We start from the raw sequence: 114,373 nt of genomic DNA, 5'->3' as shown, positions 1-114,373 counted from the left end.
GAGATGCCGAGGGTCTGCAGGACCACCAGGAAGCCGATGGCCAGGACCAGTACCCGGGTGATGTTGACGAAGATGGTCGCCGAACCCGCCACGCCCGAGCGGGACTGGGTGACGCTCTGCACCAGGCCCGCGATCACCCGTGCCGCGGACAGGGTCACCACGAAGATCAGCCACACCTGGAGGGTCTGGTTGACGTGCTTCTGGACGGTGCCCGTCAGCGGCAGCACGGCCGCGCCCGCCGCGATACCGCCCGCTATCGCGGCCCACGGCACGACGGAACGCAGCGCGTCCACGATGACGTCGTCACCGCTCCACCGGGTGCGCTTGGCGTGCTTGGCCAGCCAGCGCAGCATCGTGCGGGACAGGAAGGCCAGCACGAGGCCGGCGGCCAGCGCTATGCCGGCGAGGACCAGGTCGTCCAGGGTCACATGACGGTTCATCGGTCACCTCCACCTGGACATGCTGCCCAAGGACGCCGCCGTAGGCCGGATGTGAAGTTGCGTCACGTTCTCACCTGTTCGCTCTCCGGGATGTGCGACCGTGCCCTCCGTACGAAGGTTCGATGAAGGGCGCGTGTGCTCATCCTGCCGCATGCGACACGGCGGTCCGAACCGCCCGAGGTCCATGCGGCAGGGCGATGAACAACGGAAAGTGACGGGTCGTCCGACGTTCCGCCGATTCCCGCGGCGCTCGCCGAGCCGGTGCTCAGCACCCCTGAAGAGCGCGAAGACACTCGACGCGGCGTTCCGCTTCCCCCGACTTTTCGTCCTTTACACTTTCGCCCGTCACTCAGCGTGAGGATGCATATGAGAAACGTGAGTCAAGCGCTGCGAAGCCCGCGGCGTCCCTTCATGCTCGGCGCCGTGCTGACCATCGCGCTCGTCGTGCAGTCGGCCGTCATCGTCGAACAGCACCTGCAGATCCAGGGTCTGCAGACGCAGTCCGTCGACTTCCAGGAGAGTCTCGAGCCCGGACCCGCCGGTCCCTCCGGTCCGGCCGGCCCCACCGGACCCGCCGGTCCCATCGGCCCGGCCGGAAAGGACGGGACGGACGGTGCGGACGGGGCTGCCGGTCCGCCCGGAAAGGACGGCAAGGACGGGAAGGACGGCAAGGACGCCGTCGCCCCGCCGGCGAGCTAGAGCCGCCCTCGCGGTCACCTCCGCGAACCGTCGTCCGTCGTACTGCCCCGTCATCCAGTGTGAGGATCAATGTGAGAAGCGTGAAAGAGGTGTTGAGTGGGTCACGGCGCCGCATGGCGGTCGGCGCGGCGCTGACCGTCGTGCTGGTCGGGCAGGCGGTCCTGCTCGTCGCCCACCAACAGCAGCTCGACGAGATGCAGATGCAGCGCGTCAGTCTCGAGGACGGCGGCAGCGGCACGCACCAGGGCCCGCCCGGCCCGCCCGGACCCTCCGGTCCGTCCGGCGATCCCGGCCCCACCGGACCCACGGGCCGGCCGGGCGACGACGGGGACGACGGCGACGACGGCAGGCGGGGCCCCTGGGGCAGGCGGGGGCACGACGGCAGGGACGGAAGGGTCATCACCTACAGGTGACGGCCGTACGAGGGGGTACGCGACCCTCGCCCGACCGACGGTGACAGGCGTGTTCTCGCCGTGAGTTCACGCCTCACCGAACGCCCCGTGCCGCCCCGCACCCCCGGCGAACCGGGCCGCCCCCTCCATCGCCTGAGCCAGCACGCCCGTACCGTGCCGGAGTTCACCCCGCATCGCCTCCTCCTCGGACAGCCCCTCCTGGTCGAGCAGCGAGGCCCGGTCGCCGCGCAGGCACGCCTGGGGGAAACCGGCGATGGAGGCCGCCAGCAGTTCCGCCTCGACACGGGACCGGCCGGCCGGGACCACCCGGTTGACCAGACCGATCTCGTACGCCTCGGCGGCGGCCACCGGACGGCCGGTGAGGATCATGTCCATCGCCCGGCCGGTCCCGATCAGCCGGGGCAGCCGTACCGTGCCGCCGTCGATCAGCGGTACGCCCCAGCGGCGGCAGAACACCCCGAACACCGCGTCCTCCTCCGCCACCCGGAGGTCGCACCACAGCGCCAGCTCCAGACCGCCCGCCACGGCGTGCCCCGCCACGGCGGCGATCACCGGCTTGGACAGCCGCATCCGGGTCGGCCCCATCGGGCCGTCGCCGTCCGCCGCGACCCGGTTCCCGCGCCCGGTGCCGATCGCCTTGAGGTCGGCACCCGCGCAGAACGTGCCGCCCTCGCCCCACAGCACCGCCACGCGGGCGTCGTCGTCCGCCTCGAACGCCCGGAACGCACCCGCGAGTTCGGCCGCCGTGGGCCCGTCGACCGCGTTGCGCGCCTCCGGGCGCGCCAGCACGACCGTCGTCACATGACCGTTCGCCTCCACCCGGACCGGCATCCTGACCCCTCCTCGCCGAGTTGCTGGAGGGCCCACTGTGCCGCACGCGGCCCCGGAACGGTTGACCTCAAGCAAACTTGAGGTCTTACGTTGGTCCCATGAGCATGGAAACCACCGCCTGGACGCAACTGCACAGCGTGATGACCGCGCAGCAGCAGCGCCGGCCCCTCGCCCGCGCCACGCTGCGCCGCATCGCCGCCTTCGCCCGACCGCACCGCGCGGGCATCACCCGGTTCGTCCTGCTCGGCATCGTGACCGCCCTGCTCGCCGTGGCCACCCCGGTGCTTGCCGGTCGCGTGGTCGACGCCATCGTGGCGGGCCACGACTCCGGCCGGGTGATCAGGCTCTCGCTGCTCATCGCCCTGGTCGCGCTGGCCGAGGCGGGACTGGGCATCTTCGTGCGGCGGCTGTCGGCGACCCTGGGGGAGGGGCTCATCCTCGACCTGCGCACCGCCGTCTTCGACCACGTCCAGCGGATGCCCGTCGCCTTCTTCACCCGCACCCGCACCGGCGCCCTGGTCAGCCGCCTCAACAACGACGTGATCGGCGCCCAGCGGGCCTTCGCCTCCACCCTGTCCGGGGTGGTGACCAACGTGGTCACCCTGCTGCTCACCCTCGCCGTGATGCTCACCCTGTCCTGGCAGATCACCCTGCTCGCCCTGGTCCTGCTGCCGGTGTTCGTGCTGCCCGCCCGCCGGATGGGCCGCCGGATGGCCCGGATGCAGCGGGAGGCGGCCGAGCTGAACGCGGCCATGGGCACCCGGATGACGGAACGCTTCTCCGCGCCCGGCGCCACCCTCGTCAAGCTGTTCGGCCGCCCCGAGGAGGAGTCGGCCCAGTTCGCCGCCCGCGCCCGCGAGGTCCGCGACATCGGCGTGCGCACCGCCACCGCCCAGTCGGTGTTCATCACCGCCCTCACCCTGGTCTCCGCCCTGGCGCTCGCCCTCGTCTACGGACTCGGCGGCTGGTTCGCCCTGCGCGGCACCCTGGAGGCGGGCGCCGTCGTCTCCCTCGCCCTGCTGCTCACCCGCCTCTACGCCCCGCTGACCGCGCTCGCCGGTGCGCGGGTGGAGGTGATGAGCGCGCTGGTCAGTTTCGAGCGGGTCTTCGAGGTGCTGGACCTGGAGCCGCTCATCGCCGAGAAGAAGGACGCCGCCCCGGTGACGGAGGGGCCGGTCGCCATCGAGTTCGACGACGTGCGCTTCGGCTACCCGGCCGCCGACAAGGTCTCCCTCGCCTCGCTGGAGGAGGTCGCCACGCTCGACGTACGCGGCGGCGCCGAGGTCCTGCACGGCGTCTCCTTCCGCGCCGCCCCCGGCGAGACCGTCGCCCTGGTCGGCTCCTCCGGCGCCGGCAAGTCAACCATCGCCCAGTTGCTGCCCCGGCTGTACGACACCGACAGCGGCGCGGTGCGGGTGGGCGGTGTCGACGTACGCGACCTGAGCACCGCCTCGCTGCGGGCCACGGTCGGCATGGTCACCCAGGACGGCCACCTCTTCCACGACACCGTCCGCGCCAACCTGCTCCTCGCCCGCCCCGAAGCCGCCGACGACGAACTGTGGGCCGCGCTCGGCCGGGCCCGGCTGGACGGGGTCGTACGGTCCCTGCCGGACGGTCTGGACACCGTCGTCGGCGAGCGCGGCTACCGGCTCTCCGGCGGCGAACGCCAGCGCATGACCATCGCCCGGCTGCTGCTGGCCCGCCAGCGCGTCGTCATCCTCGACGAGGCCACCGCGCATCTGGACAACACCTCCGAGGCGGCCGTCCAGGAAGCCCTGGCCGAGGCCCTCCAGGACCGCACCGCCGTCGTGATCGCCCACCGGCTCTCCACCGTCCGCGCCGCCGACCTGATCCTCGTGGTGGAGGCCGGCCGGATCGTGGAGCGGGGCACCCACGACCAGCTCCTCGCGGCCAAGGGCCGTTACGCCGAGCTGTACCGGACCCAGTTCGCCGGACGCGACGACGAGACGGTGACCGTGGCCTGACGGGCCTTGGTGACGCGGCTTCCCCGGCGTGCTGGACGCCACCGGTCCGAGGGCCCACCATTCCTGACACGGAACAGGGGAGAGAGGGGCCGTCGGGGATGAGCGGGACCGGCCGGACACGGCCGCCGGAGACAGCGGCACGGATCGACGGCGGCGAGGGCCTGTTGCGGGTCCTCGCCGTGGACGACGAGGAACCCGCGCTCGAAGAACTGCTGTATCTGCTGGACCGGGACCCCAGGGTCGGCAGCGTGCTGCCCGCCCTGGAGGCCACCGAGGCGCTGCGCACCCTCAGCCGGGCGGTCCAGGGCGGCGCGGACGCGGTCGACGTCGTCTTCCTCGACGTCAGCATGCCGGGTCTCAACGGCCTCGAACTGGCCCGTCTGCTCGGCGGGTTCGCCGCTCCGCCGCTCATCGTCTTCGTCACCGCTCACGAGGACTTCGCCGTCCGCGCCTTCGACCTCAAGGCCGTCGACTACCTCCTCAAGCCCCTGCGCGCGGAGCGGTTCGCCGAGGCCGTGCGCCGGGTGGCCGAACTGACCCACGCCGGGCAGGGCCCCCGCGCCCACCCGGCCGGACCGCACGGCGGCGGCCAGGTCCCGGTGGAACTGGGCGGGGTGACCCGGTTCGTGCCCCTCGCCGACATCGCCTACGCCGAGGCGCACGGCGACTACGCCCGGCTGCACACCCGGCGCGGCAGCCACCTGGTGCGCGTACCGCTGTCCACCCTGGAGGAGCAGTGGCGGTCCGGGGGGTTCGTCCGCATCCACCGCAGCCATCTCGTCGCGCTCGACCGGATCGAGGAACTCCGCCTGGACGGCGGTAACTTGACCGTCCGCGTCGGCGACCGTGTCCTCCCCGTCAGCCGCCGCAACGCCCGCGAACTGCGCGACCTGCTGGCCCGCCGCGCCACCGGCACCGCCGCCCGCGTCCGGTGAGCCGCCGGGGCCCGGCCGCGCGCTGTGGCGACCCTGTGCCGAACCCCGCAAGGACCCTGTCCCGCCACTGAGGCGCTGCGTACACTCGCCGCAAACAAGGTGATCACCGGCGGCACGGGGGGTGCGTCATGGGTGCGGAGCCCGCGCCGCGCCGGGAAGTGGTCACCGGAGCCCCCGGCACCGCCCGCCCCGCCCGCACCGTGCGCCCCGACCACGCCGGGCACGACGACGTCACGGTGCGAAATCTGATGCGTCGTCAGATGAGGGCCGGCCTCGTCGCGTGCACCCTGCTCGCCCTGCCCCTCGGACTGTTCCCCGTGCTGTTCCGGATCCTGCCGTCCGGCGGCACCGCCCAGGGCGCCGCGTGGCTGCTGCTGGGCGTCGTGCCGTACCCCGTCCTGCTCGCCACCGGCGCCTGGTACGTCCGCCGCGCCGAGCGCAACGAGGGCGACGTGACAGGGCGTTGAACCAGACCTACGGAATGGCCGGGGTGTCCGCCGTCGTGCTCGCCACGGCGCTCGTCGGCGCGCTCGGCCTGCGCGTCTCCCGGACCACCTCCGACTTCTACGTGGCCTCCCGCACGGTGGCCCCCCGCCTCAACGCCTTCGCGGTGAGCGGCGAGTACCTGTCCGCCGCCTCCTTCCTCGGCATCGCCGGGCTCCTGCTCGCCCAGGGCGTCGACATGCTCTGGTTCCCCATCGGCTACACCGCCGGCTTCCTCGTCCTGCTGGCCTTCGTCGCCGCTCCCCTGCGCCGCTCCGGCGCCTACACCCTGCCCGACTTCGCCGAGGCCCGGCTGGAGTCGCGGGCCGTGCGCCGGATCGCCGGAGTGCTCGTGGTCGGCGTCGGCTGGCTCTATCTGCTGCCCCAGTTGCGCGGGGCCGGGCTCACCCTCAGGCTGCTCACCGGCGCGCCCGGCTGGCTCGGCGGACTGGTCGTCGCCGCCGTGGTGACCGCCGCCGTCGCCGCCGGGGGCATGCGCAGCATCACCTTCGTCCAGGCGTTCCAGTACTGGCTGAAACTCACCGCCCTGCTGGTGCCCGTGGTGTTCCTGCTCGCCGCCTGGCACTCCGACCGCGCACCGCTGCCCGCCTGGGACGAACGGCCCGTCTTCCACCGGGCCACCGAGGTCCGCGTCGACCGGCCGGTCACCGTCACCGTGCGCGAATCCGTGACCGTCACCGCCACCGGCAGCATCGACGGACACCCGCTGCGCGAGGCCGTCCTCACCCTCACCGAGGGCCGCCACCGCATCGGCGCGCACACCGGGATCCGCTTCCCCTCCGGCGCCCCGGTGCCGCTGCCCGACCGGGCGACGGGTTCCGCGTCGAACCGCTCGGAGCCGCTCGCCCCGAGCCGCGGGGAACACGGGCTGTACGCCACCTACGGGCTGATCCTCGCCACCTTCCTCGGCACCATGGGCCTGCCCCACGTCGTCGTGCGCTTCTACACCAACCCCGACGGCCGCGCCGCCCGCCGCACCACCGTGATCGTGCTCGGCCTGCTCGGCGCCTTCTACCTGCTGATGCCCCTGTACGGCTCCCTGGCCCGGCTGTACGCCCCCGACCTGCTGCTCACCGGCGACACCGACGCCGCCGTACTCGTCCTGCCGCAACGCCTGATCGGCGGGGTCGGCGGCGATCTGCTCGGCGCGCTGGTCGCGGGCGGCGCCTGCGCGGCCTTCCTCTCCACCGCGTCCGGACTCACCATGTCCGTCGCCGGGGTGCTCGCGCAGGACGTGCTCCCGGCGCTGGGCCTGCGGCACTTCCGCCTCGCCGTCATACCGGCCATCGCCGTGCCGACCGCCGCCGGGACGGTGGTCGGCGGGCTGCCGGTGGCGGACGCGGTCGGGCTGGCGTTCGCCGTGTCCGCGTCCTCCTTCTGCCCGCTGCTCGTGCTCGGCATCTGGTGGCGCGGGCTGACCCCGCCCGGCGCGATCGCGGGGCTGCTCCTCGGCGGCGGCTCGGCGTTCACCGCCGTCACCGCGACCATCGCGGGCGGCGCCCGGTCCGGCTGGACGCACACCCTGCTGGCCTGGCCCGCCGTCTGGTCGGTGCCGGTCGGCTTCGCCGCGATGGTGCTGGTCTCGCTCGCCACCCGTCGCCGCGTCCCACCGGGAACCGCGGCCACCATGGCCCGGCTGCACCTTCCGGAGCGGCGGCCGTGAACGGACCTGAGCGGCCCGTGAGAAGACCTGGTCGGAGAAGGAGCGAGAGTTGAGCGTGCTCGGGGTGCTGCTGCTGGCCGTCGCCGGGCTCGCGCTGTTCGTGCTCGGTGCCGGGCTCGGCCATGTCGCCGTCCGCCGGCAGCAGGAGAACCCGGCGGGACCCGGCACCCCCGTCGAACAGGCCACGTTCCACACCCTGCACACCGCCTCGCTCGCCGCGCCGCCGCTGCGCGCGGGCCTCAACCCGGACACCGCCCGCAAGGCGGCGCGGCGGCTGCGGCCGCTGCTCGGCACCGGCGCGCTCGCCCTCACCGACGAGAGTTCCGTCCTCGCCTGGGACGGCGCGGGCGACCATCACCGCGCCCAGATCGCCGAACGGCTGCCCGCCGTGGTGCGCGGCGGCCGCACCCAGAGCGTCGAACTGGCCTGCGGGCACGCCGACTGCCCCGTACGGCAAGGGGTGCTCGCCCCGCTCACCGTGGACGGGAGGGTCACCGGGGTGCTCGCCGTCTTCGGCGACGGAGGGTCCGGCGTGCTGCTCCGGGCCGCCGAGGAGGTCGCCCGCTGGGTCTCCGTCCAGCTCGAACTGGTCGACCTGGACCGGGCCCGCTCCAGCGTGATCGAGGCCGAGATCCGCGCCCTGCGCGCCCAGATCTCCCCCCACTTCATCTACAACTCGCTAGCGAGCATCGCCTCGTTCGTGCGCACCGACCCGGAGCGGGCGCGTGAACTCCTGCTGGAATTCGCGGACTTCACCCGCTACTCGTTCCGTCGGGGCGGCGACTTCACCACGCTGGCCGAGGAGTTGCGCTCCATCGAGCAGTACCTCGAACTCGCCCGGGCCCGCTTCGGGCGCCGCCTCGCGGTCACCCTGCGCATCGCGCCCGAGGTGCTGCCCGTGACCCTGCCGTTCCTGTGCCTGCAACCGCTCGTGGAGAACGCGCTCAAACACGGTCTGGAGGAGTCCGCGGAGCGCGGCCGCATCACGATCATCGCGGAGGACGAGGGCACCGAGGCCCGCGTCGTCATCGAGGACAACGGCGTCGGCATGGAACCGGACCGGCTGCGCGCCCTGCTGCGCGGCTCCGCCGGACCGGACACCGGCATCGGGCTGAGCAACGTCGACCGCAGGCTGCGCCAGGTGTACGGGGACCCGTACGGTCTGGTCATCGAGACCGGCGTGGGCGCCGGCACGAAGATCACCGTACGGGTCCCCAAGTTCCGCCCCGGCTCGCGCCAGGGGTGAGCGTCAGGTCCAGCGGCCGTTGGGCTGCTTGCGCTCCTGCTGCTGACGCTGATTGTGCGGCTGGTCCTTCGCCTGGCGGGCGGCTGCCTCGGGGATCTGCGTGTGGTAGTAGAGCTGCTTGCCCTGCCCCCGCGCGCCCAGGCCGTGATGTCCCTTCACCGGAGAGTTCTTACGCATGACTCGACTCCTTGCTCGCATCAGGTCTGCGTGTCCAGGGAGATGTGTCCTGGGAGATCCGGTCACCGGCGTACGACGGCGCCCGTTTCGTCACGGTTCATGGTATGTCCGCTCCGCCATCCGGGCGACCGGGCCGGGCCCCGTTTCGAGGTGCGGGGGCGGGGGTGCGATGCGACGCTGACTTGGTGCATACCTCTGAGCTGACTCCTGAGATCCGTGCCGCTCTGAGCGAGCAGAGGCCGTACCCCGCCATCACTCTGGTGATGCCGACCGATCCGGACTTCCCCTTCAGCGAGAAGGACCGCATCCTGCTGCGTGACCTCGTCACCGAGGCCAGGCGCCGGCTGGCGGAGGACCCGGACGTCACGCGGGAGACCCGGCTGGAACTGCGGGACCACATGCTGGACACCTCGGTGATCGAGCAGGTGGCCGACCCCTTCCACCCCGACGACGCCATGGTGGTCTACGTGGCCGCCGACGAGCCGGTCCAGGTCTGGCAGATGACCTCCCTCGCGCCCGTGCGTCCGCGCGTGGAGTTCGCCGACCAGTTCCTGACGCGGTATCTGGAGGCCGCCGAGCAGCGGTCCCGGCCGTTCCTCGTGCTCGTCCTCGACCAGGAGATGTGCCGCCTCTACCACGGCTCGGTGAAGCGCCTGGACGAGGTGGAGCACCACGGCTTCCCGTGCGCGCCGGAGATCCCGTCGCCGGAGGACGCGCTGCCCGGCGCGATCCCGCACTCCGCGCCGTACGAGGGTCACAAGGCGCGGGTCGAGCAGTATCTGCGCATGGTCGACAAGCGCCTGGGTGACGCGGTCGACGAGCACGAGGGTGATCTGCCGCTGTTCGTCATCGGCGGTGACAAGATCCTCTCGGCGTTCAAGGCCGTCACCACGCACGGCAACATGATCGCGGGCACCCTGCCGCTGACCGGGATGGACAAGGACCGGGCCAAGGACCTGATGAAGCGGCTGGAGCCGCTGCTCGCCGAGTTCCGGGAGAAGCAGGTCGCGGAGGCCGTAGACGAACTCGGCGAGGCGCGCGGGCTGGGCAAGTACGCGGGCGGCCCGCTGGAGGTCTGGACGGCCGTCGCGGACAAGCGGGTGGCGCGGCTCATCGTGGAGGAGGGGCTCGACCTCGCCGGCCGGATCACCGAGGACGGCCGGGTGCTGGAGCTGGTCGAGGTGCCCGAGCCGGTGACGCTGCCCGACCCCAAGCCGGACGTCGAACCGCCGCCCCACACCATGGGGGTGGCCACCGACATCATCGAGCAGTTGGTCGACCGGGCCATCGACGCCGACTCCCAGATCCTGTTCGTACCCGACGGCACGCTCGCCGAGGCCGGGGGCGTGGCGGCGCTGCTGCGGTACTGAGCCGGGTCAGTCCGTCCTGTCGGCGGCCGGGTCGCGGGTGCCGAGCACGGTGGCGCGGAACGATGCCACCACGGGCCGCAGATCGATCTCGTGCCAGGCCGCCCACAGCCGGACGGACATGTCCAGCCAGGGCAGTTCGCGCACCGTCACCCCGGCCACCGGACCGCGCAGCATGCTCCGCTGGATCAGCGCCACCCCGAGCCCGGAGGCGACGAGCCCGAGCGCGGTCAGCGGCTCGGACGCCTCCAGCCGGATGTCCGGGGTGAACCCGGCGGCCGCGCACGCCGCGATGAACTCGTCCCGCCAGGCCGGGCGTCGGCTGTTCTCCACCGCGATCCACGGCTGCCCCTCCAGGGCGGCCGGGTCGACCTCGGCCGAACCGGCGAGCGGATGCCCGGTCGGCACCGCGAGCAGCAGGGGGTCGTCCATCAGCAGCGCGGCCCGCAGATCCGGGTCGTCCTCGGCGGGCGGTTCCGGGACCAGGGCGATGTCGAGGCTCCGCTGGCGCAGACCCTCCAGTTGCTCGGCGGCGGTGAAGTTGTAGAGGGCCACGTGGATGCCCGGCCGTTCGTCGTGCAGTTCCCGCAGCGCGCGCGGCAGCACCCCGGTGTGCATGGCGTCGACCGTGTACCCGATGCACAGCCCGCCCTCCTCGCCCCGCCCGAGCCTGCGGCCCAGGTTCTCCAGCCGGTCGGCGTGCCGCAGCAGCGCCTTGGCCTCGGAGAGGAACACGCGCCCGTCCGCGGTGAGCCGGATACGCTGCTGGCTGCGCTCGAACAGGGTCAGCCCGAGGTTCTTCTCCAACTGGGCGATCTGGCGGCTGAGCGGCGACTGCGAGATGAGCAGGCGTTCGGCGGCGCGGCCCACGTGTTCCTCCTCCGCGACGACCACGAAATAGCGGAGCTGGCGCAGATCCAGCATCTAAGACCTCCAGGGACTCAAGTATGTCCAAGCAAGTCTTGGACAGTCTCAACGTTCGATCCTAACCTCGAGAGAGCAAGAACGGCGGACCCCGCCAAAAGCTGGGAAAGCCAGCAAAAGCCTCGAAAGACAAGGATCACGCTCACATGGGTATCAAGTCGCTCCTCCCCGGTCCCCTGGGCTTCGGCACCGCCCCGCTCGGCAACATGTTCCGCGCCATCCCCGAGGAAGAGGCCGCCGCGACCGTCGCCGCCGCCTGGGACCAGGGCATCCGCTACTTCGACACCGCCCCCTTCTACGGCGCCGGCCTGTCGGAGATCCGTCTCGGCGAGGCGCTCGCCGGCCGCCCGCGCGACGACTACGTGCTGAGCACCAAGGTCGGCCGCGTCATCCACGACGACATCGAGGACCCGGCCGCCCGCGAGCTGGGCGAGAAGGGCGGCCTCTTCGAGCACGGCCGTCCCAACCGGATGACCGACGACTACACCGCCGACGCCACCCTGCGCTCCATCGAGGACAGCCTGAAGCGACTGGGCACCGACCGGCTGGACATCGTCTGGGTCCACGACATCGCCCAGGACTTCCACGGCGACCAGTGGCTCGCCCGCTACGAGACCGCCCGCACCGGCGCCTTCCGCGTCCTGCAGAAGCTGCGTGACGAGGGTGTCATCAAGGCCTGGGGCCTCGGCGTCAACAAGGTCGAGCCCATCGAGCTGACCCTCGACCTGGACGAGCCCCGCCCCGACGCGTTCCTCCTCGCCGGCCGCTACACCCTGCTCGACCACGACCGCGCCCTCCAGCGGCTGCTCCCGGCCGCCGCCGAGCAGGGCGTCGACATGGTCGTCGGCGGCCCCTACAGCTCCGGCGTACTGGCCGGCGGACAGCACTTCGAGTACCAGGAGGCCCCGCAGGCGATCCTCGACAAGGTCGACCGGATCAAGGCCCTGGCCGAGCGCCACGGCGTCTCCGTCAAGGCGGCGGCACTCCAGTTCGCCCTGGCCCACCCCGCCACCGCCGCCGTCGTCCCCGGCGCGACGCGCCCCAGCCGCATCGCCGAGGACGTGGCCGCCCTGCACGAGAACGTCCCGGCCGCCTTCTGGGCGGACCTGCGCGCGGAGGACCTGATCTCCGCCGCCGCTCCCGTCCCCACCGCCTGACCCGACCCCCGAGGAAGACACCATGGCAAGCACGAGCACGTACATCGACGTCCCCCACACCGCGGAGCACGTCTGGCAGCTCATCGGCGGCTTCGGCTCGCTGCCCGACTGGCTCCCCTACATCCCCGGCAGCACCCTCGGCGAGGGCGGCCGAGTCCGCACCCTCACCAACGCCGAGGGCGAGGTCATCGTCGAGCGCCTGATCGCCTTCGACGAGGAGGCCCGCAGCTACACCTACGCCATCCTGAAGGCGCCCTTCCCGGTCACCGGTTACCTCTCCACCCTGACCGTGCGCGACCTCCCCGACGCCGGTACCGCCCGCGTCGAGTGGTCCGGCACCTTCACCCCGGCCGGCGCCACCGAGGAGGAGGCCGTCGCCCTGTTCCACGGCATCTACGCCGAGGGACTGGCGGCGCTGGAGACGACGCTGCGCGAAGGGGCGTAGCCCCGGCGCCCGGCCCGCGCCCGCGCGTGACCCCACGGGCACGCGCCGGCGCGGGCGCCGGACGCCCGCGCTCCGTTCGCTCATCCGTCCGACCCGCCTGGGGCGGAAGGGCCGTTGGCGACTCGCGGGCACCCGGCTGCCTCTACGATTGGCCCCGTTGCCCGTCGCGCGCGACGCGACCGGGCACAGCCACGCCCGCAGTGGCCGAACGCGGAGGGAGCACAGTGTCGAATCCCCGGCTGGACGACCACTTCGTGGCCGGCGGCCCCGGCCGCGCCTTCCGGCTCGGCCCCGCGCCGGGCGGCGCCCCGCACCGTCCGCCACGCGACCCCGGCCATCCGGTGCTGACCGAAGTGCTGCGCGAACTGCTGGAGCGGGAGAAGCACACCGTGGGACGGCCGATCGCCTACTACGAGGACAGTCCCTGAGGTGAACCAGGGTCCGGACGGGGGAGCGGCGGACACGGCGGACGCGCACGCGACGGCCCCATGGCCGCACCGGCTGCTGGACGTGCCCGCCCTGCGCGCGGCCGGAACCGGACCGGTCCCGTTCCACCAGTTCGTCCTGAAACTGAACAGCCGCTGCAACCTCCTCTGCCACTACTGCTACGTCTACAACGCCGCCGACGACACCTGGCGCGGCAGACCCGCCCGGGTCGCCCAGCCCGTGCTGGAGCGCAGCGCCGCCCGGATCGGCGAGCACGTACGCGCCCACGGCCTGCGTGAGATCCGGGTCGAGCTGCACGGCGGTGAGCCCCTTCTCGGCGGCCCCCGTACGGCGCTCGCCCAGGTCGACGCGGTGCGCACCGCCGTACGAGCGGCCGCGGGAGCGGACTGCGCGGTGCGGGTCAGCGTCCAGACCAACGGCACCCTGCTCACCGCCGATGCCGTGCGGCAGTTGGCGGCGGCCGGCGTCCGGGTCGGCGTCAGCCTCGACGGCGGGCGCCCCGAGCACAACAAGCGCCGCGTCGACCACGCCGGTCGCCCCGCCTGGGACGCGGCCACCCGTGGCCTCGCCCACCTCGCCCGCAGCCCCGAGGCGTACGCGGGCATCCTGTGCACCATCGACCTCGACCTCGACCCCGAGGACGTCTACGACTCCCTGATGGAGTTCCGTCCCCCCGCCCTCGACCTGCTCCTGCCGCACGCCAACTGGGCCGCGCCGCCGCCCGGCAAGGGCCCGGCCACCGTCGACGGCGCGCCCTACGGGGAATGGCTGGCCCGTGTCTTCGACCGCTGGTTCGACGAGGGCCACCGGCGCACCCGCATTCGGATCTTCACCGAAATCATCGGCCTGCTCCTCGGATTCCCCAGCCGTGCCGAAGCCGTGGGCCTCTCACCCGTCGCGGCCGTCCTGGTGGAGACGGACGGTGCCATCGAACAGGTCGATTCCCTGAAAGCGGCATATGCCAAAGCGCCGTCGACCGGTATGGACGTCTTCCGCAACAGCTTCGACGACGTCCTGGAACACCCCGGCATCGTGGCACGGCAGTTGGGCGCCCTCGCCCTCTCCCGCGACTGTCTGACCTGCCCGGTCGTCCGGGTGTGCGGAGGCGGTCACTACGCCCACCGCTATGAGAAGGGCACCGGATTCCGCAACAGGTCGATTTATTGCACAGATCTCGCTCTGCTCATCAGGCATATCGCACGAAGAATCGAACCGGTTCTGCGATCCGGACCACTCCTGACCGATTGAACGCATTCTCATTGCACGGCAGTTGAAGCCGCGTCAGAATCCTTGCGTGAGCATGTACGGGGGAGTGGGCACGGCCGAGGACGTCTGGCGGGCCCAGAGCATATGGTCGCAGGCGGCCAATCGGCACAAGGCGGCGATCGGCCGGGCACGCGCGGTGACCCTGGGCGCCGTCGTCACCGCGGCCGCCCTCGGTGCCGCCGCCTCGCAGGTGATGCCGCACAGCCCGGTGACCGGCCGGGTGTGCGCCTTCCTGGCCCTGCTGGCCGCTGGCGCGGCCCCGCTCGCCGCCCTGGGGGCCGCGCCCGACCGGGTCAGGGACTGGACCCGGATGCGCTCGGTGTCCGAGGAACTCAAGAGTCAGGTGTACGTCCGTCTCGCCCGTCTCGCCCAGTACCGGCCGGCGGACGACCGCGACCGCGTGCTGCGCGAGCGCGCCGACGCCGTGCTCGCCGAGGCCGCCGACCTGGAACCGGCCACCACCGGCCTCCGGCCGGTCGAACGCCCGCTGCCGCCCGTCCGGGACGTCACCGGCTATGTCGAGGCGCGGCTGCTGCCCCAACTGGAGCGCTACTACCGGCCCAAGGCCGTCGAGATGGGCCGGCGGGCCCGGCTGGTCGAGCGCTGGGGGCAGGCGCTCGCGGCGGTCTCGGTGGTCCTCGGCGCGGTCGCCGGGGCCTTCGCGGTGGAGGAGGCGGCCGCCTGGATCCCCGTCGTCGCCGCCGTCTCGGCCACCGTGGTCTCCCACGGGGCGTCGGCGCGCTACGTCGCCCAGCAGGTGGAGTTCAGCCGGACCGCCGGTGAGCTGGAGCGGCTGCTGCACTGGTGGCGGGGGTGCGACCCGGCCACCGAGGCGGACGCCGACCGGCTGGCCGAGCGGGCCGAGCACGTCGTCTCTGTGCAGAACGAGGGCTGGATGGCCAAGTGGATCGCGGACTGAAGGCGGGGCGAGGGTGGTCAGGGTGTTCATCAGTCACAGCACCAGCGCGGATGAACGGACCGGCCGACTGCTGGACGCCCTCGCCGCGGGCCTGGACGACCGGGAGCACGACGTCCTGCTCGACAAACGCATCAAGGAGCCGGGCCGCCCCTGGGAGCTGAAGCTCGCCCGGTTCCTCGGCGAGTGCGACGCGGCCCTGGTGCTCGTCAACAAGGCGGCCCTGGCGTCCTCCTGGGTGCGGCGCGAGACCAACATCCTGCACTGGCGCAAGACCCTCTTCCCCGGCATGGTGCTGGTCACCGTGCTGGTGGACGGCGTCGGCGCGGGGGAGCTGCGGAAGTCCGACCTGCGCTATCTGGCCACCGACGACGTGGAGCGGATGGGCCCGGACACCGTCGAGGAGGTCGCCCGGCTCGTCGGGCGCTTTCCCCGGCTGCGGCAGGCGGGGGACGACCTGGTCGGCGTCTGGCTGGAGAACATCGGCATCCTGCTCCGCGAGATCAAGGACCAGTCCGTCTTCGCCCGCATCGCCCGCGAACTGGAGATCCCCGCCGAGGAACACGCGGCCCTGATCCCCGGCTTCGCCCCGCTGCTGCTGGCCTCGCAGATGCTCGACACCCACGAGGTGGTCCGTCTGCTCCACGCGATCCTCGTCGCCCGCATGGGCGGCCTGGAACGCGAACGGGTGGACGACCTGGCCAAGATGATCCTGCCCGTGTGGGTCGACCGCGACGACGCCCGGCGCATCGTCCGCGACACCGACGGCGAGGTCCGCCGCGTCGTCATCCTCAACGTGGACACCCCGCTGATCGGCGAGCACTACCTTGCCAGGGCGTTCTGCGTCGACACCCGCAGCTATTACATCGCCGAGGCCGCCGGACGCCCGCCCGGGGACGACGACCCCGAGGACTACCTCCTCGACCAGTGCGAGAAGGCCGTGAAGTACGCCATCGGCCTGGACCCCGAGGACGAACTCGGCCGGGCCGAGGAGCCGCGCGGCTTCGGCCGTCTCTTCCTGCTGCTGGACGCCAAGCGCTGCGACCTGGCGGTGGTCCACCGGGTGCTCGCCCGGCTGCACGACCAGATCCCCTGGCTCAACGTCCTGGTCATCCCCGGCAGGGGCGTCGACGTGCGGGAGGGCTGGCCGGGAAACCCCGACGAAGTGCTGGTTCTCGACCCGCCGTTCGAGGTCGGACATGAGACTCTGGTCAAGGCCGTCGAGCGGCGGGTGCAGGAGTGCGTACGTCCCAGCGACAGGAGGGCGTAGTGACCCAGGAACAGACCGGCACACGCGAACGGCCCGACGACGCGGGCGGCTCCGAATGGCTCGACACCCCCGACCGGGGCGACGGACGCGTCTACGTGATGGCCCCGGAACTGGACTTCGCGGTCCGGGTCGCCCTCGCCACCGGCCGCCCCCTGCTGCTGCGCGGTATGCCCGGCTCCGGCAAGTCCTCCCTCGCGCCCTTCATCGCCCGCGAGTTGGGCTGGCGGTACTACGAACACGTGGTCACCTACCGCACCCAGCCGCGCGAACTGCTGTGGAGCTTCGACAGCGTCCGCAGGCTCGGTGACGCCCAGGTCGCCGCCCGCCGCGGCGAGACCCCCGACGACGCCGCCTACGTCCAGCCGGGCGTGCTGTGGTGGGCGCTCGCCCCCGAGTCCGCCCGCAGGCGCGGCAGGTCCGACGACGCGGAGATCACCGACCCGTGCCCGGACCCCTTCGAGAAGGTCAACTCCGACCGCAGCCTGGACCACGCGGTCGTGCTCATCGACGAGATCGACAAGGCCGACCCGGATGTGCCCAACAGCCTTCTGGTACCGCTCGGTTCGCACCGCTTCCAGGTCGCCGAGATCGGCCGTGAGATCGAGACCGAGCAGCCCGTGCTCCCGTCCGCCGCCCAGGGCCCCGCCCGCGCCCGGCACCTGGTGGTGCTCACCACCAACGAGGAACGCGAGCTGCCCCAGGCCCTGTTGCGCCGTTGCGTGGTCCATGTGCTGCCCGAGCACGACCAGGCCATGCTGGTGAGGATCGCCACGGAGCACATGGCCGAAGGACCCGGCGAGGTGACCGAGACCGACGTGGAACTCGCCGAGGCCGTCGCCGAGAAGCTGATGGAGGTCCGCGACCAGGCCGGCAAGCAGGACGTACGCCGTCCCAGCACCGCCGAGTACCTGGACGCCCTGCGCGCCTGCCGCTCGCTGGACATCCGCCCCGGCGACGAGGAGTGGCGGCTGCTGACCCGCAACGTACTGATCAAACCGCAGCAGATGACGGGCGACCCGGCATGACCGGCGAGGTCTGGCTCGGTGACGTGGCGCGGGCCGCACGGGCCCTCGGCACCCGCTCCCCGGAGGACTACGCGCGCATCGCGGCCCTCCTCGGCATGGGCGGCACACCGGCCGGACCACCGGATCCCGGCGAGGAGGATCTCGCATCCGAGGAGCCCGGATGGCAGGCACCGGCCCGCCACGAGGACCCCGGCCGCCCCCCGGCGGAGGACCCCGACCCCTCCGTCTTCGGCCGCCGCGACGAGCCCGCCGAGCACGGCACCGTCACCGTCCTCGTCCCCGGCGACGAGATCCACCGCCCGCACCACCGCTGGGGCACCCCCTCGCTGCCCCGCCCGCGCGGCCGGGGTGAAGCCGCCCCCAGACCCCCGCACCTGCCGCTGCTCGCCCCCCACTCCACTGCCGCCCTGCTCACCATGGTGCTGTCCCGGATCACCCCCGAGGGCGAACTCGACGTCGACCGGGCCACCGAGGAACTCGCCCACGCCCGACCGCTCACCGCCATCCCCCGGCTGCCGCTGGCCACCCTCCGCTACGGGGTGCAGATCCTCGCCGACACCTCCCGCGCCATGGAGCCGTTCGCCCGTGACGTGGAGGACGTGATCGGGCATGTCCGCGCGCTCGCCGGAGTCGCCGGGACGCAGGTGCTCCGCTTCGCCGACGTACCCACGCGGGGCGCGGGCGAGCGCGCGCGGGCCACCTGGCGGCGCCCCTACCGGCCGCCCCGGCCCGGCGCCCGCGTGCTGATCCTCTCCGACCTCGGCGCGGGCGGCCCCGCTCTGAACCCCTGGCGGGCCACCGAGCAGGAGTGGCGGTCCACCATCGGCGCCATCCGCCGGCGCGGCTGCGATCCCGTCGCCCTGGTGCCCCTGCCCGAGCGGTACTGGCCCCGCTGGGCCCGCACCCTGCTGCCCCTGGTCGCCTGGGACCGGGGCACCACCGTCGGCAAGGCGCTGGGGGCCCGGCATTGAGCGCGGAGCAGCGGCCGGGCCGGACCCTCGCGGTGCTGCTCAGCATCGCCGCCCGCATCGAGCCGGAGCTGATGCGGGCCGTGCGGCTGCGCGTGGCGCCCGGACTGGACGTCGCCGCCGAGGTCGACCTGTGGTTCGGGGACCTCGTCACCCACCGGGGCTTCGGATACGTCGAGCTGAACCCGGCCCTGCTCAAGGAGCTGCGCGCCGAACTCACCGACCGCCTCGCCCGCGCGGGGGAGGCCGACCCCATCCACCGGCTCTGGCCCACCTTCCAGGGGTTGCGCGCCGGTGCCTCCCCGGCGATGGTCGCCCAGGAGACCGCCACCTGGCAGGCCGTCAGCGGCCGGCCCGACGCCGACGTACGCATCGAGGAGGCGCTGCGGCCCGCGCTGCGTGCGCTGGTCGAGGAGGAGCGCGAGGCCATCGCGCGCTGGTTCACCGAGGTGTGGGAGACCCTGCCCGAGCGTGTCCAGCGCTCCACCACGGCATGGCAGTTGCTCACCCTGTCCGCCGTACGGCTCGCCCTCGACCCGCCGGAACCACCGCAGCCGCTGCGGCTGGCCCTCGCCGATGTGGCGGTCATCGCCGAGGGGCTGCCGAAGACCCGGCTGCACCTCGGCTGGGACGGCCCCCGGCTGATGCTGAGCGACTCCCCCCTCGACCCCGGCCAGTTCGCCGTCACCGTCCCCGACACCGACCCGCGCGTCGTGGAACTCGTCACCGCCAGCTCCACCCGGACCATCCTCATCGGCCGGGACACGGCCGTCGAGGAGTGGGTGGGCCCCGCCGGGGGACTGCTGCACACCGCCGACGGAGCGACGTACACGCTGCCCACCCCGCTCGTCCGCTCGCCCGACCCGGTACCCGAGACCGCCCCCGAGGAGCAGGCCCCCCAGCGCACCGGCGCCGGGCACATCAGCATCTGCTACGCGGGCGAGAGCCGGCCCTGGGCGCTGTGGACCGCCCACCAGTTGGACCGCGCGGGCTGCACCACCACCCTGCTGCACTGGGACACCGCCACCCGCACGCCCACCGAGTCCCTGAGCGCCCTGCTCGCCGCACCCGGCCGCGTCCTGCTGCTCATCAACGAACGCGCCCTCCGGCCCGACCTGCGCGACGAGTCCGCCTGGACCGAGGCGTTCCGGCTGATCGTCCGGCCGCACCGCGAGCGCTTCGCCGCCATCGCCCTGACGTACGAGCCGCTGCCCGAGGCCATGGACATCCTGCGCCCGGTCGACGTGGCCGGGCTCGACGAGGCCGAGGCGCGGGGCAGGATCCTGCGGCGGCTGGGCGTCGAGTCCGGCGCGGAACCCCCGCACCCCGACGGCCCGCGCTTCCCCAACGACCCGCAGCAGGCCCGCGAGGCCCCCCGGCGCAACGGCTACTTCACCGGCCGCAAGGACGATTTGGAGGAGCTGTCCGAGCTGCTCGGCCAGACCGGCGCCCGGGTCGTCCTGCACGGCATCTCGGGCGTCGGCAAGAGCCACCTGGCCACCGAGTACGCCCACCGTTACGGCGACGGCTACGACGTGGTCTGGTGGATCACCGCGGGCCAGCGCGGCACCGCCCGCGAGGAACTCGCCGCGCTCGCCGTCCATCTGGACCTGGCCGTCGCCCGTGACGTGGGCGAGCGCATCCGCGCCGTGCACGCCGAGTTACGCACCCGCGGCGGGCCCCGCCGCCGCTGGCTGCTGATCTTCGACGGTGCCGACGACATGGGCGAGATACGCGACCTGCTCCCCGAGGGCCCCGGCGATGTGCTGATCACCAGCACCAGCCGGGACTGGGCGGCCTTGCTGGGGTTCCAGGAGTACACGGTGCGCCCCTTCACCCGGAACGAGAGCACCGCCTTCATCCGCCGCCGGGTCCCGAGGTCCACCGACGAGCAGGCCGCGCGCCTGGCCGAGACCGCCCAGGACCTTCCGCTGGTGCTGGCCCAGACCACCGCCTGGCTGATCGCCGACCCCACCGTGCCGGTGGACGCCTACCTGGAGGACCTGGAGGGCCAGTCCCCGGAGGAACTGGCGGTGCGCACCGAGGACGACTACCCCGTGGGCTTCGTACGCTCCTGGGGCCTGACGCTGAACTCCCTGCGCGAGCGCGACCCCGAGGCGGCCGAACTCATCGAGCTGATGGTGCTGTTCTCCCCGGACGCCATCCCGGTGCGCCTCATCGAGACCGCCCCCGCCTCCGTGTTCTCCGGCCGCCTCGCCCGCGTCCTCGCCGACTCCACCCGCTGGCGGAACGCCCTGGCCAGCCTCGCCGACCTCACCGCCATCCACCTGACCTACAGCCAGGACCCGTCCCTGGAGTACGACGTGGAGTCGGCGCAGATGCACCGGATGTACCACCGTTACGTACGCGGCGGCCTCACCCGCGGCCGCTGGGCGGAACTCTCGCGCGCCGCCAACGCCGTCCTGGCCGCCGCCAACCCCGGCCGCCCGGCCGACCGGCGCGGCTGGCACGCCTACACCACGCTCATCCCGCACCTCGACTTCGCCGGCACCTTCGACAGCGACGAGCCGGGCGTGCGCAAACTGGTCCTGGACTGCGTCGACACCCTCAGGCTGCGCGGCGAGTACGACAGCGGGCTGCGCCTGTGCCAGCAGGCGGTGGCCCGCTGGCGGCCCCGGTACCAGGACGCCGACGCCGACATGCTGGTCCTGGTCCACCAGCACGCCAACCTGCTGCGCCGGGTGGGCCGTTACCGCGACGCCGAGGCGGTGGGCCGGGCCGCGGTGGCCGAGCTGTCCGGCAGCCGCGCCCCCGACGATCCCGAACTGCTGCGCACCAAGGACGGGTTGGGCGGCACCCTGATGGCCCTCGGCCAGTTCCAGCGCTCCCGCGAGCTGTTCGAGGAGGTCTGGCGCGGCCACTCCGGCCGCTCGGGCCCCGAGGAACCGCGTGCGCTGCGGGCCCGCAGCAACATGGCCCTCACCCTCGGCCTGCTCGGCAGATACGACGAATCCCTGCACATCCACGGCGAGTTGTTCGAGCTGCGGGCCCGCGACCTGGGAGCCGACCACTACGAGACCCTCTACTCCGGACTGTGCCTGGCCTGGATGACCCGGCTGCTCGGCCGCTACCGCCGGGCCCTGACCGCACAGGAGAACAACGCCCGGCTGCACAGCCGCGTCCTCGGCCCGCTCCACCCGCAGACCCTGCGCGCCGAGCACAACCTCGCCCAGTGCCTGCGCCGCGACGGCCGGCTCGACGAGGCCACCGCCCTGTTCACCAGCGTCCTCACCCGCTCGCACCAGGTGCAGGGCGAACTCCACCCCGACACCCTGATGATGGCCTCCGACCAGGCCACCCTGCTCCGCATGAGCAGCCCGCGCGCCGCCCACGACCTGGCCGACACCCTGTACGACCGCTATCTGCGCCTGCTCGGCCCCGACCACCCGTACACCGCCGGCTCCCTCGCCAACCTCTCCCTCGCCCAGTGGGCCGACGGCGACGAACGCGGCGAGTCCGAGGTCTCCGCGCACAACGCCTGGCAACTGATGACCCGCGCCGTCGGCGACGACCACCCGTGGACCCTGGGCTGCCGGCTCAACCTCGCCGCCCGGCTCGCCCAGAACGAACAGGCGCCGATCAGCCTCGCCCACGACACCGAACTGCACGCGGCCGCCGCCCGGAAACTCGGCACCGCCCACCCCCTCACCCTTGCCGCGGCCACCGCCCGCGCCTGCGACCTGCGCACCCTCGGCCGGTCCGAGGAGGCCGAGGAACTGCGGCACGACACGGTGACCCGGCTCCGCGAGACCCTCGGCCCCCAGCACCCCCACACCCGCTCGGCGGAGGTACTCAGACGACCCCACTGGGACTTCGAACCCCAGCCCATCTGACCCGTAAGGAAGGCGCCGCACCCCGTGCAGCGCGGCCGCGGAGGTGACGACGCCCATGGACAGCCGGAGAGACGCCGACGACCGGCACATCACGATCAGCTACGCCGGGTTCAACCGGCCCTGGGCCGCCTGGATCGCCCACCAGCTCGGGGCGCGCGGCCACCAGGTCGCCCTGGAACGCTGGGACCCGCGCGTCGACGTGCCCTTCGAGGACGAACTCGGCGCCCTCGCCCGCGCCCCCGGCCGGGTACTCCTCGTCCTGGACAACTGGTACTTCGGACTCGGCCCCATCCCCGAGGACGACTGGAACCGCGTCCTGCGCGACACCCTCGACCGGCAGGGCGACCGGTTCGCCGCCGTCACCGTGGCCACCCAGCCCGTCCCCGAGGCCGTACGCCTGCTGGACCCCGCCGACCTGCACGACCTGGACGAGCAGGAGGCGGCCCGCAGGCTGCTGCGCCGGCTCTCCATCGACCCCGCCCGCCCGGCCCGGCCCGCACCCCTGGCCGCGCCACGCTTCCCCAACGAACCGCCCGAGGTCTTCGACACCCCCCGCCGCAACCGCCGCTTCACCGGCCGCGACGCCGAACTGGAGCGCATCCGCGCCGCGCTCACCGGGCACACCCCCGAGGACGGCGCCGCCCGGATCGTGCTGCACGGCGTCAGCGGCACCGGCAAGACCCAGATCGCCGTCGAGTACACCCACCGCTTCGGCAGCGACTACGACGTGGTCTGGTGGATCGACGCCAGCCACCGCGCCAAGGCCCGCGAGCGGCTGGCCGCCCTCGCGCCCCGCCTCGGCCTGTCCGTGGGAGAGCGGATCGGCGAGCGGATCAGGGCCGTGCACGAGGCCGCCCACGCCGCCCGGCCCGGCCGCTGGCTGCTGGTCTTCGACGGCGCCGAGGACCCCGCCCAGCTCACCGACCTCCTCCCGGACGGCCCCGCCCACGTCCTGCTCACCGCAACCACCCGCGACTGGTCCGACGTCCCCGGCACCCGGGTGAGCGGCGTCCACGCCTTCACCCGTGCCGAGAGCGTCGCCTACGTACGCCGCCGCGCCCCCCGGCTCGGCCCCGGCGAGGCCGACGAGCTGGCCGCGACCGTGCTCGACCTGCCGCTGCTCCTCGCCCAGAGCGCCGCCTGGCTCGCCGCCAACGACGTGCCCGCCGCCGAGTACCTGCGGCTGCTGAGGGAGGAGCCCGGCGAAGCGGACGACGCCGGAGAGGCCCCCGCCCACGACTACCCCGACGCCTTCCGCACCGCCTGGTCCACCACCCTCGCGACCTTGCGCGAGCGCAACCCGGAAGCCGCCGAACTCCTCAACCTGCTGGCCTTCTTCGCCCCCGACGAGATCCCGGTCCGCCTGCTCACCGAGGTACGCCACGGCGACCTGCCGCCCGCCCTGGACGAACTGGTCCGCGACCCCCGCTCCTGGCACCTGGCCCTGCGCGGGCTCTCCGAGTTCACGGCCGTACGACTGGACTACGAGCAGGACCTGGCCGAGAACCCGGCCGTGGAACAGGTCCGGATGCACCGCCTCTACCAGCGCTTCCTGCGCGAGAACCTCACCCCCGCACAACGCCGGAGGTACGCCGACACCGCCTGCCAGGTCCTCGTCGGCGCCGACCCCCGGCGCCCCGCCGACACCCGCGACTGGGAGCGGTACGCCCTGCTCGTCCCGCACCTCGGCTTCGCGGGCGCCTTCGACTCCACCCGCGCCGCCGTCCAGGACCTGGTGCTGAACTGCGTCGAGTACCTCCGGGTGCGCGGCGAGTACCGCACCGCACTCAAGCTCTGCGAGGAGGTGCACGCGCATTGGCGGCGCGACCTCGATCCCGCCCACGGCGCGCTGCTCTCCCTCCAGCACAAGCTGGCCGGCATCCTGCGGATGGCGGGCCACTATCCGCGCGCCGAACGGCTGGGCCTCGCGGTGGTCGCCCGGCTGGAGGCCGACCGGCCCGAGGACCACCCCGAACTGCTGCGCGCCAAGGACGCGTTGGGCAGCACCCTGCTGGCACTCGGCCGGTACGCCCAGGCCCGCGAACTGTTCGGTGAGGCGGCGGCACGCTTCGCGGACCAGTTCGGCACCGAGGCCCCGCAGACCCTGGCCGCCCGCCACAACCAGGGCCTCGCCTTGCTGCTCCTCGGCCGCTATCCCGAGGCGCGCGCCATCCTCCGGGACGTGCTCCAGATCCGGCAGCGGCGGCTGCGCTCGCGCCATCACCTCACCCTGCACTCCGGCGCCGTCTACGCCCGCCTGATCCGGATGCTGGGCGACTACCCCGAGTCCGTGTCGCGGCTGGAGCAGATCGTGCGCATGCTGCGGCAGCTCTCCGACGAACGGCACCCGCAGTCCATCCTGGCCGACCACCAACTGGGCGTCTCCCGCCGCCGGGCCGGGGACTACGCCGAGGCGGCGGAACGGCTGTCCGGAGCCGCCCACCGCGCCGCCCAGGTCCTCGGCCCGCGCCACCCCGACACCCTGGTGATCCAGTCCGACCACGCCGCCTTCCTGCGCGAACACGGCGACCTCCAGACGGCGTTGCGCGTGACCGAGTCCGTCGCCGGGCTCTACGGCGAACTCCTCGGCCCCCAGCACCCGTACACCATCGGCGCGCTCGGCAACCTCGGCCTGGCCGTCGGGCACACCGGCGCCCACCAGCGGGCGCTGGCCCTGGCCGAGGCGGCGCACCAGGGCATGGCGGGCGCGGTCGGGCGCGACCACCCCTGGACGCTGGGCTGCGCCCTGAACCTGAGCGGCGCCCGCAGCCTCGCCTACGACGTGCGGGGCGCCCACGAGCTGAGCCGGGAGACCGCCCGCGGCGCGGCCCGCCTGCTCGGGGCCACCCACCCGCTGTCCCTCTCCGCGCGCACCGCCCTCGCCGACGACCTGCGCGGACTCGGCGAATCGGCCGAGGCAGCCGGACACGAGCGGTACGCGGTACGGACGCTGACCGACACCCTGGGCACGGAGCATCCGCACACCCGTGACGCCCAGCGCCGGCTGCGCCCGTACTGGGACTTCGAGCCGCAGCCGCTGTGACGGTGGCCCGAGCCGGACGCCGGGAACCATCCGGTGGTCCCCGGGCGTTGCCGGAAGTGTCCGGACCGGCAAGTATGCGACGCGGCGGGGGATTCGTGGCCCGATCGGCACGAACCGCCTTCTCACACCCTCACTCCCGTGCAGGAGCCAGCCCATGACCGTAGGGCGCTTGACCTACCCGCTCCCCGTGTCGCTCGTCTACGCCGGGGTGAGCAACGGCTGGGCGCAGTGGATCTCCTGGGTGCTCGCCCAGGAGGGCTGCGCGGTCCACAGCATCCGGTGGTCCCCGCTGAGCCGACTGCCCGACATGGGGTCGCTGGAGGCGTTCTTCGGCCGCCCCGGACGCGTCCTGCTCGTGCTGGACGACTGGTACCTGCGCTTCGACACCGGACGCAACCAGGAGTGGGCACGGGTGCTGCGCGAGGTGATGCCCCGCCTGCACGACCGGGTGGGAGCGGTCACCGTGACGACCCGCGCCCTGCCCGACGAGGCGGTGAGCCTGGGCGCCGTCACCCTGCGCGGGGTCGGCCCGGAGGAGGCCAGACGCCGGGTGCTGGCCGAGGTGGGGCTGCTGCCCGGCGCCCCCTACTCCCGCCGGGACGAGGGCCCGCGCTACCCCGAGGACCCGCCGGACGTGTCCAACGCCCCGCGCAAGAGCCCCCGGTTCACCGGCCGCGAGGACCTGCTGAACGAGGTGCACGACGTGCTCGACTCCGGCGGCGAGCACGGCAGCCGGGTGCTGCTGCACGGGCCGCCCGGCGTCGGCAAGAGCCAGGCCGCCGTCGAGTACGTGAGCCGGTTCGGCAGCGAGTACGACCTCATCTGGTGGGTGCCCGCCGCCACCAAGGCGGCCGCCCGCGAAGGGTTCGCGGCGCTCGCCAGGGAGGTCGGGCTGAGCGAGGGCGACCAGCTCACCGGGCAGATCGAGGCGGTGCAGGGGGCGCTCGGACGCGACGAGAAGGGGCGCTGGCTGATCATCTTCGACGGTGCCGAGGACCTCGACGGCATCGCGCCCCTGCTGCCCGAGGGGCGCGGGCAGGTCCTGCTCACCTCACAGAGCACCGAGTGGTCCAGGTACGGAGCCAAGCCGTACGCCCTGCCGCCCTTCGAGCGCACCGAGAGCATCGCCTTCGCCTGCCGCCGCGCGCCCCGCATGACCGAGGCCCAGGCCGGTGAACTCGCCGAAGCCCTGGGCGACCTGCCGCTCGTCATCGACCAGAGCGCGGCCTGGATCGACGCCCACCCCGGCGCCGACATCACCCGCTATCTGCGCGCCCTGCGGCCCGACACCGGTGCGGCGCCCGAAGTCCCCGCCGCGCACCGGCAGGTGTGGGCCCGGACGCTCGACTCCCTGGCCGCGCGCTCCCCCTCGGTGTACGAACTGCTGCTCCTGCTCACGTTCTTCTCGCCCGACATGCTCCCCGTCCGGCTGCTGCGCTCGGCCCGCCCCAGCGACCTGCCCACCCATCTCGCCGGGCCCGTCACCGAACCCGGGAGCTGGGACTCCGCGCTGCTGACCATCTCCGAGATCGCCTCCATGCGCGTGGAGTTCGCCACCGAGGCCGGGCAGGAGACCACCGCCAGCGTCGTGTCGCTGCGCATGCACCGCAGCTTCCACCGCTTCATCCGTGACTCCCTGACCCCCGAGTCCGAGCGCGGCTACTCCGCCACCGCCGCCCGCGTCCTGGTCGCCTCCGACCCGGGCGAACCGGGGTCACCGCGCAACTGGCACCGCTACGCCGAGATCCTCCCGCACCTCGAACCCTCCGGCGCCCTCGACTCCGACGACGGCGACGTCCGCCGACTGCTGCTGAACTGCCTCGACTACCTGCGGGTGCGCGGCGAGTACCAGGACGGGTACACGCTGACCCGGCGGGTGCTGGACCGCTGGCGGCGCACCTCCGAGCCCACCGACCGGGGTGTGCTGGCCGCCGCCCACCAGCAGGCCCGGATGCTGCGCGGCCTCGGCCGGTACGAGGAGGCGGAGCGGGTCGACCGCAGCATCCTCGGCATCCTCGCCGAGGCGGGCGTCGACAGCGGCCTGGAACTGCTGCGCGCCAAGGACGGCCTCGGCGCCACCCTGATGGCGCGCGGCCGCTACGACGCGGCGCGGGACCTGTACGAGGAGGCGGCGCAGAACGCCACCGACTGGCTCGGCGACCGCTATGTCCCGCAGACCCTCCAGTTCCGCACCAACCTCGCCCTCGCGCTCGGCCTCCAGGGCCACTACGAGCAGTCCGGCAAGCTCCACCGCGAGGTGTACGAACGCCGGGTCGGCCTCCTGGGCGCGCGGGCCCGCCGCACCCTCCAGTCCGGCTACTACACCGCCCGTATGCTCCGCCTGCTCGGGCGCCTGCGGGAGGCGCGCAGCCTCCAGTCGTACAACGTGCACCTGATGCGCCGGACCCTCGACGAGGCCCACCGGCAGACCCTTCTCGCCGAGCACAACCTCGCCCTCTGCCTGCGGCGGGACGCCGAGTTCGAGGAGGCCCGCGAGATGATGCGAGACGCCCGCAGGCGCCTCAAGGAGGTCAGCGGCGCCGACCACCCCGACGTGCTCATGGTCTCCCTCGACTACGCGATGCTGCTGCGCGTCCTGGGTGACCGCCCCAAGTCCCGCGGGCTGGCCGAGAGCGCCGCCGAGTCGTACACCCAGCGGCTGGGCGAGCTCCACCCGTACGCGATCGGGGCCCGCAACAACTGCGCGCTGACGCTGCTGGACGACGGCGAGGTGGACGAGGGGCTGAGGCTCGCGGAGGAGTCGACCCGGCAGATGGAGGCCGCGATCGGCCGGGACCACGTCTGGTCCCTGGGCTGCGCGATGAACTGCACGGCCGCCCTCGCCGCCGTGGGCGACCTGGAAGAGGCCGAACGCGTGGGCCGCGACGCCCTGCGCCGGGCGATCCCCGCCATGGGCGCCGGCCACGTCCTCTCCGCCAACCTCCGCGCCGCCCTCGCCCTCGACCTGCGCGCCCTGGGACGCATGGAGGAAGCGGCGACCCTGGAACGCCTGGCCCTCAACACCCTCTCCGCCAGCCACGGCGCCAACCACGACCAGACCCGCTACATGCGCTCCCACTCCCGCCCGTACTGGGACTTCGAACCCCAGCCGATCTGACCCCTCTACCCTGCCCCCATGCCCCGACCCGCCCCGGACCCGTACTGGAACGATGAGCTACGGGGAGGTGCGGGCCGCTGCCCGGCGGCTGTTGCCCGGTGTGCGTTATCGGCGGCATGTGCTGCGCCGGTACTCACTCGTCTGGCGCAAGCCCCTCACGCGCTCGTAGGCGGTCCCGGTGTCCTCTGGTTGTACCGGCGGGCCGCTCGGTCGTTCAGGGCTCGGCCGGCCTTGTTGAGGGCTCGGCGCCAGGTGGGGGTGCGGGGGATGTGGAGGGAGTGGCCCTGACGCAGGGGGTGGGGGTTGGCGTCCGTGGGGGACCGGGGCAGGGTACGGGCGGCGAGGCCGGTGGCGCGGGTCGTCGCCGTGGGGGCCACGCCGTGGGCCACCGAGGCCAGACGGGCCGCCGGAGTGAGGACCACGCGGGTGCGGCGGCGCTCCACCGCCTGGACCACCTTCTGCGCCGCGCGCTCCGCGTCCATGGACAGCACCGGCGTGCCCGCCAGCGTGGAGAACCAGGCGTACTCCTCCTCCGCCCGCCCGCCGAACTCCGCCTGGAGGTGCGAGCCGGTGCGCATCAGGCCCGGATGGACGGTCGTCACGCTCACCGCGCTTCCGGCCGTCTCCGCCTGGAGCCCCTCGCCCAGCGCGCGCACGGCGGCCTTCGCGCAGGAGTAGGGGACAAGGTGCGGCGGTGAGACGAGTGCGCCGACGGAGCCGATGAGGCCGAGGCGGCCGCCCGCCGGGCTGCGGCGCAGATGGGGCAGTGCGGCCAGACAGGTGTACAGGGTGCCCTCGAAGATCGTCGCCATGGCGTCACGGAAGGCCCCGCTGCCCGCCGCCTCGGCCGGGGCGACCTGGATGACACCCGCGTTGGCGATCACCACGTCCAGCCCGCCGCCTGCCGCCGCGGCCTCGTCGACCGCCGCCGACACCGCGCCCTGGTCACGTACGTCGCACACCACCGCGCGGACGGTACGGCCCGTCCGGCGCTGTATCCATCCCATCGCCCGGGCCAATTCCGCGGAATCCCTCGCGAGGATCGTCACCTCGCATCCGCGACCCGCCAGCTCCGCGGCCGTCAGCAGGCCGAGACCCCGGGAACCACCCGTGACCAGCGCGGACATCCCCTCGGACAGGGTGTCGTCGGTATGCGTCATATCCTTACCTTCCGCCGAAAAGCTCGCATATGCGGCTGTAACTGCCCATATCTCGCTGTGGCGACGGGTGCGGGGTCCGGCAAGACTGGATTCATCCGTGCCTGGAAGCAGGTGGACCATGAGCAGTATCGAAGAGTCGGTCGAGGTCCGAGTACCCGTCCGCACCGCGTACGACCAGTGGACCCAGTTCAAGAGCTTTCCCCGGATCATGACCGCCGTGCAGCGCGTGGATCAGGTAGGCCCCGCGATGACCCGGTGGAAGGTGAAGACGGGACTCTTCAGCAAGGAGTTCATGGCCGAGATCGTGGAACAGGAGCCGGACAAGCTGATCGCCTGGCGAAGCGTGGGCCGTGACCCCTGGCTGTGGGGCGACGTGTCCTTCCGCGAGGCCGCACCGGACCGCACCGTGATCACGATCAGCATGCACATCGAGCCCCACGGGCTCAGCGGCCGGCTGCCGGACTCGGCGAAGCGGGCGCGCAAGCTCGTCCACGAGTCGCTCGAGAACTTCAAGGAGTTCATCGAGGGTCTCGGCGACGCCAGCGGCGCCTGGCGGGGCTCCATCCACAACGGCCGGGTCTCGCCCTCCGAGCCGGACCCGCCCAGGAGCCGCGTCCCCAAGTGGCCCGTCGGCTGACCCCGAGCCGACACGCGACGCCGGACGACCGAGCGGCCCCCTGCGTCCCGCAGGACAGAGCGAGAGGCATCACCCATGAAGAAGGCGCCGAAGCACGAGCCCGACGAGCCGCTGACCGTCAGCCCGCCCAAGAAGTGGGCGGCGGGCATCCCGGCGGTGACGCACGCCCTGGAGTACTCCCTCGACGAGGCATCGCTGAAGACCACGGCGACGACGCTGCTGACCATGAACCAGGTCGGCGGCATCGACTGCCCGGGTTGCGCCTGGGCCGACCCGGCACCGGGTCACCGGCACATGAACGAGTACTGCGAGAACGGTGCCAAGCACATCAACGACGAGGCCACGGGGCGCCGGATCACCCGTGAGTTCTTCCGTGCCCACCCCGTCTCCTGGCTCAACGAGCAGTCCGACCTCTGGCTCAACCAGCAGGGCCGCCTCACCGAGCCCATGATCAAGCGGGCCGACTCGGACTACTACGAGCCGATCAGCTGGGCCGACGCCCTGGACCTGCTCGCCGACGAGCTGAAGGCCCTGGACTCGCCGGACGAGGCGTGCTTCTACACCTCGGGCCGGGCCAGCAACGAGTCGGCGTTCGTGCTCCAGCTCTTCGCCCGCGCCTTCGGCACCAACAACCTGCCGGACTGCAGCAACCTGTGCCACGAGACCAGCGGCTTCGGCCTGCACGAGACGCTGGGCACCGGCAAGGGAACCGTCTCGCTGGACGACATCTACCAGTCCGACCTGGTCTTCCTGGTCGGCCAGAACCCGGCGACGAACCACCCGCGCCAGTTGTCCGCGCTGGAGGAGTGCAAGGACAACGGCGGCAAGATCATCGCGGTGAACACGCTGCCCGAGGCCGGCCTGATGCGGTTCAAGAACCCGCAGCAGATCCGGGGCGTGATCGGCGACGGCGTCAAGATCTCCGACCTCTTCCTGCACATCCGCAGCGGCGGTGACCTGGCCCTGTTCCAGGGGCTCAACAAGCTGCTGCTGGAGGCCGAGGAGGCCGCGCCCGGCACGGTGCTCGACCACGACTTCATCGCCGACCACACCTCCGGCTTCGAGGAGTTCGCCCAGCACGCCCGCAGCATCTCCTGGGACGACATCCTCAAGGCCACCCAGCTCACCAGGGAGCAGATCGAGGAGGCCCACGACTACGTCATGCACGCCAAGAGCGTCATCGTCTGCTGGGCCATGGGTGTCACCCAGCAGCGGCACGGCGTGCCGACCGTCCGCGAGATCGTCAACTTCCTGATGCTGCGCGGCAACCTGGGCCGGATCGGCTGCGGCGCCAGCCCCGTGCGCGGGCACAGCAACGTCCAGGGCGACCGCACCATGGGCGTGTGGGAGCAGATGCCCGACGAGTTCCTGGACGCGCTGAAGTCCGAGTTCCGCTTCGAGCCGCCCCGCCACCACGGCTACGACGCGGTGAAGGCCGTCAAGGCCATGGCCGAGGGCAAGGTCAAGGTGTTCCTGTCGCTGGCGGGCAACTTCGTACGGGCCGCCCCCGACACCGACGTCACTGACGCCGCCATGCGCCGCTGCAAGGTCACCGCGCAGATCTCCACCAAGCTCAGCAAGGCGCACACCGTCACCGGCGAGACCGCGCTGATCCTGCCCTGCCTGGGCCGCACCGAGATCGACATCCAGGCCGGCGGCGTCCAGTTCGTCACCGTGGAGAACACCTCCAGCGAGGTGCACACCTCCTACGGCAAGCTCCGCCCCGCCTCCCGGCTGCTGCTCAGCGAGGTGGCCATCCTGTGCCGCCTGGCCGAGCGCACCCTCGGTGACCGGGTGGACATCCCCTGGCTGGAGTTCGAGGCCGACTACGGCAACATCCGCGACCGGGTGGCCGAGATCATCCCCGGCTTCTTCGACTTCAACCGGCGCGTCTCCCGGCCCGGCGGCATCAAGCTCCCGAACCCGGTCAACGAGGGCGTCTACGCCACGGCCACCGGCAAGGCCATGTTCACCGTCAACCAGTGGGACATGTCCGCCGCGCCCCCCGGCCACCTGGTCCTGCAGAGCACGCGCTCGCACGACCAGTGGAACACCATCCCGTACACCAACAACGACCGGTACCGCGGTATCCACGGGCGCCGCAACATCATCATGATCAACCCCGAGGACATGGTCGATCTCGGGCTGGTCAGAGGTCAGTTCGTCGACATCATCGGCGTCTGGCACGACGACGTCGACCGCCGGGTGAACGGCTTCGAGGTCATCCCCTACCCCACCAGCCGAGGGTGCGCGGCCGCGTACTACCCGGAGGTGCAGCCGCTGATCCCGCTCGACAGCGTCGCAGAGATCAGCAACCAGCCCACCTCCAAGGGGTTCGTGGTCCGGCTCGAACCGGGCAACCCGCCTCCCGGCACCAAGCCCACCCACTGGCACGAGTGACCCCCGCCGCCGCTGCCGCCCTCACTCCGGGGGCGGCAGCAGCGTGCCCAGCGGGCCGAGATCGAGGTTGAGGTCCTCCATCGCCAGTCCGTACCGCGCGCACAGCCCGGTCATGCGGTCGTGCAGGAGCATCAGCGTCGCGCCCAGGCGCTCTTCCTCCTCCTCGGTCAGATCGCCCTCGTCTACGCGGTTCAGCGCCTGGCGTTCCATGAGCTGACGCAGCAGCTCGACCAGGGTGAGGACCAGCTTCATCAGGTCCCGCTCCACCGTGTCGGGATCGGCGGTGATCCGGCGTGCCGGGGCGGGCGCCCGCTCGCCGGAGGGTGCCAGGTCGCCGGGCGCGGCGGGCAGCAGCCGGAAGGCCCGCTCGGCGGCCGCCGCGACCTCGGCCCTGCGCCGCTCCGGCCCGCCCCGCTCCTTCTCAGCCGTCATGTCCGCCCCGCTGCGCGATCGATCTCGTCTCCGCGAACGGGGAGGGCACCTCCGAGCTGATGGACACGATCAGCGCCCGCAGCGAGACCCGCACCAGATCGATGCCGGCGATGGAGAGCACCACGTCGCCGGTGAGGACGACCCCACCGCTCAGCAGGCGGTCCAGGAGGTCGATGAGGGCGACCTGCCGCTGCGCCAGCGGCTCGTCGGCGGCCGGCCGGTCGGGCGTGCTCACGGCCCGGCCCCCGCCGCGTCGCCGCCGGTCTCCTCGGACGCCATGGCGAAGGAGTACGGCGCCCACGGGCCCGTGATCTCGATCCGTACTCCCGCCAGCCCGTCGGCGGCCCGCGCCACCTCGGCCCGGAACGCCTCGCCGCTCTCCAGCGGCACCAGATAGGCGTCGTTGACGACGTTCTCGCCCGCCGCCTCGGCGAGCGTGCCCTGCTGCACCCGGTGCCGGGCCCGCTCGGTGGCGTACTCCCGCCCCGCCGCCTCGATGCCCGAGGCCGCCCGCTGGGCCGCCTCGTGGACGGTGTCCCGCACCCGCTGCTGCTGTCTGCGGCCGCGCAGGTACGAGCGGCCGGGGCTCAACTCGGCCTCGGTGGGGGCGGGGGGTGTCTCGGGTGCGGCCGAGGGGTCCACGTAGACCTTCACGCCCCACTCGACGTGCCCCGAGAGCCGCGCCAGCCGGTCGGCGAACAACTCCCGTCCGCTGTCCAGTACTTCGCGTGCCCGTGCGTCATCGAGGTAGACGGTGGCCAGGCGCAGCGGGAGCACGGTGGTGTACGCGGCGACCGCCTCCACGACCCCGTGGTGGGCACGTGCCACCTCCGTCAGCCAGTCCAGGTCCTCCAGGCGCCGGCGCAGCGTCTGCTCCCGGAAGTCCTCCGCCGGCACCTGACTCGCCACCAGCACCAGGCCGTCGCCGCCGGGCACCAGATGCACGGGGGCGCCGACCACGCCCTCCAGCGCGGCCACCCGGTCCGCCAGCGCGTCGTCGGCGCGGGTCACGCCGTACACGTACGTCATGAGGTCACTCATCGCGGCTCCGCTTCCGGCGGCGGGCGGGGCGCGGCTTCGGCTCGGGCTCCGGCTCCTCCTCCACCTCGGCCTCTTCGACTTCCTCCTCTTCCTCTTCCTCCTCGGGCTCCTCCTCCACCTCGGCCTCTTCGACTTCCTCCTCTTCCTCCTCCTCGGGCTCCTCCTCGTCGAGCAGCTCCGGCTCGGCCTCGAGAAGCTCCTCCGGCTCCCGGAGGGAGGCCAGTTCCTCCCGCAGGCGGCGGTTCTCCTCGGCGAGCGAGTGCTCGTTCCTGGCCCGTGAGGACAGCGAGGGATCGTGCTCCCACCAGTCGATGCCCATCTCCTTCGCCTTGTCCACGGAGGCGACCAGCAGCCGGAGTTTGATCGTCAGCAGTTCGATGTCGAGCAGGTTGATCTGGATGTCACCCGCGATCACGATGCCCTTGTCGAGGACGCGTTCGAGGATGTCGGCGAGATTGGCGGACGAGCCCTGCCCGTACGCCGGCGCCGCCCGCGACGGGCTGGAGCCGAGCCGGTTGCCCAGTGGTTCACTCACGATGGTGGCCTCGTGTTCCCTCGTGCCGGATCAGGGCTGTCGGTTCTGCCGGAAGTTCCGTATCTCCTCCAGCCGGTCGAGCAGTTCGTCCTCGCGCCGGTCGAACGTCTCCTCGTCGATCTCCCCGGCGAGCAACTGCTTCTCCAGCGCGGCGAGTTCGCTCTGGACGGGCGCGGGGTCGTAGTACTCGTCCTCGGCCGCCTCCAGGACGCGTTCCATCACCCATCCGACACCGCGCACCGGTGCCAGGGGGAGGGTCACTATCTGGGTGAACAGGCCCATGACGTCCCTCGGATCTCAGACGAAGCTGTACGGCGGAAGCGGGCCGTTCAGCCGGAAGTCGAACCCCTCGCCCAGTTGATGGGCGACACTCAACTCCGTGGTGAGGAAAGCCTCTTCCTGATCGTCGGCCACCAGGAAGGACACACTGACGAAGTCCGAGCCGGTCGGCTGCGAGGAGTCCAGGTCCCGTGCGAACGGACGCAGCGCCTCCACCACCCCCGCGGCCAGCGCCTCCTGGCGGGCCTGCACCTCCTGCGCCACCAGCTCACCGAGCCGTACGGGCGCGGACGGGTCGTCCGACCCGGCCCGGATCTCGTCGTTGAGCTGCCGCGCCTGCGGCGATTCGGCGAGGATCTGACGCAGCAGGGACTCCTCGTCCTGGGACACCTTCAGGTGGTACTCGGCGCAGCCCTCCAGCTCCCGGAGCCGGTCGGCGTAGTCCTCGGCCCGCTCCTCCAGCGCGGCCCGCACCTCGTCGTCGCTCGCCGCCACCAGGCCGAACCGCAGGGGCAGCACGGTGCCGTCGGCCATCAGCCGTTCCTGCACCTCCTGGTGCGCCCCGACATCGCGGCGCTTGGGGCGCAGATCCTCGGGCGCGTCACTGACCACCGCGCACAGCGACCCGGCGGTCACCGCCCGCAGCGGGCCGGGGGACTCGCCGACGCCGCGCAGGTCGTCGAGGCGCAGCGGATGCTGCTTGTCGGTGACGGAGTAGACGTAGACGCCCATGGTTCATTCCCTCTCGCGGGTCGAAGTCCGTTTGGAGGTGCGCTTGGCAGGCCGCCGCTTCCGTGCGGGCTCCCGCTCCTCCTCCTCGTCCTCCTCGTCGCTGTCACCGCCGGTGACGGCCTTGAGGGAGTCGGTGACCGCTTCGGCGGCCCCGCTCAGCGCGCCCTTGGACTTGCCCTTGGCGCCGCTCTCCATGGTGTCGCCGACGATGTCGGTCAACTGGGCCGGCGCCTTGCGCCCGGCTTCCAGGTCGAGCCGGTTGCACGCCTCGGCGAAGCGCAGGTACGTGTCGACGCTGGCCACGACGATGCGAGCGTCGATCTTCAGTATCTCGATGCCCACCAGCGACACGCGGATGAAGATGTCGATCACCAGCCCGCGGTCGAGGATGAGCTCCAGGACGTCGTAGAGGCTGCCCCCGCCGCCGCCGCGGCTGACGTTGCCTCCGCCTTGCGGCACCACGGTCATGGTGCCTCCCTTCACCGGCCGCGGGCTCAGCCGCGCCGGTCGATCTGCCCCCGGGTGTAGCGGCGCGTGCGCTCGTAGGACACGAGGTCACCCTCCTTGTCGAGGGTGACGCGGTAGGTCGCCATCACGCTGGTCGTCTCGGGTACCCGCTCCAGTTCGAGCACCTCTACGTCGGCCTCCCAACCGTCGTTCGTCGGTTTCAGCGCCGAGACCGATTCCGGTGCTCGGCCGATCAGTTCCGTCAACTGCTCGGCGGCGGTCCGCATCGCCCAGGCAGGGCCCTTGGCGGGGCGGCGGCGCGCCTCACCGGCCGGACGCCGGCTGGTGCCGCCACCGCTGCTGCTCCGTCGCTTGGCGGGCTCTTCGCTTGCGGCCATGGTCTCTCCGGTTGTCGGAGCGGGCGCCAGATTCCACGCATGAACATACAATTTCAGCATATAGGGTTATACGTCGCATCAGAGTCGGTCGGCCCCCAGTGCCACCGGAACCGCGTGTGCCGCTCTCCCCGAGCCTCGGCGCGGCGCAGGGTGCGTGCGATCCCTTCTTCCTCGATCGCGGGCCGGGTCGGGGTGCCGGCCGGAACCCCGTTTCTCCCCTGACCCTTTACGAAGGGAACCGGTTCATGAATGACACCACCAAAGTCGCTCTCGCCGCCGCAGTCGCCGGTGGCTACGTGCTCGGACGTACGAAGAAGGGACGCCTCGCCTTCGCCCTGGCGACGTACCTCGCCGGACGGCGCACGGGACTCAATCCGCAGGCGCTCCTGACCGAGGGGATGGGCAAACTCGGCGAGATACCGGGCGTCGCCGATCTGAACGAGCAGATCCGCGGCGAACTGCTGAACGCGGGACGCACGGCGCTCACCGCCACCGCCGACCGCCGCCTCGGCGGCCTCGCCGAGTCCCTCCGCGAGCGCACGCAGCGCATCGGCAAGAAGACGGAGAAGGGGGAGGAAGCTGAAGAAGAGAAGGGGGAGGAGGCCGAAGAGGAGGAAGGCGAGGAGCTGGAGGAGTCCGAGGAGCCGGAGGAGGAAGAGGCCGAGGAGGAGGCAGGCGAGTTCGAGGACGAGGCCGAGGAGCCTGAGGAGGACGAGGAGTTCGAGGAGGAGGACGAGGAGGTAGAGGAGCCGCGAGCTGAGGACGAGGAACCCGAGGACGAGGAAGAGGAGGACGAGGAGTTCGAGGAGGACGAGGAGGACGAGGAAGAGGAGCCGGAGGAAGAGGAAGAAGAGCCCGAGGAGGAGGAAGAAGAAGAGGAAGAGGAGGAAGAGGAGGAAGAGCCCGAGGAGGAGCCCGAGAAGCCCTCACCGCGCCGTCGGCCCGCCGCGAAGAAGGCCCCTGCCAAGAAGGCCGCTCCGGCGAAGAAGGCGCCCGCCAAGAAGTCGGCCCCGGCCAAGAAGGCCGCACCGGCGAAGAAGGCCCCCGCGAAGAAGGCCCCTGCCAAGAAGGCCGCTCCGGCGAAGAAGGCGCCCGCCAAGAAGTCGGCCCCCGCCAAGAAGACGGCCGCCAAGAAGACCGCCGCGAAGAAGACTCCCGCCAAGAAGGCTCCGGCGAAGAAGTCGGCCGCCAAGAAGACCACCGGGCGTCGGAGGTAGGCCATGGCAGGCAAGGAAGACGTCAAGGACGGTGCCGGCTCAGGCCTGGACATGCTGCGGAGCGAAGTCGGTGACTACCTGGGCGCCCAGGCGGAAAACCTCGTCGGCAAGACGGGGAAGAAGCTGACGGGCCTGACCCAGAAGCTCCTCGACACGGCCAGTGGTGACGGCGGTGGAGGCGGTGGCTTCATCAAGGGCGTCGGCAGCCGCATTCTCCAGGGCGAGTCGCCGTTCAAGGCGATAGTCGCCGAGAAGGCCGGGGACGTCAAGGACAAGGTGATGGACAAGGCCAAGGGCCTGTTCGGCGGCGGGAGCAAGGGGAAGTCCGGCAGCGCCAAGGTGATGAACATCATCGAGGTGCTGGACATCGGACTGCCCCTGCGCACCACCTACGACCACTGGACCCAGTACGACGAGTTCAGCGGTTTCACCAAGGGCGTGCAGAGCGTCTCGCAGAGCGACGAGGTCACCAGCGACTGGAAGCTGAAGGTCGGCCCCTCCAAGCGCAGTTACAAGGCGACCGTGCAGGAGCAGGTCCCGGACCAGCGGATCGTCTGGACCTCCGAGGGCGCCAAGGGCACCACTCGCGGTTGTGTCACCTTCCACGAACTGGCCCCCGAACTGACGCGCGTCGTGCTCGTCGTCGAGTACTCCCCGGCCGGCTTCTTCGAGAAGACCGGCAACATCTGGCGCGCCCAGGGCCGCCGCCTGCGGCTGGACTTCAAGAACTTCCAGCGCTACGTCAGCTTCGCCGACCCGGAGGAGCTGGAGGGCTGGCGCGGCGAGATCCGCGACGGCGAGGTGGTCCGCTCCCACGAGGAGGCCGTGGAGGAGGAGGAGAACGAGGCCGCCGAGGACGAAGAGGGCGAGGGCGACGAGGAGGAGTACGAGGACGAGGAAGAGGACGAGGGCGAGTACGACGACGAAGCCCCCGACGAGGACGACGACTTCGAGGACGAAGAGGAAGAGGAGGACGAGGAGGAAGAGGAAGCGAGGTGACATCCACCGCTCGCCGGGCGCGCCCGCCTCCGCCAAGGCGGCCGCGCCCGGCGAGCCTGACCGGGCCGCCCCCTCAGCCCGACTGGGCCGTCCCCTCAGTCCGACTGGACCGCCCCCTCAGCCCAACTTCCGGAAGAACTCCCGGATGTCGCCGACCAGCAGCTCCGGCTGCTCCATTGCCGCGAAGTGGCCACCCCGCTCGAACTCCGTCCAGCGCACGATGTGGTTCGTCCGCTCCGCCACGTGCCGCAGCACGAGGAAGTTCTCGCGCGGGAACGCGGCGTACGCGGTCGGCGCCCGCGAGGGCTCGGGCGGCAGACCCGCCTGGTCGGCGTGCGCACGCTCGTAGTAGATGCGCGCGGAGGAACCCGCCGTCCCGGTCAGCCAGTAGAGCATCACGTCGGTGAGCAGATGGTCGCGGTCGACGGCGTCCTCCGGGCGGTCCACCGAGTCCGTCCACTCCTTGAACTTCTCCGCGATCCAGGCCAGTTGGCCGACAGGGGAATCGGTGAGGGCGTAGGAGAGGGTCTGCGGGCGGGTGGACTGGATGTCGGCGTACCCCTGCCTCTCCCGGCTCCACTCCTTCATCCGCTCCCATGAGGCGAGGGTGCGTTCACGCTCGGCGGGGGTCAGCACGGCGAGTTCCTCCCCGGTCGGCTCGGTCGTCGCGCCGGCGCCGGGGATCAGGTTCAGATGGACGCCGATGACCCGCTCGGGGCGGATGCGGCCCAGCTCGCGGGAGACGGCCGCGCCCCAGTCGCCGCCCTGGGCGCCGTAACGCTCGTGGCCCAGGCGGTCCATCAGCTCCGCGAACGCCGCAGCGACCCGGCGGTACTCCCAGCCGCTCTCGCGGGTGGGGCCCGAGAAACCGAAGCCGGGGATGCTCGGCAGCACCAGATGGAAGGCGTCGGCCGGGTCGCCGCCGTGCGCGCGGGGATCGGTCAGCGGACCCGCGATCCGCTCGAACTCCGCGAACGAGCCGGGCCAGCCATGGGTGATGATCAGCGGGGTGGCGTCCGGCTCCGGGGAGCGGATGTGCGCGAAGTGGACGTTCGCGCCGTCGATCGTGGTCATGAACTGCGGCCACTCGTTCAGCCGGGCCTCCGCCGCCCGCCAGTCGTACTCGTGCCGCCAGTAGTGCGCCAGTTCGCGCAGGTAGTCACGCGGGACGCCGTGGTCCCAGCCGGCCCCCGGCAGCTCGTCCGGCCAGCGGGTGCGGTCGAGGCGGTCGCGCAGATCCGCCAGCTCGCTCTCCGGGACGGCGATACGGAACGGTCGGACAGCGGCGTCCGGTGAAGTGGTCATAGCGGCGCAGCCTAGGCGTCCCGGTGGGCCGGGGAGAGATCTTTTCCGCCCGGCCCGGCCTCCCGGCCCCCATGGGCCGAACGGCTCTCGCCCGGTGCGGTCCGGCACGGGCCGGGTACGTGCCCTGCATGGACAGCTCCGATGTGGAACCGGCGCTGCAGGAGGCGCTGGACCGGCTCACGCTGCTGGACCAGACCGCCGCCGTGCTGGCGAGCACGCTCGACGCGGAAGAGGGGATGCGCCGCGTGTGCCGGGTGCTCGTACCGGCGCTCGCCGACTGGAGCGTGGGCGACCTCGTGGACGAGGGCGGCCACGTGGAGCGCGTCTGCGTCACGCACCGGGATCAGGGCATCCCGCTGGTCGGCATGACCGGGCTGCTGCCCGGCGTGGGGGAGGACTCCGACGACCCGTGGTCGCGGGTGCTGCGCGGCGCCGGTGCGCTGCTGCTGTCCGCCGACCGGTTCGCGCCGGACGAGGAGACCACCGACCCGTTCCACGCGCTGAACAGCGAGCTGTTCCGGCGGCTGGGCGGCGGTTCGGGCGTCGTCGCGCCGCTGCGGGCCCGGCGGCGGGCGCTCGGCGCGCTGACCCTCGTCCGCGGACCGGAGCGGCCGCCGTTCGGGGAAGGGGACCTGGCACTGGTGGAGGGGCTGGCCCGCCGGGTCGGCCTCGCGGTGGACAACGCCCGGCTGCACGCCGAGGTGCAGAACATCGCCGAGCGGCTGCAGCGCTCCCTGCTGCCCCGCCTGCCGGTCATCGACGGTCTGCGCATCGCCGCCCGCTACACCCCCGCCACCTCGTCCGCACAGGTGGGCGGGGACTGGTACGACAGCTTCGTGCTGCCCCAGGGCGACACCGCGCTGATCATCGGCGACGTCACCGGCCACGACCTCCAGGCCGCCGTGGCCATGAGCCAGATCCGCAACATGCTGCGCGGCATCGCCTGCGACCGCCAGGAACCGCCCGGCCGCATCCTGCGCCGGCTGGACCTGGCGATGGCCGCGCTCTACCCGCACCAGACGGCCACCTGCGTCTACGCCCTGCTCAAGGGCCCGGAGCACGGCCGGTACCAACTGGACTGGGCCTCCGCCGGACACCTGCCGCCGCTGCTGATCACCCCGGCCGGGGACACCACGTATCTGGACGCCGGCCGCGGCATGGTCCTCGGCGTCGACCCCGGGGCCGAGCGGGTGGGCGCCGGCGCCGACCTGCCGCCGGGCGGGACCCTGCTCCTCTACACCGACGGCCTGGTCGAACGCCGGGGCGAGTCGCTGGACCACAGCCTCACCCGGCTCCGCCAGCACGCGGCCGCCCTGGTCGACCAGGACCTGGACGTCATGTGCGAGGAACTGCTGACCGGCCTCGCCCCGGACGCCGAGGACGACGTGGCCCTGATCGCCCTGCGCCTGCCCACCTCCACCACCTGACCGCGACTCCGGGCGCTCCCGCCGGGCATGACATGCGCCTGCGTGTGGCACCCGGCCGGGTGTGCGAGGGATACGAGCGACGTGGCAAGCGCTGACGGCGGACCTCTCGACGGCCCTGGAGGGTGCCCGGCGGGCCTGGGCGGGCCCGAGCCGGGAGCGGGACCTGGTGGCCCAGGCGCTCAAGGCGGCGCTGGCCGCCTGGGTGGCCTGGGCGGTGGCGGGCTGGTGGCTCCAGGCGCCGGTGGCGTTCGTGGCGCCCTGGGTGGCGGTGGTCCTGGTCGAGTCCACCGTCTACCGCTCCCTCACCCACGGCCTCCAGCAGCTCGCGGCGATCGCCGCCGGCACCGTCGTCGCCACCGCCGTCGGACTCGCGCTCCCGCACACCGAGGCCGCGATGGCCGTCGTACTGCCGGTGGTGCTGCTCCTCGGCCAGTGGCACCGGCTCGGCAGCCAGGGCATCTACGCCGCCACCGGCGCCCTGTTCACCCTGACCGCCGGACCCTTCTCCGTCGTCACCTCCGCGGCCCGGCTCGGGGAGGCGCTGTTCGGCGCGGTGGTCGGCCTGGCCGTCAACGCCCTGATCCGGCCGCCCGTCTACCTGCGCGACGCCCGCGCCCTGCTCCAGGACACCGCCGACGAGGCCCACGACATCCTCCAGGAGGTGGCCGAGGGGCTCGCCGAGGGACGCCTGGACGCGGACGAGGCGACCGGCTGGCACGACCGCGCCGTGCGGCTCCACCCCCTGGTCGAGCAGGCCAAGGCCGCCGTCGGCTGGAACCAGGAGAGCCGGCGCATCAACCTGCGCCACCTCCCCAAGGCCGTGGCGGACGCCGGCCGGGGCTACGACGACGCGGCCACCGTCCTGGAGTACGCCGCCGTGCACACCGCGGGCGTCACCCGCACCGTCCTGGAGACCGTCTCCGACGAGGACGCGGCCCCCCGGCTGGACGCCGGACTCGCCCGGCACTACGCCCGCTACCTCAGCCTGACCGCGCACGCGCTGCGCCTGTACAGCAACAGCCGCTTCGGACCCGCGACCGAGGACGGACTGCGCGACGCCGTCCACGACATGCGCGAGACGCTGCAGACCCTGCGCCAGGACCTGGTCCGCACCACCAGCGACGACCCCGCCGGAGTCGCCGTCTACGGCGCCCTGCTCGCCCAGGCCCACCGCCTGGCCCGGCAGATGGTCCTCTCCGCCGACTGAACCCGTGGTGCCGCTCAGGTGTGCCGGGCGTGCACGGGGTTGTTGGCGACCTCGTCCGGGCACTTCCCGCGGGAGCGGCGGGTCGGCCGGTCGCGCCGCCAGTCGAAGGCGGCGAGCGCCAGCGAGGCGGCCATGCCGGCCAGCGCGGCCACGAGGGCCGTGCGGTAGTTGCCGCCGGTGTCGCCGAGCACCACGTAGAAGAGGCCCGGCAGCGCCGCGGTGCCCACCGCGGCACCGAGCCGCTGCCCGGTCTGGAGGGCGCCCCCGGCCGCGCCCGCCATGCGCACCGGTACGTCCCGCAGGGTCATGGTGATGTTGGGGGACACCACGAAACCGCTGCCGATCCCGCCGATGAACAGCACCGGCGCGGCCACCCAGGGCGCGATCCCGAGCGGCGCGAAGCGCAGCAGCAGCGCGGTGCCGCCCAGCCCGGCGATCACCCCCGTGAGGCCGCACACGGTGAGCACCCGGCCGAACCGCTCCACCAGCCGCCCCGCGAGCACGGCCGCGCTCGCCGAGCCGAGGGCGAAGGCGGTCACGGCGAGGCCCGACTTCAGCGGGGAGTAGCCGAGGCCGTGCTGGTAGAACAGCGCGAACACCAGCCAGACGCCGCTGAAGCCGACGAAGTACAGCGTGCCCACCCCGGCGCCGACCGCGTAGCCGCGCACGGTGGTGAACAGCCGCGGATCGAGCAGCGGCTGGGCCTCACGGGCCACCAGGCGCCGCTGCCACAGCACGAAGGCGCCGAGCAGCACGACCGCGACCGGGAAGAGCCACCACAGCCGCCCGATCCCGCCGGAGTCCGCCTGGACCAGCGGATACATCAGCGCCAGCACCCCGGTCCCGAGCAGCAGCACGCCCACCACGTCCACGCGCCCCCGCCCCGACCGCTGGACGCGGGGCAGCAGCCGCCGGCCCAGCAGGACGGCGAGGAGGCCGATGGGGACGTTGACGTAGAAGATCCATCGCCAGCCCTGCTCGCCGGAGGCCAGGGCCAGGATGACGCCGCCGGTGATGGGGCCGATGGCGGAGGAGATGCCCACGGTCGCGCCGAAGAGGCCGAAGGCACGGCCGCGTTCCGCGCCCCGGAACATCTGCTGGATCAGCGCCGAGTTCTGCGGCGCCATGAACCCGGCCGCCAGCCCTTGGCAGAGCCGGGCCAGCACCAGCAGGGTGATGTCCGGCGCCGCGCCGCAGGCCGCGCTGAAGAGCACGAACCCGGTGAGCGCCAGCAGGAAGATCCGGCGCCGGTCCAGGGCGTCGCCCAGGCGGCCCGCGGTGACCAGGGCGAGCGCGAAGGTGAGCGCGTACCCGGACACCACCCACTGCACCTCGGCCGGGGTGGCGTGCAGGTCCCGCTGGATGGTGGGCAGCGCGACCGCGACGATCGTGACGTCCAGCAGACTCATGAAACCGGCGACCAGGGTCACCCACAGGGCCCGCCACCGGCGTGGGTCCGGCTCGTATCCGTCCTCGGGGGCGGCCGGCCGCCCGCCGCCCGCCGTCGATGCCGACGCAGTCACCAGGGCTCCTCTCGCCGGGGACACAGCACCGGGCGATCGAGTTCCCCGGCAGGCCGCCCGGCACTCGTACGGCCCCTTTTCGATCACCCTCGGTAGCAGCCCGGGCGCGCAGTGAAGAGGATCGTTTGAGCGGGCGATGACGGTGCAGGTGTTCTGCCTGGACGTGAGTACGGCGAAAGGAACACCCATGGCGGCCCTCGACAACGAAGATCCGGTGGATCCCGGTGCGGTCAGACGCCACCGTGTGCTGTTCCGCGCGATCGAGCGACGGCGCAACCCCAAGCTGCGCCGCAGCGACATCACCGTGACGGATCAGGCCGCCGTGAAGCGGGCCACCAAGGCCGCCGCCCTCGGCAACGCCATGGAGTGGTACGACTTCGGCATCTACAGCTACCTCGCCGCGACCCTCGGCAAGGTCTTCTTCCCCTCGGGGAACGACACGGTGCAGTTGCTCAGCTCCTTCGCCACCTTCGCCGTGGCCTTCCTGGTGCGCCCGCTCGGCGGCATGGTCTTCGGGCCGCTCGGCGACAGGATCGGCCGTAAGCGCGTGCTGTCCATGACCATGATCCTGATGGCCGTGGGCACCTTCGCCATCGGGCTGATCCCCTCGCACGCCGCGATCGGCATGTGGGCCCCGGCCCTGCTGATCCTCTTCCGGCTGATCCAGGGCTTCTCGACCGGCGGCGAGTACGGCGGCGCCTCCACCTTCATCGCGGAGTACGCCCCGGACAAGCGGCGCGGGTTCTTCGGCAGCTTCCTGGAGTTCGGCACGCTCGCCGGATACGTCGGGGCCTCCGGCCTGGTCGTCGTCCTGAACACCGTCTTCAGCGCCGACCAGATGCTGCACTGGGGCTGGCGCATCCCCTTCCTGGTCGCGGCCCCGCTCGGCTTCATCGGCCTCTACCTGCGGCTCAAGCTGGACGAGACGCCGGCCTTCCAGAAGCTGGAGGGCGGCAACGTCCACGCGAGCGACGCCGCCGACGCGGTGGAGTCCTCGGCCACCGCCGACCTGGGCAAGATCTTCACCCGGCACTGGCGGCCGCTGGTGCTGTGCCTCGCGCTCGTCGCGGCGTACAACATCACCGACTACATGCTGCTGTCGTACATGCCGACCTATCTGTCGGACGAGCTGGGCTACCCCACCAACCACGGGCTGCTGATCCTGCTGCTGGTGATGGTGCTCCAGATGTGCGTCATCAGCCAGGTCGGCCGGCTCTCCGACCGCTTCGGACGCAAGCCGCTGCTGATGGCGGGGATGCTCGGCTTCTTCTTCCTGTCCGTGCCGGCCTTCCTGCTCATCCGGCAGGGCAGCGTCGTCCTCATCGCCGTGGGCCTGCTCATGATGGGGCTGTCCCTGGTGGCGATGCTCGGCACGATGTCGGCGGCGCTCCCGGCGATCTTCCCGACCCAGGTGCGCTACGGCTCCCTCTCAGTGGCCTACAACCTCGCCACCTCGATCTTCGGCGGCACGACCCCGCTGGTGATCACCTACCTCATCAGCGTCTTCCACACCAACCTCATGCCCGCCTACTACGCCACCGCGGCCGCCGTCGTCGGTGTCGTCGCGGTGCTGTGCATGAAGGAGACGGCCAACAAGCCGCTCGCTGGCTCGCCGCCCGCGGTGGAGACGGAGAAGGAGGCCGCGGAGATCGTCCAGGCCCAGGCTCCGGTCCCGAAGTTCTGACCCGCGCGAGGCCGCGCACCACGGAACGCCCCCCCTGCCGACCCGGCACGGGGGCGTTCCGTCTTCTCCGGCCGCCGGTACTACGGCTTGATGCCCACCGCGGTCCACAGGCTGACCTCCGCGTCGGTGGCGGCCGGTTCGGCGTCCGGGCGCCAGCGGTGGCCCACCGAGACACCGGGGTCCAGCAGCTCCAGCCCGTCGAAGAAGCGCGCCACGTCCGCGCGGGAGCGGAACTGCACCGGGGTCCCGGCGCCGGTGTAGATGTCCGTGACCTTCTGCCAGGTCGACGCGTCGAAGTCGGGCGTGCAGTGGCTCAGGGCGAGCGCGCTGCCGGAGGGGAGCACGTCCAGCAGCCGGCCGACGATGCCGTACGGGTCCCGGTCGTCCGGCACGAAGTGCATCAGGGCGTTCAGGGACAGCGCCACCGGCTGCTCCGTGTCCAGGACGTCGGTCAGCTCGGGGGCGTCCAGCAGCGACTGCGGATCGTTGACGTCCGCCTCGATGTACGCGGTGCGGCCCTCGGCGGTGCTGCGCATCAGACGCTCGGCGTACTTGAGGACGAGCGGGTCGTTGTCGGCGTACACCACCCGCGCGTCGGCGACCACGGACTGGGCCACCTGGTGCAGGTTCGGCTCGGTGGGGATGCCGGTGCCGATGTCCAGCCACTGCCGGATGCCGTGCTCCCGGGCGAGGACCCGGGTGGCGCGGTGCATGAAGGCGCGGTTCTCGCGGGCACACACGAATATGCCGGGATAGACCGACGCCACCGCCTCCGCGGCGTGCTTGTCCGTCTCGAAGTGGTCCTTGCCGCCCAGGTAGTAGTCGTACATCCGGGCGGAGTGGGGCCGGCTGGTGTCGATGTCCCGCGCCGCGGGTGAGTCGGTCATCCTGTTCCTCTTCGGTGTGTGCGTGGGGGGAGAAGTCAGCCGGTGGTCAGATGGTCGGCGAGGCCCCGCTTGACCCCCGCGACGAACGCGGTGATCTCCTCCGGGGTGTAGATCAGCGCGGGTCCGGCGGGGTCGGTCGACTGGCGCAGGGCCACCCGGCCGTCGGCGAGCTGCTTGGTCTGCACGCACTGGCCGCCGTTCGGGCCGCTCCACGGGGACTCCCAGCCCTGCTCGCCGAGGTCGGAGGCGGGCATCCCGTTGTAGGCGTGGCCACGGTCGTCGATGGTGGTCATGAGTACTCCTTGCGCATGCGGTTCAACAGCGCCCTGCTCTGCGCGTCGGAGGTCAGCAGGGACATGCGGTTGTGCGCCTCCAGATGGGCCACGACGTCGGAGCGCTGGTCCAGGTACATCGCGCCGGAGAGGATCTCGCTGTAGACGATGTCCGGCAGCTCCGGCTCCTCGAAGCGGAAGTACGTGAACGGCGCGCACGCGCCCACGTGGGCACCGGCGGTGAACGGGACGACATCGACGCTGACGTGGTCCAGCTCCGAGAGCTCCAGCAGCCGTTCGATCTGCTCCCGCATCACCTCGGGTCCGCCCACCGCCCGGTGCAGGACGGCCTCCTCCATCACGACCCACAGCGTCGGCGAGTCGGCGCGCTCCAGCAGGGCCTGACGGCGCAGCCGCAGGTCCACGCGGCGCGCCAGATCCTCGTCGCCGTCGTTGGGGAAACCGCCGCCGAGCACGGCGCGCGCGTACGCGTGGGTCTGGAGCAGTCCCGTCACGTAGTGCGGCTCGTAGGTGCGCAGGGTCTTGGCGCCGGTCTCCAGACTCACGTACGCGCTGAACCAGCCCGGCACCACATCGCGGTAGGCGTGCCACCAGCCGGGCTCGTTGGCCCGCTCGGCGAAGGCGACGAACTCGTCCCGCTCCTGCCGGTCGGCGCCGTAGGTGTCGAGCAGCTTCTCCACGTAGAGGGGCTTGAGCGCCACCTCCGCCTTCTCCAGCCGGCGGATGGTCAGGGACGTGACCCTCAGCGCCCGGGCCGCTTCGTCCAGGGAGACGCCCGCCTCCTGGCGCCGCTCCTGGAGCCTGCGGCCCAGGACCATGCGCAGCACGGTGGGCGCACTGCCGGTGCTGCCCGCGCTCGAACGGCCTTCACTCACGCCCTACCTCCTGATGGGCTGTCACTCGTACGAGTGTGACAGGGAGTTGGTGAATCAACCAGACGGATAGCGGCTCTCTGTAATTATCAGGGAGTCGGTTGCAGCCTGAACTCAGTTGCGAGCATAGTTACTTGAGTGACCGCCTCACGGAAGGCAACCACCGTGCCCCCCACCACGACCTCCTCACCCGACCTGTTGGACATCGCCGACCCGGACCACACGCACTGGATCACCCTGCGATCGCACCACTCCAGCGTCAGGATCGCCCGCCGCTCCATGCGGGAACGGCTGACCGGGTGGCTGCTGCCCGGAGAGCTGCGCGCGGACGCCGTGCTGCTCGTGTCCGAACTCGCCACCAACGCGGTCCTGCACACCTCCAGCGTGCGCATCCTGTGCGGCATCGGCCTCGTCGGCGCCGGACGCCTGCGCATCGAGGTGCACGACCACGACTACTCCGGCCAGGGCCTCTCCCGGCGCGACGCGGGCCCCGACGACGAGGGCGGCCGCGGGCTCCTGCTGGTCGAACAGCTCGCCGACTTCTGGGGCGTCGACCGCTCCAGGCTCACCAGCGGCAACGCGGTGTGGGCGACGCTGAGTTCCTGACGCGGATCAGGTCCCGGCGGGCGTCAGTGCGGCCAGCAGCAGGGTGCGGTCGTCCGCGCCGCTCGTGCCGGACGGACTGTTCAGCAGGTGCTCGCACAGTGCCGGCAGGTCGGTGCCCAGCTCGGCGACGGCCGCGTCCAGGGAGCCCGCCAGGCGGGAGATCTGGTGGTCGATGTCGGCGTCGCGGGACTCGACCAGACCGTCGCTGTAGAGCACCAGCAGAGCCGGCTCGGGGACGGTGAACACCGTCGCCTCGTAGTGGCCCGTGCCGAGCCCCAGGGGGAGTCCGGGCTCGGTCAGGGCGACCGGGGCGGTCCTGCCGTCCGGGCCGCGCAGCAGCGGGGGAGGATGGCCCGCGCTCACCACGGTGCAGGTGTGTTCCTCCGGCGACCACTCGGCGTAGACACAGGTGGCGAAGGAGGCGCCCGGCGTGTCATGGGCGAGCGCGTCGAGCCGCCGCACGAGATCGACCGCCGGTATGTCGAATCCGGCGAACGCCCGCACGGCGGTACGTAGTTGCAGCATGGCGACGGCGGACTCCGGGCCGTGGCCCATGGCGTCGCCCACGATCAGGCTGATCCGGCCGTCCGGCCGCCGCAGCGCGTCGTACCAGTCGCCGCCGATCACCGTGTCCTGTCCGGCGGGCAGGGAGCCGTGGCCGACCTGGCAGCCCTCGAAACTGCGGAGCGCCCCGGACGGCAGGCTGCCCCGGATGGCCAGGGTGGTGCGCCGCTCGTGCTCGTAGCGGCGGGCGTTGTCCAGCGCGACCGAGGCCCGTGCCGCCAGCGCCTCCACGGCCGCCGCCTCGGCGGAGGCGAACGGCGCCCGGTCCGGCCCGCGGGTGCAGGCGACGAAGCCGATGGCGACGCCCCGCAGCCGCAGCGGCACGACGAGGAAGGAAGCCGTCCGCAGCAGCTCACCGACCCGTGCGTCCCCGCTGCCGGAGGCGATCAGCCGCGCGGAGGTGTGCGGGTCCACCGAGTCGAGCAACTGCGCCTGCCCGGAGGTCATCGCACGGGCGTACGGCGTCTCGCGGGGGAAGACGATCACCTCGCCGACCGGCAGCAGCTTCTCCCAGTCCTCGCGCGCGTCCGCGCCCACCCGCAGCGCCAGCCGGTGCGCCTCGATACGCGGCGGGTCGGCGGTCGCGCCCGCGCTCTCGCCCCGGCGCCACCGCTCCAGCAGGTACACCGAGGCCGCGTCGGCGAAGGCGGGCGTCAGCGCGTGCGTGAACTGGCTGCCGGTCAGCGGCAGATCCAGCGCGGAGCCGATCGCGTCGGCGGCGGGGGAGAGGAGCTGCCGGCGCGGCCGGGGCCGGGCGGCGGGTGATTCGTCCATGCGGCTGCGCGGGTCGTTCCGCAGAGTCGTGCCTTTCCGGGGGTGAGGACGACGGCCGCGCGGCAGGAGGGCGGGGCGTCGCTCGTCGTTGCGGGCAACTATATGATGACCCGTCAAGTGAGGTGCAGGAGACGGGAGTTGCGATGTCCGACAGCGCGGTCACGGGATTTGGCGCAGAGCCCGACAAGGCGAGCGTGGCCAGGATGTACGACGCCATGCTCGGCGGACAGCACAACTTCGCCATAGACCGGGAGGCGGTGGCCGCCTTCACCGCCATCGACCCCCAGGTGCGCACCCTGGCCCGCGCCAACCGGGACTTCCTCGGCCGTGCCGTGCGCTTCCTGATCGACTCGGGGGTGCGGCAGTTCATCGACCTGGGCTCGGGCATCCCCACCCAGGGCAACGTCCACGAGGTGGCACAGGCGGCCGACCCGGACGCCCGCGTGGTGTACGTCGACAACGACCCCGTGGCCGTGGCGCACAGCGCGTCCCTGCTCGCCGACAACCCGCACGCGGACATCGTCGACGGCGACATCCGCCGGCCCGCCGACATCCTGGACTCGCCCAAGCTGCGCAAGCTGATCGACTTCGGGCAGCCCGTCGCCGTCCTGATGATCACGATCCTGCACTTCATCACGCCCGAGGAGGACCCCAGCGGCATCGTGGGCGCCTTCCGGGACGCCCTGCCCGAGGGGAGCTGGCTGGCGATGTCCCACGCCACCAACCAGGACCGCCCCGACACGGCCGCCGCCGTCGGGCAGCTCTACCGGTCCCGCGCCACCTCCCCGGTGACCGCCCGCTCCCACGACGAGATCCTCGGCCTCTTCACCGGCTTCGACCTCGCGGAGCCCGGCCTGGTCCACGTCCCGCTGTGGCGTCCGGACCCGGCCGGGGCGCTGCCGGACAATCCGACGGAGTACTGGGTGTACGCGGGAGTCGGCCGCACCGCACCCCGGCAGGGGACCGGGAGGGATTGAGCCCGCGGCGCACGGGCACTTGGAGGCCACGGGACGGCGGGCGCGCCGCCGTCCGGCTGGTGGCAGGGGAAGAGGGCCGTGGGCATGGGTAGAGGACCGACTTCGGCAGCGGACGGACGCAGCGGTGCCCCGACGCCGCCCCTGCTGCCCGGAGGCTACGATCCGGCCGACTACGCCGGGACCGTGGCGCGTGCCGCCGAGGCGGCCGGGGTCTCCCCGGTACTGCTGATGACCGTGCTGCACAACGAGGCGTACAAACCGCACCACCCGCTGCTCGAACGGCTCTGGCAGTGGTGGAAGCCCGGCGCGTCCTTCGGCGTGGCCAACATGCACCGGGCGGCGTTCGAGTCGGTCCGGCGCGCGCACGGCCTGTCGGGCCGGTGGCAGGACCTGCGGGACGACCCCGCGTTCGCCGTCCGCGTGGCGGCCCTGCACCTCGGCGACCTCGACCGGGTCCTTCCCCGGCGCCATGTGCGCCAGTACAGCCGCGACGAACTGCTCGCCCTCGGCTACAACGCGGGCGAACGGAACATGCGGGCCTTCGCCCGAGGAGTGCCGCCGGGGCCCATGGCGCGGTCGTACCTGCAGCGCTTCCGGGCCTGCCGGAGCCGGGCCGCCGACGCGCTGGCGGAAGGCGGCAGGCCGCGCGGCACGGACGCCGTGGCCGGCTGAGCCGCCGGGTCCGGATGCCGGCCGTGGCCCACCGGATGCAGTCGGCCGGTTTCTGGGTGACGGTAGTCGCAGTGCCCCAGCCGGAGTGCCATCGCACCGCCGGACGACCTGACCGGCCTCGTCGACCGGGCGGCAGGGCACATCACGGCGACGGCGAGGAGGAACTGTGGCTACTTCCGATCACCAGCACGAGGGCCCCGCGGACGGCGGCGCGGCAGGCGAGCCCGGCGTTCACGACGGCGGTGCGGACGGCAGCGCCGAGGGCCCGGCGGACGGCGGCGCGGCCGGCGTCCCGGGCGTCCACGACGGCGGAGCCGACGGCGGTGCCGACAGCGGAGCCGAGGGTCCCGCCGACGGCGGTGCGGCCGGGGTGCCCGGCGCCCATGACGGAGGCGCGGACGGCAGCGCGGACCACGGCGCCGACCACGGTGCGGACCACGGCGCCGAGGGCCCGGCCGACGGCGGTGCCGCCGGTGAGCCCGGTGTCCACGACGGCGGCGCGGACGGCGGCGCCGGTGGTAACGGCTCTTGACCGGCCCGGCCGGTGACTCCCGTGATCCCGGCGCCCCCGCGGGTGCCGGGATTCTGGAGCGCCGTCTGACCGACCTCCGCCTCGACGACTTCGCGCGCGACGTCTGGTCGCGCACCGCGCTCCTCACCCGCCGCGCGGGCGACTTCTCCGACGTGTTCGACGCCGACGCCGTGGACGAACTCCTCTCGCGCCGGGGGCTGCGTACGCCCTTCCTCCGCGTCGCCAGGAACGGCACCGTGCTCCCCGAGTCGTCCTACACGTCGCCCGGCGGCGTCGGCGCCACCGTCTCCGACCAGCTCGACGACACCGCCCTGTGGCGGCTGTTCGCGGACGGCGCCACGCTCGTCCTCCAGGCGCTCCAGCGCACCTGGGCCCCCGTCGGGGACCTGTGCGCCGGGCTGAGCGCGGAGCTGGGGCACCCGGTGCAGGCCAATGCCTACGTCACACCGCCGCAGAGCCGGGGATTCGACGACCACTACGACGTCCACGACGTCTTCGTCGTCCAGATCCAGGGCAGCAAACGCTGGCTCGTGCACGAGCCCGTCCACCGGGACCCGCTCAGGGACCAGCCCTGGACCGACCACCGCACGGCCGTCGCCGAGGCCGCCGAGGGGCCCGCGTACATCGACACCGTGCTGGAGCCCGGAGACGTCCTCTACCTGCCGCGCGGCTGGCTGCACGCCGCCCGCGCCAAGGGTGAGGTCTCCATCCACCTGACCCTGGGCATCCACGTCTGGACCCGCTACGCGCTGGCCGAGCAGCTCGCCGAGGCCGCTCTCGCCGCGCTGCGCGAGGACCCGTGGGCGCGCGCCTCGCTGCCCCTGGGCGCCGACGCGACGGCCCGGGCGGTCGACGGCGTACGCGAACGCCTCACCGCGGCCGTCGCCGACTGCGACTCCGCGCCGCTGTTCCACCGCACCCGGCGCGGACAGGGCCGCCCGGCGCCGCTGGGGCCGCTGGCCCAGCTCGCCGCCGTCGACGGCCTCACCCCCGACTCGCCCGTACGGCTGCGTGACGCGCTGGAAGCCCGCCTGGAGGGAGCGCGCCTGATGACACGGGTCGGCTGGCTCGACTTCCCCGCGACCGACCTGCCCCCGGTGGCCCGCCTGCTCGACGGCGACGTCCGTACGGCCGCCGACCTCGGCCTCGACCTCGCCGGGAGACTGCTCCGCGCGGGCGTGCTGGTGCCCGCCGGACGGTAGCGGCCGCCCGGTGAGCACCTCGGAGCGCTTCTTCTGCGCCGACGCCGCGCGGTTGCGCGGCGACCCGCTCGCGGGCACGGCACCGCGCGGTGTCGTCTGGGTACTGATCGAGTACCGGGGCGCCTGGCCGTCCAACGGCTACGACGGCATCGACCTCGACCCGGAGATCAAGGCCCACGTCTGGTCCGCCGCCCACGAGGTACGGGCCCGGATCTTCCTGATCAGGCGGCTCGCCCGTCCCCGACCCGAGGGCCCCGGCCGGTGGGCCGTACTGCACTACGAGCGCTCGGGCGCCTCCCGCCAGCGCTGGGGCACCTGGAACCGTGACCAGGACCTCGTGGAGATCGCCGAGGCCCTGCGGACACCGGGGCACCTCGACCACCCGCCCGTCGTCCTGGTCTGCGCCCACGGCCAGCACGACATCTGCTGCGCCGTGCGCGGGCGGCCCGTGGCGCGGGTGCTCGGCGAGCGCTGGCCGAACCTCGTCTGGGAGTGCACGCACGTGGGCGGGGACCGGTTCGCCGCCAACGTCGTCGTCGTGCCCGACGGGGTCTACTACGGCCGTCTCGACCCCACGTCGGCCGTGGAGGTGGTCGAGGAGCACCTGGCCGGGCGCATCCACCCCGACCACCTGCGCGGCTACACCGACCTCGCCCCGCCCCAGCAGGTCGCGGTCGCCGCCCTGCTCGAACGCTTCGGCCCGGCCGGCCGTCACGACTACACGGTCACCGGGACCGTGCGCGACGGCGACGACTGGCGTATCCGCGTCGAACTCCACGCGCCCCGGCCGACCGCCTTCGACATCGAGGTGCACGCCCACCGCACCGCCCCGTACCGGCTGACCTGCCGGGGACCCGTGCCGAGCCCCGCCGTCGGCTACGAGGTGCGGGCCATCCGCTCCGCTTGACCTCGAGTCGGCGCCAAGTCGTGGCGTGGGAGGGCGACTTCACCGGAAGGAACACCATGACCGGAACTTGGTTCATCACGGGCACCTCGTCCGGGTTCGGCCGCCTCCTCACCGAGCGGCTGCTCGCGCGCGGCGACCGGGTGGCGGCCACCCTGCGCCGCCCGGAGGCCCTGGACGACCTGCGCGCCCGGTACGGCCACCGGCTCCGGACCGCCCGGCTCGACGTCACCGACACCGCACAGGTGGACCGGGTCGTCGCCGACGCCTTCGCGGACCTGGGCGAGATCGACGTGGTCGTCAACAACGCGGGGTACGGCGTGTTCGCCTCCGTCGAGGAGGCCACCGACGAACAGATCCGGCGCGTGATCGACACCAACCTGCTCGGCTCCGTCCACGTCATCCGCGCCGCCCTGCCCCACCTGCGCGCCCAGGGCCACGGCCGCATCCTCCAGGTCTCCACCGCCGGCGGCCAGACGACCTACCCCGGCTTCGCCTACTACCACGCCTCCAAGTGGGGCATCGAGGGCTTCTGCGAGACCGTCGCCCGGGAGATCGCCCCCTTCGGCATCACCCTCACCATCGTCGAGCCCGGCGCCACCCCGACCGGCTTCGGCAGCTCCCTCGACACCGCACCGCCCATGCCGGAGTACGCCGGCACCCCGGCCGGCGAGATCCGCCGCGCCCTCACCGACGGCACCTTCGTCCTGCCCAACGACCCGGAGAAGATCGCCCAGGCCATGATCGACCTGGCCGACTCCGACGCGGCCCCGCTCCGCCTGCCCCTCGGCTCGGACACCTACGACGACGTCCGCGCGTCCCTCGTCGCCCGCCTGGCGGAACACGACGCACACCGCGACGCGGCGTTCTCGGTGGTCAGCGGCGAAGCGGACGCCACGGGAAAAGAAAGGTGACGTGAACTGTCACCTTTGGCGTGCACCGTAGAGACATGACCACAGACATCGACAAGCAACTCGCCGGCCGCGTCGCCCTCGTCGCCGGAGCCACCCGCGGTGCCGGGCGGGCACTCGCCGTGGAACTCGGCCGGGGCGGGGCCACCGTGTACGTCACCGGCCGCACCACCCGTGAGCGGTCCAGCGAGGTGGGGCGGGACACGGAGACCATCGAGGAGACGGCGGAGCTGGTCACGGCCGCCGGGGGCACCGGTGTCGCCGTACCCACCGACCACCTGGACCCCGACCAGGTCCGCGCGCTCGTGGAGCGGATCGACCGCGAGCAGGGGCGGCTCGACATCCTGGTCAACGACCTCTGGGGCGGCGAACACCTCCTGGTCAACTCGGTCTTCGGCAAGAAGAGCTGGGAGACCCCCCTCGACGACGGCCTGCGCATCCTGGAACTCGGGGTGCGCTCGCACGTCATCACCGCGGCCCTGGCCCTCCCGCTCCTGATCCGCTCCGACGCACCCCTGCACGTGGAGGTCACCGACGGCACGGCGGTGTACAACCGCCGGTACCGCGAGAACCTCTACTACGACCTCGCCAAGAACGCCCCCATCCGCATCGCCTTCGGCCTGGGCGAGGAACTCGCGGAGTACGGCGGCACGGCCGTCGCCGTCACGCCCGGCTTCCTGCGCTCGGAGCAGATGCTCGGCCACTTCGGGGTGACCGAGGAGAACTGGCGCGACGCCGCCGCCCAGGAACCCGACTTCGCCACCGCCGAGTCGCCGTACTACCTGGCCCGCGGGGTCGCCGCGCTCGCCGCCGACCCGGAGCGCGCCGCCCGCTGGAACGGCAGGTCCACCTCCAGCGCGGAACTCGCCAAGACCTACGACGTCCGGGACGTGGACGGCAGCAGGCCGGACGCCTGGGCGTACTTCGAGGAGGTCAAGTTCGGCGGCAAGGAGGGCACACCCGACGACTACCGCTGATCCGCCACGCCGTACAGCGAGGCCAGGGCCCGCGCCTGCTCGCGGAAGCGGGCGCGCAGGCCCTCCGGGGCCAGCACCTCCACGTCCGCGCCCAGCTCGCTGAGCTGGGCGAAGGCGACCTCCTCCGACTCCACCGGCAGGTCGAGCGTGACCCGGCCGGCGGCGTCCGGCGCGCTCGCCGACTCCAGCGCCTCGGCGACACCGGCCGGGTCCGCCACGGCCGGCAGGCGGCCGAGACCGCGTGTCGTCAGACGCAGGGTGGCCGTCGACCGCAGCAGCGTCCGGGCGAACTCGGCGGCGTTCGCCCGCCAGTACCCGGTCAGATCGAAGGACGGATCGCGGACGAACGGTTCGTCCTCGTCGGTGGGGGAGAGGGCCGTGACGCGGTCGACGCGGTACGTACGCCAGGCGCCGTCCCGCTCGGCCGGCACCCGGCCCACGACGTACCAGACCCCCGCCTTCAGGACCAGCCCGTACGGCTCCAGCAGGCGGGTCACCGCGTCGCCGCGGCCCGGCCGCGCGTAGGAGAGCCGGACGGTGCGGTCGGACCACACGGCACGGGCCAGCTCGGGCAGCAGCTCCGGTGCCGACGGCTCGCGGAACCAGGCCGGGGCGTCCAGGTGGAAGCGGCGTACCGAGGACTCGGCCGCCGCGCGCAGCGAGGGGAGCAGGGTGGCCGACAGCTTCAGCCGGGCCGTGTCCGCCGCGTCGGAGAGACCCAGGTCGCGCAGGGCGGAGGGCAGACCGGAGAGGTACAGCGTCTCGGCCTCGGTGGGGTGGAGCGTGGTGAGCCGGGTCCGGTGGCCCGGTGCCAGGTGATAGCCGCCCGCGCGGCCGCGTTCGGCCCGGACGGGCACGCCCGCCTCCTGGAGGGCCTGGGCGTCGCGGATCACCGTACGCCGGGAGACCTCCAGCTCACGGGCGAGGGCCTCGGCGGTCAGGCCGGGGCTGGACTGGACGAGAAGCGCCATGCGGATCAGGCGGGCGGCACGCATGGCTCAAGCATCGTGCACCGGCGAGGGGGGCGTCCCAGCGGGCACGCCCCCCTTCCGTCACGACCGCGCGAAGTCGCGTGGCCGGAACTTCCGCTCCTTGAGATGCCGCTCGATGTCCTCCAGGCTGCGCCCGGTCAGCTCCGGCATCCTGCGCCAGACGAACAGCCAGGCGGCGACGTTGAAGAAGGCGTAGATCCAGAACACCTGGCCCACGCCGAAGGCGCTGATCATGGTCAGCAGGGTGAGGGTGATCAGCAGGTTGGTGCTCCACAGGGTGGCCGACTGCACGCTGGTGGCGGCCGACCGCACCGACAGCGGATGGATCTCGGAGCCGGTCAGCCAGCCCATGAGCTGCAGACCGCCGGCGTTGAAGAACATGAAGGCCAGCAGGCACCCCACGATGGCCGGGACGTAGGCACGGGTGCCGTGACCGGTGACGTAGAGGGCCCCCAGGGCGAAGAGGCTGATCGCGGCGCCCGGCACCATGACCAGGGTCAGCCTGCGGCGGCCGACCTTGTCCACGATCCACAGGCCGACGATCATCATCACCAGGTAGACCATCCCGAGCGCCACGCTGATCCGCAGGGCGTCGGCCTGGGGGAAGCCGTTGTCGGTGAGGATGGTCGGGGCGTAGTAGATGATCATCTCGATGCCGGAGAGCTGGGTGAAGGCCGCGATGCCGCAGCCGACGATCAGCGCCGGGCGCACCCACGGCTGCCGCAGCCCGCGCCAGCCCCGCTCGGCGCTGTCGGTGTCCTCCTGCTGCCGGGCCAGGGCCGTGATCTCGTCCAGCTCGGCCTGCACGTCGTAGCCCTCGGGCCGCACCTCTTCGAGCACCTTGCGCGCGTCGTCCGTGCGGCCGTGGCGGAGGATCAGCCAGCGCGGGCTCTCGGGCAGGCGCAGTTGACCCAGCAGCATGAGCACGGCGGGCACGGCGGCTGCGCCGATCGACATCCGCCAGGACACGGCCTCGCTGGCGCCGACGATCGTGGCGATGACGATGCCGACGCCGATGGCGAGCTGGAAGCAGAGCACCAGCCGCCCCCGGATCGCCATGGGGGCCAGCTCGGCCACGTACATGGGCACCGCCTGGGTGGCGCCGCCGACCGCGAAGCCGAGCAGCACGCGGGCGAGGGCCAGGCCGACCGCGTTGGGGGCCAAGGCACAGGTCAGGCTGCCCGCGATGAAGACCGCGCAGATCAGCAGGATGGTGCGGTGCCGCCCGAAGCGCTCGCACAGCCGACTGCACACCAGGGAGCCGATGACGGCACCGAGCAGGATGCCGGCCGCGATCGTCTCCTTCATGGTGCTGCCGATGTGGAACTCGTCGGAGATCTGGAGCAGCGCGCCGGAGATGATGCCCGTGTCGTAGCCGTACAGCAGGCCGCTGATCGCGGACACCACGGCCGCCATCAGCATGTGACCGTTGAGGCCCTTCGACCGGCCTCCTGCTCCGGCCCGGTCCGTGCCGGCCGCCGGGCGGTTCTCCCCGGCGGTCCTTCTCTCGTGCTCCCCGCTCCGGTCGCGGTCTTGGACGCTCTGCACTGACACCGTGATCCATTCCTTCGAATCCGGGTCTCTCGCCGCCCGGACTCGGGAACGTCTGCCCTGATGAGAGCGGGTGATGCACGCGGACCGACGTCCTGGAGCGGACGAAGGGCGGACCTTATCACTTCATGACTTTACGTGTTCGATCGAACACGGAATGTTGTCAGACATCAAGTGATGCGGGATGCTCGGAGGCATGTCCTCCCAGTATCAGCACGACGGGGAAGGGCCTGGAGTGTCCGCGTCCGCACAGCGAGGCTCGGTGTGGGTGATGGAGCTGCGCGGTGAGCTCGACGTGGCGTTCATCGGCCGTGTCGAGCGCGCGACGGCCGAGGTCCTGCGACGCTTCCCCGGTCCCCTCGTGTACGACCTCCGGCGCCTGAGTTTCGCCGATTCCCTCCTGCTCAACCACCTCCTCGCCACCAGACGGCAGCGCCCGGTGGGGCTGGTCGGCACGAACCCGTTCGTGGCCCGCATGCTGGAGGTCACCGGCACCGCCACGGTCCTGCCCACCTTCGCCAGTCCCGAAGCGGCCGAGGCCGCACTCGCCCCGCGCGGGAGAAGGCAGGGGGCTTCCTCGCCGTTCGCGCAGGGCTGCCGGTGTCTGGACGGCCGGCACCGGCAGGGCTGAACACCGGCTCCGGGGGATGGGCGTGGCACTCAGCCCTCGGTGCGGCGCGGCGCGGTCTCCGGCAGGCGCCAGGTGCACAGGGCGCTGGCGAGGCCGGCCGCGGCCATGTAGGCGGCCAGGTACCAGGGTCGGTCCCCGCCCGCGTCGACCAGGAGCGTGGCGACGAAGGGCGAGGTCCCGGCGAAGATCACGCCGTTGATCTCGCGCACGAACACCAGCCCGCTGTAGCGGACCTCGGTGGGCAGCGACTCGGCGTAGAAGGTGCCGGCGACCGCGAAGATCGAGTTCAGGAAGAGGGCGAAGGCGACGGTGATCGCGGTGTAGATCAGCCAGGGTTCGCGCGTGTCCACCATCAGGAAGAACGGATACGCGAAGAGCGTGATCGCCACCGCGCCGCCGATCATCACCGGCTTGCGGCCGACCCGGTCGGAGAGCGCGCCCGCCAGCGGGATGGTGAGGATCGAGACGGCCGAGGCGATGGTGATCCCGAGGACGGCGGTGCCGGACGACAGCCCGAGCTGGTGGGTGAGATAGCTCGGCAGATAGCCCTGGATCGCGTACGAGGCGATGGCCGTGGCGCAGCCGGAGCCGATGAGCAGCGCGATCGCCTTGGGGCGGGCCTTGATCGCGGCGAGCACGGGCAGCTTCTCGCGCCTGCCGCTGTCGCGCGCCGCCTCGAACTGCTCCGTCTCCGGCGCCGCGTTGCGGATCAGCAGCGCGATCACCACGACCAGGGCGCTGGCGAGGAACGGGATGCGCCAGCCCCAGCTCAGGAAGTCGTGCTCGGGCAGCGTGGAGACGGCGGCGACCGCGCCGGAGGCGATGACGACGCCGATGAACTCGCCCGCGCCGGGCAGTGATCCGTAGAAACCGCGCCGGTGCTCCTGGGCGGCCTCCGTCGACATGACGTACGCGCCGCCGAGTTCGGCGCCGACGCCGAAGCCCTGCATCATCCGGCACAGCACCAGCAGGACCGGTGCCCAGATACCGATCTGGTGGTACGTCGGCAGCATCCCGATGGCGAGGGTGCCCGCGCCCATCAGGACCACGGTGAGGATCAGCACCGGGCGGCGGCCCACCCGGTCACCGAGGTGGGCGAGGAGCAGCCCGCCGACGGGGCGTACGGCGAAGCCGAGTCCGAAGGTGGCGAACGACGCCAGGGTGGCCGCGAAGGGCGAGAACGACGGGAAGAAGATCTTGTTGAAGACGATCGCGGCACAGGCGCCGAAGAGGAAGAAGTCGTACCACTCCAGGATCGACCCGACGACGCTCGCGGCGGCCGTCCGCCGCTGACGCGCTCTGGCGCTCAACGGCGTTCGCGGGGCTGATTCCTGGCGGGCGGATGCGCTCGTCGTCGGGCTCATCGCACTCCCTTTCACCATCGGTCGGGGGCTGGTGCGCCCTATGTGTTGCAACATATGCACGCCTGTTGCGCAAGGGCTGCTAATGTTCGGCACGGCCACAGCCGCATGTCAATGGAGGGGATGGCGATGACCGGTACGACGGTCTGCCTCGGCGAGACGATGGCGCAGGTCACCCCGGCCGACGGCCAAGGGCTGCAACACAGCCGGGAGTTGCGCCTCGCCGTCGCGGGCGCCGAATCGACGGTCGCGCAGTATCTGGCCGACCTCGGGCATCGGGCCGCGTGGGTCAGCCGGGTCGGGGACGACCCGCTCGGGCGGCGGATCGTCGCGGCGATCGCGGGGCGTGGGGTGGATGTCGCCGGGGTCCGGGTCGATCCGGAGGCGCCAACGGGCGTCTATTTCAAGGACCCTGGCCCCCAGGGCACCTCTGTGCACTACTACCGGCGTGGCTCGGCGGCCTCACGGATGGGGCCTTCCGACGCCGAGCGCGTCGACCTGGCCGGGGCGCGGCTGCTGCATCTGACGGGAATCACGCCCGCGTTGTCGCAGGGATGCTCGGAGCTGGTGGAGCTGCTAATGGAACGGGCGGCGCAGGCAGGGGTGTTGGTGTCGTTCGACGTGAATCACCGGCCCGCGCTCTGGAGTTCGCTCGACCACGCGGCTGTGACCCTGCGCGACCTGGCCCGGCGAGCCGACGTCGTGTTCGTCGGCCGGGACGAGGGTGAGCGGCTGTGGGGAACCGCCACGGCGGAGGAGATCCACGCCCACCTCGCGCCTCGCGGCACGCTGATCGTGAAGGACGGCGAGGTCGGGGCCACCGAATTCAGTGAGGCTGGACGGCAGTTCGTCCCCGCACCCGCCGTCGAGGTCATCGAGGCGGTCGGCGCCGGAGACGCCTTCGCCGCCGGTTACCTGAGCGGACTCCTGCGCGGGTCCAGCTCCGCCGAACGGCTCGCCCTCGGCCACCACCTCGCCGGGCGCACCCTGCGCAGCATCGAGGACTATGTGCCCGCCGACACCTTGGAAGGGAACTGAGCCATGTCACAGACCGTGAGACGGGCCATCGACATCCTGGAGTTCATCGCCCGTGGCCCCCGCACCCAGACCGAGGTCGGCGACCACCTCGGCGTGCACCGGTCGACCGCGCTGCGCATCCTGGAGTCGCTGACCGACGGCGGACTCGCGCGGCGGCTGCCCGACGGCCGGTACGCGGTCGGACACCGGCTCGCCGGACTCGCCCAGCTCGCCCTGGAGCAGTTCGGGCTGAAGGAGATCGCGGCCGGACACCTGCGTGCCCTCGGCGAGCACTGCGGACACACCGTGCACCTCGCCGCACTGGAGGGCGACCAGATCGTCTACGTCGACAAGGTCGACCCGGTGGACGGGGTGCGGCTCTACTCCCAGATCGGCCGGCCCGTGACCCTGCACACCGCCGGTGTCGCCAAGGCGATCCTCGCCCACGTGCCGCGCGCGACGGCCGAAGTCCTGCTCACCGCCTGCGACTTCGCCCCGCACACCGGCACCACCATCACCGACCCGGCCGCCTACCGGAAGACGCTGGACGAGACCCGCGCGCGGGGCTTCGCCGTGGACGACGGTGAGTACGAGGACTACGTGAACTGCGTCGCCGTATCCGTACGGGACAACGGTGGCGAAGTGGTCGCCGCGATCTCCGTGACCGCGCTCAAGGCGAAGGCGGACCTCGCCGCCCTGGAGCGGGACGTGCTGCCCGAACTGACCACCACCGCCGAGACGATCTCGAGGGAGCTGGGATGGCGACCGTGAACGTCATGTCTTTCGACCGTGTCTTCGCCAAGGCGCCCGTGATGGCGATCCTGCGCGGCATGCCGCTCGCGAGGTCCGTCGAACTGGCCGACCGTGCCTGGGATCTGGGCATCGAATGCGTCGAGGTGCCGGTACAGGACGAGGAGGCCGCGGCCGTCCTCGCCGCCGTCGTGGCGGCGGGTGCGGAGCGCGGCAAGCCGGTCGGCGCGGGCACCGTCACCACGGCGGAGCGGCTGGCGTGGGCGGTGTCGGCCGGAGCGGCCTTCACCGTGGCACCGGGGCTCGACACCGAGGTGGCCCGAGCCAGTCTCGCCGCCGGGCTGCCCCATCTGCCCGGCGTGGCGACGGCCACCGATGTCCAGACCGCGCGGGCGATGGGCCTGGACTGGCTGAAGGCGTTCCCGGCGAGCGTGCTCGGCCCCGACTGGTTCCGCGCCATGCGCGGGCCCGTCCCCGAGGTGCCGTTCGTCGCCACCGGCGGCATCGACGCGTCGAACGCGGCCGCGTATCTGGCGGCGGGGGCCAAGGTCGTGGCCGTGGGCTCGGCGCTGGAGGACCCCGGGCAACTCCGTGCACTGGCCGCCCTCTTGGCGCCCTGAACCAGCAGCAACCCCAGTCGCAGACAGGAGCCGCACCCCATGAAGATCACCGCACTCACGACCTACCTCGTCGCCCCCCGTTGGCTCTTCCTCAAGATCGAGACGGACGAGGGGATAACCGGCTGGGGCGAGCCCGTGGTCGAGGGCCGCGCGCACACCGTCGCCGCCGCCGTGGACGAACTCGCCGACCACCTCACCGGCCAGGACCCGCTCCGTATCGAGGACCACTGGCAGGTCATGACCAAGGGCGGCTTCTACCGGGGCGGTCCCGTCCTGTCGTCCGCCGTGTCCGGCATCGACCAGGCGCTGTGGGACATCAAGGGCAAGTACCACGGTGTCCCGGTGCACGACCTGCTCGGCGGCGCGGTCCGGGACCGGATGCGGATGTACTCCTGGATCGGCGGCGACGACCCGAGCGAGGCCGCCGAGCATGCGGCCCAGCGCCTCGAACAGGGCTACCGGGCCGTGAAGATGAACGTCGGCGGCCGCCTCAAGCACCTGGAGACCTCCCGCGAGATCGACGCCGTACTCGCCCGCGTCGCCTCCGTGCGCGAGGTGATGGGCGAGGACGGGGACGTCGCCGTCGACTTCCACGGCCGCACCTCGCCCGCTCTCGCCAAGCAGCTCGCCCGCGCCCTGGAGCCACTGCGGCCGATGTTCATCGAGGAGCCGCTGCTGCCCGAACTCACGTCTCAGTACGGCGAGTTCACGGCATCCACCAGCATCCCTGTGGCCACCGGTGAACGCCTCTACTCCCGCTGGGACTTCGACCCGGTCCTGCGCTCCGGTATCGCCCTCGCCCAGCCCGACCTGTCGCACGCGGGCGGCATCTCCGAGGTGCGCCGGATCGCGGCCCAGGCCGAGGTGCACGGCGTCGGGCTCGCCCCGCACTGCCCGCTGGGCCCCATCGCGCTCGCGGCCTGCCTCCAGGTGGACTTCGCCAGCCCGAACGCGTTCATCCAGGAGACCAGCCTCGGCATCCACTACAACGTCGGCTCCGACCTCGGCGACTACCTCGTCGACACCTCCGTCTTCGACTTCGACACCACCGACGGCCACATGGCCCGCCTGACCGCACCGGGCCTCGGCATCGAGATCGACGAACGAGCCGTCGCCGAGGCGGCCGCCAGCGGGCACCGTTGGCACAACCCGGTGTGGCGGCACACGGACGGCTCCTTCGCGGAGTGGTGACCCCGGCAGAGAAAGGGGTGACGGCCGATCTGGTCCAACCAGTTGACCAGTGCCCGGCCGTCACCCACTCTGTTCGCCATGTCTCCCTTACCCGTCCGGCGTGAGGCGGTCTCCGACCAGCTCTACGCCGTGCTGCGCGACAGGATTCTCGCCGGGACGCCCCGACCCGGCTCCCCGCTCACCGCCGAACGCGACCTCGCGGCCGAGTTCGGCGTGAACCGGCACGCGGTCCGCGAGGCCGTCAAGCGCCTCCAGCAGGCCCGGCTGGTCGAGGTCAGCCACGGCGGCCGCACCCTGGTCCTGGACTGGCGGCGCACCGCCGGCCTCGACCTCGCCATCGGGATCGCCGGCGCCGACAGCGGGCCCACGATCGCCGAACTCACCCGCGACGCACTGGAGATGCGTGTCTGCGTCGGCGCCGACGCCGCGCGGCTGTGCGCGCTGCGCTGCTCCGACCACGCCGCCTCGAGAATCATGGAGAGCGCGGGCCGGTACGCCGTGCGGGGCCCCGACCTCACGGAGCTGGGCGAGGCGGACGTGGCCTGGTGGCGGCTGATCGTGGAGGGCTCCGGGAACATCGCCTACCTGCTGGCCTTCAACAGCCTGGTCACCGGCGCGGTCCCGGTCGCGCAGGCACCGGACGCCCTGCGCGCCGACGAACTCCTTGACGTGGAAGCCCACTTGCGGCTCGGCTCGCTCATCGCCGCCCGCGAGGCCGACGCGGCCGAACGGCTGGCACGCGAACTGCTGTCCCGCAGCGTCCCCACCACAGCCCCGGAAGCGGTGAACTGACATGATCCCCGCCGTGATCTACGCGATACCCGCGTTCGTGCTCCTCGTCGTGGTCGAGGCGCTGTCGTACCGCTTCCTCCCCGACGACGACGAACGCGGCTACGAACTGCGCGACACCGTCACCAGCATGTCCATGGGCGCCGGGAGCCAGGTCATCGGGCTGCCGTGGAAGGTAGTGACGGTCCTGGCGTACGCCGCCGCCTTCACCGTCGCGCCCTGGCAGCTCTCGCCGTCCTCGCCGTGGACCTGGCTGCTGCTGTTCTTCGCCGACGACCTGGCGTACTACGTCTTCCACCGCGCCCACCACCGGGTGCGGGTGCTGTGGGCGGGCCATGTGGTCCACCACTCCAGCCTGCGCTTCAACCTGTCGACCGCGCTCCGGCAGAGCTGGACGCCGATGACGACGCTGCCGTTCTGGCTGCCGCTCGCGCTGCTCGGCGTACCGCCCTGGATGATCCTCCTCCAGCAGTCGGTCAGCCTGGTCTACCAGTTCTTCCTGCACACCGAGCGGGTGGACAAGCTGTGGCGGCCGGTGGAGTGGCTCTTCAACACCCCGTCCCACCACCGCGCGCACCACGGCTCCAACAACGTCTACCTGGACCGCAACTACGGCGGCATCCTCATCGTCTGGGACCGCCTCTTCCGTACCTTCGAGCCCGAGGGCGAGCGGGTGGTGTACGGCCTGACGAAGAACATCGAGACCCACAACCCGCTGCGCGTCGCCTTCCACGAGTACGCCGCCACCTGGCGCGACGTACGCTCGGCGGCGAGCTGGCGCGACCGCGCCGGGTACCTGCTGGGACCGCCCGGCTGGGCCCCGGCGTCCCGGTGAGTCACGCGATCGGCGGCAGCGGCCGGTCCGTGCCGGCGACCTGGGTGAACCGCGCGGTCAGGGGTGCGAGGAGCGGCGAGGTGAGGGCCTTGACGACCAGGGTGCGCAGGGCCAGCCCGAGCCGGGTCCGGGGGTAGGCGGCCCGTACGACGCCGGGCGGGAGCTTCTGCACCGAGTCGACGAGGGGCCGCATCCACCGCTCGTACGCCGTGAGGGCGGCCTCGGTGTCGGCGGAGGACAGACAGGCGGCCAGGACGTAACCGCTGGTCAGCGCAAGCGAGGCGCCGCCGCCTCCCATGGGGGTGACGCACCAGGCGGCGTCGCCCACGAGGCACACCCGTCCCCGGTGCCAGGTGGGCATGCGGATCTGGGTGAGATGGTCGACGTACACGTCCTCGGAGGCGTCGAACCCGTCCAGGACACGGGCCGCCTCCCAGCCCGCGCCCGCGTACCGGGCGCGGACCCGCGCCAGCGCCTGGTCGCGGTCGAGCGAGGCGAGGTCCTCGTCACGGGGGTAGGAGAGGATGGCGCGCGTGGTGCCGTGGTTGTCGGGCCGCAGATGCACCTGCCGTCCGCCGACCGTGCTGTACCAGCGCCAGCGGTCGTCGTCACCGGCCGTGCGCGGGATCGTACCGAACACCATGTTGACCCCGAGCGCCCGGCGGTCCACCAGGTCACCGAAGATCCGGTCCCGCGTGGCCGACCGCACGCCCTCGGCCACCACGAGGAGGTCCGCGCGCAGCACCCGGCCGGACGCGGTGGTCACGGTGACCGAGTCGCCGTCCTCGGCGGTGCCGGTGACCGTGTCGCCGTACACGATCTCGACGCCGGGAGGCAGGTGGTCGAGGATGGCACGGGCGAAGTCCCCGCGCAGGATCTCCAGTTCGGCGGTGGCACCCTCCGGCCCGGCGGGCAGCTCGGCTGTCACCCTGCCCCGCCCGTCCACGAACACCGCGCCGGTCTCGGTGGTGTTCAGCGCCTTCACCGCGTCGAAGAGCCCCATCCGCTTCAGCACCTCACGCGCGACACCCCGCACGTCCACGTTCTGCCCACCGTCCCGGAAGGCCGGCGCCCGCTCGATCACCGTGACCTCCCATCCGGTCCGCCGCAGCCAGTAGGCGGCGGAGAGGCCGGCGATGCTGGCGCCGGATACGAGGGCGTGGGGTGGGGTCATGACGTCATCGCTCACGGATACCCCTTCGGGGGTGGAGGGCGGACCGGATGCGGCTCGCCCGCGACGCCTCGGGCGACCTCAATGGAGTTTCCCGAGTCCGCCCCGGCGTCAGGGCAGTTCCACGGGTTCGTAGACGAGGTGGTCGGACTGCGGGGCGGCGGGGAGCATGGTGCGTTCTTCCCAGGTGTCGTCCAGGAGGCCGGGGCGGAACCACATCTTGTCGCCGTCGCGCTTGAAACTGATGCGGAAGCCGCCCACCGCGCGGAGGCCGGTGAGCGGGTGTTCGCGCGCGGGCGCCAGGCCGTGAGGCTCCCTCTGCCACGAGGGGAGCTGGTCGAGGGGACGGTCCGCATCACCGAGGTCCACGGTGACGGGCTCGCAGGACTCGTCCAGCCCGGCCACCCACAGTCCTCCGGAGACGCCGTTCCAGGAGGTGGTGCCGGTCTCCTCGTCGTACAGGGCGACCAGCGGCTCGAGGAGGGCCACGCCGTCCCGGGCGGACGCTCGGAGGCCGACCATGACGTACCGGGGGTCGAACACGAACGGCTGCGGGTAGTAGCGCAGATATTTGTGACGCGCACCGGTGGCGGGGTTCTCCTCCTTGGTCGCTGTCGCGAGGCTGATCGCGTACACGGGCGCGGTCCCCCTCATCCAGGGCACGGTGCGCACCGAGGAGTCGTCGATGTCCCTGCTGCCCGGCACGGCATCGCCGACGTAGAACTCGACGGCCGTGCGTGACTCGGCCGGCGCGCCGGACGCCTCGTACGGAAACCCCATCGCTCCGATCAGCTGACGGTTGTTCGCCACGACGAAGTGGATGGGCTCGGTGGGCGAGGCGGGGACGTATCCCTTCAGCCCGTAGGACTCCCAGCCCTCCCTGGGCACGACGTCGTTCCACTCGGCGACGCCGTAGGCCGACTCCAGGGCCGCGTTGACGCTCACGGTCTGGGCGAGCAGCCGCTCGCGGAGCAGGCCGGCGTAATCGACGTCGGGAAGGTCGATGGCCTGGCGGGCCTTGGCCAGCGCGGCGAAGCCCTGGGCCTCGACGGAGGCGAGCTTGAAGAAGTACCGCGCCGCGCCCCGGTAGTCGACCTCCTCCTTGTGTGCCATCAGGTGGCAGAAGACGTGCATCAGCGACTTGCCCAGCAGGGTGTCGCCGACGAGGACGCGGTGCAGGCAGTACAGCGAGTACGGCAGCCCGCCGACCTCGTCGGTGACCGCCCTCGCCCAGGACTCCAGTCCGTCGGCGTCCACCTTCAGAGGGGGGCCGCCGGCGCCCTCCCGTGCGGGGTCGGTGGGCAGGACGGTGATCGCCATCATCATCTCGATGCAGTAGCCGACCCGGTGCTCGTGCTCGGCGAACATGGAGATGACCGCGTTCCAGTCGACCCTGTCGTGAAGTTCGGCGATCTCCGCCAGCACCTCTTCGAGGAGTTCCTCGATGCGCGCGAGCTGCTGCTGGATCTCCGCCAGGGTGTCGGCCATGCCGGCGATCGCGGTGATCGTCAGCGCGAACCAGCCGTTCATCTCCGTCCACATGCCCTGGACCTGGTTGGAGATGAGCTGCAGATTGCGGTTGATCTCCCGCGCCATCCTGCGCTGCTCGGCGAGGATCCGGTCGAGCATCTCCCTGGCCTCGTCCTGGCCCTCGCCGATCTGGCCGATCAGGTCCTTGATCTGATCGATGTCGGAACCGATGCCCTGCAGCTCGTCGTTGATCCCGCCGATGCCGCTGGAGATCTCCTCCTGCTGCTTCAGGATCTGGTCGAGGAGCTCCTGGTGGTTCTCCAGGATGTCCTCGACGTCCATGCCGGGGCCGCCGCCCGCGATGGAGTCGACCAGGTCGACCAGGTCGATGATCGTGCCGATGTGGCCGAGGAACCGCCCCGACCACGGCCCTTGGCGCAATGCCACGCCTGCCGGTGTGGCGAGGAATTCCCGAGCGCTCATCGGCCGCATTTCAAGGGCAGCTGTCATCCGTATCCCTCTCATCGAGCACACCGGGGCATGCTGCGTCACGGCTGGCAGACACCAACCACCGTCACCCTAGGTGGCTGCTCGATTGCAGAAAGCTTTCAGGTGTGGACCGCCACGCGGGCGGAACCGAGGGTTCGCCATGAGTCCCGGCCTCCGGGCCGCGGGATCACGCGGCCCGGACCCGCGGTGTTCGGCAGCCGGGACGTATCGGCGACCTCAGTTCACCCGCACGACCATGAACTGCTGGTTCTCCGCGTCATCGGAGTTCCGGCAGGGTGAGGACGTGATGAGAATGTGCGTGGTGGGGTACTCCACGTCCGCGCACTTGCCCGCGCGCGCATCGGGCTTGATCTGGTACTTGCCGTTGCCCAGCGACACGAACCTGAACAACTGGTCGTAGGAGTCCCAGTCGCACCTCTGCCCGCGGATGGCGTCGTGCACGTAGAACCCGTCCGCTTCCAGGCACTCGCCCTCGGCGGTCCGGACCCTCTGGTCGACGCGGTTGTAGGACGGCATGAGCTCGAAGACCTGGTCCGCGTTCTCCTCCTCGCAGGTCTCGTGCGTGAGTTGCGCGCCGCCGCTGTCCCAGCACAGGTCCGAGTACGTGACGATGCGGTACCGGCCCGGAGGCATCGCATCCGATGCCGCCGACGCCTGTGGGGCCGCGGCCAGCGTCGCCGCGGCTCCCAATGTGACCGCGTACAGGCAACGCGCCGTGCGGCGGATCGCCGATCGAGCCGACATGAACTCTCCCTGCTGGCAGGCTGCGTCCACCGGAACGTTCCGGGAGCAGCGGACACCGTGAGAGGGTGCCCGCGAAAAGAGTGCCCATGGGGTCTTGTCGGCGAAATGGATCTCAGGTTGTTTCGCTCGCCTGGGTGGATAAGCCCGATAGGAACACCGGAAGCGTGTGAGGCCGGGTGATCCGAGGGGCGAATCCGTTCTCCGCTACCGGACTGCGACGCCCGTTCAGGTGAGGGGCAGGCCGGTGGCCCGGCTGATGTGTTGGGCGTGCGCTGGGTTTTACTGATGGATCGCGTCGGTGACCACCATGCCGACTCCTGGGCAGCCCACCTCGGAAAGCGCGGGGTCAGGAAACTCCCTTGCGCAACGACGCGATGAGGCGGTCAAGGTCCCCGCGTGCCGTGTAGGTACGGATCGGGTCGATGTAGTCGCGTGACTCGATGATCTGACCGTCCCGCACACGCATGACGAAGACGCAGGGCACCTTGGCCACAGAGTCGTCCGGCAACGTGAACTCGTAGGCGAACTCGGCGACGATCACTTCAGGATCGGCCGTCTCGTGAACGACGACATCGACGACACTCCTCTTCGGCAAGGACTCCCGAGCTTCCGGCGGCACCGTGAAGTGCTCCCGGAGCGCACGCCGACTCGTCAATGGCTCGGATTCCGGCGTCGCCATCGGATGCCGGACATCGGTGACCTCGCCGTACAGGTCAGGCAACTCGCTCGAGTTCCCGTCAGCGACGCCATGAACGAGCCGGAGAAACACCTCGCGCGGACTTGGACTCACAAGACCCCCCCCAAGTAATAGGCACAGGCAGCCAACGGTCATTATCGCCTGATGCGGGCCCATACTGCGGACTGTCTCGACCAGCAGCACCCCACCCGTCCGACACGGCGCCGCTCGTGAAAGCCCGAGGCTAGGAGTTGCTCCACCCGCTCGGGCCGGAATACACGTCCAGCAGATCCACCACGAAGACCAGGGTCGAGCCAGGCGGGATCAGCGGTGAGGGCGACTGCTTGCCGTAGCCGAGGCGCGGGGGAACGACGATCTCGCGCCGGCCGCCGACCTTCATCCCCCTCACTCCTCGGTCCCAGCCCTTGATGACCTTGCCGCTGCCCAGGGCGAACTTGTACGGCTCGCCCCGGTCCCAGGAGGCGTCGAACTCCCTCCCGGACTCGAAGGTCACCCCGACGTAGTGGACCCGGACCACCATGCCCGGCTTCACCTCGAGCCCGTCCCCGACCACCAGGTCCCGGATGGTCAGCTCGGTAGGAGCGTCGCCCTCCGGAACGTCGACCTCGGGCTTCACAGGTTCACTCATCGCAGCCTCATCACTCTTCGCCGGAAGCCGTCGCACGGGCCGGCCGGACGCATGGACACTCCATGCAGCAGACGATCACGCTACCGAGGGAGAGCGCACGCTGCTCGACCTGGGGGAACGGGGGCGTGCGCGAGTCTCCAGGGGCGCTTCGCGATATGAGCGCCCGCCGTTCGAGTGACAAAGCCTCACAACTCTTTGAATCGGCGTCGGTTTCTAAAGACCCTTTAGTCAGATGCGGGTGCCCGGAGACGCGAGGCGCCCGGCGAACCCTGGAGGCGGAAACCATGCGTGGACTTCGTAATGCGGCAGCACTGGCGGCGGCAGCCGTTGTCGTGACAGGAGCACTGACGTCGTCGCCGGCGTCCGCCGGTGCGGCGCCGGAGAAGCCCGGAGCGCGTCCGGCGGTCTCCGCAGCCGCCACGACGCTCGTGTTCGACAAGAACCGGAGCGCCCCGCTGAAGTCGAAGCTGTCCGTCTACAAGGGCGGCAAGCTGCTGTACACCTACCGGGCGGGGTCCGGCGTCGGCAGCACCGACGACTGCGCGAGCGGCAGGGGCTGGATGCCGAACGGCACCTGGCGTATCCAGCTCAAGTCCAGGAAGTACAACGGCAAGAAGATCAAGGGCTACGCGGTCTGGTTGCAGGACATGCCCTGTTCCAAGGGGACGACGAAGCGCAAGGAGATGTTCATCCACTCCGAGATGAAGCGCGACGGCAACCAGGCCGGCCGGCGTGGCCTGGAGTCACAGCGGTGGGACGGAGACCGCGACTACGCCTCCAACGGGTGCGTGAAGCTGAGCCCTCCCGCGATCAGGAACCTGTTCAGGCAACTCGACCGCCTCGGGTGGCCCACCCACCTGCGCGTGGTCTCCTGACCTTCGTCCGACGTACCGAGGGCGGACCTATGTGCGACAGGGCGGAGTACGTCGACCGACAGCGCGCAGCCGGTAGGGTCGACCGGTCGATCCAGGACGCGGCGAAGGCATCGGGTCCCGGAGCAACCCGTCCCAGGAACCCCGTCCCAGGAACAAGGGAGACCACCGGTGGCAGCAGGAGGGCGACGCGCCCGTCTGCGGGCCGAACTGCGCGCTGAGGTGCTCGCGGCAACTCGCCTCATCGTCGTGGACCACGGAGTGGAGACCCTGACGCTCACAGAGGTCGCGCGGAAGGTCGGTGTCACCCCGGCCGCGCTGTACCACCACTTCGATCGTGGGCTGCCGGACATCGTGTCCCAGGCCGCCGATGACATCGTCGACGATCTGGTGGGCGAACTGACGGACGCTGCCGGTCGTTTCGCCGCGGACAACTTCGCGATGCGCATGATCGCGCCCAGCCGGGTCCTGCGGTCGTGGGCCATCGGCCGACGGCGCGAGTTCTGCTTCCTCTTCGGTACGCCCGCCGCAGCCGCCGGTGACGAGTACGCGGCCGTGGCCACCCGGTGGGTCCTGCGGCTGGCCGGCGTGTGGGGTCCCGTCTTCGTGGAACTCTGGGCGGCCCGCGGCTATCCGGTCACGTCCTCACACGAGCTGGATCCGCGCCTGCTGCGGCAGATGCACGAGTACGCGACGGCATCGGGTCTCGCCCTCCCCCCGGAAGCCGTGCTCGTGATGCTCAACTGCTGGCGCGCCCTGTACGGCCAGGTCACCCTCGAAGCCTTCGGGCACTTCTCGCCGCTTCTCGGCGACCAAGAGCCCATGTTCGAGATGCTCATGCGGGACATCGTGAGCGGCCTCGGCCTGGCGGAGCAGTACGAGGCACCTGCGCGCGGCTGAGCCGGCGGTCATCCCTGCCCCGCTCTCTGCTCCCGAGCAACCCGTGAGGGCACCACCCTCACTCTCTCAACTCGACCTTTTGTGGCGATCCGTCCATCGATCGCCACCTGAGGAATCTCGCAGACCATCCATGTGAAACGAGGTCTCCATGAAGTCCATCCGAACCTGGACCGTGGCCGCCGTAGCTGTGCTGAGCCTCTTCGGCAGCGGGACGGTTTCGTCGGAAGCCGTCACCGCCGCCGGCTGCCGTGGCTCCGCCTGCGACGGCAAGAACCCCCACACGACCGGGTGCGACAAGGGCGCCACCGAGCTCCGCCCCGCGATCCGTGGAGAGGGGGGACCCGGGCTGCACCTGCGGGTGTCCTCCCGGTGCAGTGCCGCCTGGGTGCTCTTCGACAAGGGGGACGACGCGTGGGAGGGATGGATCCAGATCCGCAAGGGGGGTTCGTACCCCGTCCACGCGTCGCCCTCTCGGCCTGCGTACTCCCTGATGGTCGGTACCAGCCACGCGTACCGGGCATGCAAGAAGAACATCACCGACGACGGCCGCGTCTGCGGCGCCTGGCATTGAGCCCGGCGCGGCGCCTCTGACTGATGAGGCGTCAGAAGTCGTACGGCTTGTTGGTGTTCCAGTTCAGGACGTCGGCCTCGTTCCAGGTGAACTGCGGCTTCGTACCCTTGGTGTCGACGGAGTAGAACGGACCGGTGCGGCCGTCCGTGCCGCGCAGCGCGATGGCGAACGACCGCGCCGTGTGGTGCTTCGAGCCGTAGTCGAAGAGGTTCACCGCGCTGTACGCCTTGCCCCCGGGCGCGAGCGTGATGTGCTTGTCGCCGCCCGGGTTGTCCTTCTTCGAGTGCGGCAGCGCGGCCGCGTCGACGTCCCCGCCGAGCTTGACGGCCGGGTACGAGGTGACCCAGCAGGGCGTGCTGCCCTCGTTCGAGGCGGTGACCAGTAGGTGGTCGCCCTGCTGGCCGGCGAACCGGTGCACCGCGGTGACCAGCATCTCGTCTCCGCGGCACTGCCGAGCGGCGGCCGTTGCGCCCTTGTTCGAGACGGTCGTCGTGCGCGCCCCGTCCTTGAGGCCGCCAGTGCTGTCGGCACCAGACGCGGACCGGCTCGCCGAGGTGCTGGCCGCGTGGTCGTCGCCTGCCGCCTTCGAGCCGTCGTCGGCGCCACCGCAGGCGGTCAGGCCCAGCGCCAGTGCGGCGGTGGCGGCGGCCAGGACGGAGATACGGGTGGTACGCCGGGCATTTCGCGTGGTCATGATGAAAACTCCCCCAGGGTCTGTCAGGACGCGGCACGTCTTCCTGCTCCCGCAGGCCGACCGACCGCATCGGCTGTTTCGCTGCACCCCGTGAGATGAGGCCGGGGCGGGCATCGTTCACTGGGGTATGTCCGCATTCGGTAACGAGGCAAGTGGGCAGCGGGCACGCTGGTGCTCGTTCGCGGCCGTCTGGGACGGGTCGCCCTCGGAGCCTGCAAATGGGCAGAATCAGTCCGGGAAATCTGGGGACGGCTGCCGCCCTTGAATGCGACTCGTTGTAAAGTGTGGAAATAGCACTTGACCTGCAATAACGCAGGCAGGGAGCCTACATTTCGGAGTGTTTCGATGCTGCGCACCATGTTCAAATCCAAGATCCACCGTGCCACCGTCACCCAGGCCGACCTGCACTACGTGGGATCGGTGACCATCGACGCCGACCTGCTCGACGGCGCTGATCTGCTGCCCGGCGAGCTCGTGCACATCGTGGACATCACCAACGGCGCCCGCCTGGAGACGTACGTCATCGAGGGGGAGCGCGGGTCCGGGGTGATCGGGATCAACGGGGCCGCCGCGCACCTCGTGCAGCCCGGTGACCTGGTGATCATCATCAGCTACGCTCAGGTCTCCGACGCCGAGGCGCGGGCGCTGAAGCCCCGGGTCGTGCATGTCGACGGGGACAACCGGATCGTGTCCCTCGGCGCCGACCCGTCCGAGCCCGTACCCGGCTCCGACCAGCAGCGCAGTCCGCAGGCCGTGTCGGCCTGACCTTGGACGACGACCAGGAGCGTGCGTGCCCATGAGTGGTGTCGAGATCCGTGACGACCGGGCGGCGGGTCGCCTGGAGGCCGTCGTCGACGGTGAAGTCGCCGGGCACATCGAGTACTTCGTGCTGGAAGCGCCCGCGCGCGCCCTGGTCCCCGTCCACACCATCGTGGAGCCCGCCCACGAGGGCAAGGGCATCGCGGGTGCACTCGCCCGCGAGCTGTACGCGCTCGCCGGACGGGAAGGCGTGCCCGTCGCTCCGCTGTGCCCGTACGTCGTCGCCTGGGCCGAGCGGCATCCTGACGAGGCGCCCGCCGCCGACCCCGCGCTGGTCGCCGCCGCCAAGGAGAGCCTGCGGGCCGGGCGCTGATCGCGGGGGAGTGGGGCGGTGAGCGGAGGGTAGTCGGGAGGTGGTCACCATGAAGTCCGGCGACCGCACGGAGGCAGTCATGACCCAGCCGAACCCCGACCCAGTCCCCCCGGCGCCCGGCCCTGGTCCCGGCCCGACTCCGCCGGACCCGTACCCGACCCCGGTGCCGCTGCCCGACCCCGGCCCGGAGCCGACGCCCCCGGCCCCCGGTCCGCCTCCGCCGCAGCCGGGCCCGGTACCTCCCGGCCCCGCCCCGTCGCCCATCCCGCCGGGCCCCGAACCCGCGCCCAGCCCGGAGCCGGGTCCCCCGCTCACCCGCTGAAGGTGACGGCGAGCACCGAACCGGCCCCACCGCGGTGCCCTTATGAACGCGTGCGGCGCGGCTCCGAGTCCGGAGTCGCGCCGCAGCCGGTCGCTGACGGACCAATGCTCCCTGCGGCGAGTGCGCCCGCCGAGTGAGACGAGACCCGTGCAAACTCCGGGCACCGGACCGTGCCCGACAGCCCCCGCCGACGAAAACCCGAGCTCCCACGGCACGGAAGCTTCACCGGCCAAGGCTCGAGCCACTCGTCGGAGAGCAGGCTCGGGAGGTCGGGGCGGGCGTCGTAGGCGGTGCGGATGCGGTCGAGGAAGGCCGCGCGGATGATGCAGCCCCCGCGCCAGATCGCGGCGACCTCACCGAGGTCGATGTCCCAGTCGTACTCCGCGCTGCCGGCCGCGATCTCGTGGACCCCTGGGCGTACGACACGATCTTGGAGGCGTACAGCGCCTGCTCGACCTTGTCCGCGAAGGCGGCGGCCTCCTCCTTGCTCATCGGCGTCGTGGGCTGTGGTTGAGCCGCTGTTGCCGAAGGTGGAGCGTCGGGCCCATCATCCTGGCCGGAAGCGGCATCCGGACCGGTTGGTGTTCTAGGGCATCCGGTTCGTCCTGCACACCGGGGGAACAGCGCCCTCTGCTCTGCTTCCAGGACTGTGGACGATCGCCGCCCGGGCCGCGATCCTGCGGCCACGTCCAACTCGAGCGAGGTGCGCCGCCGCCCGTCGGCGCACCTGTCCTCCAGCACAGCTTCGTCGAGCCAGCATCGGTCAGATCGCGGGCGACCTCGCCAAATGGCCGGCCACCCGCGCTACCTGGAACACGGCCAAGGTGCCTGGAGGCACCCCCTCAGGCCCGGAAGTCCGCCGGGCGTTCCGGGGACGCCTCGGCCAGGGCCTTGCGGACCGCCTCCGTGCCCGCCCGCAGGCCGTAGACCGGGGTGCCCGGCTGCTGGCGCCAGGAGTCGGTGATGCCGCCGGCGTCGACCGTGTCGAAGCCCAGTTCCTCGATCAGGGCCCGGACGGTTTGCTTGGCCGCCTCGTCGTCGCCGGCGACCGGAAGGGCGAGGCGGTCCGGGTCGCCCGCCGGGCGCGGGCGGTCCAGGATGTCCTGGGCGTAGGTGCCGTTGAACGCCTTGATCACCGGGTGGCCGAGGTGCTGCTCGGTCCAGCGGCTCTCGGTGAGGCCCTCGTCCTCGATGGTCGCGATCCGGCCGTCCCGCTGCGGGTAGTAGTTGCCGGTGTCGATCACCGCGGCGCCCTCGGCAGCGCCGTTCAGCAGGCCGTCGGGCAGCAGCGGGACCGCCTTCAGCGGGACGGTGACGACCACGACCTGGGCGCCCTCGGCCGCGTCCTCGGCCCGGACCGGGGTCGCGCCGGTCTCCTCGGCCAGTTCGCGGAGCGTCTCCGGGCCGCGGGAGTTGGCGACGGCGACGTCGTGCCCGAGGGCGGTGAGTCGCCGGGTGAGGTTGCCGCCGATGTTCCCCGCGCCGATGATGCCGATTTTCATGGTTGATCCTCCGGATTTCCATGCACGTGCATGCGACTGTCATCGGGGTCAACCTCACGGAGCCGGGCCCTATTCCGGCCGCTGCGCCGAGCGGGTGACGGCGCACGGGCAGGGCCCGGACCGGGAGCCTGCCGGATGCCGATCCGGTGGGTCAACGCCTCCCCGTTCACGAACCTGTCCACGCCATACGCCTGCTGCCCTTTTCGGCGTCAACTCTTGACGGCCCAGGTCTGGACCTTTAGGTTCCCGTTCGCCACAGCTTCATGAATGCACACACAGTTCAGGTACTTGAACGGCGCTCCCCCCCACCGACGGCCTCCCCTGAAAGGCTGTGAACCCCCATGTCCCCCATGCCCAGATCCGCCCTGCGCGGTGTGCTCGCTGCCGCGCTGCTCACGGCGTCGGCAGGCGCGCTCACCGTGACTCCGGCCGCCGCGGCCACCGGCACCATCACCGGGCTCGGCGGCAAGTGCCTCGACGTGGCGGGAGCCAGCTCCGCCAACGGCACGGCCGTCCAGCTCTACGACTGCAACGGCACCGCCGCCCAGCAGTGGACGGTCGAAACCGACGGCACGGTCCGCGCGCTCGGCAAGTGCCTGGACGTGACCGGCAGTTCGACCGTCAACGGCACCAGACTCCAGCTGTGGGACTGCACCGGCGCCGCCAACCAGAAATGGACCGTCTCCGCCGCCCGCGACCTCGTCGGCCAGCAGTCCGGCAAGTGCGCCGACGTCACCGGCAACACCTCGGCGAACGGCACGCCCGTCCAGATCTGGAGCTGCACCGGCACCGCCAACCAGAAATGGACCGCGCCCACCGGCGGCGGGACGCCGCCCGCCGCAGCGCCGATGGCCGTCGCCCCGTACCTCTACAACGGCTGGGGCAGCCCGCCCAACCCGACCACCGTCATGAACGCCACCGGCGTCAAGTGGTTCACCCTCGCCTTCGTCCTCAGCAACGGCACCTGCAACCCGCAGTGGGACGGCGGCCGTCCGCTGACCGGTGGCGTCGACCAGCAGACGATCAACACCGTGCGGGGCGCGGGCGGCGACGTCATCCCCTCGTTCGGCGGCTACAGCGGCAACAAGCTGGAGAGTTCCTGCACCAGCGCCGCGGCACTGGCCGGCGCGTACCAGAAGGTCATCGACGCATACCGGCTCAAGGCCATCGACATCGACATCGAGGCCGACGCGTACAGCAACGCCACCGTGCAGCAGCGCACCGTGGACGCGCTCAAGACGGTCAAGGCCAACAACCCGGGCATCAAGGTGTACGTCACCATCGGCACGGGGCAGTCCGGGCCCGACACCAGCCTGATCAACCGAGCCGCCAACTCCGGGCTCCAGGTCGACGGCTGGACCATCATGCCGTTCGACTTCGGCGGCGCGGGACAGAACATGGGGACGCTGACCACCAGGGCGGCCGAGGGGCTGAAGAACGCCCTCAAGAGCGCCTACGGCTACAGCGACGACCAGGCGTACCGGGGCATGGGCATCTCGTCCATGAACGGGATCACCGACGACAACGAGACCGTCACCCCCGCCGACTTCCAGACCATCCTCGGCTACGCGCAACAGCACCACCTCGCGCGCCTCACCTTCTGGTCGGCCAACCGCGACCGGCCCTGCTCCGGCGGTTACCCGAACGACGACACGTGCTCGGGTGTGAGCCAGAGTGCCTGGCAGTTCACCGGCATCTTCGCCAAGTACACCGGCTGACGACCCGCCCCAGGAGACTTCCGTGTTGAGAACTCTCACCGTGGCCGTACTCGTGGCCACGACCGCTGCCGGACTCCAGTCCGCCGCGCCGACTTCCGCGAGCGCGCGGCCCGCGGCGGCCGCGGCGATTCCGACCGGCCCCACCAGCGTGGTCAACAAGGGCAGCGGCAAGTGCGTCGACGCCCGCGCGGCCGCGAGCGGCAACGGCACCGCCGTCCAGCAGTACGCCTGCAACGCCAGCACGGCCCAGACCTGGCAGCTCGCCGCCACCAGCGACGGCTACTACCGCGTCGGCAGCGGCCTCGACGCCACCAAGGTCTGGGACGTCACCGACGTGTCCACCGCCGACTCGGCCCCCGTCCAGCTGTGGACGTACTCCGACGGCGCCAACCAGCAGTGGCTGCCCGTCGCCGAGGCAGACGGCGCGTACCACTTCGTCAACCGCAACAGCGGCAAGTGCCTGGACGTCCCCGGCGCCTCCGCCGCCGACAGCGTGCAACTCGCCCAGTACTCCTGCAACGGCACGGCCGCGCAGTCCTTCACGCTGGGCGGTGGCACGACGAATCCGCCGGGCACCCCGGACTTCGGCCCGAACGTGACGGTGTTCGACCCCTCGATGCCGGCCGCCACCGTCCAGGCCAAGCTGAACTCGGTCTTCGCCCAGCAGCAGACCAACCAGTTCGGCGCGGCCCGCCAGGCCCTGCTGTTCAAGCCCGGCACCTACAGCGCCGACGCCAACGTCGGCTTCTACACCCAGGTCGCCGGCCTCGGCCTCTCCCCGGACGACGTGACCATCAACGGCGCCGTGCACGCGGAGGCCGACTGGTTCCAGGGCAACGCCACGCAGAACTTCTGGCGCGCCGCCGAGAACCTGTCGGTCAACCCGACCGGCGGCACCGACCGCTGGGCCGTCTCGCAGGCCGCCCCGTACCGGCGCATGCACGTACGCGGCAACCTCGCGCTCGACGACGGCGGCTGGTCCAGCGGCGGCTTCATCTCCGACACCAAGGTCGACGGACAGATCCGTTCCGGCTCCCAGCAGCAGTTCCTCACCCGAAACTCCCAGATGGGCAGTTGGGCGGGTTCCAACTGGAACATGGTCTTCGTCGGCGACCAAGGCGCGCCCGCCCAGTCCTTCCCGACGTACACCAATGTCGCGAGCAGCCCCACGATCCGCGAGAAGCCCTTCCTGTACGTGGACGCGGCCGGCGCCTACAAGGTGTTCGTGCCCGCGCTGCGCGCGAACGCGGTCGGCACGACCTGGAGCGGCAGGACGCCCGCGGGCACGTCGCTCCCGCTCGACCAGTTCTTCATCGTCAAGCCCGGCGCCACCGCGGCCGACCTGAACGCGGCCCTCGCGGCCGGCAAGAACCTGCTGGTCACCCCCGGCGTCTACCACCTCGACCAGACGCTGAACATCACGCGCCCCGACACGGTCGTCCTCGGCATGGGTCTGGCCACCTTCGTCCCGGACGGCGGGATCACCGCGATCAGCACCGCCGACGTGGACGGCATACAGCTGGCCGGCCTGCTGATCGACGCGGGCACCACCACCTCCCGCACGCTCGTCCGGATCGGCCCGGACGGCGCGACCAACCGGCATGCCGCCGACCCCGTCCAGCTGTCCGACTTCTTCGTCCGCATCGGCGGCGCCACCGTCGGGAAGGCGACCACCTCGCTCGTCGTCAACAGCCCGGACACGATCATCGACCACACCTGGATCTGGCGGGCCGACCACGGCAACGGTGGCACGGTCGGCTGGACCACCAACACCGCCGACACCGGTCTCGTCGTCAACGGCGCCGGGGTCACCGCGTACGGCCTGTTCGTCGAGCACTTCCAGAAGACCCAGGTGCTCTGGAACGGCAACGGCGGCCGGACGTACTTCTTCCAGAACGAGATGCCCTACGACCCGCCGAACCAGGCGGCCTGGACGAACGGCTCGGCCAAGGGCTATCCCGCCTACAAGGTCGCCGACTCCGTCACCGCTCATGAGGCGTGGGGGTTGGGCAGCTACTGCTACTTCAGTACCAACCCCGGCGTCGTCGCGGACCGGGCCTTCGAGGTGCCGAACACCTCCGGGGTCAGGTTCCACGACATGGTGACCGTCTCGCTGGGCGGCACCGGGACCATCAGCCACGTCATCAACAACACCGGAGGGCCGTCCAACTCCGCGACCAACGTCGCCTACTTGACCAACTACCCGTAGACCGCAGGGAAGGACCGATCAGCGGATGCACACCATCAGCTCCCGATCCGGCAGCACCGGCCTGCGGGTTCTTCTCCTGCTCGCGGCCCTGCTCGGACTCGCCGTGCCCCCTGCCGCGCACGCGCACACCGCGGCGGCGCCCTTCAAGGTGCTCGGTCTCTACAGCGGCACCTGGGACGCGGCACACATCGACTTCGAGAAGGAGGCGAACGACTGGCTGCCCAAGCAGGCCGCCGCGAACGGCTTCACCTACACCGCCAGCAACGACTGGAACCTGCTCGCCAACGGGGGAGTGCGTGCCTACAAGGTCGTCCTCTTCCTCGACGACCTGCCGCAGACCGCCGCTCAGCGCACCGGGTTCGAGCAGTACATGCGCGACGGCGGGGCGTGGATGGGCTTCCACGTCTCCGCCTTCACCACGGACGCGGCCGGCTGGTCCTGGTACCACAACACCTTCCTGGGCAGCGGTGACTTCAAGTCCAACACCTGGGGGCCGACCTCCGCCGTCCTCAAGGTCGAGGACCGCACGCACCCCTCCACCGTGAACCTGCCCGCCACCTTCACCTCGTCGGTCAGCGAGTGGTACAGCTGGTCCGACGATCTGCGGCAGAACCCGGACATCAAGGTCCTCGCCTCGGTCGACCCCAGTAGCTTCCCGCTGGGCACCGACCCCGATCAGTCCTGGTACAGCGGTTATTACCCCATCCTGTGGACCAACACGAAGTACAAGATGCTCTACGCGAACTTCGGCCACAACGCGATGAACTACGACACGAACACCCGTCTGTCGTCGACATTCGCCAGCGCGACGCAGAACCGGTTCCTGCTGGACGGGCTGAAGTGGCTCGGCGGGGCGGGCGGTACCACTCCGCCGGACGACAGTCTCTCCGAAACATCCTGGTACTCGCTGCGCAACGTCGGCAACGGCACCTGCGTCGACGCCCGCGCGGCTGCCACGGCCAACGGGACCGCGATCCAGCAGTACGCCTGCAACGGCACCCAGGCGCAGCAGTTCCGGCTCGCCGGGACCGGGGACGGATACCGGCGCATCGGGGTGCGCCCCGCTCCGGACCAGGTCATCGACGTGACAGGCGTCTCCACCGCCGACAACGCGCCGCTCCAGCTCTGGGCGTACGGGGGCGGGACGAACCAGCAGTGGCTCCCGGTGCGGGAGACCGCCGGGCGGTACCACTTCACCGCCCGGCACAGCGGCAAGTGCCTCACGGCGGCGTCCGCCGCCACCAACAGCGCGCAGCTCACCCAGCGCGCCTGCGACGGCTCCCCGGCCCAGAGCTTCGCGGCAGCCGCCGGCTGACCCGAGGATGTCGCCCCCCAATCCGAGAGGACGCATCCGTGCCGTTCGACCGCACTTCGGCGCCTTCCCCGCCGACCCACCCGCGGACCCCGACGACCCGACCATCGTGGCGGCCCACGACTGGACGGCGTTCAGGCAGATCAAGGAGGTCACCGATCACTGGGAGCAGCCCGGCCGGGAGCCCGGCACCCGCGCCTACCACTGGCTGCTGACCATGCCCACCACCGCGTGCTGCGCGCGGCCCGCCGCATCCTCACCGAGCTGCTCGCCGGGCAGAACGAACTCCTGGCGGAACTCGGGCAGTCGGACGACTCGGAGGCCCCGCCCGCGCTGTCCTCACGGACGGGCCGCTGACCTGGCGCGCGGTCAGGAGCAGTCCGAGCGGTGGGCGAAGGGCCGGCCGGGGCAGTTCGTGCATTCGAACAGGTAGATGCCGCCCATGTCACCGAGCATGAGTCCCGGGGCCCGTTGGATCGCGGTGCGCTGTTCGTAGGGCAGGTCCCAGACGGTTCCCGTGGCGGGGGTGTCCTCGACGGGCAGCCAGGTGCGCCAGCTCTCGCCGTCGAACTCGGCGCTGTTGACCGTCAGGAGATGCTCCATGCGCCCCCGGCAGTCGGGGCAGGACGGCCAGTCGGGCTCCTGCGTCCACGTCGGGTAGCCGCCGGCCTTGATGCCCTCCGACACGGAGAGGTGGGACCAGTAGGACCAGCCGGTCTCCTCCTCCAGCTCCTCGAACCTGGGGTCGAGCGCGTCGGAGATCTCGTCCGGGAGATCCCAGTCCGGGTAGTCGGTGACGCGCTCGGGGTGCAGGACGCACGGAGCCGGAAGGTATTCGTCGTGCGCGCCGGCCGGGCGGGGAGGACCGGCCTCCCGCAGGTCGCTCAGGGAACTGTCCCGCCAGTACCGCTCGGGGCGCGGGACGTAGCCGTCCTCGTGGTCGAAGGGGCACCAGAGCACCTGGAGCAGATCGGCGGTGCCGGGGAAGTCCAGCTCGGGCACGTCGGCCGCGAAGAGCTGCAGGACCGGGACGAGCGGGATCGGTGCCTGGTTGGGAGGGGAGTACGCCGTGCGCGGATGGTCGTCCTCGCAGTGGGGCCAGGGCTCCGAGTGCGGCCAGAGCAGGGGCCCGCCGAGCGAGCTCTCCCGCGCGCCCGGCTCGCCGAGGCGCGGGTGCAGGCGAACCGCCGTCTTCCGGAAGGGGGCCACCTCCGGGAACAGCGTCTCGACGTCGAGCGGACGGGGCGGGGTGGTGCGAGCCATCGGGCTTGATCCTCACGGGTGCGGGCCGGGGGACGGCCGAGGCCGCGGTGGGCCGAGAGTAGCCGCCCGGTCCGTCGATCCCACCGGCAGGCCCCGTGCCCGGCCGGGTGCCCCCTTACGGCCGGCCCCGCGCCGACGCCCGGCACACGCCGCGTTCCCGCGTTCCCGCGTCGGCGGGGAACCACCCGGACCCCTCTTCCGTCCGGCCGTACGTATCACCCCTGGTCCGGCGGGTAGCCGGTTCGAGCACGCCACCCGTTCCGTCCGGCCGTCCACCGAGTCGTACGGACCCTCACCCCGGAGAGTCACCCATGCCCGAACCCACGCTGGCGGAGGACTTCCTCCAGTTGGTCCTCGACGACGAGTCCGGCAAGCGGATCGTCGGTCATCTGGAGGCCACCCGCGGTCTCGCCGGTGCTGTCTTCCTCGATCTCCTCGCGGCAGGGCGGGTGGACCGGACCGGGAAGGACGACGCGGGGCGGTCCGGCTGCTTCGTGGTCCGGGACGCCTCGCCCACCGGGAACCCGGTCTGGGACCAGGCCCTCGCCCGGCTGGGCGACAAGTCGTACACCGGGCGGCGCGCGGTGGAGAAGCTGGTGAAAGGCACGGAGGACGCGGTGCGCGAGCGCTTGGTCGAGCGGGGCGTCGTATGCGAGGAGAAGTCCACCGTCCTCGGCGTCTTCCCGCGCAGGCGCTGGCCGGCGACGGACACGGGACACGAGGAACTGGTGACGCGCCGCATCAAGGACGTCCTTGTGGCGGGTGCGGCGGCCCCCGACCGGCGCACCGCCGACCTCGTTGCGCTGCTGCACGCCGTGCGGGCGGCGCACAAGGTGGTCGACGGCGACCGGAGGACGGTGCGGACGCGGGCGAAGGAGATCGCCGACCAGAACCCCGGCGGCGACGCCGTGCGCCAGGCACTGGACGCCGTACGTGCCGCGATGATCGCCGCGGCGGCCGCCGGCTCCGCCGGTTCCTGAGCCGCGCGGACCGGATCCCGCGCGGACACGCCCTGTTCGCCCGGCACGGGACGCGCGCGGGCCGGGCGTTCAGCCGGCGGTCTCCAGCAGGCAGCGCAGTGACTCCCGGCCGGGCGGGCCCCAGGTGGGCTTGCCCGGCCGGGAGGCCCCGCTCCCCCCGCGTTCCCGATGAACAGACCGGCGAGGGCCCGGAGCACTGCGCAGCCACGGGCGCGGCGCGGCGTGGCGGCGTCCGGGACCGTCCCCAGGGCGGCGTGGAAGCGGTCGACGGCGCCGTCGGGGAGCAGGATCCATGCGGCGGCGAGGTCGTACGCGGGGTCGCCCACGCGCAGGTCCCCGAAGTCGATCACTCCGCAGAAGTCAGGTGCGAGGACGCCCCACTCGGTGTCGGGGCGGCACAGGGAGCAGAGGGCTGTGTGAGGCGGGCCGTCGGTCAGGCGAAGTGTGACTTGAACTCGGTGAGGCTGATCCGCCGGTCGCCGTTGGTGTCGGCTCCCCGGACGAAGTCGACGAGCTTGACTCCGCCGACGGCGCCTCCGTGATCTTGCCCGTAGTCCCTCAACTCGCTCAGCTTGATCTCGCCGTTTCCGTCCGCGTCGATCTCGGCGAACAGGGCCTCGGCCTCGGCCTCGGTCATCTTGTCCATTGCATTCTCCAGGTTCGTTTCCAAGGCGCCCGTTGCCTAGGACGGGCGGCTGACTGTGCGTTACAGGACTCACGGTGATGCCGGCGCTCTCCATCGCCTTGTCTGGTCGGCGGTGAAGGGCGTCAGCCGGTGCGGCTGACCCTCAGATGCGGGCTACAGGCCGTCCCTGCCGACCCAGACGGAGCTGATGGAGTCGTTCATCCACAGGTGCACCGCGTGGGGGACTCCGGGGCTGCGGCCGGAGACGCGGTCCAGGTCCGCGAGCTGGTCACGGCGAAAGACCGTGAAACGGTCCCCTTTGTGCTCCGCGTCTGCGTACAGCGTCGCGCTGTGGTGGGAGTGGAGGTAGAGGGACGATGCGCGGTCGTTGGCGTCGTAGGCGCTGAGCCGCTCCACGCTGCCGGTGATGATCCAGATCCGGGCGTCCTCGGTGCCGTTGTAGTCACGGTCCTGGTAGAGGCACAGGGAGTGGTCGGGGCAGGCGTCGAGACCGTGGCCGCTGATCTCGCGCACGGGCTCATCGGCGGCGGACGCGGGTGTGGTCAGCGGCGCGGCAGCGGCTAGCACCATGACCAACGACAGAGCAAGCTTCTTGATCATGACCGGTGAACGAGCCGGGGCTTCACGGGACACGCGAGACCGCCAGTTATCCCCCAGACGCTGAACTGCGTGGAGGAGGCCAACCCGCGGTGACCATCGCACTTTCCGCTCGACCGGGTGGAGCGAGAGCCGAATGGCGAGCACGCGGGGCTCGGAGCCGCCACGTCGGCGCGGGTCGCGCTTCCGGTCGCCCCCCGCGCACGCGGGGATGGCCCCAGCCCGTCAGCATCTGGGCAGCGCAACCTCGTGATCGCTGCCCTATGGTGCCCAGCCGTGCGCGGCTTTCCGGCCCCCGGCCACGAGGTCCGTGCGAAGGAGGGTCGGGACGGAGGCTGTCCGTCCCGAGCCTTCGTGCTGTTCGGCGAGTGGACCCCGTGAGGGGCCGTTTGGGGGTGGTCTCGTGGCTGTCAGGCGCTGATCTCGGTGCGGTCGCCGCCCCAGAGGGTGTGGAAGGTGCCGTCGCGGTCGGTGCGGTGGTAGGTGTGGGCGCCGAAGTAGTCGCGCTGGCCCTGGGTGAGGGCGGCGGGGAGGCGGGGGGCGCGCAGGGAGTCGTAGTAGGCGAGGGTGGCGGCGAAGGCGGGGGTGGGGACGCCCTGGGTGACGGCGGTGGCGATGACGTCGCGCCAGTCGTCCTGGGCGGCGGCGATCTCGTCGGCGAAGCCCTCGTCGGCCAGGAGGCTGGGCAGGTCGGGCCGGCCCTCGTAGGCCTGGGTGATGCGGTCGAGGAAGGCGGCGCGGATGATGCAGCCGCCGCGCCAGATCGCGGCGACCTTGCCGAGGTCGATGTCCCAGTCGTACTCCTCGCTGCCCGCCGCGATCTGGTGGAAGCCCTGGGTGTAGGAGACGATCTTCGAGGCGTAGAGCGCCTGCTCGACCTTGTCCGCGAAGGCCGCCGCCTCGTCCTTGCCGAGGGTGCGGGGGGAGGGGCCGGTGAGGTGTCGGGAGGCTTCGCGCAGCTCCGCGTGGCCGGAGACGGAGCGGGCGAAGACGGCTTCAGCGATGGCGGAGACCGGCACACCGAGGTCGAGCGCGATCTGCACGGTCCAGCGCCCGGTGCCCTTCTGCTCGGCCTGGTCGACCACCACGTCCACGAACGGCTTGCCGGTCTCCGCGTCCACGTGGGACAGCACCTCGGCGGTGATCTCGATCAGGTAGGAGTCCAGCCGCCCCCGGTTCCAGGTGCGGAAGATGTCGGCGATCTCGGCGGGCGAGTACCCGGCGACGTCGCGCAGCAACTGGTACGCCTCGCCGATGAGTTGCATGTCGGCGTACTCGATGCCGTTGTGCACCATCTTCACGAAGTGCCCGGCGCCGTCGGGACCCACGTGGGTGACACAGGGGGAGCCGTCGTCCGCCTTCGCGGAGATCTTCTCCAGCATCGGGCCCAGCGAGTCGTACGACTCCACCGAGCCGCCCGGCATGATGCTCGGCCCGTGCAGCGCGCCCTCCTCGCCGCCCGAGATGCCGGTGCCGACGAAGTGGATGCCCTGCTCGCGCAGCTCCCGCTCCCGGCGCCGGGTGTCCGCGAAGTGCGCGTTGCCGCCGTCGATGATCATGTCGCCCGGCTCCAGCAGCGGCGCGAACTCCTCGATCACCGCGTCCGTCGGCTCCCCGGCCTTCACCATGATCACCAGGCGGCGCGGGCGCTCCAGCGCCTCCACGAACTCCTTGGCGGTCTCGGCCGGGACGAACTCGCCCTCGCCTCCGAACTCCTCGACCAGCTCGCGCGTCTTCGACGCCGTGCGGTTGTGGACGGCGACCGTATAGCCGTTGCGCGCGAAGTTGCGGGCGAGATTGCGGCCCATGACCGCCAGGCCCGTGACGCCGATCTGCGCGTGTGTGCTCATACCGCCTGCTCCCTAGCTGCGTCGTTGCTGCGGCCCCGTCGGAGCCGGAACCTCCCGGCCCATCCTGTCGCGCCGCCCCGGCGAGCGCACATCCGGCTCGCCAGGCATCAGTACGGACGGGGGACCGCTCCCGGCTCACTTCACCGGCCCCCGAATACCGCTGACCTCAATCGGAGCCCGTTCCTGGCCACTTGAACCGATGACAGGCCGGATTCCGCTCTTGTCCTGGCCTGTTCCCGGCGCTTACTTTTGCCCCTCCTGACGCATGTCGAGGGGATTTCGGACCATGGCCGTACGCGGCCGGCATCGCCGGTACCAGCCGAGCAGGATCAACCGCGCCTCACTCACCGTCACCGCCGGCGGCGCCGGACTCGCCATCCCGCTGGTCGCGGCGGGTACCGCCGACGCGGCGGACGCCTCCACCTGGAACAAGGTCGCGGCCTGTGAGTCCAGCGGCAACTGGAGCATCAACTCCGGAAACGGCTACTTCGGCGGCCTCCAGTTCACCCGCTCCACCTGGGAGGCGTACGGCGGCACCCGCTACGCGCCCCGCGCCGACCAGGCCACGCGGGAGCAGCAGATCGCCGTCGCCGAGAAGGTCCTCGACGGCCAGGGCCCCGGCGCCTGGCCCGCCTGCGGCCCGCGCGCCGGGCTCGCCCGAGGCGGGAACGCGCCCCACACCGAGAGCACGTCCAGCCATCCGGCCAGGACGGCCCAGAGCCAGGCGAGACCCGCGGCCGCCCAGGACGTACGGCCGCAGACCACCCCGCAGTCCCGCGCCGGACGCGCCGAGATGTACACCGTGGTGCACGGCGACACGCTCTCCGGCATCGCCGGTGAACACCGGGTACGGGAGGGCTGGCGCGGTCTCTACGAGGGCAACCGGTCGGTCATCGGCGCCGATCCCAACCTGATCCTGCCCGGCCAGCGGCTCAGCCTGCGCGGGGCCGCGGCCCAGGCGCCGAGCACCGCCGCGCCGAAGAAGAAGGCGGCGCCGGAGCGCAAGGTCCAGCCGGAGAGGACCGAGAAGAAGGCCGCTCCGAAGCCTCAGCGCAAGGCCGCCACCGAGCACAAGACCTCTTCCCGCCACTCCGGCGGCGCCGTCGTCGCCCCCGTGCACGCCTCCATCGGCACCAGCTACCGCACGGCGGGCCCGCACTGGTCGAAGGGCTACCACACGGGCGTCGACTTCCTCGTGCCCACCGGCACCTCCGTCCACGCCGTCGCCGACGGCCTCGTGGTCTCGGCGGGCTGGGGCGGTTCCTACGGGTACCAGGTCGTCGTCCGGCACCATGACGGCCGCTACTCCCAGTACGCCCACCTCTCCGCGATCTCCGTGCGGTCCGGGCAGAGCGTGAGCGTCGGCCAGCGCATCGGCCGGTCCGGCTCGACCGGCAACGTCACCGGGCCGCACCTGCACTTCGAGGTGCGTACCGGCCCCGGATTCGGCTCCGACCTCGACCCGGTCGCCTACCTCCGGGCGCACGGCGCCCAGCTCTGACCGTCAGGCGCACAGCGGGACGTCGGACAGGGGCCGGGCGTGCGGAGCGGCTGGGGTCTCCCCGCCACCGCCGCCCGGCCCCTTTCCGGTGTCCTCGGCCGCGCCCTCGCGGATGTCGTCCACGGCGGCGAGGACGGCACCCGTCGAGCGGTCCGCGTCCGTCCGCCACCCTGGCTCCGGTCCGGCGTCCGGGACTGCGGCCCCGCGAGCGGCGTCCGTGGACGCGCGCCCGGCGGGCATCGCCGGCCACGCGGCCGGGCCGTCAGGCCCGCGTACGTCGCCCAGCCGGGCATCCGCGCTCTCCGCCTCGCGGCCCGGCTCCGCCGCACCCAGCCGCTCGGTCGTCAGCAGGATCAGCCCGCCGCCCGTCACCACCGCGCAGCCGAGCGCCAGCACGGTGCCCGTGGTGCCGTGCCGGAAGGTCTCCCCGAACATGGCGATGCCGACGACGGCTGCCAGCACCGGGTTGACCACCGTCAGCGTGGCCAGGGGCGCGGCCAGCCCGCCGTCCCGGTAGGCCGCCTGGGACAGGAACACCCCGGCGGCCGAGAGGACGGCGATCACCCCGAGCGAGGGCAGCGCGGCGAGGTCGACGCCCGCGCTCCAGTCGACGGCGACCGTCTTGGTGAACACCGACGACATGCCGAACGCCGTACCCGCGCCGGTGGCCAGCAGCATGCTGCGGACCGCCGGATGCCGGTGCGCCGCCCGCGCCGCCGCCATCAGCGCGACGATCGCCCCGCCGGTCACCACCGCCAGGCCCGTGCGCTCCGCCGGGCCCAGGGAGTGCGACTCGGCCGAGCCGACCAGCGAGAGCAGGCCCGCCAGACCGGCCGTGGCCATGACGGCCCCGCGCCAGGCCGTCGCCCCGGCCCTGCGGCCGACGAACAGCGCGGCCATGGGCAGGGCGAAGACGATGGTCAGCGCGCCCAGCGGCTGGACCAGGCTGAGCGGTCCGAAGGCCAGCGCCACGACATGCAGCACCCCGCCGAGGCCGTTGAGTCCCAGCGCCGCCCACCAGCCCGGCCTGCGCAGCGGCGCGAGGCGTTCACCGGGGCAGGACACCGCGACCCGTTCCTGTACGACGGCACCGCCCGCGTACGCGACGGCGGAGACGAACGACAGCAGCACGGACAACGCGAGGGCGTTCATCTGCGGCCCCCCAGGGCGTGTCCCGGCGACAGGCGGGCCCGGCTCGGGGCACGGTCGGCTTCCATGGCGGACACTCTGCCCGCCCGCGCCCGAATAGTCGTCGTCCCTGAGCACGCGATGGGTCCTACTGCCGATGCAGTACGACGGCGCCCCAATCATCCCCAAGGCGGGTGACTTCACGCGTCGGCATCCGGGGGCCGGGGCTGATACAAGTGCTGCCCGTGGAACTCGATCCCGGCCTCACCGCGTTGCGCCCGCTCGGCGGCTTCTCCGTCCTGCGCACCGGAAACGGTCCCGCCGACCTGACAGCACCTCCCCTCGACCAGTCATACGCGGGCCGGGTGACGGACGTTCAGACCGACGCGCTGGCGGTGCGGATCGCCGTCGTCGCGGACCGGCTGGATGTCCGTGAGCCGCGCGTCTGCGCCTCGCTGGCCCAGCAGGGGCTCGCCGCCCGGCTCTGGTCGGCCGCGCTGGGCTGCGCCGCGCTGTACGGGCGGGTGCCCGACCTCGACCCGCGCCTGCTGCGCTGGGACGCCGCCGCCACCGCCCCCGACGACCTGTGGCTGACCGAGGTCCGCCCGCTGCCCGGCGACGCCGGCACCCTCGCCGGGACCGTGCTGCACGCCCATCTCCAGCCCCTAGGGGAAGCCCTGACCCGCCGGTACGGGGTCGCCCCGGGTCTGCTGTGGGGCAACGCCGCCTCCGCGCTCGCCGGAGCCGCGCGGCAACTGGACGGCTGGGCCCGCGCGAACGGCCGTACCGGCGTCGCGGACCGGGCCACCGCCCTCACCGACGCCCTGTTCGGGCACCCCCTGCTGCGGGACACCGGTGCCCGTTCGGGCACCGCGTTCCGCCGCCGCAGTTGCTGCCTGTACTACCGGGTCCCCGGCGGCGGAGTCTGCGGGGACTGCTGCTTCACCCGCCCGCCGGGCTCTTCCCCGCGCGCCGCTTCTGGGTGACCATGAAGGGAACTGCCGCCGAGACCCAGGGGGTCACCGGGTGCGAGTGGGACTGCTGACGCGTGAGTATCCCCCGGACGTGTACGGCGGTGCGGGCGTCCATGTCGAGTTCCTGGCCCGCGAACTGGCCGAACTCGTGGACCTGGAGGTGCACTGCTGGGGCGAGGGCAGAGGCGTCGGCGTCCTGCGGCACCGCCCGTGGCCCGTGCTCGACGGCTCCAACGACGCCCTGCGCACCTTCTCCGTGGACCTCTCCATGGCCGCCGCCCTCCAGGGCAGCGACCTCGTCCACTCCCACACCTGGTACGCGGGCCTCGCCGGCCATCTCGCCAAGCTGCTGTACGGCATCCCGCACGTGACGACCGCCCACTCGCTGGAGCCGCTGCGCCCCTGGAAGGCCGAGCAACTGGGCGGCGGATACGCCCTGTCGAGCTGGGCCGAGCGCACCGCGATCGAGTCGGCGGACGCCGTGATCGCCGTCTCCGGCGCCATGCGGGACGACATCCTCGCCTGTTACCCGGCGCTCGATCCGGACCGCGTGCACGTCGTGCACAACGGCATCGACACCCGCCTGTACCGCCCGGACCGCGGAACCGACGCCCTGCGCAGGCACGGCATCGACCCGGAGCGGCCGTACGTGCTGTTCGTCGGGCGGATCACCCGACAGAAGGGCGTACCCCAACTGCTGCGTGCGGTGCGGGAGATCGACCCGGACACCCAGGTGGTCCTGTGCGCGGGCGCCCCCGACACCCCGGAGATCGACCGGGAGTTCCGGGACCGCTTCCAGGAGCTCCGCGCGGTGCGGGCGGGCGTGTTCTGGATCCCGCAGATGCTGCCGCGTGCCGAGGTGGTCCAACTCCTCACCCACGCCGCTGTGTTCGTCTGCCCCTCCGTCTACGAGCCGCTCGGCATCGTCAACCTCGAGGCCATGGCCTGCGGCACCCCGGTCGTCGCCTCCCGCGTCGGCGGCATCCCGGAGGTCGTCGACGACGGCCGCACCGGACTGCTCGTGGACCCGGGTGACGGCTTCGAGGGGAACCTCGCCCGCGCCCTGGACACCGTGCTCGCCGATCCGGTGGCCGCCCGGCGGATGGGCGAGGCCGGACGGGCCCGCGCGGTGGGGGAGTTCGGCTGGGACGCGGTGGCCCGGCGCACGGCGGGACTGTACGAGGAGATCCGCAAGCAGGCTTAGTCCGCCCCCTGCCAGGGCATCAGTGGGTTCAACCAAGGGGAGGGGAGGCGCCATGCGCCGAGGAGGTCCTTCGGTTCTCGGGATCGTGCTGGCCGGCGGTGAGGGCAAGCGGCTGATGCCGCTCACCACGGACCGGGCCAAACCCGCGGTCACCTTCGGCGGCACCTACCGGCTGGTCGACTTCGTCCTGTCCAACCTGGTCAACGCCGACGTGCTGCGCATCTGCGTGCTCACCCAGTACAAGTCGCACTCGCTGGACCGGCACGTCACCACCACCTGGCGGATGTCCAGCCTGCTCGGCAACTACGTCACCCCTGTCCCCGCCCAGCAGCGCCTCGGCCCGCGCTGGTACCTCGGCAGCGCCGACGCCATCCTCCAGTCGCTGAACCTGGTCCACGACGAACAGCCCGAGTACGTGGCGGTGTTCGGCGCCGACCACGTCTACCGCATGGACCCCCGCCAGATGCTCCACCAGCACATCGAGGGCGGCGCGGGCGTCACCGTCGCCGGTATCCGGGTGCCGCGCTCGGAGTCCTCGTCGTTCGGTGTGATCACACCGGGCTCGGACGGCCGCACGGTCCAGCGCTTCCTGGAGAAGCCCACCGACCCGCCCGGCCTGCCCGACGACCCGGCCAGCGTCTTCGCCTCCATGGGCAACTACGTCTTCACCACCAAGGTCCTCATCGAGGCCCTCCAGCGGGACGCCGAGGACGAGCAGTCCGCGCACGACATGGGCGGCTCGATCCTGCCCCAGCTCACCGGCCGCGGCGAGGCCCAGCTCTACGACTTCCAGGACAACCACGTCCCCGGCGAGACCACCCGCGACCAGGGCTACTGGCGGGACGTGGGCACGCTCGACGCCTACTACGAGTCCCACATGGACCTGATAGCCGAGCGCCCCGCCTTCAACCTGTACAACCGGCAGTGGCCCATCTACACGCACTCGGGCCAGCTCTCCCCGGCCCGGTTCAGCGCGGGCGGCATCGCCAGCGAGTCCATCATCAGCGCCGGCTGCCTGATCCGCGGCCAGGTCAGCCGCTCGGTGCTCTCGCCCGGTGTACGGGTCGACCCCGGCGCGGTCGTCCAGGGCTCGGTGCTGCACGACAACGTGCGCGTCGGCCGGGGCGCGGTGGTGCGGGGCGCCGTGCTGGACAAGAACGTGGAGGTGCCGCCCGGCGCGACCATCGGCGTCAACCCCGACCGCGACGCCGAGCTGTACACCGTCTCCCAGGGCGGGGTGATCGCCCTGGGCAAGGGCCAGCTCGTCACCTGACCCGCCGCCAGGCACACCCGAGCCCGCGACGCGCCGCCCTCGAACCGTCCCGGATGTCCCGGTTCACGCCGTCCGCCCCGCACGATGCTGGCAACGACGTCGAACCAGCGGAGGTCATCCGACATGAGAGGGACCCGGCGCACCCGGCTGTGCCTGGCCGGGGTGATGGCAGCGTCAGCGCTGGCCGCCACCCCCGCCCGCGCGGCCGAACCGTCCGACGGCCACCTCACCGATCTGGTCAACCCGTTCATCGGGACCCAGAACGAGGGCAACACCTTCCCCGGCGCGGCCGTGCCGTTCGGCATGGTGCAGCTCTCCCCGGACACCGGGCACAGAACGGGCTACGACCACACCCACGACCACATCCGCGGCTTCTCCCTGCTCCATGTCTCCGGCGTCGGCTGCCGCATCGGCGGCGACCTGCCCGTGCTGCCCACCACCGGCGAGGTCACCGCCACCGACAACGCCCGCTACGCCGCCGCCTTCTCCCACGACGACGAGGAGGCGAGCCCCGGCTACTACCGCGTCGGCCTCGGCACCGGCATCCGCGCCGAACTCACCGCCACCGCCCGCACCGGCGTCCAGCGCTACACCTTCCCGGCCACGAAGCAGGCCAACGTCCTGCTCAACGCCGCCCAGTCGCTGCACAAGCCGGGCGGCGCCGAGGTGGAGATCCTCGACGACCGCACCGTACGCACGAAGATCTCCGGCCACGGCTTCTGCCGGGACACCGGCCCGTACACCGTCTACACCGTCACCCGGTTCGACAGGCCCTTCACCGCGTTCGGCGCCTGGGACGCCGGCGCGGTCACGGCCGGGGCGCGGAGCGGGACGGGCGGGGCGTACGTCCGCTTCGACACCACCGAGGACCGCACCGTCGAGGCGACCACCGCCCTGTCCTACGTCGACGCGCGCGGCGCCGCCGCCAACCTGCGCGCCGAGGGCGGCCCGTCCTTCGACACCGTGCGACGGCGGGCCCGCGAGGCGTGGGAACGCAGGCTGGCGACCGTCCGGGTGCGCGGCGGCGACCCGGCGCTGCGCCGCACCTTCTACTCCTCGCTCTACCGCTCGTTCCTCGCGCCCAACATCGGCAGCGACGCCGACGGCCGCTATCTCGGCTGGGACCAGAGGCCGCACCGCGCACGGGGCTTCACCTACTACCAGAACTGGTCCCTGTGGGACACCTACCGCACCCAGGCGCAGCTCCTGGGCCTGCTCGCCCCGCGCGAGGCCCGTGACATGGCGCGCTCCGTGGTGCGGATCGACGAGGACGGCGGCTGGCTGCCCAAGTGGGGGTACGGCGCGGTCGAGACCAACATCATGACCGGCGACCCGGTGACCCCCTTCCTCACCACCGCCTTCCATCTCGGCCTGCTGAAGGGCTTCGAGGACCGGGCCTACGAGGCACTCAGGAAGAACGCCGACGGCGTGCCGCCCACCGCCTTCCCGGGGGTCGGCCGCGAGGCCAACGCCGAGTACCTGGCGCACGGTTTCGCGCCCTACATCAAGGGCCGTCCCTACGCCAAGGTCGGTGACTCCGACTACCACTTCGGCGCCTCCGCCACCCTGGAGTACGCCCTCTCCGACGCCATGCTCGCCCAGATGGCCCGCGCCCTCGGCCACCACGGCGACGCCGCCCGCTTCGCCGCCCGGTCCCGGAACTACCGCAACCTCTTCGACCCCGCCACCGGCTTCTTCCGCGCGCGCGACGCCTCCGGCGCCTTCACCGGCTCCGCCGACCCCGCCCGGGGCACCGGCTTCCACGAGGGCACCGCCTGGCAGTACCAGTGGCTGGTGCCCCAGGACCTGCCCGGCATGATCGGCCTGATCGGCGGCAAGGCCGCGGCCGAACGGCGCCTGGACACCTTCTTCGCCTACGACAGGCTGCTCGCCGACCCCGAACTGACCGCCCGCCAGGTGTGGGTGCACGGCGACCCGTACGACTACTACAACGCCGACAAGTACAACCCGCAGAACGAACCCGACCTGATCGCCCCCTACACCTACCTGTCCACCGGCCAGCCCTGGAAGACCACCGACGTGGTGCACGCCGCGCTGACCCTGTTCACCGACACCCCGACCGGCATGACCGGCAACGACGACCTCGGCACCATGTCCGCCTGGAACGTGCTGACCTCCATCGGCGTCTTCCCGGTCCAGCCCGGCCACGACACCTGGGGCCTGTCCACCCCCGTCTTCGACCGCGTCGACCTCACCCTGGACCGCCGCTACTGGCCCACCGGCGCCCTCACCGTCACCGCACCCGGCACCTCGGCCGCCGACCGCTACATCCAGACCGTCCGCACCGACCGCAGAGCGCACGAGCGCACGTACCTGACGACCCGCGCGCTGCGCTCGCTGCGGACGCTCGCGTTCACGGTCGGCCCGCGCCCGTCCGGGTGGGGCACGGCACCCGACGCGGCACCCCCCGCACTGAAGTGACCTCCGGGTCTGCCGAGTCCCGCCCTTCTCGGAGGGCGGGACTTTATCTGCTGTTAACTGAGCGTAACCTGATCACACTTGACCGTAATCAGGATTCGGGGATTGACTCGGGGACAGACAGCAGACCCACCCGTCGACGACGCGAGGCACGCCTTGACTTCCGATCTGCTCGCCCCTCTCGACCTCGCCTTCTGGAACATGGAGTCCGCCCGGTATCCCATGCACCTCGGCGCGCTCGGCGTCTTCGCCACGCGGTCGCCCGCCGCCGGCGCGCACGCCGCCGATCTGCTGGCCTCCCGCGCCGCCGCCGTCCCCGGCCTGCGCATGCGCATCCGCGACGTCTGGCAGCCCCTCGCCTTCGGCGGCGCCACCCGCGAGCCCGTACCGGACTTCGACCCGCTGGACCACGTGCGGCTGCACGCCCCGACCGACGACTTCCAGGGCATGGCGGGACGGCTCATGCAGCGCCCCCTCAGGCGCGGACGGCCGCCGTGGGAGGCGCATGTGCTGCCCGGCGCGGACGGGGTGTCCTTCGCCGTGCTGTTCAAGTTCCACCACGCCCTCGCCGACGGCCTGCGCGCCCTGAAGCTGGCCGCCTCCCTGCTCGACCCCGTCGACCTGCCCGAACGCGGCCCGCGCCCCGCCGAGCAGCGGCCCGGCCTGCTCTCCGAGGTGCGCACGCTGCCCGGACGCGTCCCCGACCTGGTCAGGGGTGCCGTCTCCGACATGGGCCGGGCCCTGGACATCGGCGCCTCGCTGGCCCGCTCCACCCTCGGCATGCGCCCCGCCCCGGCGCTGGCCTCCGCGCCCAGCGGCACCCGTCGCACCGCCGGGGCCGTGCTCGACATCGACGACGTGCACCGGGTCCGCAAGAGCGCCGGGGGCACGGTGAACGACGTACTGATCGCCGTGGTCGCCGGTGCCCTGCGCCGCTGGCTGGAGGAGCGCGGGGACGGCAGCGAGGGTGTCGCCCCGCGCGCCCTCATCCCGGTGTCCCGGCGCCGCCCGCGCACCGCCCAGCCGCAGGGCAACCGGCTCTCCGGGTACCTGATGCGGCTCCCGGTCGCCGACCCCGACCCGCTGGCCCGGCTGGAGACGGTGCGCGCCGCGATGCTCCGCAACAAGGACGCGGGCGCCGACCGGGGCGCGGGCGCCGTCGCCCTGCTCGCCGACCACGTCCCCGCGCTCGGGCACCGGCTCGGCGGACCGCTGGTCGGGCAGGCGGCCCGGCTCTGGTTCGACATCCTCGTCACCAGCGTCCCGCTGCCCGGCATCGGCCTGAAGCTCGGCGGCCACGAGCTGGCCGAGGTCTTCCCGCTCGCCCCGCTCGCCCCCGGCCAGTCCCTGGCCGTGGCCGTCTCCACCTACCGGGGGCGCGTCCACTACGGGCTCGTCGCGGACGCCCGCGCGGTGCCCGACCTCGACGTGCTGGCCCGCGCGCTCACCGACGAGATGGAGATGCTGCTCACAGCCTGCGAGGTCTGACCTTGGCCGTTCCCGGCCCCCGGGTCGCCCGCCACCGGTGCGGGTTTGGTCCAGGGGCCCGGCGCTCCGTAAAATTCCCCGTTCGACAGCGGGCGCGCCCATGCCCCCGCGCGGGTGATCAGGGAAGCGGCAGCGCGATGACGGTGACAGAAGGCGGCTCGGCGTCCACGGACGCGGTGTCCGCGGACGCGACGGCCGTGGACGAGGTCGTGTACGGGCCGGGGATCGACCCGGAGCGCCTGGCCGTCTGCCTGAGCGTGCTGGAGGAGCTCGACCGGATCGACGTCGACCACCCCGACGCCATCCAGGTCCGCCGTGCCACCTCGCACATCTACCGCACGGTCAAGCAGCGCCGCCGCCAGGAGCGCCGGGCCGCCAAGACCGCGCACGACCGTAACGTCACCGAGGCCACCGCCACCGGCTCCGCCGAGCGCATCGACGACGAGACCGAGGGCATCCTGCCCACGTCCAAGATCGAGGCCGGCCGGATCGCGGGCATACTCCAGCGCCCCCGCTCCTGCTACATCTGCAAGCAGCGGTACACCGAGGTCGACTACTTCTACCACCAGCTCTGCCAGGGCTGCGCCACCGAGAACCGCACCCGCCGCGAGGCCCGCGCCGACCTCACCGGCAAGCGTGCCCTGCTCACCGGCGGCCGGGCCAAGATCGGCATGTACATCGCGCTGATGCTGCTGCGCGACGGCGCCCACACCACGATCACCACCCGGTTCCCCAAGGACGCCATCCGCCGCTTCAAGGCGATGGAGGACTCGGCGGAGTGGATGCACCGCCTGGAGGTCGTCGGCATCGACCTGCGCGACCCGGCCCAGGCGGTCGCCCTCGCGGACCAGGTCGCCGAGGCGGGACCGCTGGACATCCTGATCAACAACGCGACGCAGACCGTGCGCCGGCTGCCCTCCGCCTACGCGGCCCTGGTCGACGGCGAGAGCGCCCCGCTGCCCGCCGGTGAGCTCCCCGCCCACCACGTCATCGGCGCCTTCAACTCCGGCGCGGTCGACGGTCTGGCCGCGCTGCCCGTCGGCACCAGCGGCCTGGAGGCCCAGAAGGTCGCCGACCTGGCCCTGGTCGCGGGCAACGCCAGCGTCGCCCGGCACCTCGACGGCACCGCCATCGACGCGGGCGGCCTGCTGCCCGACGTCGTCGACACCAACACCTGGGTGCAGTCCATCGAGCAGATCTCCCCCGTGGAACTGCTGGAGACCCAGCTCTGCAACTACACCGCGCCGTTCATCCTGATCAGCAAGCTCCGCCCGGCCATGGCGGCCGCCGCGAAGCAGGCGGCCAACGGGCGCGCGTACGTCGTGAACGTCTCGGCGATGGAGGGCGTCTTCGCCCGCGGTTACAAGGGCGCCGGCCACCCCAACACCAACGCGGCCAAGGCCGCGATGAACATGGTGACCCGGACCAGCGGCCAGGAGATGTTCGACACCGACCGCATCCTCATGACCTCGGTCGACACCGGCTGGATCACCGACGAGCGCCCGCACTACGACAAACTGCGCCTGGCCGAGGCCGGTTTCCACGCCCCGCTGGACCTGGTCGACGGCGCTGCCCGCGTGTACGACCCGATCGTGCGCGGCGAGCAGGGCGAGGACCTGTACGGCGTCTTCATGAAGGACTACGCGCCCGGCAAGTGGTGACCTCTCCCGCCTCTCCCACCTGACGGCGCGGCATCGGACCCTCGGTCCGGTGCCGCGCCGTCGTATGACGGGGCGTCGGCCGGGCAGACGCAGGACTGGGCCGAGTGGGTGAATCGACGGCCCCCGCAGCGGATGCGCTTCGCGGTAAAGAGCCCCATATTGAGGGGGATTGAGGGGGCGACGGGTGTGCGGAAGTTACGTCTTGTTTGCATTCCCTATCGAGCGCGGGTCCGCTCATTTGGTTAATCTGAAGGTCCGGGACGCCCCCGAGGGTGATCCGACACATAAGGAGTGCGCGGTGAAACCGGAGAAGACGAACGGCGAACAGGGCCCCGACGAACGCACGGAGCGTTCCCGCCGCAGGCCCGGAGAACTCGGCAGCCTGGACGTGTGGGCTCGCTCCGCCCCGATCCGCCTGGCGGGCTACGAGGAAGACCTCGCGGAGCCCCACATCCTGCCCAGCGTGGACTGACCCCCTTCCGCCCCAGCGACGTCGGGCGCATGGGCGTGACAGACTCACGCCCATGCTGATCAGAGAAGCCGAGGCCGGGGACTGGCCCCGCATCTGGCCCGTCTGGCACCGCATCGTCTCCGCCGGTGACACCTACTCCTGGGACCCCGGCACCCCCGAGGAAGCCGCCCGCGCCCTCTGGATGAAGTCACCCGGACGGGTGTACGTGGCCGAGGACGCCGACGGCGCCCTGCTCGGCTCGGCCTACCTCACCCCGAACTACGGCGGACCCGCCGCGCACGTGGCCAACGCCGGCTTCATGGTCGACCCCGACCAGGCCGGGCGTGGCGTCGGCCGGGCACTGGCCGAACACGTCCTCGCCGAGGCGAAGGCCCAGGGCTTCAGCGCGATGGTCTTCAACGCCGTCGTCGAGACCAACCCCGCCGTCCGCCTCTGGACCTCCCTGGGCTTCAGCATCCTGGGCACCGTCCCGGACGCCTTCGACCACCCCCGCGACGGCAGGGTCGGGCTGCACATCATGCACAAGGTGCTCTAGGCCGTGCGCAAGGTTCTCTAGGCCGTGCGCAAGGTGCTCTAGGCCAGCGGCGCCGTACGCGTCCAGGGACGCAGCCGCTCCAAGTCCTCCGCGACGGACAGCAGTTCCGCCTCCGTGCCGGGACGGCCCACCAACTGCACCGCCGCCGGAGCGCCGCTCGGCAGCGCCCCGAAGGGCACCGACATCGCGGGCCAGCCGGTCAGGTTCCACACCGGGGTGAAGGGTGAACTCGCCGTGTTGACCGCCACGTTGGCGAGCCAGCTCCGCTCGTGCCAGGGCGCGGCGGCGGGGGAGCGGCGGGCCAGCGCCGGGGTGAGCAGCACGTCGTACTCGGTGAAGAACGGCAACAGGCGGGCGCGCAGCCGGTCGCGGGTCTCGCCGGTCCGCACCGAGCGGACGAAGCGCCGGCCGACGGCCGCGTGCGTGCGGGTGCGCCGGGCGAGCCGGGCCGGGTCGAGCTCGGCCGAGTCCACCGCCGTACCGGCCGTCCAGTGCCGCAGCGCGGTCAGGCCCAGGTCGAGCGGGTAGGGCGGCTCGGCCCGCCGTACCGTGTGCCCGGCGCCGTTCAGCAGGCCCGCCGCCTCCCGGACCGCGGAGCGGAACGGCTCGCTCACGCCCACTCCGGCCAGCGGGCTGCGCACCGCAGCCGCGATCCGCTTCGGCGCCCGCTCCTCCGGTGCCGGGAACGCGGTCTCGGCCAGGACCCCGAGCATCAGCCGCAGATCCTCGACCGTGGTCGCCAGCGGGCCGTTCTCCGACATGCCGAACCAGTCGCCGTGGCCGATGCCCGCCGGGACCACGCCGTGACCCGGCTTCAGCGTCACCAGACCGCAGGCCGCCGCCGGGATGCGCAGCGAGCCCATGCCGTCGTTGCCGAGCGCCAGCGGCACCAGACCCGCCGCGACCGCCGCCGCGCTGCCCCCGGACGAGCCGCCGGCCGTGCGGGTCAGGTCCCAGGGGCTGCGGGCCGTGCCGTACACGCCCTCGGTGGTGCCGAACACGCACAGCTCGGGCACGTTCGTCAGACCCACCACCACCGCGCCCGCCGCGCGCAGCCGGGCCACGGTCACATGGTCGTCGGCGGCGGGGGTGTCCGGTGTGGCGGCCGAGCCGTTGCGGGTGGACTCGCCGCGCACGCCGAGGTTGTCCTTCACCGCCACCGGCACACCGGCCAGCGGGAGTCCGGCCAGATCCGGGCGGGCGCCGACCTCGTCCGCCTCCGCCAGGGCCGCCTCCGCGCGCACGGTGCGGAACGCGCCGACCCGTCCGTCCAGTTCAGCGATCCGCGCGAGATGCTCCGCCACCACCCCACGAGGAGTGACCCGCTTCTCGCGGACGGCGGCGGCGATGTCGGCGGCCGTACGGCCGGCCCAGCTACTCACGTGCACTCCTCGTCGACTCCCGGCGCGCGGACCGGCGCGCACGGCAGCACTGTGCCCGCTCACGCGCTCCACGTCGAGAGGGGGGTGCCGACGCGGATCACCGGGTGGTGCCGAGCCGGGTGGGGCGCAGGAAGTCGCGTACGTAGGTCCGCTCCCAGCAGGCGCCCGTCTCGCGCAGCTCGCGCCAGGTGGTGAAGCGGTAGCGGAAGAGGCGGGCGCGGACGTAGCGGGGCGGGGCGCCGGGCGGGAAGGGGGAGCGGCGCAGCAGGCGCAGGGTGTCGCGGTCGTCCTCCAGCAGTCGTTCCACCAGCTTGCCGAACCAGTCCCCGGCGTACGCGGGGGAGAGCGCGGCGAACCACATCAGCCAGTCCAGGCGCAGGTGGTACGGCGCGAACTGGCGCGGCCAGCGGCGGGGGTCGCCCGGCTTGCCGTGGAACTCGTACTCCCGCCAGTCGCCGTCCTCGCGCGGGCGTTCGTCGTGGGTGCCCTCGATCACCACCTCGTAGCGGACCCGGCTGACGCTGCCGAACGCGCCGTAGGTGTTCACCAGGCGCAGCGGGTCGAAGGAGCGGTTCATCACCTGGCGCCGGGAGACCATGTTCATGACCGGGCGGGAACTGAGGGCCAGCAGGACCACGCCGACCGCGAGCACCAGCACCTCGTACCAGAGCGGTGCGGCGGGCACGGCGGGCGGATCGGCGGGCAGCCGCAGCGCGGACAGGGCGAGCACGATGGTGATCCAGTTCAGCCAGGAGAAGTTCCCGGACAGCACCAGCCAGAGCTGGGTCACGATCATCAGCGCGGCGGCCGCCGACGCGATCGGCTGCGGAGTGAACAGCAGCACGGGGACGACGAGTTGGGTGACGTGGTTGGCGGCCACCTCCACCCGGTGCAGGGGCCTCGGCAGATGGTGGAAGAACCAGCTCAGCGGACCGGGCATCGGCTGCGTCTCGTGGTGGTAGTCCAGACATGTCAGCTTCCGCCAGCAGGCGTCACCGCGCAGCTTGATCAGCCCCGCGCCGAACTCCACCCGGAACAGCACCCAGCGCAGCAGGAACAGCACCACCACGGGCGGGGCCACCTCGTCGTTGCCGAGGAACGCCGCCAGGAAGCCGGTCTCCAGCAGCAGCGTCTCCCAGCCGAACGCGTACCAGGTCTGCCCCACGTTGACGATCGACAGGTACAGCGCCCACGGCACCAGCCACAGCAGGATCCCGGCCCATAGCGGCAGCAGGGAGTCCGCCCCCGCGAGCAGGGCCGCCGAGACCGCGCACCCCGCCCAGGCGCACCCGGCGAAGAAGGGGTCCGAGTAGTACGCGTGGAACAGGCTCGGCGACTCCTTGAAGCCCACTCGCGCGGTGTAGCGCGGCACCGGCAGCATCCCGCGCTCGCCCAGCAGCGGCCGGAACTGGCGTGCCGCCGCCAGGAAGGCCACCAGGTAGAGCGCGGCGAGCCCGCGCTGGAGCACCAGCCGGCTCAGCCAGTAGTCGGGGGCGGTGAACCACTCCATCGCGCTCGCGCTCCTGCCTCCACGGCGGCCGCCCGGCCGGGGCCGCTCCCCGCCCGTCGCGTCCGTCGCGCCCGTCCGTCACTGCCGTGTACCGCGCCGCCCGGTCCGCGTAACCCGTACGGGCCGGGCGGCCACACCCTGCCACGCCCCACTCGAAGATTCGGACATTTGCTGGCAAGGTGGCCCCATGGCTGATCGGGGAGCGAGTGCCCTGTCACTCCCGGAGAAGCGGCCCGCCGACCCGGACACGATCCTGGCGCTCAACCACATGGGCAGCTTCGACTGGGACCTGGACGCGGGCCTGTTCCACATGGACGCCCGGGCGCACGAGATCTTCGACCTCCTCCCCGAGGAGTACGACGGCAAGGCCACCTCCCTGTCCCTGCGGGTGCCCCCGCCGGACGCCGCCAGGCTGGACGAGGCGGTCGCGCGCGCCATCAAGGACGGCAGCGAGACCTACGGCGCCTACTTCCGGGTCCGCCGCCGCGACGGCTCCACCCGCTGGGCCCACAGCCAGGGCGCCATCCTCCGCGACGGCACCGGCCGCCCGCGCCGGATCGTCGGCCTCGTCCGCGACGCCACCCGGGAACTCGCCGACAGCCCCGCCCGCGCCCCGCGCACCGCGCAGGAGGAGGCGTTCCGCCAGCAGACCAGCGTCGTGGAGGCCATCTCCGCCGCGCTCGCCCACGCCCGCAGCGTCCAGGACGTCATCGACGTCCTCAAGGACACCCACGGCATCCGCCACCTCGGCGCGACCAGCGTCGTCATAGGTCTGGTGGAGGCCGGCCGCATCCGGCTGGTCGCGGAGGGCCCCACCGAGAGCTTCGTGCCCGGCACCCGCATCACCCGGATCGACGACCCCTACCCGATGAGCGAGGTCGTCCGCACGCTCGTCCCCCGCTTCATCGAGTCGCCCGAGGAGTTCGCCGAGGAGTACCCGATCCTCTGGCCGCACATCACCGAGCTGCACATCACCTCCGCCGCCTACCTCCCGCTGATCGCCCAGGGCCGCCCGCTCGGCGCCATGGGGCTGCTCTACGGCGACCGGCGCGGCTTCTCCGCCGAGGAACGCGCCGTCCTGGTCGCCCTCGGCAGCAGCATCGCGCAGAGCCTCCAGCGCGCCATGCTCTACGAGCAGGAGAAGGACCTCGCCCAGGGCCTCCAGCAGGCGATGCTGCCCCGCACCATCCCCAGCGTCCGGGGCGCCGACGTCGCCGTGCGCTACCGCTCCGCCGCCCTCGGCCGGGACATCGGCGGCGACTGGTACGACCTGATCCCGCTGCCCGGGGGCCGGGTCGGCGCCGTCATCGGGGACGTCCAGGGCCACGACACCCACGCGGCGGCCGTCATGGGCCAGTTGCGGATCGTGCTGCGCGCCTACGCCGCCGAGGGCCACACCCCGGCCACCGTCATGGCCCGCGCCTCCGTCTTCCTCGACGAACTGGACACCGACCGGTTCGCCACCTGCCTGTACGCCCAGGCCGACCTGTCCACCGGCGTCGTCCAGGTCGTCCGCGCCGGTCACCTCGACCCCCTGGTCCGCGACGCCGCCGGCACCTCCCGGCGCGTCGGCGTCGAGGGCGGGCTGCCGCTCGGCCTCTCCGCCGATTTCGGCCGGCTGGAGTACCCCGTCGCCACCCTGGAGCTGGACCCCGGGGACACGCTCCTGCTGTGCACCGACGGCCTGGTCGAGCAGCCCGGCACGGACCTGGACGACGGCATGCGGGACCTCGCCGAGGTCCTCGCCGAGGGCCCGGACGACGTACGCGAACTCGCCGGGCGCCTGATCGCCATGGCCGAGGAACGCGGCGGCGAGGACGACGTCGCCCTGCTCCTGCTGCGCCGCCGGGAGCCCGAGGACCCACGGGCGCGCGGCCGGCTGCGGCTGCGTGTCGTCCCCGGCGATCCCGACGCCCTCACCCGCGCCCGGCACCTGATCGGCGCCGAGGCACGGGCCTGGGGCGCCGGCGACCGGGCCGACGAGATCGAACTCGTCGCCGACGAGCTGATCACCAACGCGCTGATGCACACCGAGGGCTCCGCGACCGTCACCCTGCGCCTGCTCTCGGGCGCCGAGCGGCGCCTGCGCGTCGAGGTGGAGGACTCCTCCAGCGCGCTGCCGCGCCGCCGCGAACCGCAGGACGACGGTGTCTCCGGGCGCGGGCTGCTCCTGGTCGACATGCTGGCCGACGCCTGGGGCGTGGAGGCGCGCGGCGGCGGCAAGGCCGTGTGGTGCGAGTTCCGGGTGGACCCGGACGGCTGACCGCCGCCTGGCGCCGCCGCGCACCGGTGGCACCCTGGACACATGCCGGAACTGCCCGAGGTAGAAGCGCTGACCGACTTCCTCGCCGAGCACCTGGCCGGGCGCCGGGTGACCCGCGTGCTGCCGCTGGCCATCAGCGTGCTGAAGACCTACGACCCCCCGGTCACCGCCCTGGAGGGTGCCGAGGTCACCGCCGTGCGCCGGTACGGGAAGTTCCTGGACCTGGAGACCGACGCCGGCCTGCATCTCGTCACCCACCTGGCCCGCGCGGGCTGGCTGCACTGGCGCGACACCCTGCCGGACACCCCGCCGCGCCCCGGCAAGGGCCCGCTGGCGCTGCGGGTGGCGCTGGAGGACGGCGAGGGCTTCGACCTGACCGAGGCGGGCACGCAGAAGCGACTCGCGGTGTACGTCGTGCGGGACCCGGCCGAGGTGCCGGGCATCGCCAGGCTGGGCCCCGACCCGCTCGCCGACGACTTCGACGAGGAACGCTTCGCGGGTCTGCTGAAGGCCGAGCGGCGGCAGCTCAAGGGCGCGCTGCGCGACCAGTCCCTGATCGCCGGGGTCGGCAACGCCTACAGCGACGAGATCCTGCACGCCGCGAAGATGTCCCCGTTCAAGCTCGCCGCCTCCCTCACCCCTGAGGAGACCACCCGCCTGTACACCGCGCTGCGCACCACCCTCACCGAGGCGGTCGAGCGGTCGCGGGGGATCGCGGCGGGACGGCTGAAGGCGGAGAAGAAGAGCGGGCTGCGCGTCCACGGCCGCACCGGCGAACCGTGCCCGGTGTGCGGGGACACCATCCGCGAGGTCTCCTTCAGCGACTCCTCGCTCCAGTACTGCCCCACCTGCCAGACCGGCGGCAAGCCGCTCGCCGACCGCAGGCTCTCCCGCCTGCTCAAGTGACGCCCCCGCCCGGTCCGGGTCAGTGCGCGGGCAGCGTCACCAGCCGCCGGCCCTTGTCCGTACGCACCTCGTAGTGGTCGATGTCGTCCGGGCTGAGCGAGGAGCCCGCCGTGGTCGCGGTGGTGCCCTCGTCGTGCGCGCCGACGTTCCAGCCGCCCGCCACCTGCTCCGTGCCGTCCCGGCCGACCACGATCAGCCGGCAGGAGTGCGGACCGGCGCTGTCCCGGACCTCCAGGCGCAGCCCGCTGCCCCACCGCTCGCCCTCGGTGGTGACCCGCGCCCACACCCCGGTGCCCGGATCGGTGGCGGCCGTGACCCGGGACGCGGGCTGCCCGTGCCCGGCGAAGGCCATCACCGCGGGGCCGGCCACCGCCAGCACCACCGAGGCCGCGAGCCCGTACAGCAACCGGCGGCGCCGGGCCCGGTGGCGTACGGTGATCTCGCCGAGCAGCCGGTCGAGCAGCCGGGGACCCGGCTGGGCCAGCGCGGGCACGAAGGCGGGCGTGGCCTGCCGGTACAGCATCAACTGCCGTGCCGTGGGGCCGAATTCGGCCGCGTCCGTCGCGCACCGGGGGCACTCGGCGAGGTGGTCCTCGAAGCGGAAGGTCTCCGCCTCGTCCAGCACGCCGAGCGCGTACGCGCCGACGGCGCGATGCCTTTCCAGGGACCTCATGCCGAATCCTCGTGCCTATGGGTGCGGGTGGGGTTACGCGGTGCACCCATTGGTACGCACCGCACGGCTGAATGACTCAAGCCGCGCGCAGAAACCCGCCGAGGGATTCGGAGCGGTCGGGGCCCCGGATTGGTCCGAGTTCGAAGTGGCCGGAAAACGAGCCCGGTCCGCCGCCGGAGTCCGGTTCAGAACAGGTGGATGGCCAGGTGTCCGAGGGGCAGGCCGAGCCGCCAGGCGGGGGTCCACACCTTCGGCCCGTCGTCCTCGCCGCACGCGGTGCCGCCGCCCGGCACCGCGTCCAGGTCGGGCGCGAGCAGCTCGGTCTCCTCCAGCCAGCGCCAGGCCGCCTGAGCCAGCGCCAGGTCGGGGTCGGGGGCGCCGGACGAGACGTCCTCGGCGGCGAGTTCGGCCATCCGGGAGCCGACCCAGTCCCGCCACGGCTGGTCGTACGCCGTCAGCGACAGCCAGGTCTCCAACTGCGAGATGACCCGGACGCCGGAGAGTTCGCGCTCGGTGTCGGACAGGAAGACGGTGAGCGCCAGCGCGTCCCGGCCCGCCCGGAACTCGAAGGACGTCGGTGGCATCAGATCGCCGGTGCGCAGCAGTTCGTCGGCGATGTACTCGGCGTAGAACCAGGCCATGGGGACGGTGAGTTCACCGCCGCCGGCGCCGCTCGTGCTCTCGTGACCTCTGTGGAGCATCCCTGCCTGCCTTCCTCCGGTGCGTGCAAGTCGCCCGAACCCGGCCCCCCGCCCGGAACACGGATGAGGACAGCTCATGGCCCCGACGGGGGGCACGGCAAGGCGCTTTACCGAGGCTTGACCAGGCTCCCGGTTTCACCGCAGGTCAGTCGCGTATCCCGGAAGAACCTGGCGCAGGGCGCGCAGCGCGTAGTACGCGCGGGACTTCACGGTACCGGGTGGAATGCCCAGGATCTCGGCGGCCTCCGCCACGCTGGCCCCGCGGAAGTACACGAGTACCAGCACGTCACGGTGGTGCGGAGTGAGTGTCTTCACAGCCTCGCGCACATCGAGCGCGGCGGCGGCCCGCTCGGCGTGGTCGGCGGTCACACGCGCGTTCTCCGGCACCTCGTCCACCACCTCCGGCGGCCGGGCCCGCCGGGCCCGCCGGGCGTCGATGGCCAGCCGCCGGGCGACGGTCAGCAGCCAGGGCCGGGCCGAGGCGAAGTTCTCGGCGCGCAGCGCCTCGGGATGCTGCCAGGCCCGTACCAGGGTCTCCTGGACCAGATCCTCGGCGCGCTGCCGGTCCCCGTCGCTCAGCCGCAGCAGCAGCGCGAAGAGGGGCCGCCCGTGCTCCCGCTGCAGCGCGGCGAGTTCATGCTCGGCGGTCGTCGTCCCTGGGGCAGTGGTTCCGGCCGTCATGGCCGTATGGCAGCGCAGCCCGTCCTTCGGCGACACCCCGCGCGCACGCCGGTGCGACGGACGGTCGTCAGGGCTCGCCGAACGGTCGGACGAACGGTCACTCAGGGGGCGCGGGGCGCCGGATGGGCTAGGCGCTGTTTGCGCACGACGCCAGATTCATACCCATATGCCCGTCAGGGCTTGTCTGTCAATACGACAATTCTGGGGTGAGTTGATGATCGGACGCAGGCATCAGGTGGCCCTCGTGCTGACCGCCGTGCTCGCGGCGGTGGCCGCCTGCCAGAACCAGGACCGGGTCGAGCCCGGCGCCTCCGGGCAGCCCGCGCCGGGCACCGGACGCGGCTTCACGCTCGTCGCCGCCGGCGGCATCCAGCCGTCCGCCGCCGCCACCGAACGGGCGGGCTTCGACGCCTCCGGCGCCGGACACGACTTCCGCCCCATGCTCGCCGGGGCCCGGCCGGCGGTGTCCGGCGCCGATCTGGCGCTCTGTCACCTCGAACCTGTCGAGGCCGCCGACGGCGACCCGGCCGTCGCCGCCCTGCCCCAGCTCGCCCAGGGCCTCGCCGCGACCGGCTACGACAGTTGCTCCACCGCTTCCCCGCAGGCCGCCGACACCGGTGTCACCCGCACCCTGGACGCCCTCGACCAGGCCGGCGTACGGCACGCCGGGACCTCCCGCACCGAGGCCGAGGCCCGTACCGTCACCCTGCTGCGGGCGGGCACCGCGAAGGTCGCCCACCTGTCGTACGCCTACGACACCACCGGGCAGTCCGGGGCGGTCGACCCGGCCGACGCGGGCCGGATCGCCGCGGCCGCGCGGGCCGCCCGCAAGGCGGGCGCCGACGTGGTCGTGCTCTCCGTCAACTGGGGCTCCGCCTGGCAGGACGCCCCCGACGCGGGCCAGGTCACCCTCGCCGACAAGCTCACCGCCGCCAAGACGGGCGGCCGCCCCGACATCGACCTCGTCCTCGGCACCCACGCCCACGTCCCCCAGCCGTACGAGAAGGTCAACGGCACCTGGGTGGTCTACGGCATGGGCGACCAGATCGCCGACGGCGGCGCGGGCGCGGGGGAGTGGCGCGGCAACGAGTCCACCCTCGCCCGCTTCACCTTCGCCCCGCCCGCGAAGCCGGGCGCACGCTGGGAGGTGCGCCGCGCCGAGTTCCTGCCCGAGGTGTACGACCTCGACGCCGGCCGCGCGATCGACGTCAACGGCGCCATCGCCGCCGGCGCGGATCTCGCCGCGGCCCGCGACCGCGTCCGGAACACCGTACTGAGCCGGAAGGCGGCCGGGGCCGGACTCACCATGGGGAAGTGATCACTCGGCGGGCGGCCGCCGGGCGAGGACCGAATGCCGGTAGGAGTAGCCGAAGTAGACGACGCAGCCGATCAGGAACCAGATGGCGAACCGCACCCAGGTCTGCCACTGGAGGAAGGAGATCAGCCAGAGCGAGAAGAGCACGCCCAGCGCGGGCACGTACGGCATCCACGGCGTACGGAACCCGCGCGGCAGGTCGGGGCGCCGGTAGCGCAGAACGATCACCGCGGCGCACACCACCACGAACGCCAGCAGGATGCCGATGTTGGTCAGCTCGGCCGCCTCACCGATCGGCACGAACGCGGCGATGCAGGCCGCCCCGACACCGACGATCCAGGTCACCCGGGTCGGCACGTGCCGGGTGGGGTGCGTCTTGGCGAACCAGCGCGGCAGCAGCCCGTCCCGGGCCATCGAGAACCAGACACGCGTGACGCCCAGCATGAACGTGAACATCACGGTGAGGATGCCGATGATCGCGCCCACCGCGATCACGTCCGCGAGGCCGCCCAGCCCGACGGACTTGAACGCGGTGGAGAACCCGCTCTCGGGGTCGATGTCCTTGTAGTTCTGCATGCCGGTCAGCACCAGACAGGCGGCCACGTACAGCACCATCGAGATGATCAGCGAGTAGATGATCGCCTTCGGCATGTGCTTCTGGGCGTCCTTGGACTCCTCGGCCGCCGTCGACATCGCGTCGTAGCCGAACACCGCGAAGAACACGGTGGCCGCGCCGGTGAAGGCGCCGCTGATCCCGAAGGGGAAGAAGGGCTGGTAGTTCGACGCGGTGATGTGGAAGGCGCCCACACCGATCACCAGCAGCACCACCAGCACCTTCAGCGCCACCACGAACGTCTCGAACCGGGCCGCGCTGCGCATGCCCAGGTTCAGCAGCCAGGCGATCAGCAGACACAGGATCGCCGCGAACAGGTCCACCCGGTGCCCCTCGCCGGTGCCGGGCGCGCCCAGCATCCATGCGGGCAGGTCCGCGCCCATCTGCTCCACCAGGAAGCTGAAGTAGCCGGAGATGCCGATGGCGACCACCGCCACGATCGCGGTGTACTCCAGCAGCAGGTCCCAGCCGATGAACCAGCCCGCGAACTCACCCAGTACCGCGTACCCGTAGGTGTACGCCGACCCCGCCTTCGGGATCATCCCCGCGAACTCGGCGTACGACAGGGCCGCGCACGCGCTGGCCAGACCGGCGATCAGGAACGACACCAGCACCGCGGGCCCGGCGGTGCCGTTGGCGACCGTGCCCGCGAGCGTGAAGATGCCCGCCCCGATGATGCCGCCCACCCCGATCGCGGTGAGCTGCCACAGGCCGAGCGAGCGGTCCAGACCGCCCTCGGCCGCCTCGGACTCCTCGATGTGTTCGATGGGTTTGCGACGGAGAATCCCCTCACCCGAACGGATCTTGGCCACACGCCTCACCTCTTCCCCGACGGCAAACGGCTGACGGCGGATCATGATGGCCCAGGGGCGGCCGGTTCGGAAGGCGCCACGCACGGCGCTCAGGTCGCGGCCCAGTCCGGGACCCAGGTGGCCGGGCCCCGCGCCGGCTCGGACCGACCGGTGAGATACGTGCGCAGGGCGGCCAGAGCGGGGTGGGCGTTGGCCCGGTCCCAGATCAGGGAGTGCGGGTAGACCGGCGTCGGGCCGGTGATCGGGATCAGTCGCAGATCGTGCCCCGCGGGCCAGACCAGCCGGGGATGCTCACCCACGAAGGTCGCGAGTTCCGGGGACCCGGCGAGCGCGTCCAGCATCGCGGCGCTGCCGAAGTTGGCTCCCGCCGAGTCGATGGTGAGCCCGAACTCCGCCGCCAGTGAGGCGTAGTAGGCGGCCCACTCGACGCCCTCCACGATGCTCGGCATCCAGATCCGGTGCCCGGCCAGCTCCGCGGGCGTCACCGAGCGCGCCCCGGCCAGCGGATGCCCGGGACCGGTGAGCAGGTACAGCGGTTCGTCCAGCACCCGGGCGCTCGCCAGGTCCTCGGGCAGCCGCCGCCCCGGCATGCCGACCGCCCGGAAGGTCGCGTCGGCGCGGCCCGCGCGCACGGCGGCGACGGCGGTGTCCGCGTCGAACAGGGTGACCACGTCCAGCTCCACACCGGGATGCGTCTCGTGGAAGCCCCGCAGCAGGACGGCCGGGGCGACCCGCGGACCGATCACGTCCACCCTGAGCGCCCGCCTGCCCGGCCGGACCGACGCGGCGGCACGCTCCTCGGCCAGCAGCAGCGCCCGCGCGTGCGGCAGGAGCGCCTGCCCGTCCAGGGTCGGCTCGGCGCCCCGCGCGGTACGGGTGAACAGCCGCACCCCGAGGTCCCGTTCCAGCGCCGCGATGCGCTTGGAGACGGCCTGCTGGGTGAGGGCGAGCACGGCGGCCGCCTCCTGGAACTGCCCCGTGTCCGCCACGGCGACGAAGGTGCGCACGGCCTTGAGATCCATGGCCGACAGGGTAGTCGTACAACCATCGGTTGTGCCTGCGGGGGCTTTGGTTGTTTGCTCCCGCCGCCATCGGACGGATTTCATGACCCCGGTCAACAGGAGGTTGTGCGTGAAGCTGGGGTCGCGGTTCGGGTGGCTGTGGGCCGCGTACGCCGTGAGCGCCGCCGGGACCTGGCTGGCGTTCGACGCCTTCGCGCTGATCGCCCTGCTCGTGCTGCACGCGGGCTCCGCCCAGGTGGCTCTGCTGGCGTCCGCCGGACCTGCCGTGGGCGCGCTGCTCGCGGTGCCGCTGGGGCCGTGGATGGAGTTCCGCCGCAAACGCCCCGTCATGATCGCGGCCGACCTGGTCCGGTGCGCCGCCCTGCTCGCCGTGCCCGCGGCCCACTTCCTCGGGGTGCTCGGCTTCGGTCAGCTACTGCTCGTGTCCATGGTCGTGGCAGCCGCCGACCTCACCTTCACCGCCGCCTCCGGCGCCCACCTCAAGAGCCTCGTACCGCGCGCCGGACTGCTCACCGCCACCAGCAGGTTCGAGTCCACCACCTGGACCGCCACCGTGCTCGGACCCCCGCTCGGCGGGGCTGCCGTCGGCCTGTTCGGGCCGGTGGTGACCGTGGCCGCCAACGCCGTGAGCTTCCTGCTGTCGGCCCTCGGGATCCGCGCCATCGACGGCACCGAGCCCGCCCCCGAGCGGCCGCCCCGCGACACCTCCCGCCCGCGCACGGCCGACCTCCTCGACGGCTGGCGGCACCTGCTCACCAGCCCCCGGCTGCGCCCGCTGTTCCTCAACACGGTCCTGGTCAACGGCCTGATCATGGCCCAGGCGCCGCCGCTCGCCGTCCTCATGCTCGGCCCGCTCGGCTTCGCGCCCTGGCAGTACGGCCTCGCCTTCGCCGTCCCCTGCCTCGGCGGCCTGCTCGGTTCCCGGCTCGCCCGGCCGCTCGCCGCCCGCTACGGCAGACGCCGGGTCCTGCTCACCTCGGGCGTGCTGCGCGCCTGCTGGCCGATCGGCCTGGCCCTCGTCCGGCCCGGCGTGCCCGGCCTGGTCCTCGTCATGGCGGTCGAGCTGTGCCTGATCACCTGCGCCGGCGTCTTCAACCCGGTGCTCGCCGCCGAGCGGCTGGAGCGCACCCCGGACGACCGGGTGGCCCGTACGCTCTCCGCCTGGTCGGTCACCGGCAAGGCCGGCACCGCCGCGCTGACCGCGCTGTGGGGCCTGCTGGCCGCCCTCACCGGCCCGCGCACCGCGCTCGCCGTGGCCGGGGTGCTGCTCCTGGCGACCACGCCGATGCTGCGCTCCCTCGCTACGGGACGACCGTCACCGGCCACCGTCCCGCCTTCACCAGCCGGACCGCCACCGACCCGATGATCCGGTGCCCGGCCTGCTCGGAGGCGCCCACCACCACCGCGTCCGCCTTCAGCTCGTCGGCTGCCTGCACCAGGCCGTTGAAGGGGTCGCCGCGGAAGGTGTGGAACTCCCAGCGCACCTCGAATATCCCCTTCACCCGCTCCGCCGCCTCCCTGATCTGCGCGATCAGATCCTCGGCGATCTCGTCCGTGGCCTGCGCCACCGGCACCCCGAGCGCCGCCCCGGCCGCCAGTACCGGCTGCACGTACACCACCGCCAGCAGCGCGCCCTGCCGCCGGGCCAGACCGCCCGCGTACGCCGCCGCCCGCAGCGAGGAGTCGGAGCCGTCCACGCCGACGACGATGACCTTCGGACCGTCCGTGCCGCGCTCGAACCGGTTCCGCTCGTGCTCTGCCTGCTGTTCCGTCACGGCGGTGAGGCTATCGGAAGCCGCCGTTCCGTCCAGCGGACGGGCGCGGGCGGGATCGCGCCCGGCTCGGCCGACCGAGTGGATCGGACCCGCCGCACCGGTGTCGGTGCGGTGCGGCACAGGGTCGGCGGGCGACTGATGGTTCATGGAGAAGGATCAGTTGTTCACACGGCGCCGGATGCTGCTCGGCTCGGCCGCCGTCCTCGGCGCCGCGGGTGCCGGGGGAGTCCTCA

Annotated in this window: 106 protein-coding genes and 3 pseudogenes (2 of these 109 cut by a window edge); 65 read left to right on the top strand and 44 right to left on the bottom strand. The window is 72.2% G+C overall.

Annotation, left to right across the window (positions count from 1 at the left end):
• Positions 1–440: the 5' portion of a mechanosensitive ion channel family protein gene (locus HEK131_RS18505; RefSeq protein ID WP_244336212.1), read on the bottom strand. It extends 655 nt beyond the left edge of the window; 440 of the gene's 1,095 nt are visible here — the first part of the coding sequence; it begins with the start codon at positions 438–440; its stop codon lies off the left edge, out of view.
• Between the two features lie 423 nt (positions 441–863).
• On the opposite strand from HEK131_RS18505, the gene HEK131_RS18500 reads away from it, so the two are divergent.
• Both HEK131_RS18500 and HEK131_RS18495 read left to right on the top strand, forming a co-directional pair.
• On the top strand, positions 864–1,139 hold the full coding sequence (locus tag HEK131_RS18500) for a collagen-like protein (RefSeq protein WP_217463669.1): 276 nt from the start codon (positions 864–866) through the stop codon (positions 1,137–1,139).
• 89 nt (positions 1,140–1,228) lie between these two features.
• Positions 1,229–1,552: a hypothetical protein gene (locus tag HEK131_RS18495; RefSeq protein WP_244336211.1), complete on the top strand. Its 324-nt coding sequence runs from the start codon at positions 1,229–1,231 to the stop codon at positions 1,550–1,552.
• Between the two features lie 66 nt (positions 1,553–1,618).
• Here HEK131_RS18495 and HEK131_RS18490 read toward each other — a convergent pair whose 3' ends face one another.
• Positions 1,619–2,383: a crotonase/enoyl-CoA hydratase family protein gene (locus tag HEK131_RS18490; protein WP_244336210.1), complete on the bottom strand. Its 765-nt coding sequence runs from the start codon at positions 2,381–2,383 to the stop codon at positions 1,619–1,621.
• Between the two features lie 98 nt (positions 2,384–2,481).
• Between HEK131_RS18490 and HEK131_RS18485 the strand changes: the two genes are divergently transcribed.
• From HEK131_RS18485 to HEK131_RS18465, 5 genes are all read left to right on the top strand, one after another.
• The gene (locus HEK131_RS18485) at positions 2,482–4,368 is read left to right on the top strand and encodes an ABC transporter ATP-binding protein (protein WP_244336209.1); all 1,887 of its coding nucleotides are present in this window, start codon (positions 2,482–2,484) and stop codon (positions 4,366–4,368) included.
• Between the two features lie 161 nt (positions 4,369–4,529).
• Positions 4,530–5,303: a LytR/AlgR family response regulator transcription factor gene (locus HEK131_RS18480; protein ID WP_244452062.1), complete on the top strand. Its 774-nt coding sequence runs from the start codon at positions 4,530–4,532 to the stop codon at positions 5,301–5,303.
• A 128-nt stretch (positions 5,304–5,431) separates the two neighbouring features.
• Positions 5,432–5,770 (top strand): hypothetical protein, encoded by a 339-nt coding sequence (locus HEK131_RS18475; protein ID WP_244336208.1) that lies wholly within the window; start codon positions 5,432–5,434, stop codon positions 5,768–5,770.
• Entirely contained in the window at positions 5,767–7,470 is a 1,704-nt protein-coding gene (locus HEK131_RS18470) for a cation acetate symporter (protein WP_244336207.1), read from the top strand. Before HEK131_RS18475 ends, HEK131_RS18470 begins: the two co-directional genes overlap by 4 nt.
• A 49-nt stretch (positions 7,471–7,519) precedes the next feature.
• Positions 7,520–8,716: a sensor histidine kinase gene (locus tag HEK131_RS18465; RefSeq protein WP_217463663.1), complete on the top strand. Its 1,197-nt coding sequence runs from the start codon at positions 7,520–7,522 to the stop codon at positions 8,714–8,716.
• Positions 8,717–8,719: 3 nt separating this feature from the next.
• Here the strand turns inward: HEK131_RS18465 and HEK131_RS18460 are convergent, their stop codons facing one another.
• A complete protein-coding gene (locus tag HEK131_RS18460) occupies positions 8,720–8,893 on the bottom strand; it encodes a hypothetical protein (protein ID WP_217463662.1) in 174 nt (57 codons plus the stop codon).
• A gap of 185 nt (positions 8,894–9,078) precedes the next feature.
• Here HEK131_RS18460 and HEK131_RS18455 point away from each other — a divergent pair, with 185 nt between their 5' ends.
• Positions 9,079–10,263: a hypothetical protein gene (locus HEK131_RS18455; protein ID WP_217463661.1), complete on the top strand. Its 1,185-nt coding sequence runs from the start codon at positions 9,079–9,081 to the stop codon at positions 10,261–10,263.
• A 6-nt stretch (positions 10,264–10,269) separates the two neighbouring features.
• On the opposite strand, the gene HEK131_RS18450 is transcribed toward HEK131_RS18455, so the two are convergent.
• Positions 10,270–11,184: a LysR substrate-binding domain-containing protein gene (locus tag HEK131_RS18450; RefSeq protein ID WP_244336206.1), complete on the bottom strand. Its 915-nt coding sequence runs from the start codon at positions 11,182–11,184 to the stop codon at positions 10,270–10,272.
• Positions 11,185–11,330: 146 nt separating this feature from the next.
• Here HEK131_RS18450 and HEK131_RS18445 point away from each other — a divergent pair, with 146 nt between their 5' ends.
• The 11 genes from HEK131_RS18445 to fxsT (HEK131_RS18395) all read left to right on the top strand — a co-directional run bounded on the left by HEK131_RS18445 (position 11,331) and on the right by fxsT (HEK131_RS18395) (position 28,693).
• Positions 11,331–12,341, top strand: coding sequence for an aldo/keto reductase (locus HEK131_RS18445; protein ID WP_244336205.1), 1,011 nt, complete (start codon positions 11,331–11,333; stop codon positions 12,339–12,341).
• 22 nt (positions 12,342–12,363) lie between these two features.
• Positions 12,364–12,786, top strand: a complete 423-nt coding sequence (locus HEK131_RS18440) for an SRPBCC family protein (protein WP_244336204.1) — start codon at positions 12,364–12,366, stop codon at positions 12,784–12,786.
• 224 nt (positions 12,787–13,010) lie between these two features.
• Positions 13,011–13,214 carry a hypothetical protein gene (locus HEK131_RS18435; RefSeq protein ID WP_217463657.1) on the top strand — a complete coding sequence of 68 codons (204 nt, stop codon included), beginning with the start codon at positions 13,011–13,013 and terminating at the stop codon, positions 13,212–13,214.
• Between the two features lies 1 nt (position 13,215).
• Entirely contained in the window at positions 13,216–14,481 is a 1,266-nt protein-coding gene (locus HEK131_RS18430) for an FxsB family cyclophane-forming radical SAM/SPASM peptide maturase (protein ID WP_217463656.1), read from the top strand.
• A 52-nt stretch (positions 14,482–14,533) separates the two neighbouring features.
• Positions 14,534–15,418 carry a DUF4231 domain-containing protein gene (locus HEK131_RS18425; RefSeq protein WP_244452061.1) on the top strand — a complete coding sequence of 295 codons (885 nt, stop codon included), beginning with the start codon at positions 14,534–14,536 and terminating at the stop codon, positions 15,416–15,418.
• Positions 15,419–15,440: 22 nt separating this feature from the next.
• Positions 15,441–16,685, top strand: a complete 1,245-nt coding sequence (locus HEK131_RS18420; protein ID WP_217463655.1) for a toll/interleukin-1 receptor domain-containing protein — start codon at positions 15,441–15,443, stop codon at positions 16,683–16,685.
• Positions 16,685–17,710 carry an AAA family ATPase gene (locus HEK131_RS18415; RefSeq protein WP_244336203.1) on the top strand — a complete coding sequence of 342 codons (1,026 nt, stop codon included), beginning with the start codon at positions 16,685–16,687 and terminating at the stop codon, positions 17,708–17,710. The genes HEK131_RS18420 and HEK131_RS18415 overlap by 1 nt, the downstream gene beginning before the upstream one ends.
• Positions 17,707–18,681: a hypothetical protein gene (locus HEK131_RS18410; protein ID WP_244336202.1), complete on the top strand. Its 975-nt coding sequence runs from the start codon at positions 17,707–17,709 to the stop codon at positions 18,679–18,681. Before HEK131_RS18415 ends, HEK131_RS18410 begins: the two co-directional genes overlap by 4 nt.
• On the top strand, positions 18,678–22,532 hold the full coding sequence (gene fxsT, locus HEK131_RS18405; RefSeq protein WP_244336201.1) for an FxSxx-COOH system tetratricopeptide repeat protein: 3,855 nt from the start codon (positions 18,678–18,680) through the stop codon (positions 22,530–22,532). The genes HEK131_RS18410 and fxsT (HEK131_RS18405) overlap by 4 nt, the downstream gene beginning before the upstream one ends.
• 55 nt (positions 22,533–22,587) lie before the next feature.
• Positions 22,588–25,575 carry an FxSxx-COOH system tetratricopeptide repeat protein gene (gene fxsT / locus HEK131_RS18400; protein ID WP_244336200.1) on the top strand — a complete coding sequence of 996 codons (2,988 nt, stop codon included), beginning with the start codon at positions 22,588–22,590 and terminating at the stop codon, positions 25,573–25,575.
• A gap of 154 nt (positions 25,576–25,729) precedes the next feature.
• Entirely contained in the window at positions 25,730–28,693 is a 2,964-nt protein-coding gene (gene fxsT, locus HEK131_RS18395; RefSeq protein WP_244336199.1) for an FxSxx-COOH system tetratricopeptide repeat protein, read from the top strand.
• Positions 28,694–28,848: 155 nt separating this feature from the next.
• Here fxsT (HEK131_RS18395) and HEK131_RS18390 read toward each other — a convergent pair whose 3' ends face one another.
• Positions 28,849–29,853 (bottom strand): SDR family NAD(P)-dependent oxidoreductase, encoded by a 1,005-nt coding sequence (locus tag HEK131_RS18390; RefSeq protein WP_244336198.1) that lies wholly within the window; start codon positions 29,851–29,853, stop codon positions 28,849–28,851.
• 118 nt (positions 29,854–29,971) lie between these two features.
• Here HEK131_RS18390 and HEK131_RS18385 point away from each other — a divergent pair, with 118 nt between their 5' ends.
• Together HEK131_RS18385 and HEK131_RS18380 are read left to right on the top strand one after the other, a co-directional pair.
• Positions 29,972–30,490: an SRPBCC family protein gene (locus HEK131_RS18385; RefSeq protein ID WP_217463650.1), complete on the top strand. Its 519-nt coding sequence runs from the start codon at positions 29,972–29,974 to the stop codon at positions 30,488–30,490.
• A 75-nt stretch (positions 30,491–30,565) separates the two neighbouring features.
• Positions 30,566–32,890 carry an FdhF/YdeP family oxidoreductase gene (locus HEK131_RS18380; RefSeq protein WP_244336197.1) on the top strand — a complete coding sequence of 775 codons (2,325 nt, stop codon included), beginning with the start codon at positions 30,566–30,568 and terminating at the stop codon, positions 32,888–32,890.
• Positions 32,891–32,911: 21 nt separating this feature from the next.
• Here HEK131_RS18380 and HEK131_RS18375 read toward each other — a convergent pair whose 3' ends face one another.
• Genes HEK131_RS18375 through HEK131_RS18340 form a run of 8 tightly spaced genes read right to left on the bottom strand, consistent with a single transcriptional unit; the run spans position 32,912 to position 36,754 of the window.
• The gene (locus HEK131_RS18375; protein ID WP_217463648.1) at positions 32,912–33,322 is read right to left on the bottom strand and encodes a gas vesicle protein K; all 411 of its coding nucleotides are present in this window, start codon (positions 33,320–33,322) and stop codon (positions 32,912–32,914) included.
• Complete coding sequence (locus HEK131_RS18370) at positions 33,312–33,557, bottom strand: gas vesicle protein (protein WP_244336196.1); 246 nt, start codon at positions 33,555–33,557, stop codon at positions 33,312–33,314. Before HEK131_RS18370 ends, HEK131_RS18375 begins: the two co-directional genes overlap by 11 nt.
• Positions 33,554–34,363: a GvpL/GvpF family gas vesicle protein gene (locus HEK131_RS18365; RefSeq protein WP_244336195.1), complete on the bottom strand. Its 810-nt coding sequence runs from the start codon at positions 34,361–34,363 to the stop codon at positions 33,554–33,556. Before HEK131_RS18365 ends, HEK131_RS18370 begins: the two co-directional genes overlap by 4 nt.
• A complete protein-coding gene (locus tag HEK131_RS18360) occupies positions 34,356–34,898 on the bottom strand; it encodes a gas vesicle protein (RefSeq protein ID WP_244336194.1) in 543 nt (180 codons plus the stop codon). Before HEK131_RS18360 ends, HEK131_RS18365 begins: the two co-directional genes overlap by 8 nt.
• Positions 34,899–34,928: 30 nt before the next feature.
• Positions 34,929–35,180 (bottom strand): gas vesicle protein GvpG, encoded by a 252-nt coding sequence (locus tag HEK131_RS18355; protein WP_217463644.1) that lies wholly within the window; start codon positions 35,178–35,180, stop codon positions 34,929–34,931.
• A 15-nt stretch (positions 35,181–35,195) separates the two neighbouring features.
• Positions 35,196–35,909 carry a GvpL/GvpF family gas vesicle protein gene (locus HEK131_RS18350; protein WP_217463643.1) on the bottom strand — a complete coding sequence of 238 codons (714 nt, stop codon included), beginning with the start codon at positions 35,907–35,909 and terminating at the stop codon, positions 35,196–35,198.
• Positions 35,910–35,912: 3 nt separating this feature from the next.
• Complete coding sequence (locus HEK131_RS18345; RefSeq protein ID WP_217463642.1) at positions 35,913–36,377, bottom strand: gas vesicle structural protein GvpA; 465 nt, start codon at positions 36,375–36,377, stop codon at positions 35,913–35,915.
• 26 nt (positions 36,378–36,403) lie between these two features.
• On the bottom strand, positions 36,404–36,754 hold the full coding sequence (locus HEK131_RS18340) for a gas vesicle protein (RefSeq protein ID WP_217463641.1): 351 nt from the start codon (positions 36,752–36,754) through the stop codon (positions 36,404–36,406).
• 245 nt (positions 36,755–36,999) lie between these two features.
• Between HEK131_RS18340 and HEK131_RS18335 the strand changes: the two genes are divergently transcribed.
• Both HEK131_RS18335 and HEK131_RS18330 read left to right on the top strand, forming a co-directional pair.
• On the top strand, positions 37,000–37,971 hold the full coding sequence (locus tag HEK131_RS18335; RefSeq protein WP_244336193.1) for a histone protein: 972 nt from the start codon (positions 37,000–37,002) through the stop codon (positions 37,969–37,971).
• Between the two features lie 3 nt (positions 37,972–37,974).
• Positions 37,975–38,970 (top strand): SRPBCC family protein, encoded by a 996-nt coding sequence (locus HEK131_RS18330; protein ID WP_217463639.1) that lies wholly within the window; start codon positions 37,975–37,977, stop codon positions 38,968–38,970.
• A 117-nt stretch (positions 38,971–39,087) separates the two neighbouring features.
• Here HEK131_RS18330 and HEK131_RS18325 read toward each other — a convergent pair whose 3' ends face one another.
• Entirely contained in the window at positions 39,088–40,275 is a 1,188-nt protein-coding gene (locus HEK131_RS18325) for an epoxide hydrolase family protein (protein ID WP_244336192.1), read from the bottom strand.
• A gap of 128 nt (positions 40,276–40,403) precedes the next feature.
• On the opposite strand from HEK131_RS18325, the gene HEK131_RS18320 reads away from it, so the two are divergent.
• Positions 40,404–41,702: a PP2C family protein-serine/threonine phosphatase gene (locus tag HEK131_RS18320; RefSeq protein WP_244336191.1), complete on the top strand. Its 1,299-nt coding sequence runs from the start codon at positions 40,404–40,406 to the stop codon at positions 41,700–41,702.
• Between the two features lie 70 nt (positions 41,703–41,772).
• Positions 41,773–42,909 (top strand): FUSC family protein, encoded by a 1,137-nt coding sequence (locus HEK131_RS18315; RefSeq protein ID WP_244452059.1) that lies wholly within the window; start codon positions 41,773–41,775, stop codon positions 42,907–42,909.
• A gap of 14 nt (positions 42,910–42,923) precedes the next feature.
• Here HEK131_RS18315 and HEK131_RS18310 read toward each other — a convergent pair whose 3' ends face one another.
• Positions 42,924–44,432 (bottom strand): MFS transporter, encoded by a 1,509-nt coding sequence (locus HEK131_RS18310; RefSeq protein WP_244336190.1) that lies wholly within the window; start codon positions 44,430–44,432, stop codon positions 42,924–42,926.
• Between the two features lie 187 nt (positions 44,433–44,619).
• Here HEK131_RS18310 and proP point away from each other — a divergent pair, with 187 nt between their 5' ends.
• Entirely contained in the window at positions 44,620–46,116 is a 1,497-nt protein-coding gene (proP, locus tag HEK131_RS18305) for a glycine betaine/L-proline transporter ProP (protein WP_244336189.1), read from the top strand.
• A gap of 80 nt (positions 46,117–46,196) precedes the next feature.
• Here proP and HEK131_RS18300 read toward each other — a convergent pair whose 3' ends face one another.
• The 3 genes from HEK131_RS18300 to HEK131_RS18290 are packed head-to-tail and all read right to left on the bottom strand — an operon-like array spanning position 46,197 to position 48,171.
• Entirely contained in the window at positions 46,197–47,003 is an 807-nt protein-coding gene (locus tag HEK131_RS18300) for an SAM-dependent methyltransferase (protein ID WP_244336188.1), read from the bottom strand.
• A 35-nt stretch (positions 47,004–47,038) separates the two neighbouring features.
• Positions 47,039–47,296, bottom strand: a complete 258-nt coding sequence (locus HEK131_RS18295; protein ID WP_161146777.1) for a DUF397 domain-containing protein — start codon at positions 47,294–47,296, stop codon at positions 47,039–47,041.
• Complete coding sequence (locus HEK131_RS18290) at positions 47,293–48,171, bottom strand: helix-turn-helix domain-containing protein (protein WP_244336187.1); 879 nt, start codon at positions 48,169–48,171, stop codon at positions 47,293–47,295. The genes HEK131_RS18295 and HEK131_RS18290 overlap by 4 nt, the downstream gene beginning before the upstream one ends.
• 162 nt (positions 48,172–48,333) lie before the next feature.
• On the opposite strand from HEK131_RS18290, the gene HEK131_RS18285 reads away from it, so the two are divergent.
• Positions 48,334–48,774 (top strand): ATP-binding protein, encoded by a 441-nt coding sequence (locus tag HEK131_RS18285; RefSeq protein ID WP_217463633.1) that lies wholly within the window; start codon positions 48,334–48,336, stop codon positions 48,772–48,774.
• Between the two features lie 6 nt (positions 48,775–48,780).
• Here the strand turns inward: HEK131_RS18285 and HEK131_RS18280 are convergent, their stop codons facing one another.
• The gene (locus HEK131_RS18280) at positions 48,781–50,112 is read right to left on the bottom strand and encodes a PP2C family protein-serine/threonine phosphatase (RefSeq protein WP_244336186.1); all 1,332 of its coding nucleotides are present in this window, start codon (positions 50,110–50,112) and stop codon (positions 48,781–48,783) included.
• A 143-nt stretch (positions 50,113–50,255) separates the two neighbouring features.
• Here HEK131_RS18280 and HEK131_RS18275 point away from each other — a divergent pair, with 143 nt between their 5' ends.
• The 7 genes from HEK131_RS18275 (at position 50,256) to HEK131_RS18245 (ending at position 56,287) form a co-directional block, all read left to right on the top strand.
• Positions 50,256–51,089 (top strand): SAM-dependent methyltransferase, encoded by an 834-nt coding sequence (locus HEK131_RS18275; RefSeq protein WP_217463631.1) that lies wholly within the window; start codon positions 50,256–50,258, stop codon positions 51,087–51,089.
• Positions 51,090–51,173: 84 nt separating this feature from the next.
• Positions 51,174–51,761: a lytic transglycosylase domain-containing protein gene (locus HEK131_RS18270; RefSeq protein WP_244336185.1), complete on the top strand. Its 588-nt coding sequence runs from the start codon at positions 51,174–51,176 to the stop codon at positions 51,759–51,761.
• A gap of 166 nt (positions 51,762–51,927) precedes the next feature.
• The gene (locus HEK131_RS18265; protein ID WP_217463629.1) at positions 51,928–52,293 is read left to right on the top strand and encodes a BatC protein; all 366 of its coding nucleotides are present in this window, start codon (positions 51,928–51,930) and stop codon (positions 52,291–52,293) included.
• Positions 52,290–53,495 (top strand): cupin domain-containing protein, encoded by a 1,206-nt coding sequence (locus HEK131_RS18260; RefSeq protein ID WP_244336184.1) that lies wholly within the window; start codon positions 52,290–52,292, stop codon positions 53,493–53,495. Before HEK131_RS18265 ends, HEK131_RS18260 begins: the two co-directional genes overlap by 4 nt.
• A 10-nt stretch (positions 53,496–53,505) precedes the next feature.
• Entirely contained in the window at positions 53,506–54,402 is an 897-nt protein-coding gene (locus tag HEK131_RS18255; protein ID WP_244336183.1) for a sucrase ferredoxin, read from the top strand.
• 56 nt (positions 54,403–54,458) lie between these two features.
• A complete protein-coding gene (locus tag HEK131_RS18250) occupies positions 54,459–55,313 on the top strand; it encodes an SDR family oxidoreductase (RefSeq protein ID WP_244336182.1) in 855 nt (284 codons plus the stop codon).
• A gap of 35 nt (positions 55,314–55,348) precedes the next feature.
• Positions 55,349–56,287, top strand: coding sequence for an SDR family oxidoreductase (locus HEK131_RS18245; protein WP_244336181.1), 939 nt, complete (start codon positions 55,349–55,351; stop codon positions 56,285–56,287).
• Here HEK131_RS18245 and HEK131_RS18240 read toward each other — a convergent pair.
• Both HEK131_RS18240 and HEK131_RS18235 read right to left on the bottom strand, forming a co-directional pair.
• Positions 56,278–57,282 (bottom strand): helix-turn-helix transcriptional regulator, encoded by a 1,005-nt coding sequence (locus HEK131_RS18240; RefSeq protein ID WP_244336180.1) that lies wholly within the window; start codon positions 57,280–57,282, stop codon positions 56,278–56,280. The two genes, HEK131_RS18245 and HEK131_RS18240, sit on opposite strands and share 10 nt — an antisense overlap.
• 57 nt (positions 57,283–57,339) lie before the next feature.
• Entirely contained in the window at positions 57,340–58,827 is a 1,488-nt protein-coding gene (locus HEK131_RS18235; RefSeq protein ID WP_244336179.1) for a sugar porter family MFS transporter, read from the bottom strand.
• Positions 58,828–59,065: 238 nt separating this feature from the next.
• On the opposite strand from HEK131_RS18235, the gene HEK131_RS18230 reads away from it, so the two are divergent.
• Positions 59,066–59,461 (top strand): STAS domain-containing protein, encoded by a 396-nt coding sequence (locus HEK131_RS18230; protein ID WP_244336178.1) that lies wholly within the window; start codon positions 59,066–59,068, stop codon positions 59,459–59,461.
• A 29-nt stretch (positions 59,462–59,490) separates the two neighbouring features.
• Here HEK131_RS18230 and HEK131_RS18225 read toward each other — a convergent pair whose 3' ends face one another.
• On the bottom strand, positions 59,491–60,771 hold the full coding sequence (locus tag HEK131_RS18225; RefSeq protein ID WP_244336177.1) for an MFS transporter: 1,281 nt from the start codon (positions 60,769–60,771) through the stop codon (positions 59,491–59,493).
• Between the two features lie 180 nt (positions 60,772–60,951).
• On the opposite strand from HEK131_RS18225, the gene HEK131_RS18220 reads away from it, so the two are divergent.
• The 6 genes from HEK131_RS18220 to HEK131_RS18195 all read left to right on the top strand — a co-directional run bounded on the left by HEK131_RS18220 (position 60,952) and on the right by HEK131_RS18195 (position 66,024).
• On the top strand, positions 60,952–61,860 hold the full coding sequence (locus tag HEK131_RS18220; RefSeq protein ID WP_244336176.1) for a sugar kinase: 909 nt from the start codon (positions 60,952–60,954) through the stop codon (positions 61,858–61,860).
• Positions 61,861–61,863: 3 nt separating this feature from the next.
• Positions 61,864–62,610 carry an IclR family transcriptional regulator gene (locus HEK131_RS18215; protein ID WP_244336175.1) on the top strand — a complete coding sequence of 249 codons (747 nt, stop codon included), beginning with the start codon at positions 61,864–61,866 and terminating at the stop codon, positions 62,608–62,610.
• Positions 62,611–62,615: 5 nt separating this feature from the next.
• Positions 62,616–63,209, top strand: a complete 594-nt coding sequence (locus tag HEK131_RS18210) for a bifunctional 4-hydroxy-2-oxoglutarate aldolase/2-dehydro-3-deoxy-phosphogluconate aldolase (RefSeq protein ID WP_244336174.1) — start codon at positions 62,616–62,618, stop codon at positions 63,207–63,209.
• Between the two features lie 39 nt (positions 63,210–63,248).
• Positions 63,249–64,400: a galactonate dehydratase gene (gene dgoD / locus HEK131_RS18205; protein ID WP_244336173.1), complete on the top strand. Its 1,152-nt coding sequence runs from the start codon at positions 63,249–63,251 to the stop codon at positions 64,398–64,400.
• A 78-nt stretch (positions 64,401–64,478) separates the two neighbouring features.
• Entirely contained in the window at positions 64,479–65,192 is a 714-nt protein-coding gene (locus HEK131_RS18200) for a FadR/GntR family transcriptional regulator (RefSeq protein ID WP_244336172.1), read from the top strand.
• 1 nt (position 65,193) lies between these two features.
• A complete protein-coding gene (locus HEK131_RS18195; protein WP_244336171.1) occupies positions 65,194–66,024 on the top strand; it encodes a sterol desaturase family protein in 831 nt (276 codons plus the stop codon).
• A gap of 1 nt (position 66,025) precedes the next feature.
• Here the strand turns inward: HEK131_RS18195 and HEK131_RS18190 are convergent, their stop codons facing one another.
• The 5 genes from HEK131_RS18190 to HEK131_RS18170 all read right to left on the bottom strand — a co-directional run bounded on the left by HEK131_RS18190 (position 66,026) and on the right by HEK131_RS18170 (position 71,244).
• Entirely contained in the window at positions 66,026–67,213 is a 1,188-nt protein-coding gene (locus tag HEK131_RS18190; RefSeq protein WP_244336170.1) for an FAD-dependent monooxygenase, read from the bottom strand.
• A gap of 93 nt (positions 67,214–67,306) precedes the next feature.
• Positions 67,307–69,148, bottom strand: coding sequence for a hypothetical protein (locus HEK131_RS18185; RefSeq protein ID WP_244336169.1), 1,842 nt, complete (start codon positions 69,146–69,148; stop codon positions 67,307–67,309).
• Positions 69,149–69,391: 243 nt separating this feature from the next.
• The gene (locus HEK131_RS18180; RefSeq protein WP_217462484.1) at positions 69,392–69,919 is read right to left on the bottom strand and encodes an RICIN domain-containing protein; all 528 of its coding nucleotides are present in this window, start codon (positions 69,917–69,919) and stop codon (positions 69,392–69,394) included.
• Positions 69,920–70,265: 346 nt separating this feature from the next.
• Positions 70,266–70,751 carry a nuclear transport factor 2 family protein gene (locus HEK131_RS18175; RefSeq protein ID WP_347881878.1) on the bottom strand — a complete coding sequence of 162 codons (486 nt, stop codon included), beginning with the start codon at positions 70,749–70,751 and terminating at the stop codon, positions 70,266–70,268.
• Positions 70,752–70,839: 88 nt separating this feature from the next.
• Positions 70,840–71,244 (bottom strand): FKBP-type peptidyl-prolyl cis-trans isomerase, encoded by a 405-nt coding sequence (locus HEK131_RS18170; protein WP_244336167.1) that lies wholly within the window; start codon positions 71,242–71,244, stop codon positions 70,840–70,842.
• A 332-nt stretch (positions 71,245–71,576) separates the two neighbouring features.
• Between HEK131_RS18170 and HEK131_RS18165 the strand changes: the two genes are divergently transcribed.
• The 3 genes from HEK131_RS18165 (at position 71,577) to HEK131_RS18155 (ending at position 73,587) form a co-directional block, all read left to right on the top strand.
• Positions 71,577–72,119, top strand: coding sequence for a L,D-transpeptidase (locus HEK131_RS18165; protein WP_244336166.1), 543 nt, complete (start codon positions 71,577–71,579; stop codon positions 72,117–72,119).
• Between the two features lie 168 nt (positions 72,120–72,287).
• On the top strand, positions 72,288–73,016 hold the full coding sequence (locus HEK131_RS18160; RefSeq protein WP_244336165.1) for a TetR/AcrR family transcriptional regulator: 729 nt from the start codon (positions 72,288–72,290) through the stop codon (positions 73,014–73,016).
• Between the two features lie 148 nt (positions 73,017–73,164).
• A complete protein-coding gene (locus HEK131_RS18155; RefSeq protein ID WP_051887693.1) occupies positions 73,165–73,587 on the top strand; it encodes a DUF2690 domain-containing protein in 423 nt (140 codons plus the stop codon).
• A 31-nt stretch (positions 73,588–73,618) separates the two neighbouring features.
• Here the strand turns inward: HEK131_RS18155 and HEK131_RS18150 are convergent, their stop codons facing one another.
• Positions 73,619–74,281: a DUF4232 domain-containing protein gene (locus HEK131_RS18150; protein ID WP_244336164.1), complete on the bottom strand. Its 663-nt coding sequence runs from the start codon at positions 74,279–74,281 to the stop codon at positions 73,619–73,621.
• A 345-nt stretch (positions 74,282–74,626) separates the two neighbouring features.
• Between HEK131_RS18150 and panD the strand changes: the two genes are divergently transcribed.
• Positions 74,627–75,046 (top strand): aspartate 1-decarboxylase, encoded by a 420-nt coding sequence (gene panD / locus HEK131_RS18145; RefSeq protein WP_031181317.1) that lies wholly within the window; start codon positions 74,627–74,629, stop codon positions 75,044–75,046.
• A gap of 31 nt (positions 75,047–75,077) precedes the next feature.
• Positions 75,078–75,413, top strand: coding sequence for a GNAT family N-acetyltransferase (locus HEK131_RS18140; protein ID WP_244336163.1), 336 nt, complete (start codon positions 75,078–75,080; stop codon positions 75,411–75,413).
• A gap of 566 nt (positions 75,414–75,979) precedes the next feature.
• Here HEK131_RS18140 and HEK131_RS18135 read toward each other — a convergent pair.
• Positions 75,980–76,233 (bottom strand): annotated as a pseudogene (locus tag HEK131_RS18135) (NADP-dependent phosphogluconate dehydrogenase); the annotation flags it as partial.
• Between the two features lie 344 nt (positions 76,234–76,577).
• A complete protein-coding gene (locus tag HEK131_RS18130; RefSeq protein WP_244336162.1) occupies positions 76,578–77,237 on the bottom strand; it encodes an NADPH-dependent F420 reductase in 660 nt (219 codons plus the stop codon).
• Between the two features lie 350 nt (positions 77,238–77,587).
• Between HEK131_RS18130 and HEK131_RS18125 the strand changes: the two genes are divergently transcribed.
• From HEK131_RS18125 to HEK131_RS18110, 4 genes and pseudogenes are all read left to right on the top strand, one after another.
• Positions 77,588–78,955 (top strand): ricin-type beta-trefoil lectin domain protein, encoded by a 1,368-nt coding sequence (locus tag HEK131_RS18125; RefSeq protein WP_244336161.1) that lies wholly within the window; start codon positions 77,588–77,590, stop codon positions 78,953–78,955.
• Between the two features lie 22 nt (positions 78,956–78,977).
• The gene (locus HEK131_RS18120) at positions 78,978–81,164 is read left to right on the top strand and encodes an RICIN domain-containing protein (protein WP_432215650.1); all 2,187 of its coding nucleotides are present in this window, start codon (positions 78,978–78,980) and stop codon (positions 81,162–81,164) included.
• 25 nt (positions 81,165–81,189) lie between these two features.
• Positions 81,190–82,479, top strand: a complete 1,290-nt coding sequence (locus HEK131_RS18115) for a ThuA domain-containing protein (RefSeq protein ID WP_244336160.1) — start codon at positions 81,190–81,192, stop codon at positions 82,477–82,479.
• Positions 82,480–82,707: 228 nt separating this feature from the next.
• Positions 82,708–82,833, top strand: a pseudogene (locus HEK131_RS18110) (transcriptional regulator); the annotation flags it as partial.
• A 12-nt stretch (positions 82,834–82,845) separates the two neighbouring features.
• On the opposite strand, the gene HEK131_RS18105 reads toward HEK131_RS18110, so the two are convergent.
• Positions 82,846–83,739, bottom strand: coding sequence for a DUF1963 domain-containing protein (locus HEK131_RS18105; protein WP_244336157.1), 894 nt, complete (start codon positions 83,737–83,739; stop codon positions 82,846–82,848).
• A gap of 311 nt (positions 83,740–84,050) precedes the next feature.
• Here HEK131_RS18105 and HEK131_RS18100 point away from each other — a divergent pair, with 311 nt between their 5' ends.
• A complete protein-coding gene (locus tag HEK131_RS18100) occupies positions 84,051–84,719 on the top strand; it encodes a GOLPH3/VPS74 family protein (protein WP_244336156.1) in 669 nt (222 codons plus the stop codon).
• Between the two features lie 69 nt (positions 84,720–84,788).
• On the opposite strand, the pseudogene HEK131_RS18095 reads toward HEK131_RS18100, so the two are convergent.
• From HEK131_RS18095 to gndA, 4 genes and pseudogenes are all read right to left on the bottom strand, one after another.
• Positions 84,789–85,078 (bottom strand): annotated as a pseudogene (locus HEK131_RS18095) (phosphotransferase); the annotation flags it as partial.
• 74 nt (positions 85,079–85,152) lie between these two features.
• Entirely contained in the window at positions 85,153–85,365 is a 213-nt protein-coding gene (locus HEK131_RS18090) for an EF-hand domain-containing protein (protein WP_244336155.1), read from the bottom strand.
• 153 nt (positions 85,366–85,518) lie between these two features.
• On the bottom strand, positions 85,519–85,965 hold the full coding sequence (locus HEK131_RS18085; RefSeq protein WP_244336153.1) for a peptidase inhibitor family I36 protein: 447 nt from the start codon (positions 85,963–85,965) through the stop codon (positions 85,519–85,521).
• Positions 85,966–86,372: 407 nt separating this feature from the next.
• Positions 86,373–87,812 carry an NADP-dependent phosphogluconate dehydrogenase gene (gene gndA, locus HEK131_RS18080; protein ID WP_244336152.1) on the bottom strand — a complete coding sequence of 480 codons (1,440 nt, stop codon included), beginning with the start codon at positions 87,810–87,812 and terminating at the stop codon, positions 86,373–86,375.
• A gap of 286 nt (positions 87,813–88,098) precedes the next feature.
• Here gndA and HEK131_RS18075 point away from each other — a divergent pair, with 286 nt between their 5' ends.
• Complete coding sequence (locus tag HEK131_RS18075) at positions 88,099–89,313, top strand: transglycosylase family protein (RefSeq protein ID WP_244336151.1); 1,215 nt, start codon at positions 88,099–88,101, stop codon at positions 89,311–89,313.
• 3 nt (positions 89,314–89,316) lie between these two features.
• Here HEK131_RS18075 and HEK131_RS18070 read toward each other — a convergent pair whose 3' ends face one another.
• Complete coding sequence (locus HEK131_RS18070) at positions 89,317–90,465, bottom strand: DMT family transporter (protein ID WP_244336150.1); 1,149 nt, start codon at positions 90,463–90,465, stop codon at positions 89,317–89,319.
• 221 nt (positions 90,466–90,686) lie between these two features.
• Between HEK131_RS18070 and HEK131_RS18065 the strand changes: the two genes are divergently transcribed.
• The 8 genes from HEK131_RS18065 (at position 90,687) to HEK131_RS18030 (ending at position 100,487) form a co-directional block, all read left to right on the top strand.
• Positions 90,687–91,427: a (2Fe-2S)-binding protein gene (locus HEK131_RS18065; protein WP_244336149.1), complete on the top strand. Its 741-nt coding sequence runs from the start codon at positions 90,687–90,689 to the stop codon at positions 91,425–91,427.
• A 40-nt stretch (positions 91,428–91,467) separates the two neighbouring features.
• The gene (gene glgA / locus HEK131_RS18060; protein WP_244336148.1) at positions 91,468–92,619 is read left to right on the top strand and encodes a glycogen synthase; all 1,152 of its coding nucleotides are present in this window, start codon (positions 91,468–91,470) and stop codon (positions 92,617–92,619) included.
• A gap of 52 nt (positions 92,620–92,671) precedes the next feature.
• The gene (gene glgC, locus HEK131_RS18055) at positions 92,672–93,892 is read left to right on the top strand and encodes a glucose-1-phosphate adenylyltransferase (RefSeq protein WP_244336147.1); all 1,221 of its coding nucleotides are present in this window, start codon (positions 92,672–92,674) and stop codon (positions 93,890–93,892) included.
• A gap of 123 nt (positions 93,893–94,015) precedes the next feature.
• Entirely contained in the window at positions 94,016–96,334 is a 2,319-nt protein-coding gene (locus tag HEK131_RS18050) for a GH92 family glycosyl hydrolase (RefSeq protein ID WP_244336146.1), read from the top strand.
• A 153-nt stretch (positions 96,335–96,487) separates the two neighbouring features.
• Entirely contained in the window at positions 96,488–97,819 is a 1,332-nt protein-coding gene (locus tag HEK131_RS18045) for a wax ester/triacylglycerol synthase family O-acyltransferase (RefSeq protein ID WP_244336145.1), read from the top strand.
• A gap of 137 nt (positions 97,820–97,956) precedes the next feature.
• Entirely contained in the window at positions 97,957–99,480 is a 1,524-nt protein-coding gene (locus HEK131_RS18040) for an SDR family NAD(P)-dependent oxidoreductase (RefSeq protein WP_244336144.1), read from the top strand.
• Between the two features lie 298 nt (positions 99,481–99,778).
• Complete coding sequence (locus tag HEK131_RS18035) at positions 99,779–99,952, top strand: hypothetical protein (RefSeq protein WP_217464521.1); 174 nt, start codon at positions 99,779–99,781, stop codon at positions 99,950–99,952.
• A gap of 52 nt (positions 99,953–100,004) precedes the next feature.
• Positions 100,005–100,487 (top strand): GNAT family N-acetyltransferase, encoded by a 483-nt coding sequence (locus tag HEK131_RS18030; protein WP_244336143.1) that lies wholly within the window; start codon positions 100,005–100,007, stop codon positions 100,485–100,487.
• Between the two features lie 38 nt (positions 100,488–100,525).
• On the opposite strand, the gene HEK131_RS18025 is transcribed toward HEK131_RS18030, so the two are convergent.
• Together HEK131_RS18025 and HEK131_RS18020 are read right to left on the bottom strand one after the other, a co-directional pair.
• Positions 100,526–101,869: an amidase gene (locus tag HEK131_RS18025; RefSeq protein ID WP_244336142.1), complete on the bottom strand. Its 1,344-nt coding sequence runs from the start codon at positions 101,867–101,869 to the stop codon at positions 100,526–100,528.
• Positions 101,870–101,966: 97 nt separating this feature from the next.
• On the bottom strand, positions 101,967–103,379 hold the full coding sequence (locus HEK131_RS18020; protein ID WP_244336141.1) for a lipase maturation factor family protein: 1,413 nt from the start codon (positions 103,377–103,379) through the stop codon (positions 101,967–101,969).
• A gap of 187 nt (positions 103,380–103,566) precedes the next feature.
• On the opposite strand from HEK131_RS18020, the gene HEK131_RS18015 reads away from it, so the two are divergent.
• Both HEK131_RS18015 and HEK131_RS18010 read left to right on the top strand, forming a co-directional pair.
• Positions 103,567–105,642, top strand: a complete 2,076-nt coding sequence (locus tag HEK131_RS18015) for a SpoIIE family protein phosphatase (protein ID WP_244336140.1) — start codon at positions 103,567–103,569, stop codon at positions 105,640–105,642.
• 42 nt (positions 105,643–105,684) lie between these two features.
• Positions 105,685–106,548 carry an Fpg/Nei family DNA glycosylase gene (locus HEK131_RS18010; protein ID WP_161147108.1) on the top strand — a complete coding sequence of 288 codons (864 nt, stop codon included), beginning with the start codon at positions 105,685–105,687 and terminating at the stop codon, positions 106,546–106,548.
• Between the two features lie 19 nt (positions 106,549–106,567).
• On the opposite strand, the gene HEK131_RS18005 is transcribed toward HEK131_RS18010, so the two are convergent.
• The 3 genes from HEK131_RS18005 to HEK131_RS17995 form a co-directional block, all read right to left on the bottom strand.
• Positions 106,568–107,221, bottom strand: a complete 654-nt coding sequence (locus HEK131_RS18005; RefSeq protein ID WP_244336139.1) for a zf-HC2 domain-containing protein — start codon at positions 107,219–107,221, stop codon at positions 106,568–106,570.
• Between the two features lie 185 nt (positions 107,222–107,406).
• On the bottom strand, positions 107,407–107,922 hold the full coding sequence (locus HEK131_RS18000; protein ID WP_244336138.1) for a hypothetical protein: 516 nt from the start codon (positions 107,920–107,922) through the stop codon (positions 107,407–107,409).
• A 135-nt stretch (positions 107,923–108,057) separates the two neighbouring features.
• Positions 108,058–108,603 (bottom strand): sigma-70 family RNA polymerase sigma factor, encoded by a 546-nt coding sequence (locus HEK131_RS17995; protein ID WP_217464513.1) that lies wholly within the window; start codon positions 108,601–108,603, stop codon positions 108,058–108,060.
• Positions 108,604–108,817: 214 nt separating this feature from the next.
• On the opposite strand from HEK131_RS17995, the gene HEK131_RS17990 reads away from it, so the two are divergent.
• Positions 108,818–109,921, top strand: a complete 1,104-nt coding sequence (locus HEK131_RS17990) for a CapA family protein (protein WP_244336137.1) — start codon at positions 108,818–108,820, stop codon at positions 109,919–109,921.
• Here HEK131_RS17990 and HEK131_RS17985 read toward each other — a convergent pair whose 3' ends face one another.
• Both HEK131_RS17985 and HEK131_RS17980 read right to left on the bottom strand, forming a co-directional pair.
• Complete coding sequence (locus HEK131_RS17985; RefSeq protein ID WP_217464511.1) at positions 109,922–111,343, bottom strand: amino acid permease; 1,422 nt, start codon at positions 111,341–111,343, stop codon at positions 109,922–109,924. It abuts the gene before it with no gap.
• Between the two features lie 89 nt (positions 111,344–111,432).
• The gene (locus HEK131_RS17980) at positions 111,433–112,365 is read right to left on the bottom strand and encodes a LysR family transcriptional regulator (protein ID WP_244336136.1); all 933 of its coding nucleotides are present in this window, start codon (positions 112,363–112,365) and stop codon (positions 111,433–111,435) included.
• Between the two features lie 109 nt (positions 112,366–112,474).
• Between HEK131_RS17980 and HEK131_RS17975 the strand changes: the two genes are divergently transcribed.
• Positions 112,475–113,731, top strand: coding sequence for an MFS transporter (locus tag HEK131_RS17975; RefSeq protein WP_244336135.1), 1,257 nt, complete (start codon positions 112,475–112,477; stop codon positions 113,729–113,731).
• Here the strand turns inward: HEK131_RS17975 and HEK131_RS17970 are convergent.
• A complete protein-coding gene (locus tag HEK131_RS17970; protein ID WP_161150378.1) occupies positions 113,667–114,140 on the bottom strand; it encodes a universal stress protein in 474 nt (157 codons plus the stop codon). The genes HEK131_RS17975 and HEK131_RS17970 overlap by 65 nt on opposite strands.
• Positions 114,141–114,285: 145 nt before the next feature.
• On the opposite strand from HEK131_RS17970, the gene HEK131_RS17965 reads away from it, so the two are divergent.
• Positions 114,286–114,373: the start of a polysaccharide deacetylase family protein gene (locus tag HEK131_RS17965; RefSeq protein ID WP_244336134.1), read on the top strand. The gene runs 749 nt beyond the window's last position; the window shows 88 of its 837 coding nt (coding positions 1–88); it begins with the start codon at positions 114,286–114,288; the stop codon falls past the right edge of the window.

The organism is Streptomyces seoulensis (assembly GCF_022846655.1).
GTDB lineage: Bacteria > Actinomycetota > Actinomycetes > Streptomycetales > Streptomycetaceae > Streptomyces.
The sequence above is the reverse complement of the archived record's forward strand: the minus strand, read 5'-3'. Positions and strand labels throughout refer to the sequence as shown.

Coding starts and splice junctions, on each gene's coding strand:
- HEK131_RS18490 (WP_244336210.1), bottom strand. CDS start 2,383: ATGCCGGTCCGGGTGGAGGCGAACGGTCATGTGACGACGGTCGTGCTG.
- HEK131_RS18485 (WP_244336209.1), top strand. CDS start 2,482: ATGAGCATGGAAACCACCGCCTGGACGCAACTGCACAGCGTGATGACC.
- HEK131_RS18475 (WP_244336208.1), top strand. CDS start 5,432: ATGGGTGCGGAGCCCGCGCCGCGCCGGGAAGTGGTCACCGGAGCCCCC.
- HEK131_RS18460 (WP_217463662.1), bottom strand. CDS start 8,893: ATGCGTAAGAACTCTCCGGTGAAGGGACATCACGGCCTGGGCGCGCGG.
- HEK131_RS18450 (WP_244336206.1), bottom strand. CDS start 11,184: ATGCTGGATCTGCGCCAGCTCCGCTATTTCGTGGTCGTCGCGGAGGAG.
- HEK131_RS18445 (WP_244336205.1), top strand. CDS start 11,331: ATGGGTATCAAGTCGCTCCTCCCCGGTCCCCTGGGCTTCGGCACCGCC.
- HEK131_RS18440 (WP_244336204.1), top strand. CDS start 12,364: ATGGCAAGCACGAGCACGTACATCGACGTCCCCCACACCGCGGAGCAC.
- HEK131_RS18425 (WP_244452061.1), top strand. CDS start 14,534: ATGTACGGGGGAGTGGGCACGGCCGAGGACGTCTGGCGGGCCCAGAGC.
- HEK131_RS18410 (WP_244336202.1), top strand. CDS start 17,707: ATGACCGGCGAGGTCTGGCTCGGTGACGTGGCGCGGGCCGCACGGGCC.
- fxsT (WP_244336200.1), top strand. CDS start 22,588: ATGGACAGCCGGAGAGACGCCGACGACCGGCACATCACGATCAGCTAC.
- fxsT (WP_244336199.1), top strand. CDS start 25,730: ATGACCGTAGGGCGCTTGACCTACCCGCTCCCCGTGTCGCTCGTCTAC.
- HEK131_RS18390 (WP_244336198.1), bottom strand. CDS start 29,853: ATGACGCATACCGACGACACCCTGTCCGAGGGGATGTCCGCGCTGGTC.
- HEK131_RS18385 (WP_217463650.1), top strand. CDS start 29,972: ATGAGCAGTATCGAAGAGTCGGTCGAGGTCCGAGTACCCGTCCGCACC.
- HEK131_RS18380 (WP_244336197.1), top strand. CDS start 30,566: ATGAAGAAGGCGCCGAAGCACGAGCCCGACGAGCCGCTGACCGTCAGC.
- HEK131_RS18375 (WP_217463648.1), bottom strand. CDS start 33,322: ATGACGGCTGAGAAGGAGCGGGGCGGGCCGGAGCGGCGCAGGGCCGAG.
- HEK131_RS18365 (WP_244336195.1), bottom strand. CDS start 34,363: ATGAGTGACCTCATGACGTACGTGTACGGCGTGACCCGCGCCGACGAC.
- HEK131_RS18355 (WP_217463644.1), bottom strand. CDS start 35,180: ATGGGCCTGTTCACCCAGATAGTGACCCTCCCCCTGGCACCGGTGCGC.
- HEK131_RS18350 (WP_217463643.1), bottom strand. CDS start 35,909: ATGGGCGTCTACGTCTACTCCGTCACCGACAAGCAGCATCCGCTGCGC.
- HEK131_RS18345 (WP_217463642.1), bottom strand. CDS start 36,377: ATGACCGTGGTGCCGCAAGGCGGAGGCAACGTCAGCCGCGGCGGCGGC.
- HEK131_RS18340 (WP_217463641.1), bottom strand. CDS start 36,754: ATGGCCGCAAGCGAAGAGCCCGCCAAGCGACGGAGCAGCAGCGGTGGC.
- HEK131_RS18335 (WP_244336193.1), top strand. CDS start 37,000: ATGAATGACACCACCAAAGTCGCTCTCGCCGCCGCAGTCGCCGGTGGC.
- HEK131_RS18330 (WP_217463639.1), top strand. CDS start 37,975: ATGGCAGGCAAGGAAGACGTCAAGGACGGTGCCGGCTCAGGCCTGGAC.
- HEK131_RS18325 (WP_244336192.1), bottom strand. CDS start 40,275: ATGACCACTTCACCGGACGCCGCTGTCCGACCGTTCCGTATCGCCGTC.
- HEK131_RS18320 (WP_244336191.1), top strand. CDS start 40,404: ATGGACAGCTCCGATGTGGAACCGGCGCTGCAGGAGGCGCTGGACCGG.
- proP (WP_244336189.1), top strand. CDS start 44,620: ATGGCGGCCCTCGACAACGAAGATCCGGTGGATCCCGGTGCGGTCAGA.
- HEK131_RS18300 (WP_244336188.1), bottom strand. CDS start 47,003: ATGACCGACTCACCCGCGGCGCGGGACATCGACACCAGCCGGCCCCAC.
- HEK131_RS18295 (WP_161146777.1), bottom strand. CDS start 47,296: ATGACCACCATCGACGACCGTGGCCACGCCTACAACGGGATGCCCGCC.
- HEK131_RS18280 (WP_244336186.1), bottom strand. CDS start 50,112: ATGGACGAATCACCCGCCGCCCGGCCCCGGCCGCGCCGGCAGCTCCTC.
- HEK131_RS18275 (WP_217463631.1), top strand. CDS start 50,256: ATGTCCGACAGCGCGGTCACGGGATTTGGCGCAGAGCCCGACAAGGCG.
- HEK131_RS18270 (WP_244336185.1), top strand. CDS start 51,174: ATGGGTAGAGGACCGACTTCGGCAGCGGACGGACGCAGCGGTGCCCCG.
- HEK131_RS18250 (WP_244336182.1), top strand. CDS start 54,459: ATGACCGGAACTTGGTTCATCACGGGCACCTCGTCCGGGTTCGGCCGC.
- HEK131_RS18245 (WP_244336181.1), top strand. CDS start 55,349: ATGACCACAGACATCGACAAGCAACTCGCCGGCCGCGTCGCCCTCGTC.
- HEK131_RS18240 (WP_244336180.1), bottom strand. CDS start 57,282: ATGCGTGCCGCCCGCCTGATCCGCATGGCGCTTCTCGTCCAGTCCAGC.
- HEK131_RS18220 (WP_244336176.1), top strand. CDS start 60,952: ATGACCGGTACGACGGTCTGCCTCGGCGAGACGATGGCGCAGGTCACC.
- HEK131_RS18215 (WP_244336175.1), top strand. CDS start 61,864: ATGTCACAGACCGTGAGACGGGCCATCGACATCCTGGAGTTCATCGCC.
- HEK131_RS18210 (WP_244336174.1), top strand. CDS start 62,616: ATGTCTTTCGACCGTGTCTTCGCCAAGGCGCCCGTGATGGCGATCCTG.
- dgoD (WP_244336173.1), top strand. CDS start 63,249: ATGAAGATCACCGCACTCACGACCTACCTCGTCGCCCCCCGTTGGCTC.
- HEK131_RS18200 (WP_244336172.1), top strand. CDS start 64,479: ATGTCTCCCTTACCCGTCCGGCGTGAGGCGGTCTCCGACCAGCTCTAC.
- HEK131_RS18195 (WP_244336171.1), top strand. CDS start 65,194: ATGATCCCCGCCGTGATCTACGCGATACCCGCGTTCGTGCTCCTCGTC.
- HEK131_RS18185 (WP_244336169.1), bottom strand. CDS start 69,148: ATGAGCGCTCGGGAATTCCTCGCCACACCGGCAGGCGTGGCATTGCGC.
- HEK131_RS18180 (WP_217462484.1), bottom strand. CDS start 69,919: ATGTCGGCTCGATCGGCGATCCGCCGCACGGCGCGTTGCCTGTACGCG.
- HEK131_RS18175 (WP_347881878.1), bottom strand. CDS start 70,751: ATGACCGTTGGCTGCCTGTGCCTATTACTTGGGGGGGGTCTTGTGAGT.
- HEK131_RS18170 (WP_244336167.1), bottom strand. CDS start 71,244: ATGAGTGAACCTGTGAAGCCCGAGGTCGACGTTCCGGAGGGCGACGCT.
- HEK131_RS18155 (WP_051887693.1), top strand. CDS start 73,165: ATGAAGTCCATCCGAACCTGGACCGTGGCCGCCGTAGCTGTGCTGAGC.
- HEK131_RS18150 (WP_244336164.1), bottom strand. CDS start 74,281: ATGACCACGCGAAATGCCCGGCGTACCACCCGTATCTCCGTCCTGGCC.
- panD (WP_031181317.1), top strand. CDS start 74,627: ATGCTGCGCACCATGTTCAAATCCAAGATCCACCGTGCCACCGTCACC.
- HEK131_RS18140 (WP_244336163.1), top strand. CDS start 75,078: ATGAGTGGTGTCGAGATCCGTGACGACCGGGCGGCGGGTCGCCTGGAG.
- HEK131_RS18130 (WP_244336162.1), bottom strand. CDS start 77,237: ATGAAAATCGGCATCATCGGCGCGGGGAACATCGGCGGCAACCTCACC.
- HEK131_RS18125 (WP_244336161.1), top strand. CDS start 77,588: ATGCCCAGATCCGCCCTGCGCGGTGTGCTCGCTGCCGCGCTGCTCACG.
- HEK131_RS18115 (WP_244336160.1), top strand. CDS start 81,190: ATGCACACCATCAGCTCCCGATCCGGCAGCACCGGCCTGCGGGTTCTT.
- HEK131_RS18105 (WP_244336157.1), bottom strand. CDS start 83,739: ATGGCTCGCACCACCCCGCCCCGTCCGCTCGACGTCGAGACGCTGTTC.
- HEK131_RS18100 (WP_244336156.1), top strand. CDS start 84,051: ATGCCCGAACCCACGCTGGCGGAGGACTTCCTCCAGTTGGTCCTCGAC.
- HEK131_RS18090 (WP_244336155.1), bottom strand. CDS start 85,365: ATGGACAAGATGACCGAGGCCGAGGCCGAGGCCCTGTTCGCCGAGATC.
- HEK131_RS18085 (WP_244336153.1), bottom strand. CDS start 85,965: ATGATCAAGAAGCTTGCTCTGTCGTTGGTCATGGTGCTAGCCGCTGCC.
- gndA (WP_244336152.1), bottom strand. CDS start 87,812: ATGAGCACACACGCGCAGATCGGCGTCACGGGCCTGGCGGTCATGGGC.
- HEK131_RS18075 (WP_244336151.1), top strand. CDS start 88,099: ATGGCCGTACGCGGCCGGCATCGCCGGTACCAGCCGAGCAGGATCAAC.
- HEK131_RS18070 (WP_244336150.1), bottom strand. CDS start 90,465: ATGAACGCCCTCGCGTTGTCCGTGCTGCTGTCGTTCGTCTCCGCCGTC.
- glgC (WP_244336147.1), top strand. CDS start 92,672: ATGCGCCGAGGAGGTCCTTCGGTTCTCGGGATCGTGCTGGCCGGCGGT.
- HEK131_RS18050 (WP_244336146.1), top strand. CDS start 94,016: ATGAGAGGGACCCGGCGCACCCGGCTGTGCCTGGCCGGGGTGATGGCA.
- HEK131_RS18040 (WP_244336144.1), top strand. CDS start 97,957: ATGACGGTGACAGAAGGCGGCTCGGCGTCCACGGACGCGGTGTCCGCG.
- HEK131_RS18030 (WP_244336143.1), top strand. CDS start 100,005: ATGCTGATCAGAGAAGCCGAGGCCGGGGACTGGCCCCGCATCTGGCCC.
- HEK131_RS18020 (WP_244336141.1), bottom strand. CDS start 103,379: ATGGAGTGGTTCACCGCCCCCGACTACTGGCTGAGCCGGCTGGTGCTC.
- HEK131_RS18015 (WP_244336140.1), top strand. CDS start 103,567: ATGGCTGATCGGGGAGCGAGTGCCCTGTCACTCCCGGAGAAGCGGCCC.
- HEK131_RS18010 (WP_161147108.1), top strand. CDS start 105,685: ATGCCGGAACTGCCCGAGGTAGAAGCGCTGACCGACTTCCTCGCCGAG.
- HEK131_RS18005 (WP_244336139.1), bottom strand. CDS start 107,221: ATGAGGTCCCTGGAAAGGCATCGCGCCGTCGGCGCGTACGCGCTCGGC.
- HEK131_RS18000 (WP_244336138.1), bottom strand. CDS start 107,922: ATGCTCCACAGAGGTCACGAGAGCACGAGCGGCGCCGGCGGCGGTGAA.
- HEK131_RS17995 (WP_217464513.1), bottom strand. CDS start 108,603: ATGACGGCCGGAACCACTGCCCCAGGGACGACGACCGCCGAGCATGAA.
- HEK131_RS17990 (WP_244336137.1), top strand. CDS start 108,818: ATGATCGGACGCAGGCATCAGGTGGCCCTCGTGCTGACCGCCGTGCTC.
- HEK131_RS17980 (WP_244336136.1), bottom strand. CDS start 112,365: ATGGATCTCAAGGCCGTGCGCACCTTCGTCGCCGTGGCGGACACGGGG.